Origin of the sequence: Streptomyces sp. NPDC051913 (assembly GCF_044593635.1) — a bacterium.
In the GTDB taxonomy this organism is placed as follows: Bacteria; Actinomycetota; Actinomycetes; order Streptomycetales; family Streptomycetaceae; genus Streptomyces.
The window spans coordinates 402,890-518,232 of the sequence record NZ_JBIUCI010000002.1 but is presented as its reverse complement, the minus strand read 5'-3'; the positions used below and the strand labels follow the sequence as shown (position 1 = coordinate 518,232).

Below are 115,343 nucleotides of genomic sequence, written 5' to 3'. Positions count from 1 at the left end.
GACCCTGCGCGAGTCGAGCGCCGACAGTCCGCTGCTGCACTCGGAGGACCAGACGGCGACGATCGCCGCGCTGGCCCGGGGCCTGGCCGAGCGGGACCCGGTGGCGGTCAAGGTGGTCCGCGACACCGTCCGCTACCTCGGCGCCGGCGTCGCCGACCTGGTCAACCTGTTCAACCCAGAGGTGGTCGTGCTCAGCAGCTGGGTCGCGGCGGCCCTGGGCGAGCCTCTGGTCGAGGAGGTGCGCGAGGCCGTCGCCCGGCACGCGCTGCCGCGGCCGAACGCCGCCACCGAGATCGTCCTCTCCCCGATCCCCACCGACCCGGTGTGCCTGGGCGCGGCGACGTTCGCGCTCGAAGGCGCACTCCAGTCGGTCGGGCAGAGGCAGCCCAAACGCACCACGCCGACCCGAGCCAAAGCCCACAACCGCCAGTGACTCCTGCCCCCTGAAGGGGGATCGCGGGCCCCGACGCGGCGGCCCGCACCCCGTGACGTCCGGCATCCCGAACGTCACGCAACGCTTCGAACAGACTTCGTCCAACCCCTTGCCGAAGCCTTAGTCGAAGGTTAACGTCCCGCACCGCAACTCCTTTTGAGCCAATGGCGCTGAGCCGCAGCCGTACTCGAGACAAGGACGTCAGCATGTCGGCATTGAGCAACAACAACTGGTCCCGCCGATCCCTCTTCCGGGCCGCGGCGGGCATGGCCGCCGCCGGCACGCTGGCGGCCTGCGGCAGCAACAACGGCCGCAGCGGCGGTGGTTCGGGCGACAGCCTCACCCAGTACTTCCACGCGTACGGCGAGGCGGGCACCGAGCAGGCCATCAAGCGCTACGCCAAGGCCTACAAGGACGCCAACGTCACGACCCAGTGGATCACCGGCAGCAACTTCGAGAACAAGCTGTTCCCGGCCCTGCTCACCAAGAACGCGCCCGACGTCTTCGAGTTCCACCCGCAGCTTCAGCTGGTGACGAGCGGACAGGTCGCCGACCTGTCCGACATCATCAACCCGGTCAAGGACGACTTCAACCCGGCCGACATCGCCTCCCACACGGTCGACGGGAAGATATACGGCGTCCGGATGATCGACGACCCGCAGTTCTTCTACTACCGCCCCTCGCTGTTCGAGAAGGCCAAGGTCGAGGTCCCCCAGACGCTGGAGGAGCTGATCGAGGCCGTCAACAAGCTGACGACCGACAAGGTCAAGGGCGCCTTCCTCGGCAACGACATCACGCCCGTCCAGAGCCCGCTGATCTGGTCGGCCGGCGCGGACACCCTCAACGACAAGAACGAGATCGCGTACCACACGGACGCCGTGGCCGACGGTCTGGGCCAGCTCCGCAAGCTGTTCACCAGCGGCAACCTGCTGCTCGACGCCCCCGCCGACTGGTGGGACCCCTCCGCCTTCACCCAGGGCCTGACCGCGATCCAGTGGTGCGGCATGTGGGCCATGCCTGTCATCCAGAAGGCGCTCGGCGACGACGTCGGCATCTTCCCGTTCCCGAAGGTCGGCTCGGCCGGCAAGTTCTCGGTCACCAACGGCGGTTGGTCGATGTTCGTCAACGCCAAGGGCGACAACGTCGACGCGGCCAAGGAGTACGTGAAGTGGCTGTGGATCGACCAGAAGGAGTACCAGGAGGACTGGGCGCTCTCCTACGGCTTCCACATCCCGCCGCGCACCTCCATCGCGCAGTCCGCCACCAAGCTCAAGTCGGGTCTGCCGGCCGAGGGCGTCAAGCTCTTCAGCGAGTACGGCCACTTCGACAACATCGGCTGGACCCAGGCCATGATCGCCTCGGTGAACGACGTGATCGCCAACTCCGTGCGCAAGGGCGGCAGCCCGGAGGCCGCGCTGGACGCCTGTGACAAGAAGGTCAACGCCGAGCTCAAGAAGCTCTTCGGATAGACCGGCGGACGGACCCCGACATGTCGACCACCACCAAGATCGACCTCGCGAACCCCGCCCCGGCCAAGCCTGACAAGGCGCGGCCGCGGCGGGGCCTGCGGGCCAACGCCACGCTCAACTTCTGGCTGTTCACCAGTCCCTTCCTCATCGGCCTGATCGTCTTCGTGTTCGTGCCGATGGGCTGGAGCATCTACCTCAGCTTCTTCGAGGCCCGCTTCACCGTCTCGCCGAGCAGCTTCATCGGCTTCGACAACTACCGGGCGATCCTCGACAACCCCGACTTCACCGGGGCGCTGGTCACCTTCACCGTCTTCGCCGCGTTCATCGTCCCCACCACCTGGGCGCTGTCGCTGGGTCTGGCGCTGCTGGTGCACCGCATCCGGTTCATGAAGGCGTTCTTCCGGTCGGTGTTCTTCCTGCCGACCGCGGTGTCCTACGTGGCGGCCGCGCTGATCTGGAAGATGTCCATCTTCAACGGCGTCCGCTTCGGCATGGCGAACACCGTCATCGGCTGGTTCGGCTTCGAGAACGTCGCCTGGCTCGCCAACCCCGACCCGCCCTGGTACTGGCTCGTCATCGTGACGCTGCGGCTGTGGCTACAGGCCGGCTTCTACATGATCCTTTTCCTGGCCGCGCTGCAGAACATCCCGGCCGAGCTGTACGAGGCCGCGGCCATCGACGGCGCCAAGCCGGGCTGGCAGACCTTCCGCTACATCACCCTCCCCCAGCTGCGCGCCACCTCCACCGCGGTGATCCTGCTGCTGCTGATCGCCGCCTACCAGGCCTTCGACGAGTTCTGGAACCTGCTGAGCAAGGCGACCTGGGGCCAGCCACCGCTCGTCGAGCTGTACAAGACGGCACTGGGCGAGAACCAGGACTACGGCCAGGGCAGCGCGGGCGCGGTCATCCTGACCCTGCTCATCCTGGTCATCACGTTGTTCCAGGGCAAGATCATGGGCTTCGGAAGGGGTGAGGAGGCCAAGTGACCACCACCGCACCTGACTTGGGCAAGGCTCCCGCGAACAACGCGAAGAAGAAGCGCGGCGGTGGGGTCCTCGGCAACACCGGCCTGTACATCGCCACCGGCGTCGCCGCCCTGCTCTTCCTGATCCCCTTCTATCTGATCGTCCGCAACGCGCTGATGACGGACCCGGAGATCACGGGCGAGAACTGGAAGTGGTTCCCCACCGACATCCAGTGGGGCAACATCACCGAGCCGTTCAAGGACGAGACCGTCGACTTCGGCCGCGCCCTGTGGAACTCGTGGGTCGTCGCCGTCCTGCACACCAGCGGCATCCTGCTGATCTGCTCGCTGGCCGGGTACGGCCTGGCCCGGATCCCGTACAAGCACGCCAACAAGGTCTTCTACGGCGTCCTGGTCACCCTGATGATCCCGACCGCCGTGACCTTCGTGCCCAGCTTCGTGCTGGTCTCGTCGCTCGGCTGGGTGGACACCTACCGCGGTCTGATCATCCCGGGTCTGTTCAGTGGTTTCACCTGCTTCCTGTTCCGGCAGTACTTCCTGGGGTTCCCCAAGGAGCTGGAGGAGGCGGCGCGCGTGGACGGACTCTCGTACTGGGGGGCGTACTGGCGGGTCGTCGTGCCCAACTCGCTGAACTTCTTCGCGGCCATGGCCACGATCACGTTCATCAGCGGCTGGAACTCCTTCCTGTGGCCCCTGGTCATCGGCCAGGACCCCAGCGCCTGGACCATCCAGGTCGCGCTGTCCGCGTACATGACCAACCAGACCGTGAACTACCACCTGATCTTCATGTCCACGGCCATCTCCATCCTGCCCCTGGTCCTGGTGTTCCTCTTCCTCCAGCGCTGGCTGGTGCAGGGGATCGCACAGACCGGCATCAAGGGCTGACCCCCTCTCTTCCCGAAAGACCTGGAGACCGATGTCCTTCCGCACCACCGACGTCGACTACGTAGAGGACGTGTCGCCCGGCAGCGGGGCCCTCCCGCCCCGCGCCTGGTACGCGTCCTCGGACGCCACGTCCCTCTCCCTGAACGGCAGTTGGCGCCTGAGAGTGTCACCGACCGCCGACGCCGAGGACGACTCGTTCGCCGAGGACGGTTACGACGCCGGGGACTGGGCCGAGGTCACGGTCCCCGGGCACTGGGCCCTCCAGGGCGACGGGGCCTTCGGGAAGCCCATCTACACCAACCATCTCTACCCCTTCCCGGTGGACCCGCCGCACGTGCCGACGGAGAACCCGACCGGCGACCATCTGCGCTGCTTCGACCTGCCGAAGGAATGGCCCGCTCTCGACGAGGGCGGTGCCGTCCTGCGCTTCGACGGCGTCGAGTCCTGCGCCCGGGTCTGGCTCAACGGCACGGACCTCGGCGAGTTCAAGGGCTCGCGCCTCGCGCACGAGTTCGCTGTCGGGCATCTGCTGAGGCCCGGCGGCAACGTCCTCGCGGTCCGCGTCCACCAGTGGTCGGCCGGCTCCTACCTGGAGGACCAGGACCAGTGGTGGCTGCCCGGCATCTTCCGGGACGTCACCCTGCTGCACCGCCCCGCGGGCAGCGTCCTCGACTTCTTCGTGCACGCCGACTACGACCACCGCACCGGCGAGGGCACCCTGCGCGTCGACTCCGACGTCGACGGGCGGGTGCTCGTGCCCGCCCTGGACATCGATGTCGCGACCGGTGAGCCGGTCACGGTCGCCGTCGAGCCGTGGAGCGCCGAGACGCCGAGGCTGTACGACGGTGAGCTGGTCACCGAGGGCGAGCGGGTGCCCCTGCGGATCGGCTTCCGCACGGTCGTCCTGGAGGACGGCCTGATCAAGGTCAACGGCACGCCGATCCTCTTCAAGGGCGTCAACCGGCACGAATGGCACCCGGAGACGGGCCGCGCCCTGGACCTCGCGACCATGCGCGAGGACGTGCTGCTGATGAAGCGGAACAACCTCAACGCCGTCCGCACCTCGCACTACCCGCCGCACCCGGCCTTCCTGGACCTGTGCGACGAGTACGGCCTGTGGGTCATCGACGAGTGCGACCTGGAGACCCACGGTTTCACCGAGCAGGACTGGCGGGACAACCCCGTCGACGACGACCGCTGGACCCCGGCCCTCCTGGACCGCGCCGCCCGTATGGTCGAGCGCGACAAGAACCACCCCTCGATCGTGTTCTGGTCGCTGGGCAACGAGGCCGGCACCGGTCGCGGCCTCACCGCCATGGCCGAGTGGATCCACGGCCGGGACACCTCCCGCCTCGTGCACTACGAGGGCGACTGGAACTGCCGTGACACGGACGTCTATTCACGCATGTACGCCGACCACGCCGAGGTCGAGGCGATCGGCCGGGAGCTGGACGGCGGCACCCTCAAGCGGCGGCGACTCCCCTTCATCCAGTGCGAGTACGGACACGCCATGGGCAACGGCCCGGGCGGCATCGCCGACTACCAGGAGCTGTTCGAGAGGTACGACCGGATCCAGGGCGGCTTCATCTGGGAGTGGATCGACCACGGCATCACCCACCCCGAGCTGGGCTACGCCTACGGCGGAGACTTCGGCGAGGAGCTGCACGACGGCAACTTCGTCTGCGACGGCCTGATCTTCCCCGACCGGACGCCGTCCCCCGGGCTCGCCGAGTACAAGAAGGTCATCGAGCCGGTCCGGATCGAGGGCGACGCCGCCGACGGCACCGTACGGGTGACCAACAGGTACGACTTCGCCGACCTCTCGGAGCTCGCCTTCGCGTGGTCGTACGAGGTCGAGGGCGAGACCGTGGAGTCCGGCGCCCTGTCGGTGCCCGCGCTGAAGCCGGGCGAGTCCGCCGAGGTGAAGCTGCCGGAGCCGCCCGCGCACGCGGGCTCCGCGGAGACCGGGTGGACCGTGCGGGCGACGCTCGCCGCCGACACGGCGTGGGGCGAGCGTGGGCACGAGGTGGCGTGGGGTCAGCTCACGGGCGCCGCGCGGGCGTTGCCGTCCGTCACGGCCACCGACGGGCCCGTGCGCGCGGAGCGGCAGATCACGCTCGGTCCGGCCGCGTTCGACGCCCGCACCGGCGCGCTGCGGTCGATCGGCGGGGTGTCGGTCGAGGGGCTGCGGCTCGACGTGTGGCGGGCGCCCACGGACAACGACGAGGGCACCGAGTGGAAGTCGGGCATCCAGTACTCGTCGCTGTGGCGGACCCTGGGCCTGCACCGGATGCGGCACCGCCTCGACACCGTCGAACTCACCGACGACGCGCTGACGGTGCGGACCCGGGTGGCCCCGGCCGCCCGTGAGGTGGGCCTGGCCACCGTGTACCGGTGGACCTCCGACGGCAGCCGGCTGAAGCTGACGGTGTCGGTGGCGCCCGAGGGCGACTGGCAGGTGCCGCTGCCGCGCCTCGGCATCCGGCTCGGGCTCGCCGAGGCCGACGCGGTGACGTGGTTCGGCGGCGGACCGGGCGAGGCGTACCCCGACACCAGGGCGGCGTCCAGGGTCGGCCGGTGGACGTCGACCGTGGACGGCCTCCAGACGCCCTATCTGCGCCCGCAGGAGAACGGCGCCCGGGGCGAGGTCCGTTGGGCGGAGGTCGGCGGTCTGCGGATCGAGGGCGACCCGGAGTTCGCGTTCAGCGCCCGCCGCTGGACGAACGAGCAGCTGGAGGCGGCCACGCACCTGACCGACCTGACGGCCGGGGACACCGTGTGGGTCAACCTCGACCACGGCCGGCAGGGCATCGGTACCCAGTCGTGCGGCCCCGGCCCGCTGCCGCAGTACCAACTGACGGCCCGGCCCGCCGAGTTCTCGTTCGTGTTCTCGGCCACCGACTAGGCCCGGCCGACAAGAAGGTCATTAATCGATTGACCGATTGATCGACTTTCCGACACCGTCGGGACGTCGTCCGCGGCTGGTCGGCACCTCTGCCGACCAGCCGCAACTTCTTTTGCCCCAGAGGAGTTGATGCCACTTGGATGCCAGCATCGAGGTCCGCGGACTGTCCCGCACCTTCCACACCACCGTGCGCCGCCCGGGCTTCACGGGAGCGCTCCGCTCCCTGGTGAACCCGGAACGGGTCGCCAAGCACGCCGTGACCGACATCAGCTTCGACGTCGCCCCCGGCGAACTCCTGGCCCTGCTCGGCCCGAACGGAGCCGGCAAGTCCACCACCATCAAGATCCTCACCGGCATCCTCACCCCCACCTCCGGCCGGGCCCGGGTCGCGGGCGTCGTCCCGTACGAGGAACGCGAGCGCAACGCCCGTAACATCGGCGCGGTGTTCGGGCAGCGCACCCAGCTGTGGTGGGACCTTCCGGTGCGTGAGTCGTTCGCGATCCTGCGGGACATCTACGACGTGCCGAAGGCCGAACACGCCGCCCGGCTGCGGGAGTTCGACGAGCTGCTCGACCTGTCCTCCTTCTGGGACACCCGGGTCCGCCACCTCTCCCTGGGCCAGCGCGTGCGCAGCGACCTGGCCGCCGCCCTCCTCCACGACCCGCCGGTCGTCTTCCTCGACGAGCCCACCATCGGCATGGACGTGGTGGTGAAGGAGCAGGTGCGGGAGTTCCTGCGCCACCAGGTGACCGAGCGCGGCCGGACCGTCCTGCTCACCACCCACGACATGACCGAGGTCGAGCGGCTGGCCGAGCGGGTCGTCCTCGTCAACCACGGGCGGCTCGTCCTGGACGGCACCCTCGACGAGATCCGCCGCAGGTTCGGCTCCACCTGGCAGGTACGGGCGACGCTCGCCGACGCGCACACCGAGGTCCGGGCGCTGCCGGGCATCGAGGTGCTGCGGCACAACGGCCCCGAGGTGGTCTTCGGGCCCTCGGGACCCGACTCCCCGACCGTGCACCAGGCGTTGAAGGCGGTCATCGAGCGGTACGAGGTGACGGGCGTCGCCATCGACGAGGCCGACCTCGAGGACGTGATGCGGGCCGCCTACATCGACGCCGAGGTGGCCTGATGGCCGTGCTCCACGCCTGGCGCGCCGCCCGTGTCACCCCGCTCGGTGAGCTGCACACCCCGCCCCGGATGACCGCCGTCCTGCTCCGGCTCACCGTGCAGGTGGTGCTGGTGGCGTCGCTGTGGCACGGTCTGTACGCCAACACCGGTACCACCGCCGGCCTCAGCCGCGACCAGGCGGTGACGTACGCCGTACTGGCCGTACTCGCCTCCCGGATGCGGGAGTTGGACCAGTTCGCCGGCCGGGACACCGTGCTCCAGCACATGCACTTCGGCACGATCGTCTACTGGTATCTGCGCCCGCTGCCGCCACAGCGCTACCACGCCCTGCGCGCGTGCGGCGAGAAGCTGTACGGGCTCGCCTGGGCGCTGGCCGGATACACGGTGTGTCTCGCGGCGGGGGTGATCGATCCGCCCAGGTCGGCGGCGACAGCCGGGGTGTTCGTGCTGAGCCTGCTGCTCGGCCAGCTGGTCCTGTACTACGTGCTGCTCGTCCTCGACCAGCTGTGTTTCTGGACGGTCCGCAACAACGCGGCGATGCTGATCCTGATCTTCGCGCAGAACCTGCTCTCCGGGGTGTACGCGCCCCTGTGGTTCTTCCCCGACTGGTTCGTCACCCTGAGCGCCTTCCTGCCCTTCCAGGCGACGCTCAACGTGCCGCTGTCCCTGTACATCGGCCGTATCCCGCTGTCGGACGCGGGCTTCCAACTCGCCGTGCAGGCCGCCTGGGTGGTGGCGCTGCACATGTTCACCCGGTTCCTGTGGCGGCGGGCCGCCCTGCGTGTCATGTCCCAGGGAGGCTGACGGTGCATTCCCTACGGATCATGTGGCGCGTCACGCTGCTCAACTTCCGTGCCCAGCTGGAGTACCGCACCGAGTTCCTGCTGATGATCGCGATCGGCGCGATCTGGCAGGTGTCGGTGATCGTGTTCGCGACCGTGCTGCTGGCCCGGTTCACCGGGATGGGCGGCTGGGACAGCTCGGAGGTCCTGCTGATCCCGGCGACCCGGATGCTGGCGCACGGCCTGTTCGTCCTCTTCCTGGGCCGGGTGCACGGCGCCGGACGGCAGATCCAGGAAGGCAAGGTCGACACCTATCTGCTGCGCCCGATGCCGGTGCACCGCCAGCTCCAGCTGGCCTTCTTCCCCACCAACGCGATCGGCGACCTGACGGTCGCGGTGGGCCTGATGATCGGCGCCCTCAGCCGCAGCGAGCTGGACTGGACGCCGGGCCGGATCGGCTATCTGATCGCCGCGGTCATCGGCGGCCTGTTCCTGGAGGCCGCCCTCTTCACGGCGGTGGCGAGCGCGTCGCTGCGCTTCCCGGCCGCCGACTACTGGAGCTACTGGCTGGAGGAGCTCCTCGGCACGTTCGGCAGCTACCCGCTCAACGTGCTCCCCCAGGCGGTGGGCGGCTTCCTGACGTACGGACTCCCGCTCGCGTTCGTCGCGTACTTCCCGGTCGCCGTCCTGACCGGCCACGGCCATGACACCGGCGCCCCCTACTGGCTGGCGGCGGTGTCCCCGCTGCTCGGGGTGCTGGCGTATCTGGGGGCGCGGTGGCTGTGGCGGTGGAGCCTCAGGCACTACTCCGGGGTCAACGGGTGACGTCGGGGCCGGGCGGCCATCGAAGGGTGGCCGCCCGGCCATGGGCGTGGTGACCCCTACGGGCAGCTGAGGCGAGTGTCGCCGGTGTCCGTCGTGCAGGTGTCGGTGCCGAAGCCGCCGTTGGCGGTGTCGTTGCCGGAGACACTGTCCACGGTGTTCAGGCGGTCGTTGCCGTAGTTGCCGATCAGGTTGTCGTTGCCGGGGCCTCCGTTGAGGGTGTCGTCGTTGAAGCCGCCGTCCACCCGGTCGTTGCCGTAGTTGCCGTACGCGGTGTCGCCGCCGTAGCTCGCGTCGATGGTGTCGTCGCCGCCGAGGCCGCAGATCACGTCGGTGCCGTAGGTCCCGGTGATGGTGTCGTTTCCGCTGGTGCCGATGCGGGTGCAGCCGCGGGCGTTGTTGACGGTGGTGGTCGCCGTGGCCGTGTTGTTCGCGGTCGCCGGGTCGGTCTGGCCGGCGGTGACCGTGGCCTTGTCGGTGAGGGTGCCGGTGGCCCGGGGTTCGGCGACGACGGTCACGGTGGCCTTGGCGCCCGGGGCGAGGGTGCCGAGGGCGCAGGAGACGGCGGTCGTGCAGGTGCCCTGGGAGGCGGTGGCCGAGATGACGGTGGCGGCGGGGCCGGTGAGGGTGTCGGTGAGGGTCACGCCGGTGGCGCTCGTGGTGGTGCTGGTGTTGGTGACGGTCACCGTGTAGGTGGCCCGGTCGCCGATGCTCACCGTGCCGGTGCCCGTCTTGGTGACCGACAGGTCGACGCCGGGCGGGGGTGGGGTGGCGGTGCCGCCGAGGTAGCGGGCGAGGGCACCGGCGTCGCCCCAGTTGCCGTACGCGACGATCTTCCCGTCGGGCTGGACGGCGACGGCGTGTGCCTCGTCGAAGTAGCCGAAGCCCATGTCGGTGGTGGTCTTCCCGCCGGTGCCGAAGCCGGTGTCCAGGGCGCCGCCGGTGGTGTAGCGGGCGAGGGCGAAGTCGGTGTTGGCCTGGCCGACGGCGACGATCCTGCCGTCGGTCTGGAGGGCGAGGTCGAAGGCGCCGTCCGCGCCGCCGTTGAAGTCGGTGGTCACGATGCCGTCGGTGTCGAAGGCGGGGTCGAGGCCGCCGCCCGCGGTGTACCGGACGAGGGCGAAGTCGTAGGCGCTGTACCCGGCCGCGACGATCTTGCCGTCCGGCTGTACGGCCACGCCGCGGGCGGAATCGTCGCCGGCGAAGCCGGAGGCGGAGCTGAGGACGGTCGTGACCGTGCCGCCGGTGCCGAACGTGCCGTCGAGGGTGCCGTTGGTGGTATAGCGGGCCAGCGCGAAGTCGTTGGGGCCCGAGGGTCCGCCCGTGTCGCCGGCGACGACGATCCTGCCGTCGGGCTGGAGCGCGAGGTCGTAGCCGGAGCCGCCGCCCGGGAAGGGCGTGAGGACGGACCCGCCGGTGCCGAACGTGGTGTCCGGGCTGCCGTCGCTGTTGTACCGGGCGACCGCGAACCGGAGGTCGCCCGTCCCCGCGGCGCCCTGTCCGGCGGCGACGATCTTGCCGTCGGGCTGGACGGCGACCGCCCGGGCGACGCCGCCGTTGCCGGGCAGGCCGAAGTCGGTGACGACCCGGCCGCCGGTGCCGAAGCCGGTGTCCAGGGCGCCGCCGGCGGTGTAGCGGGCGACCGTGAACGAGCAGCAGCCGCCCTCCGACCGACCGGACTCCCCCGCCACCACGATCTTGCCGTCGGGCTGGAGCGCCACGCCGTGGGCCCGGTCCTCACCGCCCGCGAAGTCGGTGAGCGTGGTGCCGCCGTCGCCGAAGGCCGTGTCGAGGCTGCCGTCGGCCTTGTGCCGCATCAGGGAGAAGTCGGTGGACAGGTACTCGGCCTGGCGGCTGGAGCCGACGGTGATGATCCCGCCGTCGGCCTGGAGGGCGAGGTCCTGCCCCTCCGCCCAGTAGCCGGAGTCGGCGGGGACCCGGCCGCCGGTGCCGAACGTGGTGTCCAGGTCACCGGGTGCGGCGAGGGCGCTGCCGGGCAGGGCCACGACGAGCGCGAGCGCCGCGGCGCCCCGCAGGAGCGCCGTGCGCAGAGATCCCCGTAGGGAGGAGACAAGGGTGGACATGCGCCCAGCTTCCGGACGCCCGTACGACACGGTGGCGTGGCTGGCCGCTGCCTGGTCCCACTGGGCCGCACACTTCCACTCCCCGGGGTGACCGGAGCGACAATCGTCCCGCGCGGCGCGAGGCGGCATAGGGTCGGGGCCGATGAGCGAACGACGGGAACGGGAACGGGCGTACGCCGCCGAGGGGGTCGTGTGGTCGCGGCTCGCCGGGCTGTTGCCGGGCGCCGAGGACGTGGCCGAGGTCCAGGGGTGCTGGGACATCGGTGAGCAGGAGGCCGGTCTGTTCCGGCTGGTGGACCGGCTGTTCGAGCTGGGGCTGTCCGTGGACGACCGGACCCGGGCCGAGCTCGCGGCGATGGCCGAGCAGTGGGGGGTGTGGGACCAACTGGCCACGGACATCGTCGATCTGCCCGGATTCGAGGGCCGGCTGCGGGTGGTCGAGGGCCTGGAACCGGTCGACGGGGCGGACGGACTCGCTCTGGTGCCGTGGATGAGATGCGAGCCGTGCGGTCGCGTCCTCGCCCTGGAGCACCGGCGCGAGTCGTGGGGTTCGCTGTCGTTTTCGCCGGTGTCGTACGTCGTGTCCGTCCCGGACGGCTCGGGCACCCAGCACGTGCTCGACGCCGAGGGGGCCGGCGCGGTGTGGCGGGCCCTGGACATGGTGACGACGCCCTGCCGGAAGGCGGAGTAGCTGTGCGGGGTGTCGGCGACGGGTGGTGGAGCGAAGTCGACGGGGTCAGTCCGGGGGCCGGAGCCGGAGTCGCAGATCGCGCGCGGTCAGTCCGTACTGCTCCTTGAGACCGCGCCCGACGTGGCGCGGATCGTGGATGCCCCAGCGGGCGGCCACCGAGGCGATGGTGCGGCCGTCGTGGGCGGGGTCCCGCAGATCGCGGTGGATCCGGGCGAGCCTCTCGTGGCGCAGCCAGGCCCAGAACGGGGTGCCGGAGCGCTGGAACAGGCGGTGCAGCTGGCGGTCGGAGATGCCGTGGGCGGCGGCGACCGAGGCGACGCAGAGGGAGGGGTCGGAGATGTTGGCCAGGGCGTAGACCCGGATGCGGTCGACGAGTTCGGTCGCGGTGTCCATCCGGCCGGGAGCGTGCTCGGTGAAGGCCGCGACCAGCAGGGACACCAGGGCGTCCCCGACGTGGGCGTCGGCGGGTCCCGCCAGTTCGTGGAGGTGGCGGCCGAGTCCGTCCAGGAACGCGGCGAGGACCGCCTGCGCTCCGGTGTCGGCCGGCAGTCGGCGGGCCGTCTGTCGGCCGATCGCGTCGGCGTGCCGGCCCAGTTCCGCGCGGGGGACGCCGACCGCCAGCACATCGCAGCCGTCCATGACTTCGAGCCGGTAGGGCCGGGTCATGTCGAAGGCCACGAAGTCCCCGGCGCGGGCGTGGGACTGCTGCCCGCCCTGGTCGGCCAGCGCGGGCCGGGACCGGTGCAGCGTCAGCTTCAGCAGCTCGGGGTCGGAGGAGGTGATCGTGCGGGGCGTTCGCGCGACACGATGCCCCGAGCCGCGGATCCGCGCGACGGCCAGGCGCCCCATCGGCGCCGCGTCGACATCGGCGTGGAAGGGCGCCCCGCCCGGGGGCGAGGCGGTCACGGTGAGCGGGGCCAGGATCGAGGAGGCCGCGGCCTGTAACGCGGCGGCACCGACGCGCTGGACGTGTAACGCACCCTCACCCAAGGATCTGCCCCTTCCGCAGGCACCCGCCCCGCCACGAGGTGACGGAACCTCATGTCCCTTGACGTAACGACCGATCCACGGGTTCCGTGGCGCGATCCGGCGACAACGCGGGCGGAATCCGGTGACTCGTCCTGCCGCCCTGTGCCTACCGTGGTGGCACGGGGGAGCGACGCCGGCCGGGACCTTCACCACAGTTCCGGCCGGCTGCCCGCGTCGGCGTCCGTCCGAGGGCCGCCACGACGAAGGGCGGCACGACGAAGGGCGGCACGACGAAGGGCGGCACTCTCCCGTCACTTATGAATGTTGAACAGTTTTCTCAACTACTCTTTTTAATCACTCGCGTTGACATGAACATGGGCCCATGAGACGACTCCTCGGCACCCTCGCAGCCGCCGCCCTGGCCCTCACCGGCCTCGCGACCACCGGGTCGACGCCCGCCGCGGCGGCCACCACCGGCACCTTCAACGTGCTGACGTACAACGTCGCCGGGCTCCCCGAGGGCCTGAGTTCGGGCCACCCGGCGACCAACACCCCGCTGATCTCCCCGCGGTTGGCGCCCTACGACATCGTCAACGTCCAGGAGGACTTCAACTACCACGCGGCCCTGTACGCGGGCGACAACCACCCGTACCGCACCGCGACCAGCGGCGGCGTGCCCTTCGGGGACGGTCTCAACACCCTCTCGGACCACGCCTTCGACGACTTCGAGCGGGTGAAGTGGAACGACTGCACCGGCACCAACTGCCTGACCCCGAAGGGTTTCTCGCTGGCCCGGGTGCGGCTCGCCGAGGGCGTCTTCGTGGACCTGTACAACGTCCACACCAACGCGGACGACACCGACGACGCGCTCGCCGCCCGGCGCGCCAACGTCGAGCAGCTCTCCGACTTCATCCAGGCGAACTCCGCGGGCAACGCGGTGATCGTCATGGGTGACACCAACACCCGGTACACGCGCGCCGGTGACAACATCCGCACGCTGGCCGACGAGAACGGCCTCACGGACGCGTGGGTGCAGCTGGTGAAGGGCGGGGTGCGGCCGACGCAGGGCGCGGACGCGCTGGTGTGCCCGACGACGGCGCCCACCAACGACTGCGAGGTCGTGGACAAGGTCCTGTACCGGGGCAGCAAGCTGTTCTCGCTGACGGCCACCCGGTACAACAACGAGTGGGCGTCGTTCCTCGACTCCGCCGGGGGCAATCTCTCCGACCACTTCCCGCACACGGTCGACTTCTCCTACACCCTCAACTCGTCCCTGAAGGCGAGTGACTTCTTCGGCGGCCCGCACGGCACGGCCTTCAACGACGCCGACGACCTCCCGGCCGCCGTCTCCCCGCGCACCCTCACCCTGCGCGGCGGCTCCCGCCTGGACGCGGTCTCGCTGACCCACGACGGCGGTACGGCGCTCACCCACGGCGGTACGGGCGGCACGGCCACCTCGCTGACCCTGGCGTCCGGCGAGCACCTCACCTCGGTGAAGCTGACCGAGGGGCAGAAGGACGGCCGGACCAGGATCTTCTCGGCGGCGTTCACGACGGACAAGGGCCGCTCCCTGTCGTCCGGTACGGCGACCTCGGACACGAAGACCTTCACCGCACCCTCGGGTTGGCAGATCGCCGGCTTCACCGGCCGCGCGGGCGACGAGGTCGACAAACTGGGCGTGGTCTACGCGCCGATCGGCTGACGGTCGCCGCGCGGCCCGAGTCGGTGTTCCCGGTGTCCGGCCTGTACCTAAGGAGTGATCAGGACACGCTGGAGGGGGGCCGGTGACACCGGAGGCACTTGGACCGTTCAACCGCCGGTTTCGCCTGGTCGTCGAGATCCGCGACGACCAGGACGAACGGGAGCCGGCCGAGGACCTGCTCGCGGCCCAGGTGCACGATCTGCGCGTGGCGCTGGGGCCCGCGGGCAGCGGCAGTTCGGCCGATCCGTGACAGCGGGCGATCACGACCGCGGCCACGATCGCCGTCATCCTGATCTGCCTGGCGTGCGGCGTCGTTCTCGGCGCCTTCGCGACCCCGTGGCGTTGGACGGCCCTTCTGCCATCAACCGGCCCTCTCCCCACGACCCGGTCCCTGCGGGCGGAGGACGTGACCCTGAACGCGGCACACGGCACCCCCTGCTGACGCCTTTGTGCACTAGCATGGAACCTAGACACCCTAGGTTATCGGAGAGCCCCCATGGCCCGCGCAGGAATCACCGCCGAGCGGCTCACCGAAGCAGCCGCCGATCTCGCCGACGAGGTCGGGTTCGACAAGGTCACCGTGTCCGCGCTGGCCCGGCACTTCGGCGTCAAGGACGCGAGTCTGTACTCGCACGTCAAGAACCTCCAGGAGCTGCGCACCCGCGTCGCGCTGCTCGCCGGCGCGGAGATGATCGACCGGATCGCCGTGGCCGTCGCGGGCCGGGCCGGCAAGGACGCGCTGGCCGCGTTCGCCGGCGCCTACCGGGAGTACGCGCTGGAGCGGCCCGGCCGCTACGCCGCCACCCAGATCCGCGTCGACCAGGCGCTCGTCACCGACTCCCCCGGCTTCCGCCGCACCGCCGAGATCACCTACGGCATGCTCCGCGCCTACGGCCTGGAGGAACCCGACCTCACCGACGCCGTCCGCCTGCTGCGCAGCACCTTCCACGGCTACTGCGCCCTGGAGTCCACGGGCGGCTTCGGCGCCCCCCGCGAGGTGCGGAAGTCCTGGGACCGCACGATCGACGCCCTGCACGTCCTGCTGGAGAACTGGCCCCGAGCCGAGCACACCGGTGACTGACCTCCTGCGCGGAGGCACTCACGAGGGCATGCCCGGTCGACCGAGGGCCACGATCTCGTCGTACGAGGGGACGGAGCCCCGCGGTGAGCGGCCTTCCGCGATCTCCGTGACCGTCTCCAGCATCGCCCCCAGCGCCCGCCGGTACAGCAGCGAGCCGAGGCTGACGCGGCGGACGCCGAGGTCGGCCAGGTGGCGGACGGTGGGACCGGTGGGCGAGTAGAGGATGTTCAGGGGGACGTCGAGCCGGTCGACGAGGGCGCCGATGGCCCTCGGATCGCTGAGTCCCGGCACGAACACGCCGTCGGCGCCCGCCTGTCGGTAGGCGTCGAGGCGACGGAGCGTGTCCTGCCCCTCGGAGAGCCAGTACGTGTCCGTGCGGGCGTTGACGAAGAGGTCCGGTGCCGCCGACTTGACCGCGGCGATCTTCGCGGCGTGCAGGTCGGCCGGTCCGAGCCCGTCCTCCAGGTTGATGCCGACGGCGCCCGCCGCCGCCAACTCCCGCGCGAACTGCCCCACTTCGTCCGGGTCGTCGCTGAATCCGCCCTCGGCGTCCACCGACAGCAGCAAGGGCGCGGTGCCCAGCGTCAGCGCCAGCCGCAGGGTCTCGTCCCGGGTCGCCGCCGCCCCGTCGGGCAGTCCGGCCGCCGCGGCGACGCCGAGACTCGTGGTGCCGACGGCCGGGAAGCCCCGGGACGCCAGGGCGGCGGCCGAGGCATGGTCCCAGGCGTTGGGCAGCAGAAGGGGCGCGTCACCGTGGTGGAGCGCGGCGAAGGCGGTCACGACAACTCACCCACCGCGTCGGCGTAGTACGTCGATCCCTCGAGGTGGCGGGCGAGTTCACGGAAGCTCCAGCCCTCGCCGGGAGAGGCGTCGAGCTGGTCGTCGGAGAGCGCCTCGAGACGGTTGGCCCAGATCCGGGCGAGCCGGGTGAGCCGGCTGCGGGCCTCGTCGAGATCCTGCTGGGTGAAGGGCGCGAGGTCCGCCTCGGTGGTCGAGGCGGACGCGTGCCAGTGGTCCGCCTGCGGCTCCTCACCCGCCAACCGGGCCTCCAGCTCGGCCAGATGATCGACGAGGTGGTCGGCCACCCGCCGGATCGCCTTGTGCGGGGTGTAGACCCGGTCGTCGCTCTCGAAGAGCCTGCCGTCCCAGCGGGTCCAGGTCGCGGCCAGGGCGAGAACGTGATCGACCATGCCGGTGACGGCCCGGGCGGGGTTTTCGTGCGGGTGCTCGGTCATGCACGGCACGCTAGAGCCGTAACCCTTCGGTGCCCGCCGAAGGGTCGTCGGCGGGCACCGGACGGATGCCCTACTCCCCGCGCTCCCCGGCACTGCGCTCCACGCAGAACTCGTTGCCCTCCGGATCGGCCATCACCACCCACCCGGTGCCGTCGGGGCGGCGCTGGTCGTCGAAGACGGTCGCGCCGAGGGCGAGGAGCCGCTCGACCTCCTCGTCGCGGGTGCGGTCCTGGGGCTGGAGGTCGACATGGACGCGGTTCTTGCCGGTCTTCGTGTCGGGGACGGTGATGAAGAGCAGGCCCGCGGCCTCGATCAGGGCCATGGGGTCGCCGGGCTGGTCCTCCTCGTGCAGGGGCTGGTCGAGGACCTGGGACCAGAACGTCGCGAGAGCGTAGGCGTCGGCGCAGTCGATCGTCACATGGCGGATCAAGGAGGTCATATGAACGATCTTTGTGCACTGCTGTGAAATGAGGCAACCAAAGTGGCAACCTTCCTGCCGTCGGCGGCCACATGAAGGCATGACATCGGCACAACACCCCACCTCCCACCGCCGCGTCCGCGGCGCCCGCAAGCCCCTGATCGCGGGGCTCGCCGCCACCGCCGCCCTCGTCGGGGCCTGGTACGCGACGGCGGGGGCCAGCACCACCGCCGCCTCCGGTCTCACCGTGTCCGCCACCTCGGTGACCCTGCCGGCCAAGTTCCCCTACCTGTCCGCCGGTTACAACAACTCCCGCGAATGGACGCGCACGGCGACGGCGGCAGCGCCCAACGGCACCCTGCGGGTGGCCTGGCCCGCCTCGGACGGAATCCATGTCACACCGCTGACCGCCGCCGGCCGGCGCTCCGGTGCCGACACGATCGTCAAGGGCGCCAAGGAGGTCGGCGGGCTGGTCGCGCACAACGACGGGTTCGCGCTGCTCACCCGGGTCTCCGACACCAACAAGTGGAAGGAGACGGCGGCGGCGATCGTCCGCTACACCAACGGCAGGAAGACCTTCCAGACCAAGCTCACCGGCACCGCCACCAACGACACCTCGCCGACGCTGGACGGTCAGCTCGTCTGGAACGGCACCAAGTACGGCGCGTACTTCGTGGTGCACGGCGCGGGTGGCTTCGCCGACGGGCACTTCGGCGACAAGATGCAGTACGTCACCGCGAAGGGCAAGAAGGCGAGTGGTGGCTGGAGTTGGGGGTGCAGCCACAACGAGGGCATCGCCCTGCACGCCGAGACCTCCGGCGCGTTCACCTCGCTCTGCTTCGACGACTGGCGCTCAGGTCTGTTCGTCTCCACCGGCATCGGCGCCCCCGACAACGCCCCCGTGGTGCAGCGCGAGCAGTGCTGGGCGGGCTACTGCGGCGGTACGTTCGCCGGTCGTACCGGTGATCTCGTGAAGTCCGCCTCCGGCCGCTACGCCACCGCGTTCGCCTCGCGCGGCGCCGCGTCGGCCAAGAAGAACCCCGACGACTCCAGCGGGCGCGGCTGGACGGTCACCCCGAGGACGAGCACCCACCAGGTCGCCGTCGCGTTCCTCAAGAACCGCGACACCCCTGCCGCGACCAAGGCGATCCGCCTGTCCACCACCACGGGCACGGAGCACGTCAACGTCCGCCTCGCCCCGTACGGCAAGGACAAGCTCCTGATCTCCTGGGAGTCGCTGAAGAACGCCAAGTGCAAGGACGGCACGTGCACCGGCACCTTCGCGGGCACGCATCTGCGGCTCATCGACTGGAACGGCACGTTCCAGAGCGCGGACAAGGTGATCGCCACCCGGATCACCGGTGACATAGCGGTCGCCAAGAACGGCACCCTGACCTGGGCCTCCGTCCCCGTCACCCCGTCGTACGCGACCCCCCTCACCGGTGCGTCGCCGACCACGAAGACCCTGAAGATCACCCAGCTGACCCCTTGACGCCTCAGGTCAGCCCCGTACCACCGCCTCCCCCGTCCTGCGCGACGCGGACGGGGGAGGTGGGCCAGGCCAGGCCAGGCCGAACGCTCAGCCCGCGGCGACGGCATCGACCATCCGCCGCATGACCTCGACCGGCAGCGCCGGGTTCCGCGCCGCCGTCTCCACCCCACCCCCGCGCAACAGCCCGACGAGCAACCGGGCCGGCATCCGCGGGTGCAGTGCCGCGGCCTGCCGTACGTGTTCGTGCGGGTCCTCCAGCAGCCGGGCCGCGGCGGTCGCCGACAGCCGTGGGTCGGTCGCGGCGCGGTACCGCACCTCCGCGCTCACGTCCCGGCTGAGCCGCTCGACCAGTTCGGGCGTCGACTCGGGATCGTCCAGGACGAGTTGACGCATCCGCGGGTTCGGGTCGTCGGCGTGTCGCACGAGGTCGTGGCGGGGGAAGTTGGGGTGACCGCGGGGCCGGTCGGGGTTGGTGAGGCTGCCGTCCCACCACTGCCACACCCGCAGGAGCATGTCGGCGGGCGCGTCGTCACAGGACTCGGCGAGGAAGAGCTGGACGATCCGGTCCTCGTCCCGGGCGAGGCGTTCGACGACGTCCGGGGGCAGATGCCGGGCCCTGGCCACGCATCTGCGCACCAGGAAGTGGGAGGAGGCGGCCAGGCGGCGCATGGCGTCCTCGTCGTCGTGCAGGGCCTTGACCCAGTCCAGCTCGAAGTAGCGCGTGTCCGGGTCGAGTTCGACCGGGATGGCGGCCCGCTGCTCCTCGGTGAGGTCGGGCCGCGTGGACACCCGGAAGCGAACCCCGTCGTCGGGGTCCTCGGCGAGGAGGGCGACCACATCCGGGTCCAGCCTCGGGTTGGCGGCGAGCAACCAACGCTGCAACCGCTCCCCGTGGCGAGCCAGGTGATCGGCGAGGTCGCGCTCCAGGAAACAGGTCTCCAGCGCCAGCCTGTCGGCGCCCTCGATGTCCTCGGCGTCGAACACCGACCGGGGCATCGGGTGGTCCTGGTGGTAGAGCACGCGCACTCTGGCCCGCACGAAGTCGTTCGGGTCGGCGAGGAGCGCCTCCCGGCCCGCCGCGTCGAGATGCGGCCAGGCGGTCCGGCAGGCCACCGCACGCACCCCGTCGGCCGGGTCGGTGGCCAGCGCGACCGCCACGGAGGCGGGCAGCCCCTTGAGGCGTGCGGCTTCGGACCGCACCCGCGCGGACGGGTCCGCGGCGAGGACACGGCAGGCGTCCTCGGCGACGAGGGCCTGGTTCTCCGCCGCCGTCATGGCGAGCAGCCACCGCTGCCGCTCGTCCCGCTCGGCGAGGATCACCCGGCCCCACTGCTCGGGGGTGATGCCCGGCTGGGCGCGGGCCGCCCGGAACCGGCCCTCCCACTCAGGGTCGGCCAGCAGCGCGTCCACGACCTCGGCCGGCATGACGCCGTACAGGGCGTAGGAGGGCCGTTTCAGCAGCAGCGGCCGCAGCTCGGCCGGTGTGGCCGGGTTGAGGGAGAGCCCGTCGGCCCATGAATCCAGCACCTCCTGCGAGCACTTGGGCCCCTGGAACAGCCTCTCCCAGGCAGCCGCCCGCTCCTCCGGGGTCTCCCGCCCCGCCGCCCGGGCGGCCTCCTCCCGCCGCTCCCGAACCCGGTCGACGGCGACGAGCCGCACCGCGCGCTCCTCGGTCGTCGCCCCCACCAGGGCGTCCCCGTCCTGCGCCATCGTGACGAACTCCGGCACACCGACCAGATCCCAGCCGTCGCCCAACCGCACCCTGACCCAGCCGTCACACCCCTGGACGGAGATGAGGAACACCCCGTCCGCCCCGAAGATCCCCGCCTCCGACGCCAACCGATGCCACCGCGCGTTGAGTTCACCGGCCAGCCCTGTTCGCTCCGCGACAACCGTGGCGGTCGGCTCGGCGAGCAGATACCGCCAGGCGAACGGAACCGGCAGCACCTCCTCGACCCGCCGCTCCCCCACGACGTCGAGCCCGGCCCGTCCCAGCCGTTCTACGAGTTCGTCTCCCCCACGCATGATCCCCATACTGCCCCGAGCCGGCTCAGCGCACGGCGGCGACCTCCACCCCGCCGCCATCCACCCGCGCCTCGACCTCCCGCCCGTCGCACCAAAGCACGTGCAGCACACCGGAGTTATCGATCCACACGGTCACCGCATCGGCCAAGGGCACGGCCGCCACCTCCCCGGAGAGCCGGGCCACGGCGACGAACAGTGTGTCCCCGTCCCCCGTCACACCGGCCAGCTCGCGGCTCAACCCCGCAACGGGCAGGATCTCCGCCCGTACCCCCTCCGCATCGGCCCACCCCGTGACCCGCACCGAAGTCCCCGGCTCCGCCCCCGCCACCAGATGGGCCCGCACCTCCACGGCCGCGTCCGCGAGCACCAGGCTGGTCACCCGAGCACCCCCACCGGCCAGATGCCGGGAGGCCACCCACCCCTCCCCGACCCCCAGCGGCTCGATCGAGGTACGGCTCGGATCGCCCCCGACGATCACGCTGTTGTCGTACGACGGTGAGGGCGCCGTCACCGTGGAGTAGGCGAGGCGGGTGTAGTACGGGTCGTACCGGACGTCCTCGCTGCCGTGGTTGTGGAGCCGGACGAGACCGTCCGAACTCGTCGACTGGAGAAGCCAGTTGGGGGCGTCGATCGACCGCACCGCGTCCGCCCGCTCGGTCGGCCCGGGTTCCTCGGCGGCCGTCCACACCTCGTGATCGGGCGGCAGAAGAAGCCCGATGAAGGCCTTGCTGGCCCAGTAGGGGGAGGCGGGGCCGGAGTACCCCTGAAGGACGGCCTCATCAGGCCCGTGCCACCCCAGGGTCAGCAGCCCGTCCTCGTTCACCGCCCCCCGGTCCAGGAAGTACTTCAGCGCCCCGGACGCGAGCCGCCGCGTCTCGCCCGGCGCGAGCGGTGTACGGCCGGTGAGGGCGCCGAGCCACAGCGGGGCGGTGGTCGCGAAGCGGTAGGTGAGGGAACGCCCCTGGTGCATCGGGGCACCGTCGCCGCCGAACAGGTGGGCGTAGTCGGCGAGATGGGCTTCGAGCCGGTCGCCGTACAGCGAGAGCAGTCGGCTGTCGTCGGCCAGCCACGCGTGCAGCACCGGGTAGAGGTGCATCGCCCAGCCGTTGTAGTAGTCGTACTTGCGGCCGTCGCCGTCGGTGTACCAGCCGCCGCCGACGTACCAGTCCTCGATACGTTCCAGACCCCGGTCGATCGCCTTGCCGGACGCCTCCGTCTCGTACCCGATCTCCTTCAGGAAGCCGCCCACGGTGACGGGGAACAGCTCCCAGTTGCAGGGCCAGGCCTCGGCGCTGAGCGCGTCACCGAGCCAGGCGGCGGCCCGCTCCCGCACCCCGTCGTCCAGCCGGTCCCACAACAGCGGCCGGGTCAGCCGCAGCGCGAGCGCGATCGACGCGGCCTCGACTAGTGGCTGACTACGGTCCTCGATCCGCGGCCACACCCCGCAGACCCCGGCGGCGAGCCCGTCCGCGTACCGCTCAAGCGCGGTCTCGTCACGCCGGAAGGCGGCGAGCAACAACGTACGGGCGTACCCCTCCAGCCCATCGGAGAGCCGCCCGGACCAGCTCGTGTGCGCGCCGGGGAACTGGTAGAGAGCGCCGCCCTCGACGGCGTACGGCTCCGTGGCGGCGAGCAGCGCGTCGGCGGCAGCTTCCCAGTGGACGCGGGTGTACCCGGTAGAGGGGCTGCACGTGCGGTCTTCGGAGGGAAGAAGCATGGTCTCTCTTTCAGACGTGCCGGGGTGTGACGCCCCTGAGGGGCGCGGGGAACTGCGCGACCAGCCCCCACCGGCCCGCAGACGAAAACCGCCCCTGGTCGGCAGGCCTGAGGCGCCCCGGTTCCGGTCGGGGCGCCCCAGGGGCTCAGTAGGCCACCCGCACCAGCCCCGCGGGGACCAGGTGCTGAGCGACCAGCTCATCGCGGACAAGCCCCGCATACACCGTGGCTCCATGCACAGACGTGTGCGTGTTGTCGCGCTTCTCGTTGTAGAGGTACAGCGCCTTGGAGCCCTCCGTCCCGAGGGACTCCACGAGCGCCTTGGTCCTCGCGGTCAGGTCGATCAGCGGGACGCCGTTGTCTGCCGCGACCGAGCGGATGACGGCGGGGTGGTCGACGCCCAGGCCGTTGACCAGGAGGGCGGTGTTGTTGTTCAGGGTGCCGTCGGAGTTGAACCAGCGTCGCACGATCGGCGTCACGAGGACAGGCTCCCCGCCCTTTTCGCGGATCCCGGCGACCAGAGTCTCCAGGTTCGCCCGGTAGGTCGCCTCGTCGGTCGTCTTGTCGTTGTGGGCGAGCTGGACCAGGACGAGGTCGCCGGGCCGGATCAGCGGCTGGACGGTGCCCCACAGCTGGGCGCTCGCGAGGTAGCTGACCGTGCTCTCGCCGGAGTCGGCGTAGTTGGCGACGGAGACACCCTTGCGCAGGTACTGGGGCAGCTGCTGGCCCCAGCCGGAGTAGGGGTCGCCGGGCTGGTCGCAGACCGTGGAGTCGCCGACCAGGAGGATCTGTCGGCTGTGGCGGGCCGGGGTGACCAAGATGTCGGCGAGGGCGGGTGCGGTGCCGCCGATGACGAGGTCGAGGCCGGGGGTGCCGTCCACGCCGGTGGGCTCGCCCTCGGGGGTGCGGACGTTCACGGTGAAGCTGCGGGCGACCCGCTCACCGGCGGGCGCGGCGGTCTCCGGCAGCAGGGAGCGGCGCGTCTCGCCGCTGACGCTCGTGCTGGATTCGGCGTCGCCGCCGAGGAGGACCTTCACGTCGTACGTGCCCGCCGGGACGTCGAAGTGACAGGCGCCGGCGGTGCAGTTCTCGATGCCGAGCGGCGCCCGCCCTCCGTGCGCTTGGGCGGCCGGTACGGCGGTCAGTCCGGCGCCCAGGGTGAGCGCCGCCAGCACGGCGAGGTTGAAACGTCTCATTCGCTGCTCCTCCGACACATGGCAAGACCTGGCGGCTGGACCGTACCCCTATCGGCAAGCGCTTTCTAGACCTTGGGTCGATTTCACAAGATTGCCAACCTCCTGCAAGCGAAAGCCCTTTCGCGAAATCGATTCAACTGTCACTCTGCGAGACACCCGCACCTCCCCCACATGTCTCTCGAAGGAGGCACCCCCATGTCCGGAGCCGCATCCAACGCAGGCGTCGGCCGCCGCGCCTTCGTGCTCGGCAGCGCCGCCGCGGCCGGTACCGCCGCGCTCGCCGGGCCGTTCGCCCAGACGGCGTCCGCCGCGACCTTCGGTTACACCGACGACGGCTCGAACTACGTCGTCGACACCGGTGCCAGCCTCGTCTTCAAGGTCAGCAAGACCAACGGCGACCTGACCTCGCTGGTCTACAAGGGCACCGAGTACCAGGGCTACGGCGGCAAGAACTCGCACATCGAGTCGGGCCTCGGCACCTCGACCGTCACGATCAAGCAGTCCGGGACGACGATCCTGATCTCGGTCGCCTACGGCACGCTCAGGCACTACTACGCGGCCCGCAGCGGCGAGAACAACGTCTACCTGTGGACCAACCGCGCCGACACCTCCGTCGCCTCGACCCGGTTCATCCTGCGCGTCAAGGCGGGCCTGTTCCTCAACGACGAGCCCGATTCCTACACTTACGCGCCCACCACCATCGAGGCCTCGGACGTCTTCGCGAAGTCCGACGGCCAGACCCGCTCGAAGCACTACTCGAAGCTGCGGGTGATCGACTACGACTACATCGGCTGGACGACCGGCAGCGTCGGCCTGTGGATCGTCCGCTCCAACCACGAGAAGGCCTCCGGCGGCCCCTTCTACCGCTCCCTCCTGCGCCACCAGAGCGCGGACGGCGGCGGTCTGTACGAGATCCTGCACTACGCCCAGAACCAGACCGAGGACGAGCGCTTCGGCCTCCAGGGCCCGTACGTCATCGCCCTCACCGACGGCGGCGCGCCCTCGTCGTCGCTGTACCCGGGCACGCTCACCACCTCGTGGGCGGACTCGCTCGGCATCTCCGGGTACGTGGCCTCGGGCGGCCGGGGCCGGGTCGCGGGGGTCGGGATCACCGGCCGGAACACGGCGTACGCGTACACGGTCGGGCTCGCCAACTCGGCCGCCCAGTACTGGGGTTCGGCCCGCTCCTCGGACGGGTACTTCTCGATCGGCGGGGTGCTGCCGGGGACGTACACGCTCACCGTCTTCAAGGGTGAACTCGGCGTCCACACCACGTCGGTGACCGTCACCGCGGGTGCCACGACCAGCCTCAACACCCTCGCGATCCCGTCCTCGAACGACCCGAGCAACGCGAGCGCGATCTGGCGCGTCAACGACTGGAACGGCACGCCCAGCGGCTTCAAGAACGCCGACCTGATGACGTACGCCCACCCGTCCGACGTCCGGGCCTCGGCCTGGACCGGCAACGTGGTCATCGGCAGCGGCACCGAGACCTCCGCCTTCCCCTGCTACCTCTGGAAGGACGTCAACAGCGGTCTGCTGGTGTATTTCAAGCTGACCGCGGCCCAGGCCGCCGCCGCGCACACCCTGCGCATCGGTGTGACGACGGCCTACGCCAACGGACGGCCGCAGGTCGTCGTCAACGACACCTGGACGTCGGCGATCCCCTCCCCGCCCACCCAGCCGAGCACCCGGTCACTGACCAACGGCTCCTACCGGGGCAACAACTACACGTTCACCTACAGCGTTCCGGCGAGCGCCTGGCTCACGGACACCAGCCAGTACAACATCCTGAAGATCAACGTGGTGAGCGGTTCGGGGACGACGTCCTATCTCAGCGCCGGCACGTCGATCGACGCGATCGACCTGCTGGCCTGATCGGACGTCAGGTTCCGCGCGTCCACTGCTGGTTGGTCGCTCCGTTGCAGGTGTACGTGATGATCGCGGCGGAGTTGGCGGTGGACGCGCCGTTCACGTCGAGGCACTCGCCGGTGGCGCGGGCCTTGACGGTGACGTACGAGCCCGAGGTGGTCACCGACCACTGCTGGCTGGTGGTACCGGAGTTGCAGTTCTCCTGGGTGACGTTGGTGGAGTTCTCCTGGAGGCACAGGGAGCTGCCACGGCCGACCAGCTGGTAGTAGCCGGTGCCGAGGTCCTTGAACCACCACTTCTGGTTGCCGCCGCCGTTGCAGGTGTACTGGCTGATCGCGACACCCTGCCACAGGGACTGGTTGGCCACGTCCGCGCACTTGGAACTGTGGCGCGCGATCAGGGTGTTGTACGTGGCGCTCGTCCCGCCGATCGTGCCGGCGGCCGTGTCCACGGTGACCTCGGGGTACCAGGACATGGACATCGTGGTGGAGCTCGGGAAGGTCAGCGGCAGCCACACGTACCGGGAGTCGCTGACGGTCCCGCCGAAGGAGTTGCCCCAGCGGTCGCCCATGTAGAGGTACGAGGTGCCGGAGCTCCCGGTGACCGGAAGGACGTACGCGGTCTGGGAGTTGTAGGTCGTGGAGTCGCCGACGTTCGCCATCGAGGTCCAGGGTCCGGCGAGCGAGGTGGCGGTGGCGTACTGCTGCTGGTTGGCGCTCCAGCCGGTGGCGCCCGACGTGAGCATGAAGTAGACGCCGCCCCGCTTGAAGAGCGCCGGTGCCTCGCGGTGGCCGCCCACCCAGGGGTTGGCGACCAGGCTGTCGATGCCGGTGTAGGAGGCGTTCAGCTTGTAGATGTGCAGGTCGTAGTTCTCGTTGGCGGCCGAGACCATGTAGCCGGTGCCGTCGGTGTCGACGTAGGTGGTGATGTCCCGGGACATGTACGAGCCGAGCGGGCGGAAGCTGCCCTGGTAGGTGTAGCTGCCGTCGACGGTGTCGGAGACGGCGACGGCCGCGCGCGCCTCGCTGTAGTCGGTGCCGTTCTCCTTGTGCATCCACATCACGAACTTGCCGGTGGACGCGTTGTACATGACCTTGGGCCGCTCGATGTAGGCGGTGCCCAGCTCGGCGGCGGAGGACTGGGTCAGGACGTTGTTCCTGAACTCCCAGTTCTTCAGGTCGGTGGAGCGGTAGACGGAGACGGCCTTGAAGGTGTTGTCGGCGTTGCGGTTCTCGCCGAACCAGTAGTAGTACGAGCCGACCTTGATGACGCCGCCGCCGTGGGCGTGCAGCGCGTTGCCCGACGTGTCCGTGAACTGGACCCCGTTGGGGATGGTGAGGGCCGCCGCCTGGGCGGGGCCCGCGGTGACGAGGGCGCCGGCGAGTGCCAGACAGAGGGCGAGCAGTACCGCGTACGCACGTCTCATGACGCGACCTCCAGGTCCGTGACGGTGGTGTCCGCCACCGGGATGCCGAAATCGGGGGTGCCGTCCGCGTGCCAGCCGAGCTTCTGGACGCGGGTGTGCCGGTTGGGGTCGTTCAGCGGATCGCCGACGATCTCCTTGTACTGGCGTGCGTGGTAGACGAGGACGTCGCTGCGGCCGTCCTCGGCGACGGTGAAGCAGTTGTGGCCGGGCCCGTACTGCTGGGTCGTGTCGTTGCTGGTGAAGACGGGGACCGGCGACTTGGACCAGTTCGCGGGGTCCATGAGGTCGGCGTCCGCGTCGACCGTCAGCAGGCCCATGCAGTAGTGGAAGTCGGTGGCGCTGGCCGAGTACGACATGAAGAGCCGCCCGTTGCGGGCGATGACGGACGGGCCCTCGTTGACCTTGTAGCCGACGCACTCCCAGTCGTACTCGGGTGTGGACAGCCGTACTTGAGGTCCCGTCAGGGTCCAGGGGTTCGCCATCCTCGACAGCCACAGGGCGGTGTTGTTGCCCATGTCGGGCTCGTGCTGGGCCCAGGCGAGGTAGCGGGTGCCGCGGTGGGTGAAGGTGGTGGCGTCGAGGGAGAAGGTCTCCCAGGCGGTCCTGATCTGGCCCCGTTCGGTCCAAGTGCCCTTGAACGGATCGGAGTTGGCGTTCTCCAGGACCCAGATCCGGATGTCCCAGACACTCTCGGCGGGCGCGGAGGCGAAGTAGATGTACCACTTGCCGCCGATGCGGTGGATCTCCGGCGCCCAGATGTGCGCGCCCATCGGACCGGTGGCGTGCCTGGTCCAGATGATCGACTCGGCGGCGGTGGCAAGACCGTTCAGGGTACGGGAGCGGCGCAGGATGATCCGGTCGTACTCCGGGGCGGTGGCCGTGAAGTAGTAGGTGCCGTCGGAGTGCCGGTGGATGTGCGGGTCGGCGCGGTTGCGGACGAGCGGGTTCACGGGCGGTGCGGCCTTCTTCGGGGCGGGGGCGGCTGCGGCGACGGTGGGGGTCGCGGCCAGGGCGCCCGCGGCCAGCGCGCCCTTCAGCAGCAGTCGTCGGTCGGGGACGGGGGGAACGCGGCTCATAGGGACTGCCTCTCGGGTGGGGGTGTCCTGAGAGTGATGTTCGATATTGAGAACATCTGTTGTTATTGCGAACAGCCGAAAGGTACGGCGGGCAACAGGGGAGGTCAACGGGTCGGACGCGACAAAAGAAGGCGCTTTCTGCGAACGCTTTCCACCAGCGCTTCCCGGGGCTGATTTTTTGTTATCGCCCGCCGCCCCGCCGCGTCTCCTCTCCCGTGCGCAGCCATACCCACAAGACAGCAGCGGCCGCCGGTGCCCTCGCGGCGGTCGCCGCCCTCCTCGCCACCGCTCCCCCGGCCCGGGCAGCGGGTGCCCGGGACATCACCGCCGACGTCCTCGCGGGCCGGGACGTCACGCTCGGCGGCGACACGGTCGTCACCGTGCCGTCCGGGACGACGACGTACGACGGGGTGCTCCGGGGCGAGGGCACGCTCACCGTGCGCGGCACCGGAACCCTGATCCTGACCAAGGACAGCGACATCACGCTCCCGAAGGCACGGCAGCGGCAGAAGGTGTCGGTCCAGGGCGGCCATCACCCCTACGTCACCACCGCCACCCCCGACCCGCCCACGATCACCGTCGAGCGCGGCGCCACCCTCCAGTACGGCGACGGCGGCTCGACCGGCGTCATCGGCCACTACCCGTACAACACCCCGGCCTTCCGCCTCAACCAGGACAACATCCGGGTCGACGGCACCCTGAGGCTGTCCCTGAAGAACGTCCCCTACAACCTGGGCACCATCAGCGGCTCCGGCCTGATCACCCAGCCGCGCTTCCTCTGGGCCACCTGGGACGTGACATCAGGGCCGTTCTCCGGGGTCATCGACAACGGCACGCAGACCAACGCCGGACGGCCGGAGTACGCGACCTCCCTGCCGGGGCTGCGCAAGGTCCTCAACCAGGGCACCTGGACCGTGGACACCCCCCTCGGCCAGACGGTCACGATGGGCATGGACTTCTACCAGCGCGAGTACGGCAGCGACATCAACGTCCAGTCCCGCCCCGGCGGCAAGGTGATCCTCAGGGGCCAGTACAGCTGGTCGGACCAGGGCGGCGACACGAACCCCTCCCTCAGCGACCCGGCCCTGAACTGGACGCCGACCCGCAAGAACGTCAACAAGCGCGGCACCAACATCAAGGGCGCGAACGTCCAGTGGGGCGACGGCACCACGCACAGGATCTTCATGCCGGGCACGGCCGAGACCGTCTACATCAACCTCCTCGCCGCCCGCTCCCGCTCCCTCCTCACCTTCGACTACGACGGCCCGGTGACCCTGGGCGCGCCCATCGGCGGCGGCAGGTTCCACGACACGTTGGCAGCTCCCGGAGCCGGCGATGTCGTCATCGCCGGGACCCGCGGCAACGACGTCACGTTCGCGGCCGTCCAGTACTACGACGGCTCGACGACCGTCGAGAAGGGGGCGGTGCTGCGGTTGGGCAGCGGCCGGTCGGGCGGCGACGGCGGGCTGTACACCGCGGGCGGTCTGTACAAGGTCGTCGACAACGGCTCGCTGGTCCTGAACAACGTGCGCAAGCCCCAGTCCCTGTCCCGGATCAGCGGCAGCGGCTCGCTCACGCAGGCGGGTACGGCGACGACGACCCTGACGGGGACCGCGGTGACGTACACGGGGCCGACGACGGTGAAGAAGGGCACGCTGGCGCTGCGCAACGGGGCGACCCTGGAGCACAGCAAGGCCATCCGGCTGACCACGTCCGGCGCGCGTCTCGACGCCGGAACGGCGGGGCTGCGGGTGGCGACCTCCCTGAGCGGCAAGGGCACGGTGAAGGGGGCGGTGACGAACGAGGGTGTGGTGACGAGCGGGCTGACGGTCTCCGGCGCGTACACGCAGAGCGCGCGGGGTGAACTCGTCCTGGGTGCGAAGCCGTTGAAGGTGACGGGGCCGGTCAGGCTGGCCGGTGACCTCGACCTGGGGGCGGCCGGGGCGAACCCCGCGAAGAAGATCACCGTGCTGGACCACAAGGGGGCCACGAAGACGACGGGGGCCTTCACCGGCCTGAAGGAGGGCGCGAAGCTCAAGCTCGCCGACACCACGTACCGGATCACCTACAGGGGCGGAGACGGCAACGACGTGGTCCTCACCGCCGCCACGCCCAAGGCAAGCAAGTCCCCCACGGCTGAGAGCGGTTCGAGCGCAGCGACCGACGTGACCCGCACCGCGGGCGCCGCGCGGGACGACCGGCTCGGCTGGTGGCCGTACGCCCTGGGCCTCGGCCTCCTGGGCGGCCTGGCGGTCCCGGCGACGCGCTACAGGCGAGGACGCCGCGGCAGTGGAAGGCACGCGGCGGGGTGACGCCCCCAGGGGCGCGGGGCTGTGTCGATGTGCGGCTCCGCCGCGTGGGCGCGACCAGCCCCCTCACACCCGCACCCGGCCCCCGACATCAAGAGGCACCCCCGTAGCCGCAACGACTACTGTCGACCCCATGACCAGCACCACGCCCCTCGCCCAGGCGCTAGCCACCCGCACCGTCGTCCTGGACGGCGGCATGTCCAACCAGCTCGAGTCCGCCGGACACGACCTGAGCGACGAGCTGTGGTCGGCCCGTCTCCTCGCCGAACACCCCGAGGCGATCACCGAGGCGCACCTCGCCTACTTCGAGGCCGGCGCGGACGTGGCGATCACCTCCAGCTACCAGGCCACCTTCGAGGGCTTCGAAAAGCGCGGCATCAGCCACGACCGCGCCGTCGAACTGCTGTCCCTCAGCGTGGAGCTGGCCCGCGAGGCGGCCCGGCAGGCGCAGGCGAAGGGCGTCACCCGCCCGCTGTACGTCGCCGCCTCTGTCGGCCCCTACGGGGCTATGCTCGCGGACGGCTCCGAGTACCGCGGCTGCTACGGGCTGAGCGTGGCCGAGCTGGAGACCTTCCACCGCCCCCGCCTGGAGGTGCTGGCCGCGGCCGGACCTGACGTGCTGGCCCTCGAAACGGTGCCGGATGCCGACGAGGCGGAGGCGCTGCTGCGGGCGCTGCGCGGGCTGGGGACGCCCGCCTGGCTGTCGTACTCGATCGCGGGTGACCGCACCCGGGCCGGCCAGCCCCTGGAGGACGCCTTCGCCCTGGCCGCCGACGCCGACGAGGTGATCGCCGTCGGGGTGAACTGCTGCGCGCCGCAGGACGTGGACGCGGCGGTCGAGATCGCGGCCCGGGTGACCGGGAAGCCGGTCGTGGTCTACCCGAACAGTGGCGAGGCCTGGGACGCCGAGGCCCGTGCCTGGAACGGCCGCTCCAGCTTCGCGCCCGGCGAGGTGCTGGCCTGGGAAGGCTCCGGGGCGCGGCTGATCGGCGGCTGCTGCCGAGTGGGGCCGGCGGCGATCGCGTCCATCGCGGACACGCTGTCGCCGCACGCGTAGTCCGCAGCGGTCGTCTCCTCCTCGCCACCCTCTCCCCCTCACCTCCACCCGCTGCTAGCCTCCGTTTCGGGAACCGGTTGCCGTCGTGTTGCCGCAGTTCCCGAGGGGTGGGTCGGAGCGCGGGGAGAGGGGCGGGGCCGGGCATGACCAGAAAGAGCGAGGACACCAGCCGGAGCACGATCCGGGACGTGGCGGCCCGTGCGGGGGTGTCCGCGTCGACCGTGTCGCGGGTGCTCGGCGGGGTCTACCCGGTGAGTGCGACGACCCGGGCGCGGGTGCTGCGGGCGGTGCGCGAGATGGACTACGTCGCGGACGCGCGCGCCAAGGCGATCGCGGGGGTCGGCACGCCCACTTTGGCGTTCGTGCTGGAGGACATCACCGGACCGTCTTTCGCGCTGATGGCGCACGGGGTGGAGCGCGAGGCGACCCGGCTCGGGCATCTGTGTCTGGTGTGCAGCACGGAGGGCGACGCGCGGCACGAGGTGGAGTTCGTGGAGATGATGCGCGCCCAGCGGGCCGCCGCGGTGATCCTGGTCGGCGGCGGCGCCGACACCGTCGAGTACCGCGACCGCACCCGCCGTATGGCCGACTCGCTCGCCTCGGCCGGCTCCCGTCTGGTGCTGTGCGGGCGCCCGCCACTGGGCCCCGGGGCGCCGGTGACGGTCATCGAGTACGACAACGAGGGCGGTGCCTTCGCCCTGGTCGCGCACGTCCTCGCGCAGGGCCACCGCAGGGTGCTGTTCCTCGGTGGCAAGCCGGACCACACCACGGCCCAGGGACGTGAGCGCGGCTATCTCGCCGCCCACCGCGCCCGTGGCCTCGACGCCGACCCGGAACTGGTCCTGCACGGCGACTTCACCCGCGACTCCGGCCACCGGCTGATGCGCGGGGCCCTGGACAAGGGGCTGGAGTTCACGGCCGCGGTCGCCGCCACCGACATGGTCGCGGCGGGCGCGCTCACCGCCCTGCACGAGGCGGGGCTGAGCGTGCCGGACGATGTGTCGCTGGCCGGGTACGACGACATCCCGTTCGCCCGGGATCTGTATCCGGCGCTGACGACCGTGCATGTCCCCTACGAGGAGTTGGGCAGGCTGGCGGTACGGACCGCGCTGGGGCGCGAGCCGAACACGCCGGACGAGCATCTGCTGCTGGGGACGCATGTGGTGGTGCGGAACTCGGTGGGGGCCGTGGCGGAGGTCGCGGCATAACGTGACGGTGGGTCCTGGCGAGGGCCACGGCCCAGCACGGTCATGGCGGCCCCTTCTCCCCCAGCCCTTTCTCGCCCCACCGGACGTTTTCTGTGCGCACGGCGACCGCAACCGGTTTCCATCCCGGGAGTACCGCCCATGCCCTCCGGCCCGACCCCACCCGGGTCACCGCCCGGCACGACCCCGGGCCGCTGGGCGGGGTCACGGTGGTCACGGCCGACGGACGGACCCGGGGAGCCGAAGACGTCGTACCACTGACCGCAGCTCCGTACCACGCGTGGGCCAACCGGCGGACGGGAGCGATGCGCGTGTGGATTCCACGGGAGTGAGGTCGGCGGCCCACAGGGCCAGCTCGGCGTCGAGCGGGCCGTGCGCGGTGTGCGGCGCGCCGTCCCCGAAGATCCGCACCGGGTGCGTGTCGTCCCACGCCGGCCATCCGGGGTTCCCGTCCACCGCGAACCGCACCCACGCCCCGTGCATGGCGTCGCTCAGCTCCTGCGGGGCACCGTCGCCCGCCAGCTTCGCCGACTCGGGGCTCTCCCCGGTGTCGAAGACGAAGCCCAGCTCCAGGGCGTGGCAGGAGCCGAGGTCGGGGAGGTTCGAGGGCCAGGCGAACTCGTAGACGTACGACGTGCCGGGGCGGGCGTCGGCCAGGCGGTGCAGCGGGAGGCGCAGCAGGTGGTCGGTGACCATCTGGCCGACGATCTCGGCGGTCCCGGCGTCCGGGTGCAGGGCGCGGTAGCCGCGCGGCACCTCGTGTCCGGCGTGGCAGCGGGCCATGGCGCCGGCGAGGGCGACCGCGCCGAGGCGGTCGACGCGTTCCAGCAGGCCGCCGGGGACCAGCCAGAGCCGGTACTCGTCCCGGGTCCAGCCCGTCATCAGCTCTATGTCACGGGCCGCGGTCCCTTCGACCAGGGCGTCCAGGGGGTCGCTCGGGACGAGGTCGCCGTCGACGACGATGCCGAAGGCGGGCCCGCCGAGCACCGGGCTGCTGAGCCTGCCCACCTCGGCCTGGGTGCGCAGCAGCAGCTCCCGGTCGACCTCGGCGAAGGCCGCGGCGGTGGCGGGGATCCGCAGCCGGGTCGCCATCCGGCGCACCATGCGCCGCACCTTGTCCCGGTCGGCGGCCTCGGGCGGCCCGCTCTGCAGGACGGCGCGCCGGACCAGCCCCTGGGCCTGCGGCGCGGCGAGCAGGGCGCCGGTGCTGATCGCGCCGGCCGACTGACCGCACAGGGTGATGCGGTCGGGGTCGCCGCCGAACTCCTCGATCGACCGGTGGACCCATTGGAGGGCGGCGAGCTGGTCGCGCAGGCCCGCGTTGGCGGGGGCGTCCGGGAAGAGGCCGTAGCCCTCGACGCCCAGCCGGTAGTTGACGGAGACGAACACGACGCCGTCCCGGGCGAAGGCATGTCCGTCGTAGACCGGTACGGCCGAGGATCCCCTGGTCAGGGCGCCGCCGTGCAGCCACACCAGCACCGGGAGCCGGGCCCCGCGGCCCGGCTCCGGTGTCCACACATTGAGGTTGAGACAGTCGTCGCCGGGCACGACCGGGTCGGACAGGTACTGCGCGAAGGCCTCGGAGTACGGCGGTTTCGGCGCTGTCGGCCCGAAGGCGACGGCGTCCCGCACCCCGTCCCAGGGCTCGGGCGGCAGGGGCGGCCGGAACCGGCGGGGGCCGAAGGGCGGAGCCCCGTAGGGGATGCCCCGGAACACCGCCACACCCCGCTCGTACCGGCCACGGACGGCCCCGTACTCCGTCCTGACCACGGGGTTCGCCTGGTCTGCCGTCATGCGCCCACCAGCCCTTCGCCGCGCTCGTGCACCAGTAATACAAGAGCATCACAGCCGCTGCTCGTATTCCGGTGCACAGGCGCTGACCAGAGCTATTTGGCGTACATCAGGGTGCCGAAGCCGAGCTGGTCGAAGCCTCCGCTGGTGGTGCCGTAGTCGCCGCCACCGCCCTCGGAGGCGACGAGGTCGTAGTACATCTGCGAGATGTACTTGTCGTCGAGGGACAGGCGACGGTTGTAGTGGAAGTGGAGCTGTGCCCAGACGGGCCGGATCTGGCCGCGGCTGCCGGAGCCGATCACGGTCTGCGACGAGGTGGCGCAGTTCTGTCCGGTACCCCAGGTGTACGTGGTGTAGGGGACGTCCAGGCCGAGGTTGTACTTCGCCACGTACTGGGCGGCCTTCATGAAGCGGCGGCTGTCGTAGGAGTAGAGGTCCTCGCCCTGGTTCCAGGCCATTTCGCAGAGGGCGCCCATCTGGCCCATGCCCATGACGGTGTGTCCCTGGTCGCGCCCGGACTCCTGCCACTGGCCGAGCCCATAGCCGTCGGAGTCGGTGTACAGAAACGGCACGGCGTGGGCGATCGAGCCGTTTCCGGCGCCGGACTTGAAGTAGGTGACGGCCTGGTCGTACTTGGCGGAGTCCTCGTTGAGGATGCCGATGGCCAGGACCGAGGCCATGTTGCACAGGTCCCAGTTGGCCCAGTAGTTGGTGATGCAGGCGTCGTTGTGGCCGGTGAGGAACTGGTTGTTGAGGGGGTAGAAGACGGTCGCCATCATCTCCTGCGCGGCGGCGAGGTCGAATCCGCTGTAGCCGCGCATGAGTTCGCAGGCGTTGGCGAACTGCCAGCCGTAGATTCCGGCCGCGAGGAACCGGTCCGCGTTGCCGGTGACCGTGGTGAGCGTCCGCGACCAGGCGTTGAGGATGTTCGCCGCGCAGACCGCGTTCGCCTCGGTGCCGCCCACCTTCCAGCGCAGGGCGTTCTGGTAGGCGGCGGCGATGTCGTTGTAGAGGAGGGTGTAGTTCTCGCCGGTGCCGCCGCGGATGACGGTGGCGGTGGCCCGGTTCGTCCAGGTGGACTGGGAGTGGGAGTTGGCGACCAGTTTGTTCCAGCCGGACAGCCAGGGGTCGGTGCCCGCGGCCACCCTGACCTTGGCCCGGTTGATGTCCCCGGCGTTGTGCAGCATGCCGGGGTGGGTCCAGGTCGCCGGTGCGGCGTCCGCGGCTCCGGTCGCGGCCGTGCCCGCGACGGCGAGTCCGGCGGCGAGACCGCCGGCGGTCCTCAGCAGACCGCGGCGGCTCAACTCGTTTACGTGGTGGGGCTGGTGGGGGGAGTTGCTGCGGCTCATGACAGCGGTTCTCCAATCCGTGGGGGGATCTAGAGAGAGGTGACGATCACCTCTTCGAACTCGGTGGTGCAGCGGACCAGCGGGCTGCGGGAGCAGACCACGAGGCCCACGTGGAAGGGGGCGTCACCGAAGCCGGGGATCTCGCCTGCGGCGAGGTCGGTCCAGGTGGCGCCGTCATCGGTGGACACCGCTGCGGCGAAGGCGGTCCCGGTGCGCTTCAGCCGTAGCAGCAGGGGCAGGGGGACGGTGGTGGTGCCGGAGAAGACGGAGCCTCCGGCGACGGTCTTGCGCAGCATCAGCTGCGCGGTGGTGCCGCCGGTGACGATCGCCCCGGCCGCCTGGTCGAACGGCGACAGGGACTTGGCCATGAGCAGTCCGACCCGGTCGGCGGTGGCGCCGCCGCGGGAGACGAGCCGGGCGGTGACCTCGCAGTCACCGGTGACGGGTCGGCGTACGAACTGGCCCGTCATCCCTTGGCTGTTGACGGTGAGGTCGGTGCCCGCGCCGCGGACGGTGAAGGTGCCGTCGGCGTAGGAGGTGCTGCCCGGGGTCACGACCGCCGCCACCCCGAGGGTGCCGAAGGCGCGGTCGTCGAGGACCGGGTCGCCCAGGTCGCCGTAGGTCCAGGGGGCGGGCGGGGGTGTGCCGACGGTGAGGGCGAGGGTACCGGTGCCGTCACCGGAGGCGTTGCCGGCGGTGCTGGTGACCGTGAACTCGCCGGTCTCCGTGGGCGTTCCGTGGATCAGGCCGGTGCGCTGGTCGAGACGCAGGCCGGCCGGGAGGCCGTCGGCGGTGAACCGTACGGGATCGTGCGAGCCGCGCAGCAGGTGCCGGAAGGCGTCCCCCTTGTTCGCGAAAGCCGTCGTGGCTGAGGTGAGTCGGGGAGCGGCGGGCGTCGGCATCGCCGCGGCGGCGACCTCCGAAAGGGGGCCGCGGCCCGCGCTGTTGGTCTTGGCGACGGCGTAGTGGTACGTCGTCCCCGGGGTGCCGGTGGCGTCCGTGTACCGCAGGCGGGCGCCGAAGCCGACGGGGGCGACACAGGTCGAGATCGTCTCGAAGGGGCCGTCGGCCGCGGTGGCGCGCAGCACCTTGTAGCGGGCCGAGAGATCCGGGTCGGTCCAGGTCAGGCGGACGGCGTCGGCACCGGCGGTGGCGCGCAGATCGGCGGCGGCGCGCCTGGGGCGGGGCGTGGACCACACTTCGCCCGCCGTCCGGGAGACGACGGTGACGTGGTCGAAGGCGCCGGTGCCGGTCTCGGCGTACTCCGTGTCGACGCCGAGACAGGAGGTGAGGGCGAGACCCGCGTAGGCGGTGCGGCCCAACTCGACTTCGGTGGAGCCGACTTCGCTCCAGCGGATGCCGTCCGGGGAGATCGACCCGGTGCAGGTGCGGCCCTTGCGCGTCACGCGGACCCAGTAGGGGGCTCGCAGCCGGTAGCCGTCGCCCGCGCCCTCGACGTACGGGGCCTCCAGGGGGGTCGCCGACTCGGGCAGGGCGCCGAGGCCGGAGATCGGGAAGGACGCGTTGACGGTGAGGGCATCCAGTTGGGAGGGCGGCACGGGGGTGCCGCCGGTCGCCGAGATCGCCGACCCCGCCCGGGGCCGTACGCTCCACACCCCGCTCCAGGTGTGCAGTGGCAGCCCCTGGATCAGCATCGAGGCGTGCGCGGCGTCCGCGTCGAGGGAGGCGCGGAGGGTGACGCCGATCTTGGAGTACTGGGAGCTGAGCGGGAACACGATCCGCGCGGTGACCGTGCCGTCGCCCGGCAGCGGGAGGTGGGCGAGCCGGTAGGTGTCGGCGGTCCCGGACGCCTCCAGCACGAACCGCTCACCGTCGAAGGCGGCGGCGCCGGGGATCCTCACCTCGCCGACGTCCCGCGTTGCCCAGGGTTCGGGCAGTCCGGCGGAGGCCGCGGCGAGAGGCGAACCGGCACTGTTCCCAAGGGAGTTGGCGGCGGTGACGGTGTAGTAGTGGACACGACCGCCATGCGCGCCGTCGTCCTTGTAGGTCGTCCCCTCGACGGCCGCCGCGATCTCCTCGTACGGTCCCTCGGGGCGGCTCGCCCGGCGGACGGTGTAGGTCGCGGCCCACGCGGACGGCAGCCAGGACACGGTGACGCTCTTGCCGTCGCCCAGTGCCGTGACGCCCGCCGGTGCCGTCGGCGCGGTCGGGGACGGGGCCTCGGTGCCCGCGTAGGCGAAGGTGCCGAAGCTGGGCAGGTCGTCGTTGCCGCCCTCGACGACGCGGGCGCCGGCCGTGCCGCGGAAGACGGCCGCCTCGGTGTACGGGGCGTCCAGGCCGCGGACGCCGGCGTAGTGGGCGTAGTACATCTCGTAGATCGGCGGCAGCGTGCCGCGCACCTTGTCGGAGACGGTCGTCTTGATGTACTTGCCGGTGCGGTCGAGGTCGGGGGTGAAGGGGACGTCGCCGCCGAGGTTGTATCGCGCCGCGTACTCGGCGTTGGCGAGGATGCGGTGGTCGTCGTAGCCCCACAGGTCGACGCCCTGGTTCCAGGCGACCTGTGCGGCGTCGCCCATCAGGCCTACGGCGAGCTGCTCGTGCCCCTGGTCGCGGCCGGACTCCTGCCCCTGGCCGGGGTCGGTGACGACCCGGTTGCGGACGCTGCCGTTGCCCGCGCCCGCCGCCACGAACCGCAGCGCGTCCTCGAAGAGGGTGCGCTCCTCGCAGAACACGCCGATGGCCAGGATGGACTGAATGGCCGTCAGGTCCCAGTTCCCGTTGGCGTAGAGCATGTAGCCGGAGATCGCCGGATACCAGACGTCGAGGAAGGACGCCTCGCAGCGCGCGATGTCGGCGGCGCTCCAGCCGTCGTAGCCGGTGTGGCGCAGCAGTTCGGCCGCGTTGACGAACTTGAAGGCCTGAAGTCCCGCGCCGAGCGGGCCGTCGGCGCCGGTGACCATGGTCAGGGAGGACGACCAGGCGTTGAGGATGTCCCGGGCCTTGTCCGCGTTGGCCCGGTTGCCGGTGACGGTCCACATGAGGGCGTTCTGGTAGGCGGCGGCCGAGTCGGCGACGGCCTGGTTCATGAAGTTGGTGGGCCCGCGGCCCCAGGAGGTGATCTGGCCGGTGTTCTGGATCGTGTACGTCGACTTCGAGCGGGCGTGCGCGGAGAACACCAGGTAGCCGTCGTGGATCGGGGATTCCCGGGCGTCGATCGCGGCCTTCATCCGGGCGAGATCGGCGGCGCTGTGCAGCAGCCCGGGGTGGGTGAAGGCACGGGAGGTGAGAGCGGTGTCCTGGGCCCGGGCCGCCGTGGCGGCGGCGGACAGCAGTCCGCCCGCGGCCGCGGCCACCAGGCCCGTCGCACCGAGGAAGGTGCGTCGGCTGAGCGGGAACACGGGTGACTCCATGGTGGTTCGCTGCTCCCGGGTCACGGGTGCTCGACGGTGAACGTGACGGTCTGCGTGGTGGTCCCGACGCTGTTGGTCGCGGAGACGGTGGCGGAGCAACCGCCCACGTTGTCCCGGACCTTGCCGGAGATCAGACCGGTGGCCGTGTCGATCGACAGGCCCTTCGGCAGGCCCTCCGCGGCGAAGGAGGTGGGCAGGTTGTCGGCCGTGATCAGGTAGTTGAAGACCTGGTTCTTGGTGGCGGTGGCCTTCTCCGGGCTGGTGATCGTCGGCTTGTCGGAGGAGGTGGCCTCGGTGGAGTTGAGGAACCGGGTGTTCACCACGTGCTCGTTGGCGTACGCCGGCATCATGTCCTCGAACCGGTACCAGCCCGGCTTCTTCATCCCGTTGGCGATGGCCTTGCCGTTGATGACCAGGTTCTGGAAGGTCACGTTCTTGATCGCGTGGTCCGCGTCGTAGCCGACCATGACCGACGGGTTGGCGTGGGTGCCGTTGTACGACAGGTTCTTGATGTACACGCCGTCGATGCCGCGGCCGATCGAGGTGTTGTACTTCGTGTTGTACATGACCCGCATGTTGATCAGCTGGCCCCAGCGGAAGTCCTCCACCCGGATGTCCTGGAAGCGGGCGTTCCGCAGCAGGTTGCTGTCGCCGGGGTTGAGGGCGATGCAGCCCTGGTAGTCCATCTGCGGTTCACGGTGGTCGAGGATGTCGATGTTGCTGAAGACCAGGTTCTCGATGGTCTCCGGCGCGTCGCTGTTGCCGTGCGTGCCGACGTTGATCGGGTGGGCGACGTCCGCCCAGAGGGTGGAGTTGCGGACGGTGATGTTGCGGACGTCGCCGTAGTAGTCCCAGCGGTGGGTGTAGATCGCGATGCAGTCGTCGGAGTTGCGCATCCACACGCCGTCGATGAGGACGTCCTCGCTGGAGAAGATGTCGATGCCGTCGCCCCACTGGCCGGCGCTGTAGGAGTGCAGGTCGCGGATGGTGACCTGCTTCGACTGGCCGACGGTGACCGAGTAGCCGCTGCTCGGGTTGAGGACGAGGATGCCGTCGATCTCGATGTTCCTCGCGTACTGCACCAGCACACCGCTGGGCGAGTTGTAGAGCACCCCGCGGCCGATCAGCCGCGCGTTCTCCACGTCGACGAACTCCACCCGGGAGGTGAGCACGGCACCGCCGGCCAGGTAGACCGTCTTGCCGCTCGGCACCTTCAGCACGTTGTCGGTGGTGGTGTGCAGACCGGGGCCGAAGTAGATGACATCGGGGTCGTCCGCCTCGGGGACATGCGTCTCGATCGGGTTGGCGTGCAGCTGGAGGTTGTCGAAGATCTCGCCGTTGATCTCGATGGAGAGGTTGCGCGGCTCGGTGAGGGTGAAGGTCACCGTGTCGCCGGACACCGCGTACTGGGTGTCGTACGACAGCGGGCGCACCTTCGCCGACGCGATGGTGCCCTTGGCGGAGGTGACCGCGACCTCGACGGCGCCCCGGAAGTCGAAGGTGGCGACGGAGGAGTTGTAGACCGGGCCGCTGCCGGTGTCCGCGTTGATCCACTTCGCGCGGGCGCGGTGGACCGGGACGGTCTGCCAGTCGCCGCCCGCCGTACGGGCCTTGACGCTGAAGCTCGTGTTGGTCGGGACGCCGCTCGGGATGGGGTACGTCACTATCCTGTCGGCGGAGGAGGACGTCGCCTCGTCCGCTCTCGCCGTGCCGGCCGTGGCGCCCAGCACGGAGTACGCGGCGGCGGTGGCGCCGACGGCCTGGAGGACGGTGCGCCTGGACAGACCGGTGCTCTGGGTGTCGTTCATGGAGAAGTTCCTTCAGTAAGCGGGGAGATGAGGGATACGGAAGGTCACTTGAGGCCACTGGTGGACATACCGGTGACGAAGCCGCGCTGGGCGATGAGGAAGATCAGCAGGATCGGGACGACGTACATCACCGAGGCGGCGGCCTGGAGTTCGGGCACGGGCGTGCCGCCCTCGTTGACATAGGCGGTCATCACGGCGACGGCGAGCGTGGTGCGGTCGGTCGACAGCAGTAGCTGCGGGGCGATGTAGTCGCCCCAGGTCCAGGTGAAGGCGATGATGAAGCTCGCGGACAGCACGGGCCACGACTGCGGCAGGAAGATCCGCCAGAAGATCGAGGTGTAACCGCAGCCGTCGACGATGGCCGCCTCCTCCAGCTCCCGTGGCATGCCCGCGAAGAACTGCCGGAAGAGGAAGACCAGATACGGTGCCGCGGACAGCCCCCACAGCACCCACGGCCAGTACGTGTCGACCATGCCGAGCTTGGCGAAGATCAGGTAGGTGGGCAGCAGGGTGACCATCTGCGGCAGCATCATCGAGCCGAGCAGCACCCCGAACAGCACCTTCTTGCCGGGCGCGTCGAGGCGGGCGAAACCGAACCCGACCCAGGCGGAGCTGAGGGTGACGAGGGTGGCGTAGATCAGGGCGATGACCAGGGAGTTGCGGGCGTAACCGAGGAAGTCGATGTCGGTGAAGGCGTCCGCGAAGTTGTGCCACTGGAAGGAGTCCGGCAGCCAGTGCACCGGCGAGGCGGCCAACTCCCCCTGTGTTTTCAGGCCGGAGAGGATCAGCCACCCGAACGGGCCGAGGAACAGCCCGGTGACGGAGACCAGCACCGTGTAGAGGGCGAGGCGCCTGGCCCGCACCCGGACCCGCGCACCGGGCGGGGTGGACGTGGCCGGCTGGGAGGACCTCGACTTGGACTCGGGCGGCAGGATCGTGGCGGTCACTTCTTCTTCGCCTCCGGGTCGACGGTGTAGAACACGGCGCCGGACGTGAACTTGAAGATGAGTCCGGTCACGACGAGGATCAGGACGAAGAGCACCCACAGCAGCGCGGAGGCGTAGCCGTACCGGCCGAGCGCGAAGTACTGCGCGAACACATGCATCATGTAGAGGTAGTTGGACTGCGGGACGGTGGTGATGCCGCTCGTGTCACCTAGCGGGGCCAGCAGCAGCGGCATGATGGTCTGCACCGAGGCGATCATCCCGGTCACCGTCTGGAACAGCAGGACCGGCGACAGCAGTGGCACGGTGATGCTGCGGAACGTCCGCCAGGAGCCCGCCCCGTCGATCCGGGCCGCCTCGTGGAGTTCCCTCGGGACGTCCTGGAGCCCGGCCAGCGAGATGATCATGACGTTTCCGGCGGCCCACAGCACGGTCATCAACAGCACGTACCGGGCGTAGGGGTCGGCGAGCCAGGGCACGGCGTCGACGCCGAAGAAGGTCAGCACCCCGTTGGAGGCGCCGGAGTTCTGGTCGAAGAGCAGCTTGAAGGCGAGACCCGCGCCGACCGGTGGCACCACGGCGGGCAGATAGAGCAGCGTACGGAACAGGCCGCGCGCCTTGAGGGGCCGGTTGACCAGGACGGCGAGACCGAGGCCCGCGAGGATCGACAGCGGCACCGACGTCACCGCGAACAGCCCGGCGCGGCCCAGCGAGTCCCAGGTGACCGGATCGCTCAGCAGCTCACGGTAGTTGCCGAGCCCCACGTACCTCCAGTTGGGCGAGATGCCGTCGAACGTGGTGAAGCTGAGCCACAGCGCGTACGCCATCGGCGTCACGGTCAGCAGCAGGAAGCCGATGATCCAGGGCGAGGTGAACAGATAGAACGCGCGGTGCCGGCGCGTCGTCATGGAGGTGCGGGGGCGGGCGCCCGTGGGACGAGCACGTCCAGTCGCGAGCCGGTCCGTACGGGAGGAGAGTTGATCGACCGTCATCCCACCTGCTCCTTACCGCGCTTGAGCTGCTCGTTGATGGCCGAGTTCAGGCGCCCGGCGAGGGTGTCGACGGACATCTGGCCGTTCATCGCGGCGGGGGCGATCTGGTTGAAGAGGGCGTCGATCGCGTCCGCCCGGGAGTAGGGAGTGAACGAGACCACCGAGAAATGCTTCAGCTCCTCCTCCTGCACCCTCAACACCCGTTTCTGATACTCCTCCTGAGCGGGCATCAAGGAACGCAGGGACTTGAGGGTCGGGATGCCCCAGCCGCCGGAGGCGCGCGCCTTGGCCGGCTCCTCGCCGAAGAACCACTCGAAGACACGCCAGGCGGCGTCCTTGTTCCGCGCGCCGCGCGGCATCCACAGACCGGTGCCGCCCTGGCAGGCGCTGATCCGCCGGCCGCCGGCGAAGAGGGGGGCGGGCGCCAGCCGGGACACCCGCGCCAGCTTCTTGTCGGGGTAGATCATGCCGCCCAACCAGTAGCCGGAGTTCGACATGGCCATCCGGCCGGCCTGGTAGGTGGGACCGTCCCAGCCGTTGGGGTCGGGCTGGATGAGGCTCGGCCCCACCTTGGTCTTGGCGTAGTCCACGTACCAGGTCAGTGCCTTGCGGGCCTCGGGAGTGGTGAAGTCGACCCGGGAGAAGTCGTCGTTGAAGAGGCTGCCGCCGGCGGACGCGGTCATGGTCGCCAGGAGTGTGGCCCGGGTCAGACCGTTGAAACTGCCGCCGAAGACGGTGGTCTGGCCGTTCTTGCGCTGCACGAGGCGTCTGGCGTCGTCCAGCCACTCCTCGTACGTGACCGGCTCGGTCTGCGACGGGTAGTCGAGCCCGCCCTTGTCGAAGGTCGCGGTGTTGTACCAGTACATGGAGTCCTGGGAGAAGTCCTTCGCCATGCCGTAGCGCGGGCCCTTGCCCTGGGTGCGGCCGTCGTACCGCCACAGGTCGTTGACGGGGTCGAGGTCGTCGAGCTTGAGGACGCCGCTGCGGGCGAAGTACGGGTCCAGGTTCTCGACCACGTCGCGGCCCGCGAAGAACGGCAGGTCCACGGCGCCCACACCGCGCACCAGGTCAGGTGGATTGCCACTGGTGAGCATCGCGATCAGCTTGGTGATGTCGTACTTCACCAGGACGATCTTGATGCCGAGGGCCTTCTTCGCCTGCTGGATCTGCTCCGGCAGGATGTCGCCGGAGTTGACCATCGCCGTGACGGTCTCGCCCGAGCCGCTGACGCCGCTCGACACCTGCATCGCGCAGCCGCTCAACGCCGCCGCACCGGCCATGGCACCGCCCGCCGACAGCGCGAGGAAGCGGCGACGATCCAACGGAACACCGGCCCGGGTGGCATCGGTGTGCATGAACTACCCACTCTCTTCGACGAGGGGACGGGGATGTGCGCACGCTCCGGGGAAGGGTGGGACGCGGCGTGCGAAGTTTCGGCAACCGGTTTCTACGGCGGTGGTGGGAGCTTCAACCCGGACGCACGGCACGTCAAGGGGCATGACGAACTTTCGAAAACTGTGAGGGCGGGGGCGAGGGGGGTCAGCGGGCCACGCGATCCGGGGCCAGTTGAGCAACCGGTTGTCCTGGCGCCGACCGATGGCGGGCTCTCCACCAGGGGCTTCTTCGGCAGAGGCCCACGACAGCGGGAGACGCGGAAACAGGTTTCGACGAGGCGCGGCGTCCGAGGGTGTGCCGGGTGCCGCGAATGCGCGAGGTCAGCACGGATCAAGTCGGGGACCAGCGGCTCCACCCCGACGATTGACCACCGCTTCTCGGCAGATCTACGGTAGAAGGCGCTTTCTGAAACTGTTTCCACTCAGCGTGTCAGGAGACTCATGCCCAGCCCCCAGCTGCCGCGGGCCGTGTTCGCGATGGATCCGGTACACCTCCCCCTGCTGTTCCCCCCGCCGCTCATGCACCGGCTCCACCAGGCCGCCGACCTCGACCCCGCCCTCGTCGTCCAGGACTTCACCGACCCGGTGGCCGTCGACGCGCTGGCCCGGGCCGAGGTCCTCGTCACCGGCTGGGGCTGCCCGCCCCTCGACGCCGACGTCCTCGCCGCCGCCCCCCGGCTGCGCACCGTCCTGCACGCCGCCGGCTCCGTGCGCTCCCTCGTCGGCGACGCCCTGTGGGAACGCGGGATCACCGTTTCCAGCGCCGTCACCGGCAACGCCCTCCCCGTCGCCGAGTACACCCTCGCGATGATCCTGCTCGCCGGGAAGGACACCTTCACCCACCGCGAGCGGTTCCGGACCACCCACGCGTACCCGACACCGACCGAGACCGCCCGCACCGGGAACGTGGGGCGGCGGATCGGAGTCATCGGGGCCTCACGGGTGGGACGGCGACTGCTGGAGCTGCTCCGGCCGTTCGACTTCACGGTGCTGCTGCACGACCCGTATGTCAGCGCCGGGGACGCCGCGGCGCTCGGGGCTCAACTCGTGTCGCTGGAGGACCTGTTGCGGCACAGCGACATCGTGAGCCTGCACGCGCCGGACATTCCGGAGACGTACCGGATGCTGGACGGGGAGCGACTGGCGCTCATCCGGGACGGCGGGGTGCTCATCAACACCTCCCGGGGGGCGCTGGTCGACCCGGACGCGCTGGCGGACGAGCTGGTGTCGGGGCGGCTGCACGCGGTGCTCGACGTGACCGAGCCCGAGCCGCTGCCGGCGGGATCGCCGTTGTACCGGCTGCCGAACGTCTTTCTCACCCCGCACATCGCCGGGTCGCTCGGGAACGAGCTGGAGCGGCTCGGGCGGATCGTGGTGGAGGAGCTGGAGCGGCTGGGAGCGGGGGTGGCGGTGGTGCATGAGGTGCGGCGGGCGGATTTGGCGCGGGTGGCTTGAGCGGGGCTTGGGTCATGGCGTTCGGCTGTCTGGCTCTTTCGCGGCCGGTGGCCCGCAGACCGTGGCTGTCGGTGGGCATGTGCCGTGGGTTTGTGGAGCTTGACGCACCGTGGGAGGGCCTGGCGCAGCCGTGGGAGGGCCCCGCTCACCGCTGGGAAACAAGTGGAAACCATGGGATACGGTTTTCCGTGCCGGTGCTCGACAGGGGCCGGCCAGGCAGGCTTTACGGGACCGATGAAGGAGCCGCAGGGTGAGTCAGCGCAAGGCGTCCGGGGACGCCGGACGGGCCACCATCCGTGACGTCGCGGAGCGCGCGGGTGTTTCCGTGGCCAGCGTGTCACGTGTGCTGTCGGGCAACTATCCGGTGTCGGAGGAGCTGCGGCGCCGGGTGATGAAGGTGGTCCGGGACCTGGACTACGTCACCAACGCTCATGCCCGGTCCCTGGCGGGCGGGGGCACCCCCACCGTGGCGATCCTCATCAACAACATCACCGGTGCCGCCTTCGCCCATGTGGCCAAGGGAGTCGAGGGCGCCGCCACGTTGCGGGGCTGGCTGTCGCTGGTGGGGACCACCGGGGACGATCCCGAGCGCGAGCTCGCGCTGGTCAACCTCATGCGTCAGCAGGGGGTGGCGGCCGTGGTGCTGCTCGGTGGTGCCTATGACTACGACGAGTACCAGCTGCGCATGGCCCGGTTCGCCCGGTCGCTGGACGCGGCCGGGTCGCATCTGGTGCTGGTGGGGCGGCCTCCGCTGGAGGGGGACGTCCCGGCCACCACCGTCGACTACGACAACGAGGGTGGCGCCTACGCCATGGCCAGCCATCTGTTGTCCGCCGGGCACCGAAGGGTGCTGGTGCTGCCCGGGCATGCCGAACTGACCACCGCCCAGGGGCGGTTGGAGGGTGCGCGGCGTGCGTTCGAGGCGTACGGGGTGGAGTTCGATCCGGGGCTGGTGCGGCATGGGCCGTACGACTACGAGCACGGGTACGAGGCCGTCGAGACGGCGCTGCACGAGACGCCGGACTTCACCGCCGTTCTCGCGGGCACGGACGTGGTCGCCGCCGGGGCCATGCAGGCGTTGCGTGCGGCGGGGCTGCGGGTGCCGGAGGACGTGTCCATCGTGGGGTACGACGACATTCCGCTGGCCTCCCAGCTGACTCCTCAACTCACCACCGTGCATGTGCCGTACGAGGAGATGGGGCGGGTCGCGCTGCGGGCCGTCGCCGATCGGCGGGAGGGCGGTTCAGGGCGCCGCAAGGGCACCGACGGCGATCATCTGGTGCTGGGCACCCATGTCGTCGTACGGAACTCGGTTCGGCCGCCCGCGCCGCGCACCTAGACCGAGACGGTCGTGGAAGCGCACGTTTCGTAAGCGTTTTCTCAAGGTTTTTTCGTGGCAGGGTCAGGCCGTCCCCAGGGGCGGCCTGATGTCGTTCAGCGTCCTCCATTGGCTTCTTGACCTGCTCATACAGCCGCCAAGGCGACTCCGGGATCGTCACATGACCGGCTTACGCAACCGACAAAACGGCGTAACAAATTTCCGCGCACCTCTTGCTATGGACAGATGCCTCGTCCTACCGTCCCAGCAACCGCTTACTACATCTTCCGCTTGGCCGACCCCCCGCAACCGCGAGCCGACGGATTTCCGGCCGCCGTTCCCGGCCCGCACCGAGCCGCCGTCCTCGTTCCGAGACGCCCTACTTTCCGAAGGAACACGGTCAGATGAACTTCACCAGCCCCCGGAGAAGGTTCGCCCATGTCGCTGTCGCGGGTGTCGCCCTGACAGGTCTGCTCGCCGCCTGCGGCGGGTCCGACTCCGGAGACGACGGGTCCTCAGGGGCGTCGGGTCCGGTCACCCTCCCCTTCTGGGGATGGGCCAACGGCCAGGACGCGGTCGTCAAGGCGTTCAACGCCTCGCACAAGAACATCAAGCTCAAGTACACGAAGGTCACCGACCAGCTGACCATGCAGAAGCAGCTGACGAACGCGGTGAAGGCGGGGAACGCGCCCTGCCTGGTGCAGAACACCGCCGAGTACGTGACCAGCTGGGTCTCCCAGGACGCGCTCGCGGACATCTCGCAGTACGTGGACGCCGCGAAGGGGAAGTTCAACGACGGGGCCTGGGCCAGTGCGCAGGTGCAGGGGAAGTCGTACGGGGTGCCCACCAGCTCCTCGCCCAACTTCACGATCTACCGCACCGACGTCTTCGAGAAGTACGGGCTGAAGGCACCCACGACGTGGGACGAGTTCATCGCCGCGGGCAAGGTGCTCAAGAAGCACGGCGTGAAGATCACCAACTACGCGGGGGAAGACCCCAGCACGCTCGAGGTGCTGGCCATGCAGGCCGGAGCGCACTGGTACGCCATCGACGGCAACTCCTGGAAGGTGGACTTCCAGGACGCCGGGACGATGAAGGCCGCCAAGGTCATCCAGGAGATCATCGACAACGATCTGAACTCCAAGCTGTCGTTCGCGGACTACGCCGCCGTGCAGCGGAACTACGACAACGGCGGTACCGCCACGCGGCAGATCTCCACCTGGCAGCAGGCCGGCATGGTGCAGAACTTCACCAAGTCCTTCGGCAAGTGGGCGCTCGCGCCCTGGCCGACCTTCGACGGTGAGGCCGCCAAGACGCCCGCCGGCACCAACCTGACCGGCAGCGTGACGCTGGTGACCAAGAGTTGCGAGAACCAGAAGCAGGCCGCCGAGGCCGCGCTGTGGATGTCCACCGACCCGGCGGCCGTGAAGACCATGGCCAGTCCCGAAACCGGTAACGGTGTGTTCCCGGCGCTCAAGGACAGTGACTCCTACGTCGCCGAGGCGACCTCCGAGAAGCTGCTCGGGAAGAACTACGACGCCGCGCAGACCGTCGTGAAGGACAGCCTCTCCACCATCACCACCGACTGGACCTTCGGGCCGAACTGGACCGCCATGTTCACCGAGATGCAGGCAGGCTGGGCCAAGGTGGTCAGCAAGGAGCAGACCGTGACCGACCTCCTCGCCCATATGCAGGAGTGGACGGTCAAGGACCTGAAGTCCCGCGGTATCAGCGTCAAGGGCTGAGGCACCGATCCATGATTCGCTCACAGCGCTGGAAGGGTGCCGCGTTCACGGTGCCCTTCCAGCTCGGGTTCGTCTTTCTGTATCTGCTGCCCATCGGGTACGCCGTCTATCAGTCGCTCTATCACGAGCAGCAGTCCGGACTGGGACTCGGCGGCGCCACCGAGAAGTTCGTCGGCCTCGACAACTACGAGGAGGGGCTCACCGATTCGGCGTTCATGGGGTCCGTACTGCGGGTGGTCCTCTTCGCCTGTGTGCAGATCCCGATGATGCTGCTGATCAGCCTGGTGCTGGCGCTGCTCCTGGACGCGGTCACCTCGAAGGTCGCGGGCCGGTTCCGGATTCTGCTGCTGGTGCCGTACATGATCCCCGGTGTGGTCGCCGCGCTCGTGTGGATCAACCTGTACAGCCCGGACGTCGGTCCGCTCACGCCGCTCGGCGACTTCTTCGGGTTCCACTGGAACTTCTTCTCGCCGTCCATGGTGTGGCCGTCCATCGGCAACCTGCTGACCTGGCACGGCATCGGCTACAACATGGTGATCATCTACTCCGCGCTGCAAGGCGTGCCGCGTGAGCTCTTCGAGGCGGCACGGCTGGACGGCGCCTCCGAGTGGCGGATCGCGCGCAGCATCAAGATCCCGTTCGTGCGGGGCGCGTTGGTGCTCACCGGGATGCTGTCGATCATCCAGATGCTCCAGATCTTCAACGAGCCCGCGTTGTTCCGGAACATCACTCCGCAGACGGTCGACGACAACTTCACCCCGATCATGATCATCTACAACCAGGCGTTCAACGCCGGTAATTACCACTACGCCGCGACCCTGTCGGTGCTGCTCGCGCTGATCCTCGGTGTCGGCTCCTTCCTCTTCTACCGGCTCACTTCGAGGGAGGTCGACTGATGACCATGACCGAAGAGCGCGCCGAGGCGACCGGCAAGGTCCGTCGGCTCAACCGGCCTGATCCTGCCGCTCGTTCGCGGGGCGGCCAGCGGTTCCTGCTCGTCGGCCTTGTGCTCGCGAGCATGTACAGCCTGTTCCCGGTGTGGTGGCTGATCGTCGCCTCCACGAAGGACCGTACGGGGCTCTATCAGAGCAACGGCCTCTGGTTCTCCGGTGGTTGGCATCTGTGGGACAACCTGCACCAGCTGTTCACGTACAACGACGGCATCTTCCTGCGCTGGACGGCCAACTCGTTCCTGTACGCGGGGGTCGGTTCGCTGGGCGGAACTCTGCTGGCGCTGGCGACGGGGTACGGCCTGGCCCGGTTCCAATTCCCGGGCCGCAACCTGGTGTTCGCGTGCGTGGTCGGCTCGTTCCTGATCCCGATCGCGCTGCTCACGCTGCCGCTGTATCTGCTGTTCTCGGAGATCGGGCTGGTCGACACGCCCTGGGCGATGCTCATCCCCTGTCTGATCAACCCGTTCAGCGTCTATCTGGCGAAGGTCTACACCGAGGCGACCATCCCGTACGAGCTGCTGGAGGCGGCCCGGATCGACGGCGCCGGTGAGCTGCGGATCTTCTTCAGCATCGTGCTGCGGATGATGACGACCGGCGGGGCGACCGTGTTCCTGCTGGCCTTCGTCAACACCTGGAACGCCTTCTTCCTGCCGCTGACCGTGCTGCGCGGCGAGGAGAACTGGACCCTCAACCTGGGCCTGTACAACTGGTCGGGCAAACGTCTGGAGTCCGGCGTCGACCTGACCAGCCTGGTCCTGACCGGGGCGCTGCTGTCCATCGTGCCGATGGCGATCATGATGGTCGCGATGCGCCGCTACTGGCGGTCCGGCGTGACGCTGGGGGCCTTGAAGTGACCGTCCTGCGCAACCCGGTCATCCGGGGCTTCGCCCCCGATCCCTCTCTGGTACGAGTCGGTGACTGGTACTACGTGGCGACCAGTTCCTTCGAGTGGTTCCCGACCTTGCCCCTCCACCGCTCGCGCGATCTCGCCCACTGGGAGTACGCCGGGCACGTCCGGGGCGCGGTCCCGGGCTCCTCGCTCGCCGGAGTGCCCGACTCCGGTGGCGTCTGGGCGCCCTCGCTGAGCTGGGACGGCGAACGGTTCTGGGTCGTGTACTCCGTGGTGCGTTCGGTCGGAACGCCGTACTTCGATCTGGACACCTATGTGAGTACGGCGGTGTCGGCGGCCGGCCCGTGGACGGCACCGCGCCGGATCGCGAGCCACGGCTTCGACCCGGCACTCTTCCACGGCGAGGACGGCCGGCTGTGGCTGCTGAACATGCAGAGCGACCATCGGCCGGGCGGACGGCGGTTCGCCGGGATCGTGCTGACCGAGCTGGACCGCGAGACGCTGGTCCCGGTCGGTGAGACACGGCTGCTGCTCCAGCACGAGCGGCTCGTGGAGGGGCCGAAGCTGCTGAGGCGCGGGGACCGGTACTACCTCGTCCTCGCGGAGGGCGGCACCGGTTTCGAGCACGGGGTGCTCGTCGCCCGCAGCCGCGCCCTCACCGGGCCGTACGAACTCGACGACCGGCCGCTGCTGACGACGCGCGACGATCCGACGGTGCCGTTGCAGAAGGCGGGGCACGCCGAGCTGGTGGAGACGCCGGACGGGGAGTGGTTCCTCAGTCACCTGGCGGCCCGTCCGCTGCAGACGTCCGACGGACCGCGCTGCCCGCTGGGGCGGGAGACGGCCGTCCAGGCGGTCGTGTGGGACGAGGACGGGTGGCCCAGGCTGCGGCACGGCGGGCATCATCCGGCGGTCGAGGTCGATGTACCGACAAAGGAACATGTCGTCCAAGACGCGCCTGCCGAGGGGCCGTTGGGGTGGCCGTGGAGTGCTCTGCGCGAGGCCGTCGACCCGTCCTGGGCGGACGCCGAGGCCCGGCCGGGGTGGATCCGGCTGCGGGGGCGGCACGGTCCGGAGTCCCGCTGGGCGCACAGTCTGCTCGGCCGGCGGATCACCGAGCACCGCGCGGAGGCCGAGGTCACCGTCGAGGCCCGGCCCCGCAGTTTCACCGAGGCGGCGGGGCTGGTCCTCTGGTACAGCGTCGAGGCGTATCTGGCACTCGACCTGACCTGGGCCGAGCCCGCGGGTGAGGGGCAGCGCGGTCAGCAGTGGCGAGGGGCGGGGCGTACGGTGCTCAGCCTCGTGGAGCGGGACGAGGACGGCATCCGGCAGGTGTCCCTGGCCGAGGTCGACGCCGGTCGGCCGGTCACGCTGGGGGTGAGTGTCGAGGACGGGGCCGCGCGCTTCTGGTACGTCACGGACGAGGGGCGGACGCCGATCGGACCGCCGCTCGACTTCACCAAGCTCTCCGACGACCACGGATCGAGACTGCGCTTCACCGGCGCGATGGCCGGCATCCACGCCGTGGACCTGGTGCACGGGGCGTTCACGGCCGACTTCGGCGGGTTCCGGCTCAGTTTCCACGGACAGTAAGCGCGTTCACTCTTTCGAAAGTCACGGACCGCACAGGGATGCCCACCCCGGCCAACGCTGACCTCAGCCCGACCCCTTCCGGACTCCGCGGGGTCAACTTAGGGTAGGAAGCGCTTACTGTTTTCCGCGCTGGTCGAAACTTTCCAGGGCCCTCGGGCGGGCCGGAGAGGTGGTTCCCGATGGTCCGTACGGGAGGTACGAGCGTGGCGGCCGGGCCGACCCTCGCGGTCGTGGCCCGGGAGGCGGGGGTGTCCGTGCCCACCGCGTCCAAGGTCGTCAACGGTCGTGAGGACGTCGCGCCCGAGACGCGACGTCGGGTCACGGAGGCCTTGGACCGGCTGGGATACGTCCGCCGACCCCGGTTCGACGCGGCGAAGCCGCCGGGCCTCGTCGACCTCGTCGTGCACTCGCTGGAGACCTCCTGGTCGGGTGCGGTGCTGCACGGGGTGGAGGAGGCGGCCCACGACGCGGGCCTGGAGGTGGTCGTCTCCGCGGGGCTCCCCCGCAACCGGGGCGACCGCCCGGAACGGGGCTGGCTGGACAAGCTCATCGCCCGTGGTTCCTCAGGGGTGTTGTTCAACCTGGCCGAGCTGACGCCGTCGCAGTACGCGTGGCTGGAGCAGCACCGCATCCCGTTCGTGATGATCGACCCGGTGCTCGAACCGCCGCCGGGCGTGGTGTCGGTGGGCGCGGCGAACTGGCAGGGCGGGGTGACCGCGGCCGAGCATCTGCTGGCGCTGGGCCATGAGCGGATCGCGATCATCGCCGGGCACCGGCGCAGGATGTGCAGCACCGCCCGGGTGGCCGGTTACCGCTCGGCCCTCGCCTCCGCCGGGATCCGCCAGCGCCCCGAGTATGTGCGGTACGCCGGTTTCGACGAGGCCGAGGCCCACCACCGCATGCTGGAACTCCTCGATCTGCCCGAGCCGCCGACGGCCGTCTTCGTCTGCTCGGACCGGATGGCGCTCGGCGTCTACGAGGCGCTCGCCACGCGGGGTCTGCGGGTGCCGGACGACATGAGCGTCGTCGGCTTCGACGACCTGCCCGAGTCCCGCTGGCTCGCCCCGGCGCTGACCACGATCCGCCAGCCCCTGTCGGAGATGTCGGCGACGGCCCTGCGCCTCCTGGTCCGCATGATGGACGGCAAAAGGCCCGAGGGCACACGCACGGAACTGTCCACCCGCCTGGTGGAACGCGCGAGCACGGGGCGCCCGCGGGGCTGAGGGGGGGCGGCTCCGGGGCCTGCCCGGCGGATCACGGCGCGGGAAGGGCGCGGCACCGCATCGGCGCCGGTGAGCGGGGGCGATGGAGGTGTCCCCGCGTGAGGTTGTCGGAGCGTGGGGAGTCGGCGACCGACGACAACGCCGCAGATCGGCGTGCCGGACCCCGCGTCCGCGGCATGATCCGCCGGACAGGCCCTACACGAGTTTCGCCGCCCAGGTGATGCCGCCCAGCAGGTGGGCGCGGAAGTCGGGGTCCTCGTAGCACTCGGGGGCGTGGCCGAGGGCCGTGTAGAAGACGCGGCCCTCGCCCTGCTCGCGGCACCACACGAGTGGGTGGTCCGCACCCATGCCGCCGCCCTCGTAGGAGGACTCGTCGGCGGACACCAACACACGTACCGCGGCGCGCGGGTTGCTGCGGAAGTCGTACCACTCGTCGGTGAACTCCCAGACGGCGGGCAGATGCCGGGTGGCGGGGTGGGTACGGTCCTCGATCAGCGCCTTGCCGGGCTGGTGGGCGGGGTGGCGGTCGAACCAGGCGCCCAGCATCTCGCCGTAGTAGGGCCAGTCGTACTCGGTGCAGGCCGCCGCGTGGATGCCGACGAAGCCGCCGCCCGACTCCAGGTAGGTGGCGAGGCGCGCGCGGCCGGGGTCGGTGAGGACCTCGCCGCTGGTGGAGAGGAAGACGACGGCGGCGTACCCGTCCAGGGGTGCCTCAAGGGCGGCGGGGTCCTCGGTCGCGTCCACTGCGAAGTCGCCGAGGGCGCGCAGAGCGGCGATGCCGGCCGGGATGGAGTCGTGCCGGTAGTCGGTGGTGCGGGTGTACAGGAGGAGCCGGGGAGCCATGCGGTCGAGCCTAGGGCGGGGCGCGGTCCCAGGTCGTCTGGAGATGCGAAATTTTCGGGGTGCCCGCACAGGTGTTCCCCTGCTCGTGCGGCGTTGCGTAGCCTCGGCGGGGATGAACACGATTCCCGCACGACTGGACCACCTGGTTCTGGCGACCCCCGATCTCCTGGCGACGGTCGCCGACTTCACCCGGCGCACCGGGGTGGCTCCGGCGCCCGGCGGGGTGCATGTCGGGCTCGGTACCCGCAACTTCCTGGTGGCGCTCGGCGGTTCGGGCTATCTGGAGATCATCGGCCCCGACCCCGAGCAGCCGGCGCCCGAGACGCCGCGCCCCTTCAGCGTGGACGCGCTGAGCGTGCCGCGCACGGTGACCTGGGCGATCAGCCCGCCCGACCTGGACGCGGCGGTGGCGGCGGCCCGGACCCGGGGCTACGACCCCGGGGACATCCATCCCATGAGCCGCCGCACCCCCGACGGCACCCTGCTGGAGTGGCGACTGACCGACGGCGACACCCAACACCCCTCTGGCCTTGTGCCGTTCCTCATCGACTGGGGCACCGCACGCCACCCGTCCGCCTCCGGCCTGCCCACCACTCCTCTGCTCGCGCTCTCGGCGACGGCTCCCGACCCCGACGAGATCCGCCGTCTGCTCGCGGCCCTCGACACCGAACTCCCGGTAGCCGAAGGCCCGGTGGGGATCAGTTTCACGGTGGACACCCCACAGGGCCCGGTCACCTTCGACTGACGGGGGGCCGGTGGGTCGTCGGCCTCATCCGACCGCGCGCACCGCCATCAAGAGCCCGCTCGCCCAGTCCAGCCGCACGGTACGGACGTCCTCGCGCGCCTCCAGGTCGGCCAACAGCCTTACGACGGAAGCCTCGTGGCTCTCGGGCCAGCCAGGCCGCGGGTCGAGGTCGTCGATCAGATAGGTCCCGCCGGGGGCGACGAGTGCCAGAGCCCGGTCCAGGTGGGTGAACTTGCCCGGCCAGGTGTCCGCGAAGACGAGGTCGAAGGGCTCTCCGTCGTACCCCTCCAGCCACGTGCCGCCGTCGCCGACGACGAAGGTGACCCGCGGATCGGTCCCCAACTCGGCCTGGGCGACGGCCTGGTGTCCGGCGTCGAGTTCGACGCTGACCAGCCGGGCCTTTGGGTCCATCCCGCTGAGCAGCCAGGCCGTTCCCTCTCCCACCCCGGTGCCGAGTTCGAGGATGCGGCCCCCGGGGCGGCTCGCCGCGAGCACGGCGAGGAGGCTTCCCGTGCGCTCCTCGCAGGACATGGTGAAGCCCGCGTGGCGCGCGCGGGCGCGCAGGGCGGTGAGGGCGGCGGGCAGGTGGCGGGGAGTGTCGTCCATCGGCCCATGATGGGAGGGCGCGGCGGCCCGGGCAACGACGATTCTCCGGCACCCGGGCGCGGTGTCCGATTCCTTCAAGACCACGGCCGCGGGTCCTGCCTACGGTGGCCGTATGACTCCACGATTCGACGCCATCGGCCTGGTCGTCTCCGACATGGCCGCCTCGGTCGCCTTCTACCGCAGGCTCGGTATCGCCTTCCCCGCGGGCGCGGCGGACGAGCCGCACGTCGAGGCCCAACTATCGGGCGGCCTGCGCCTGTTGCTGGACACCGAGGCGACCGTCCGCTCCTTCCACGCGGACTGGCGGCCACCGACCGGCGGCGGCAGCCGCACCGGTCTCGCCCTGCGCTGCGACAGCCCCGCCGAGGTGGACTCGGTGTACGCGGAGATGGTCGACGCCGGTCACCACGGCGAGCTCAAGCCCTGGGACGCCTTCTGGGGCCAGCGGTACGCGACCCTGCACGACCCGGACGGCAACGGCGTCGACCTGTTCGCCCCGCTACCGGCCGCCGAGTAGCTCTCCGAGCGGCAGTCCCGTCAACTCCCGTACGTCGCGGGCGAGATGGGCCTGATCGGCGTACCCGGCGCAGGCTGCCGTCTCGGCGTACGGCACCCCGCGCCGAGCCATCCGCAGCGCCCGCTGGAGCCGCAGCACCCGGCCGAGCGTCTTGGGCCCGTACCCGAACGCCCCGAGACACCTCCGGTGCAACCGGCGGGCGCCGAGCTCCAGACGATCGGCGGTGGCGGCGACGGTACGCCCGGCGTCGAGGGCGCTGACGACCTCGCCGAGCAACGGATCAGGGGCACCGGCGTCGGCCGCGAGACCGAGGGCCGCCTCTTCGAGCCCGCGCGCGGGATCGGGGGCGGCGTTCACACGCGAGGTGAGCTGCCGTACGCGCGCCGCGGGCCACAGGTCGGCGAGCTCGACCCGCCGGTTGAGCACTTCACGGGCGGGGACACCGAGAAACGTGGGCGCGGTACCGGGAAAGAACCGAACCCCGGCCCAGCCGCTCCGCTCACCCCCGGTGACGTAGGCGCGCGTATCGGGCCCGGCGACGAGCAGCCGGCCGTCGTGCCAGAGCAGATCCATGCACCCATCGGGCAGAACCCGTCCGGACCCGGTATCGGAAGGGGTGGTGGCCCAGACGACGGCACCGGGAAGCCTGGAGTTCCACTCCGAGTACATGAAGACCAAGGTACCCGCCGACGCGCCTACGCCCCCCTCCCCCGATGCTCCTGAGGACTCACCCCGTACACCCTCTTGAACGCACTGGACAGAGCGAACGCACTCCCGTACCCCACCTGCCGAGCGATCGCCTCCAACGTCGCGTCCCCCTCCCGCAGCCGGTCCGCCGCCAACGCCAGCCGCCACCCCGTCAGATACGTCATCGGCGGCTCCCCCACCAGCTCCGTGAACCGTCGTCCCAGCGCCGCCCGCGAGACCCCCGCCTTCGCCGCGAGCGACGCCACCGTCCACGGATGCGCCGGATCGTCCTGGACGAGCCGTAGCGCCCGGCCCACCACCGGGTCGGCAAGCGCCCGGTACCAGGCGGGAGCGGCCCCCTCGGGGCGGGCGAACCAGGCACGCAGCGCGGCGATGACGAGCAGGTCGAGGAGGCGGTCGAGGACCACTTCCTGGCCGGGTTCGTCGCGGACGATCTCCTCCATGAGCAGGGGCGTGAGCGGGCAGTCCCACACCTCGGGGGTCAGTGTCAGCAGCGGCGGCAGCGCGTCCAGCAGGCGTCCGCTGACCTCGCCCTGCCACAGATACGTGCCGATCAGCATCACGGCCGACCCGTCGAGCCGGTCGCCCCAGGTGCGTACGCCGAGGTCCATGACGCCGTTGAGGGAGCGCCCGTCGGGGTAGCGGCACTCCCCGCCCGGCAGGATCAGTGCCTGCGGCTCCGTGCCGGGGTCGTCGGCGCAGGTGTAGGGGTCGGGGCCGCGGGCGATGGCGAGATCACCGGCGCGCAGTCGTACGCTCCCCGAGCCTTCGGCCGGGGCGACCCCCCTCTCGTTTCGCTCGCCCGCGTCCGGCATGATCCATGCCTCGCCGCGGACCATGAGCATGACGGTGAGCGGGGCGCGGTCCTCGACGCGCACGCTCCAGGGCGGTTCGAAGCACGCCCGGATCATGAAGGCGCCCCGAGCGCGGGGCCCTTCGAGAAGGCCTGCGAGAGCGTCCATGGCGTCAGCGTAGACGCCCGCGCATGGGAATGAGCCGTTCAGCGATGGGGTCCTGGGGCGCGGGGGCGTTGACTCGGGGGCATGACGGAGAACACGCAGCGGAACATGACGGTGGTGGTGACCGGCGCCTCGGGTCGTACGGGCAGCCGGGTGGCGGAGTCGGTGCGGGCGGCCGGGTTCGAGGTGCGGGCCGCGTCCCGGGCGCGGGGGTTCGACTGGGAGGACCCGACGACCTGGGCGGACACCCTGCGGGACGCGGACGCCGCGTACCTGGTGTACCCCTCCGACGTGGGCGCCCCGGCGGCCACCGAGGGGGTCGGGGCGCTCGCCCGGGAGGCCGTGGGGCTCGGCGTGCGGCGGCTGGTGCTGCTGTCCGCGCGGGGTGAGGAGCAGGCGGGGGCGACCGAGGAGGCGCTCAAGGCGTCGGGGGCGGACTGGACCGTCGTACAGGCGTCGTGGTTCTCGCAGAACTTCAGCGAGGGGCCGCTGGTGGAGGAGGTGCGGCACGGCGGGCTGACGTTCCCGGCGGGTGAGGTGCAGGAGCCGTTCATCGATGTGCGGGACATCGCGGACGTGGTGGCGGCGGTGCTGTCGTCCGGGGAGCGGTACGTGGGGCGGTCGGTGGAGGTGACGGGGCCGCGGTTGCTGTCGTTCCGGGAGGCGGTCGCGGAGATCTCCGAGGCGACCGGGAGGAAGCTGACGTACACGCCGGTGCCCGCGCGCGCCTACGGGGAGGCGCTCACCGGGTTCGGGGTGCCCGTCGAGGAGGCGGAGTTCCTGGTGGAGGTGTTCGAGGGGCTGCTCGACGGGCGGAACGCGCGGGTGACGGACGGTGTGCGTCAGGTGCTGGGACGGGAGCCCCGGGACTTCGCGGAGTTCGTACGGGAGTCCACGGCGGCCTGGAGTCAGGGGCTACGAGCCGTCGGGTGACTTGTGCGGGGGATGCGTGCTCTTCACATGGGTGCGCAGCCTCGACGTCACGTCCTCCGGCGGGAGGAAGCGGGACCACCGCTCGGGGAACTCCGACGGCATGTCCGGGTCGTCGGGGTCGTCCGGGTCGCTCTCCCGGTGGGCGGTGGCGCGGGCGACGTACTCGGCGACCTGCGCCTCGCGGACGCGTTCGTTGGCGGCGCGGGCCGCGGCGGTGGCGGCGGCCGGCCAGACGCGGTCGATGGCGGCGTTGACGGCGGCGCCGACGAGGACCGCGAAGGCGGAGACACCGATCCAGAGCATGACGGCGACGGCGGCGGCGAGCGAGCCGTAGATCGAGGCGCCCTCGATGGTGTTGGTGAGGTAGATGCGCAGCAGGAAGCTGCCCAGCACCCACATGGCGAGGGCGACGAGGGAGCCGGGCACGTCCTCGATCCAGGGCGAACGGACGGGGACGGAGACGTGGTAGAGCGTGGTCAGGAAGGCGATGGACAGCACGATCACCACGGGCCAGTACAGGATCTGGACGACCGTCGCCGACCACGGCACGATCCGGACGACGGCGTCGGGGCCCGCGACCATGAGGGGCAGTGCGATCGAGCCGATGACCAGGGCGGCGAGGAAGAGCAGGAACGCCACCACCCGGGTCTTGACGATGCCGCGGACGCCGTCGAGGCCGTACATGACGGTGATGGTGTCGATGAAGACGTTCACCGCGCGGGAGCCCGACCACAGGGCGAACAGGAAGCCGATGGAGATGACGTCGGGGCGGCCGCCCTTCATGACGTCGTCGAGGATCGGCTGGGCGATCTGCCGGACGCCTTTGTCGGACAGGACGGTGCGGGAGGCCTCCAGGAGGTTGGCCTCCAGGCTGCTGATGGAGTCGGTGCCGGTCCAGTCGTCGACGTAGCCGAGCAGGCCGATCATGCTGAGCAGCAGCGGCGGCACGGACAGCAGGGTGAAGAAGGCGGCCTCGGCGGCGAGGCCGAGGATGCGGTACTCCATGCAGGAGTTGACGGTGTCCTTGAGCAGCAGCCAGGCGGTCCTGCGCTTGGAGACGTCTCGGTAGAGGGCACGCGCCCGGTGGAGACGGCCGGAGGGGGGCCGCTGGGGGGATTCACTTGCTGGCTGCACGACCTAAAGGTATCCGCCGTACGAGGCTGCACTCATCCCCCACGGGGTCGCGGCCGAGGCGATTCGGGCCATTTTCCTGTCATGCCCGCGATGGCCGAATTATTCGGTCACGCATGTGAACACCCTGCTGGGGAATGCGACGAAGCCCGGAAATCGCCAATGCCCGAGATTGCATTGAATGGTTCATGAATCTCCGGAATCGTTCCGTATCGCATACGTTGCCTGGGCCAGCCTCCCCCCTGCCCACCCGAAGTGGAGAGGTGAGGCCATGAGCACGATCCCGCGGTGGACCCGCAACCCCAGGCCCGGCACCGCGGAGTACACGGCGCCGCTGCCCGAGGGCCTGCCGGCGGGCCCCGCCGCCCTCCGGGCGGCGCACGCCAAGGTGCTGGCCGCCCTGTCCGCGGCCCCCGGCGACCCCGCTCTCCGTGTCGACGTCACGGACGGCGACCGCGTTCTGCGACTGCGCTACCGCACCGATGTCCTCGACCGCGAGGCCGCCGCCCGGATCGCCGGCTACCACCTCGCCGCCCTGGCCGCCCCGGTCCGGCACAGCCTGCTCTCCGAGGCCGAACTCCGCCACCAGTTGGAGGAGTTGGCCGGCCCGTCCCGGGAGCTGCCCGACCGGCGGGTGCACGAGCTGTTCGAGGAGCGGGCGGCCCGGCACCCGGATGCGGTGGCCGTCGTCTCGGCGGCCGGGCAGTGGACGTACGGCGAGCTCGACTCCCGCGCCAACCGCATCGGGCGGGCGCTGCTCGCCCACGGGCTGCGCCCCGAGGGCGTCGTCGCCGTGCTCCTGGAGCGCGACCTCGACTGGCCGGCCGCGGTCCTGGGCATCCTCAAGGCGGGCGGGGCGTGTCTGCCGATCGGGGCGCGTCTCCCCGTGGGACAGGTGCGGACGATGCTCGACCGCGCGGACTACAGCCTGCTCCTCGGTCCGGACTCCGTGGCCGCCGCCTACGCCGAGGACCACGCGGACACCGACCTGGGCGTCCCGGTGGCCGCCGACGGGCCGGCCACCCTGCACTTCACGTCCGGCTCCGCCGGTGAGCCCAAGGGCGCGACGGGCGAGCAAGCCGGCTTCGCCAACCACGTCCTCGCCAAGATCGACGACCTGGGCCTCGGCGTCGGCGACGTGGTCGCGCAGACCGCGCCCCCGTACCGCGCCGGCTCCCTGTGGCAGCTGATGTCGCCCCTCCTGGCGGGCGGTCGGACGCTGCTGGTCGGGCCGGAGACGGTCCGGGACGTGCCGCGGTTCGTGGACACGATCGAGTGCGGCCGGGTCTCCGTGGTGCAGGTGCGCCCGTCGTATCTGGAGTCGATGCTCGCCGAGTTGGCGCGGCGCCCCCGTGAACTCCCTCACCTGCGCCGGGTGGTGGTGACCGGAGAGCCCCTGCGGACGGACCTGGTACGGCGCTGGTTCACGGCCCTGCCGGCCGTCCCGCTGGTCAACTCCTACGGACCGCCCGAGACTTCGGGCGACACCCATCACGAGATCCTGCACGACGTACCGGCCGGCCACTGGGTGCCGCTCGGGCGGCCGATCGCCAACGTACGGGTGTACGTCGTCGACGAACGGCTGGTGCCCGTGCCGCTGGGCGCTCCCGGCGAGATCGTGTTCTCGGGCGTCTGCGTGGGCCGCGGATATGTCAACGACCCCGAGGGGACGCGAGCGGCGTTCACCGAGGACCCGTACCGGCCGGGCGAGCGGCTGTACCGCGGCGGCGACCGGGGACGCCGGCTGCCCGACGGGAAGCTGGAACTCCTCGGGCGACGCGAGGACCCGGCCGACCGGGACCCCGGCCGGCCGCACGGCCCGAGAGGAACCGCCCTGGCATCGCTCTCCACGCGCCGGGGGCTGTATTAGGTTCGCACCATGGCAGGCAGCACGCACAAGGTGACCAACCAGCCCCCGCCCTTGACCGGCCACGACGTCTTCACCACGGACAGAGCCCTGGTCGCGGCGGTCGAACGGCATGTGACACCGGATTGCCTCGACGAGGTCGTGGGCGAACTCGCGGCCCTCGGGCGCGCCTCCGGCTCCGCCCAGGTCCAGGAATGGGGCGCGCAGGCGAACGAGAACCCGCCCCGCCTCAGGACCCACGACCGCTACGGCCACCGCGTCGACGAGGTCGACTTCCACCCCGCCTGGCACCGCCTCCTCGGCAAGGGCGTCTCCGTCGGCCTCACCGCCGCCTGGAACCGTCCCGCGGGCCATGTGCGGCGCGCGGCCGCGTTCCTGGTGTGGACGCAGGTCGACGCCGGCAACCTCTGCCCGCTGTCGATGACCCACGCGGCCGTACCCGCCCTGCGTACGGAGCCCGCGTCGGCGCGGGAGTGGGAGCCCCGGCTCACGTCGATGATCTACGACCGCGAACCGCGCCCCGCGCACCGGAAGGCCGGCGTCCTGTTCGGGATGGCCATGACGGAGAAGCAGGGCGGCAGCGACGTACGGGCGAACACGACGACGGCGACGCCGCTCGCGGAGGAAGCGACGTACGCGCTGACCGGGCACAAGTGGTTCTGCTCGGCGCCCATGTCCGACGGCTTCCTCGTCCTGGCCCAGGCCCCGGAGGGCCTCACCTGCTTCCTCCTGCCCCGCGTCCTGGAGGACGGCAGCCGCAACACCTTCCGTATCCAGCGGCTCAAGGACAAGCTGGGCAACCGCTCCAACGCCTCGGCGGAGGTGGAGTTCGACGGGACGTGGGCGCGCCGGGTCGGTGAGGAGGGGCGCGGGGTGCGGACCATCATCGAGATGGTCACGGCGACCCGCCTCGACTGCGTCCTCGGTTCGGCGGGCCTGATGCGGCAGGCGGTGGCCCAGGCCATCCACCACTGCACGCACCGGGAGGCGTTCGGCGCGAAGCTGGTCGACCAGCCTCTGATGCGCGCGGTTCTGGCCGATCTCGCGGTGGAGTCGGAGGCGGCGACCACGCTCGCGCTCCGGCTGGCCGCCGCGTACGACGACGGCGGTGAACAGGAGCGGGCGTTCCTGCGGATCGCGGTCCCGGCCGCCAAGTACTGGGTGACCAAACGCTGCGCCCCACTGGTCGTGGAGGCCGCCGAGTGCCTGGGCGGCAACGGCTACGTGGAGGACTCCGGCCTCCCCCGCCTGATCCGCGAGTCCCCGCTGAACTCCGTCTGGGAGGGTGCGGGCAACGTCCAGGCCCTGGACGTCCTGCGCGCCCTGCAACGCGAGCCGCTGGCCTTCAACGCCTACCTCCAGGAGGTGGGCAGGTCCCGAGGCGCCGACCACCGCCTCGACGCGGCGATCAAGGACCTGCTGACAGACCTGGCGGATCTGGACGGCATCGAGGCGAGGGCGAGGCGCCTGACGGAGCGGCTGGCCCTGGTCCTGCAGGGCTCGCTGCTCGTCCGATTCGCGCCACCGGAAGTGGCGGACGCGTTCTGCGCCTCAAGGCTGGGCGGAGAAGCGGGAGCAACCTTCGGAACCTTGCCGTCCACATTGGACCTGGCGGCGGTACTGGCCCGGGCTCGACCCCTGGACTGACCCAGGGTCGACGCACCTGGGGGCGCGGGAAACTGCGCGACCGGCCACGAACAGGCCCGCGGACGCCAACGCACCTCAAGAGGCACCCCAGATGGCGGAATGCCGCCGAACCGCCGGACGGCAGGGGTGGTGCTGCGCCGACACGGCACCACCCCCGCCTTGGCCCGTTCGAGGCCGCGAACGCCGCTCGGGACGGCGTCGCTCAAGTTTCAACCAGCCACGCCCGGTCCACCAGGGTTGCAAGGGGTTGCAACTTGCTGCTGTCTGTGGCCGGACTGTGTCCCTCCGCGAGAGACGAACGGCACCATGAGACGAACAGTCAGGAAGGACACCGCCCGTTGGCCGAAAGCCGACGGGAAACCGGTTGTCCGCGGCCCCTCCGGGAGGACCAGTGGCGCTCTCGCCGACGGACGTCGCCCAGCTAGTCGCCGTGGACGCGGCGCGCGCGGCGCGGGTGCTGAGCGACGTCCGCTCCGCCACGCTCTCGGGGCAGCGGGTGCCGGTCGCCCCGCGGCCGGTGATCGAGCAGTCGTGGGACCGGATGCTGCGCGGCGGCGTCGACCCCGACCATGACTTCCGTACCGGGCTGCTGCCCCGGGAGGAGGTGCAGCGGCGCCGGGAGTCCTCGGAGCTCAGGCATGTCCTGCCGGTGCTGCGCGAGGGCCTGCTGTCGGTCGCGGACGTCGCCCACCACATCATGGTGGTCGCCGACGAGGAGGGCCGGGTGCTGTGGCGGGAGGGCAGCTCGCCGGTGCTGCGCAAGGCCGACGGGACCGGGTTCGAACTCGGGGCCGACTGGCGGGAGGGTGTGATCGGCACGAACGGCATCGGCACCCCGGTGGTGGCGCGCCGGCCGGTGCAGGTCTTCGCCTCGGAGCACTTCGTCCGCTCGCAGACCTCCTGGACCTGTACCGGGGCGCCGATCATCGACCCGCGGGACAGCCGGCTGATCGGCGTGGTGGACGTGAGCGGTCCGCTGGAGACGATGCATCCGGCGACGCTCGCCTGGGTCGGCTCGGTGGCCAAGCTGGCCGAGGCCCGGCTGCGCGAACTGCACCAGTCCACGCTGGAGCAGCTGCGTGCGACGGCGGCGCCGGTGCTGGCGCGGCTCGGCGGGCGGGCGGTGGCGGTGGACCGGGACGGCTGGACCGCGGCGGTGACCGGGATGCCGTACCAGAGCCGGGTCGGGCTGCCCAAGTCGCTGTCGCCGGGACAGCGGTGGCTGCCGACGCTGGGGCCGTGCACGGTGGAGCCGCTGGCGGGAGGCTGGTTGATCCGGGCGGCGGACGAGCCGGGGCCGCGGGGTGCGACACGGATCGTGCTGGATCTGTCGCAGCCGCGCCGCTGGTCGATGACGGTGTCCGGGGGTGCCGGCACCTGGAGTCACGAACTGAGCCCTCGGCATGCCGAGTTGCTGTATCTGCTGGCCCTGCGCCGCAGTGGGCGCAGCGCGGCGGAGCTGGCCGACGACCTGTTCGGCGACCCGGGCCGTACGGTGACGGTGCGGGCGGAGATGTCGCGGGTACGGCGCTATCTCGGGGGGTTTCTGGAGCATCGGCCGTATCGTTTCTGCGAGGACGCCGAGGTCGAGGTACTGCTCCCCGACGACCCGCGCGACCTGCTGCCGCACTCCACGGCCCCGGCGGTGGCCGGGAAACGACTGTCCCGCCAGGCACCTTGAGGTCACCCGAGTCCACGAAATCGCCCGCCGGAACACCCAAGAAGCGGCATCTTCCGCATATTTGCAGGGTCTTCGTCCCCGGCACGCCCGGACTGCCGTAGCATCCCTCTACGGGCCACCCCACCTGCTCCTTGGTCAACGCACGGATCACCAGGCGCAGTTGGCCCGCCTCGGGAGGTACGAGATGATGCATCGCGGCAGACACCGCAGGCGGAAGCGGGGCAAAGCGCTGCGCGCGTTCCTGGCCGGAACCGCCCTCGCGCTCACCGCCGCGGCCACCATGATCAGCGCCTCACAGGCCACCGTCGCCGCGGATCCCGGGGCCCTGAAGCCGCTGGCCACCGCCGCCGAGACCGACACGCTGCGGCTGCACGAGCAGCTGGAACCGCGGTCCACCCTCGACACCCTGGCCGCCGCGATGGGCAGGCCGGAGGGCGTGAGCGCCGTCCTCGCCGACGCCGACCACTCCCTGCGCGGCTCGGCCGACTGCACGGCGACCGAGCGCAGGGCGCTGCCCGTCGAACCGGCGGCCACCCGCGCCTACTGCTGGGACGCCGCCGACACCCGCTCCTGGCGCCCCGGCGCGGTCACCACCTCGGGCGACGCCGACGACGACGGCCTGTGGGGACAGAACCGGGTGATCCTCTCCGCCTGGAGCCAGGGGGCGCACGACCTGGCCCGGGTCGCGTTCATCGACGCCAACGACCTCGACCGCCTCACCTACTCCTGGGTGCTGCTCACCGTCCCGGTCGACGGAGGCCGCGACTACCGCGCGCTCGACTCCCAGGTCTCCGGCATGGTCTGGTACCAGGACAAACTGCTGGTCACCTCCGCCGACGGGCTGTACGTGTACGACATGAACCGCGTCCAGCGCGCCACCACGGACGCCCCCGCGGTCGGCCGGGTGAACGGCGGCTGGGCGGCGCACGGCAACCGCTGGGTACTGCCCGCGGTCGGCGTCTACCGCGCCGGCACCACGCACCCCGACTATCTCTCCCTCGACCGCAGCAGCTCCCCCGACAGCCTGGTCGCGAGCGACTGGGTGTCCAAGGACAGCGACCGGAACGTACGGCTGTGGCGCTACGACCTCAGCGCGTCCTCCGATCGCGCCGGGCTGCTCACCACGGACGCGGCGGGGTTCACGCCCGTCGATGAGGCGTACGAGACCAAGGCCCCCGGCGTCGGGGCCGTGCTGTCGTACCGCTCCGAGTGGTATCTGGGCCGCACCGCGGAGGACCAGGACGGCCGCGGCACGCTGTGGCGGCAGGACGCGACCGGCGCCCGGGCCACCCGCTGCGGCACCGACGAGTCCACCCGCTGCTGGAGCGGGACGGCGGAGTCCCTGTCGTACTGGGAGGCGACGGGCGAGGTCTGGTCCCAGTCGGGACAGGCGCTGTTCGCGCTGCCGCTGAGCACGATCGACAGATCGCTGGCCTAGATGGTTGCCTGGGGGGCATGTCCAACATCCCCGTGACCACCTGGTCCCTTGAGCAGACCGCGCCGACCGACCTCCTTCCGGCCGCCGCGCCGGAGGGCGACGTGCGGATCGTCCGCTCCGAGGTCCCCTCCCCCGAGTTCAGCCGTTTCCTGTACGCCTCCGTCGGCGGCGACATCCGCTGGATCGACCGGCTCGGCTGGACGTACGCCCAGTGGGAGGAGCACCTGAACCGGCCGGGCGTGGAGACCTGGGTGGCGTACGACCGGGGCACGCCCGCGGGGTACGTGGAGCTGGAACCGCAGGACGACGGGGTCGTGGAGATCGTCTACTTCGGGCTGATCCCGGGCTTCCGCGGGCGGCGGATCGGCGGCCATCTGCTGTCGTACGGCGCCGCGCGCGCCTGGGACCTCGCGGACCGCTGGCCGGGGCTGACCGACACCAAGCGGGTGTGGCTGCACACGTGCAGCCTGGACGGCGAGCACGCGATGGCGAACTACCAGCGCCGGGGCTTCACCCTGTTCGACACCAAGGTCGAGGAGCAGCCGGTGGTGGCCACCACGGGCCCCTGGCCGGGTGCGCACCCCGCCTGACCTCGGGTTTCCGGCCTCCGGCATAGCGCGGCCGACCTACGCCGACAAGACCTCCCGCAGCGCATGTGATCGACGACACCCTTGTCTCGACCTTCGAGACAAGGGTGTCCGCATGATGGACGAAGCTGGACTGTGTCCAGATCGCCGTGACACGCTTCCGTCATGTCTGGAACTGGAATTGCCTTGGTGAGTCGGCGGCACGTCGACCTCGGCCGCATGTCCAGCGCCATCTGTCCGGCGCGCTAGCGAGCCGCAGCCGCCCGACATCTTTTGACTCCTCGCTTTCCCCTGCGCAACGACGCGCACGTCTACCCATGCGCCCGCGCGCGCAGGTCAGAGCCGCTTTCCGCCTGTCCCGAAGGACGTAACAACCATGGCCGCCACCCCCCAGAACCCTGCTGCCGCAGCGCCCCGCCGCAAGGTGAGCCGTCACCGCGGTGAGGGTCAGTGGGCCGCGGGGCACCACACCCCGCTGAACGGCAACGAGCAGTTCAAGAAGGACGACGACGGTCTCAATGTGCGGACACGCATTGAGACGATCTACTCCAAGCGCGGGTTCGACTCGATCGACCCCAACGACCTGCGTGGACGGATGCGCTGGTGGGGGCTCTACACCCAGCGCAAGCCCGGGATCGACGGCGGCAAGACCGCGATCCTGGAGCCTGAGGAGCTGGACGACAAGTACTTCATGCTGCGGGTGCGGATCGACGGCGGACGCCTCACCACCCAGCAGCTGCGCGTCATCGGCGAGATCTCCGAGGAGTTCGCGCGCGGCAGCGCGGACATCACCGACCGGCAGAACATCCAGCTGCACTGGATCCGCATCGAGGACGTCCCCGAGATCTGGAACCGCCTTGAGGCGGTCGGACTGTCCACGACCGAGGCCTGCGGCGACTGCCCGCGTGTGGTCATCGGCTCGCCGGTCGCCGGCATCGCCGAGGACGAGATCATCGACGGCACCTGGGCGATCGACGAGATCCACGAGCGCTACATCGGCAGCCACGAGTTCTCCAACCTGCCGCGCAAGTTCAAGACGGCCATCTCCGGCTCCCCGCTGCTGGACGTGGTCCACGAGATCAACGACATCGCCTTCGTCGGTGTAGAGCACCCCGAGCACGGCCCCGGCTTCGACCTCTGGGTCGGCGGCGGCCTGTCCACCAACCCCAAGCTCGGCGTCCGGCTCGGCGCCTGGGTGCCGCTGGGGGAGGTCCCGGAGGTGTGGGCCGGCGTGGTCGGCATCTTCCGCGACTGGGGCTACCGCCGGCTGCGCACCCGCGCCCGTCTGAAGTTCCTCGTCGCCGACTGGGGCCCGGAGAAGTTCCGCCAGGTCCTGGAGGACGACTACCTCCAGCGCAAGATGATCGACGGTCCCGCGCCCGCCGAGCCCTCAGGCCGCTGGCGTGACCACGTCGGTGTGCACAAGCAGCAGGACGGCCGTTACTACGTCGGCTTCGCGCCGCGCGTCGGCCGGGTCGACGGCGCCACCCTCACGAAGATCGCCGAGGTCGCCGAGGCGCACGGCTCGAACCGGGTACGGACCACCGTCGAGCAGAAGATGATCATCCTCGATGTCGAGGAGGCGCAGGTCGAGCCGCTGGTCGAGGCGCTGGGTGCGCTGGACCTGACGGCCAAGCCCTCCCCGTTCCGGCGCGGCACCATGGCCTGCACCGGCATCGAGTACTGCAAGCTCGCCATCGTCGAGACCAAGGCGCGCGGCTCCCAGCTGATCGACGAGCTGGAGCGCCGCATCCCGGACTTCGACGAGCCGCTCACCATCAACCTCAACGGCTGCCCCAACGCCTGCGCCCGTATCCAGGTGGCGGACATCGGTCTCAAGGGTCAGCTGGTCCTCAACGACCAGGGCGAGCAGGTCGAGGGCTACCAGGTGCACCTCGGCGGCGCGCTGGGCCTGGAGGCCGGCTTCGGCCGCAAGGTCCGTGGTCTGAAGGTCACCTCCGAGGAGCTGCCCGACTACGTCGAGCGGGTCCTGAAGCGGTTCCAGGCCGAGCGTGAGGAGGGCGAGCGCTTCGCCTCCTGGGCCACGCGCGCCTCGGAGGAGGCACTGTCGTGAGCGAGCGAGCCGCCCCCTTCTACTGCCCCTACTGCGGCGACGAGGACCTGCGCCCGTCCGAGCAGGGTCACGGCGCGTGGGAATGCGCGGCCTGCAACCGCGCATTCCAGTTGAAGTTCCTCGGGCTGCTCGCCCGGGGCCTTCAGCACAACGACGCAGGGGGAGAAGAGATATGACCGCGCTTCAGGAAGAACGTACGACCGACGAACTCAAGGCCCTGGCCGAGCAGGCGGGACGGGATCTCGAGGACGCCTCCGCCCTGGAGATCCTCCAGTGGGCGGTCGACACCTTCGGCAAGCGCTTCTGCGTGACCTCCTCGATGGAGGACGCGGTCGTCGCCCATCTCGCGTCCCGCGCGATGAAGGGCGTGGACGTCGTCTTCCTCGACACCGGCTATCACTTCGAGGAGACCATCGGCACCCGGGACGCGGTCGAGGCCGTGATGGACGTCAACGTCATCACGCTCACCCCGCGCCAGACGGTCGCCGAGCAGGACGCGGAGTACGGCCCCAAGCTGCACGACCGCGACCCCGACCTGTGCTGCAAGCTGCGCAAGGTGCAGCCCCTGGAGCAGGGCCTGACGAACTACCTGGCCTGGGCCACCGGCCTGCGCCGCGACGAGTCCCCGACCCGGGCGAACACCCCGGTCGTCGGCTGGGACGAGAAGCGGCAGAAGGTCAAGATCTCCCCGATCGCCCGCTGGAGCCAGGACGACGTCGACGCGTACGTCGCCGAGCACGGCGTCCTCACCAACCCGCTGCTGATGGACGGTTACGCCTCCGTCGGCTGCGCCCCCTGCACCCGCCGGGTGCTGGAGGGCGAGGACGCGCGCGCCGGCCGCTGGGCGGGTCGCGCCAAGACCGAGTGCGGGCTGCACTGATGACCACCACCGACAAGGAGTTGCACGTGACGACCGGAGCCACCGTCTGGCTCACGGGTCTGCCGAGTGCCGGCAAGACCACCATCGCGTACGAGCTGGCCGGCCGGCTGCGCGAGGAGGGCCACCTCGTCGAGGTGCTCGACGGCGACGAGATCCGCGAGTTCATCTCCGCGGGCCTCGGCTTCAGCCGCGAGGACCGGCACACCAACGTGCAGCGCATCGGCTTCCTCGCCGAACTGCTCGCCCGCAACGGCGTCAAGGCGCTCGTACCGGTGATCGCGCCGTACGCGGACAGCCGTGAGGCGGTGCGCAAGCGCCACCAGGAGAGCGGCGCCGCGTACGTCGAGGTGCACGTGGCGACCCCGGTCGAGGTGTGCTCCGTACGCGATGTGAAGGGTCTGTACGCCAAGCAGGCCGCGGGTGAGCTGACCGGGCTGACGGGTGTCGACGACCCGTACGAGGCGCCCGAGTCGCCCGATCTGCGCATCGAGTCGCAGAACCAGACCGTCCAGGAGTCCGCGGCGGCGGTCCACGCGCTGCTCACCGAGAGGGGACTGGCATGACGACGACCGTCGCGGCGGTGACGGAGGGCACGCACGCTCCGTACGCCCTCTCGCACCTGGACTCCCTCGAGTCCGAGGCCGTACACATCTTCCGTGAGGTGGCGGGTGAGTTCGAGCGGCCGGTGATCCTGTTCTCCGGCGGCAAGGACTCCATCGTCATGCTGCACCTGGCGCTGAAGGCGTTCGCCCCGGCGGCGGTCCCCTTCTCACTGCTGCACGTGGACACCGGGCACAACTTCCCCGAGGTACTTGAGTACCGGGACCGTACGGTGGCTCAGCACGGGCTGCGGCTGCATGTCGCGTCCGTGCAGGACTACATCGACCGGGGGGTGCTCAAGGAGCGCCCGGACGGGACCCGTAACCCGCTCCAGACGCTGCCGCTGACGGAGAAGATCCAGGCGGAGAAGTTCGACGCGGTCTTCGGCGGTGGCCGCCGGGACGAGGAGAAGGCCCGCGCGAAAGAGCGGGTGTTCTCGCTGCGCGACGAGTTCTCGCAGTGGGACCCGCGCCGCCAGCGCCCCGAACTGTGGAACCTCTACAACGGACGGCACGCTCCCGGCGAGCACGTCCGCGTGTTCCCGCTCTCCAACTGGACCGAGCTGGACGTCTGGCAGTACATCGCCCGCGAGGGCATCGAGCTGCCGGAGATCTACTTCGCGCACGAGCGTGAGGTGTTCCAGCGGGCCGGCATGTGGCTGACCGCCGGCGAGTGGGGCGGCCCCAAGGAGACCGAGGCCGTCGAGAAGCGTCTCGTGCGTTATCGCACGGTCGGCGACATGTCCTGCACCGGTGCCGTCGACTCCGACGCCGTGACGCTGGAGCAGGTCATCACGGAGATCGCCGCGTCCCGGCTCACCGAGCGCGGCGCGACCCGCGCCGACGACAAGATGTCCGAGGCCGCGATGGAAGACCGCAAGCGCGAGGGGTACTTCTAAGCATGAGCACGACCACTTCCGAGGCGCTCTCGGAGACGACCCTGCTGCGGTTCGCGACCGCGGGCTCCGTCGACGACGGCAAGTCGACCCTCGTCGGCCGGCTGCTGCACGACTCCAAGTCGGTCCTCACCGACCAACTGGAGGCCGTGGAACGCGCCTCCGCGTCGCGCGGCCAGGAAGGCCCCGACCTCGCGCTCCTCACGGACGGCCTGCGCGCCGAGCGCGAGCAGGGCATCACCATCGACGTGGCCTACCGCTACTTCGCCACCGCCAAGCGCCGGTTCATCCTCGCCGACACCCCCGGCCACGTGCAGTACACCCGCAACATGGTCACCGGCGCCTCCACGGCCGAGCTGACGGTGATCCTCATCGACGCCCGCAACGGTGTCGTCGAGCAGACCCGCCGGCACGCCGCCCTCGCGGCCCTGCTCCGCGTCCCGCACGTGGTCCTCGCCGTCAACAAGATGGACCTCGTCGAGTACAAGGAGTCCGTCTTCGCCGCGATCGCCGAGGAGTTCACGGCGTACGCGACCGAACTGGGCGTCCCCGAGGTCACCGCGATCCCGATCTCGGCGCTCGCCGGTGACAACGTGGTGGAGCCCTCCGCCAACATGGACTGGTACGGCGGCCCGACCGTCCTGGAGCACCTGGAGACGGTCCCGGTCACCCATGACCTGAGCCACTGCCACGCGCGCCTGCCCGTGCAGTTCGTGATCCGCCCGCAGACCGCCGAGCACCCCGACTACCGGGGGTACGCCGGTCAGATCGCCGCCGGTTCCTTCCACGTCGGCGAGCCGGTCACCGTCCTGCCCTCCGGCCGCGCGTCGAAGATCGCCGGTATCGACCTGCTGGGCAAGCCGGTCGACGTGGCCTGGACGACCCAGTCGGTGACGATCCTGCTGGAGGACGACATCGACATCTCGCGCGGTGACCTCCTCGTGCCCAGCAAGGACGCCCCGGCGACCACCCAGGACGTCGAGGCGACCGTCTGCCATGTCGCCGACGCTCCGCTGACCGTCGGCCACCGGGTGCTGCTCAAGCACGGCACCCGCACGGTCAAGGCGATCGTCAAGGACATCCCCTCCCGTCTCACGCTCGACGACCTGTCCCTGCACCCGCACCCGGGACAGCTCGTCGCCAACGACATCGGCCGTGTGAAGATCCGCACCGCGGAACCGCTGCCGGTGGACTCCTACGCCGACTCCCGTCGCACCGGCTCGTTCATCCTGATCGACCCGAACGACGGCACCACGCTCACCGCGGGCATGGTCGGCGAGTCCTTCGCGTCCCCCGAGCCCGTCAAGGACGCGGCCGAGGATGACGGGTGGGACTTCTGACATGAACTCCACCGACTACTACTCCACGTTCGCGAAGGAGGGCGGCCGCGTAGGCAGCGGCGCGCTCGGCAGCGGGCAGGGCGGAGTGGCGCGATGTGTGCGTTGACGTACGCGCACCGCTTGCGCGCCCCGTCCCCCCACAGCCGTAGACGCAAACCTGCCGACCTCCCGGCCACGACCTGAGAGACCGTGACCGCCGGGCCTCCGAGAGGAACACCTCCCGTGCCTGCTCCATCTGCTCTTCGCCGCACCTTCGCGGTCATCGCCGCGCTGCCTCTCCTCACCCTCGCCGCCTGCGGCTACGGGTCCGACTCCAAGGACGACGACACCGCCAAGGTCGCCGCCGGGGCGAAGAAGATCGACGGACTGGACTCCGTCAAGATCGGCTACTTCGGCAACCTCACCCATGCCACCGCGCTGGTCGCCAACCAGAAGGGCTTCTTCCAGAAGGAGCTCGGTGCCACGAAGGCCTCGTACGCGACCTTCAACGCCGGTCCGTCCGAGATCGAGGCGCTCAACTCGGGCTCCATCGACATCGGTTGGATCGGCCCCTCCCCGGCAATCAACGGCTTCACCAAGTCCAAGGGCACCAACCTGCGCATCATCGGCGGTTCGGCGTCCGGCGGGGTGAAGCTCGTCGTCAACCCGAAGAAGATCAAGTCCCTGAAGGACGTCAAGGGCAAGAAGATCGCCACCCCGCAGCTGGGCAACACGCAGGACGTGGCGTTCCTCAACTGGATCTCGGAGCAGGGCTGGAAGGTCGACGCCGAGAGCGGCGCCGGTGACGTCTCGGTCGTCCGCACCGACAACAAGGTGACCCCGGACGCCTACAAGTCCGGCTCCATCGACGGCGCCTGGGTGCCGGAGCCGACCGCGTCCAAGCTGGTCGCCGAGGGCGGCAAGGTGCTGCTCGACGAGGCCGACCTGTGGCCGGACAAGAAGTTCGTGATCACGAACATCATCGTGTCGCAGAAGTTCCTCAAGGAGCACCCGAAGGCCGTCGAGGCGGTCCTGAAGGCCTCCGTCGAGACCAACAAGTGGATCAACGCCAACCCGGACGAGGCGAAGGCCGCGGCGAACAAGCAGCTGGAGGCCGACTCCGGCAAGGCGCTGCCGAACGACGTCCTGGACCCGGCCTGGAAGTCCATCCAGTTCACCAACGACCCGCTGGCCTCCACCCTCAACACCGAGGCGGAGCACGCGGTCAAGGCCGGTCTGCTGGAGGACCCCCTGCTGGACGGCATCTATGACCTGACGCTCCTGAACAAGGTCCTGAAGGCCGACGGCGAGAGCACGGTCGACGACGCCGGACTCGGCGTCAAGTAAGCCCTGATCCCGAGAGTCTCCAGGAGGTGACGACCATGGCCACCGCGGTTGCCAAGGCCGAACAGGCCGAGTCAGTCGAGTACGCCGCCCGCATCGAGCACGTCTCGAAGTCCTTCGGCGGGCCCGCCGGGCAGCAGCTCGTCCTCGACGACATCACCCTCGATGTCGCGCCGGGCGAGTTCGTCACCCTCCTGGGGGCCTCGGGCTGTGGCAAGTCCACGCTGCTCAACCTGGTCGCGGGTCTCGACGACCCGAGCGCCGGCAGTATCAGGACCGACGGGCGCCCCGCTCTGATGTTCCAGGAGCACGCCCTGTTCCCGTGGCTGACCGCGGGGAAGAACATCGAACTCGCCCTGAAACTGGGCGGAGTCGCGAAGAACGACCGGCGCGACCGCGCCGAGGAACTGCTCGAACTGGTCCGGCTGAAGGGCTCGTACGGCAAGCGGGTGCACGAGCTGTCCGGCGGTATGCGCCAGCGTGTGGCGCTCGCCCGGGCGCTGGCCCAGGAGAGCCGGCTGCTGCTCATGGACGAGCCGTTCGCGGCGCTGGACGCGATCACGCGCGACGTGCTGCACGACGAACTGACCCGGATCTGGGCGGAGACGGGGCTGTCCGTCCTGTTCGTCACGCACAACGTGCGCGAGGCGGTCAGGCTGGCCCAGCGGGTCGTCCTGCTCTCGTCCCGGCCCGGCCGGATCGCGCGCGAGTGGACGGTGGACATCCCGCAGCCGCGCCGTATCGAGGACGCCCCCGTGGCCGAACTGTCCCTTGAGATCACCGAACAACTGCGTGGGGAGATCCGCCGTCATGGCCAGCAGTGACACTAAGACGGCCGAGACGGACGCGACACGGGAGCAGTCCGCCGGTCTGGAGGCCGGTCTGGACGCCCTGGAGACCTCCGCCGCCACCCGGACGCCCTTCTCCGTGACCGTCCGCTCCAAGATCCTCCCGCCGCTCGTCGCGACGGCCGTGGTGCTGGTGATCTGGCAGGCGCTGATCTCCTTCGACATCGTCACCGACCCGACCAAGCTGCCCTCCCCCGGAGACGTGGCGACCGAGTTCAAGGACGCCTGGCTGGAGGGCAAGCTCCTCGGCTACATCTGGACCAGCGTCGAGCGCGGTCTGCTCGGCTTCCTGCTGGCCCTGGCGATCGGCACCCCGCTCGGTCTGATCGTCGCCCGGGTCAAGTTCGTCCGGGCCGCCATCGGCCCGGTCCTGTCCGGTCTCCAGTCGTTGCCTTCGGTGGCGTGGGTGCCGCCGGCCGTGCTGTGGCTGGGTCTGAACAACTCGATGATGTACGCGGTCATCCTGCTCGGCGCGGTCCCGTCCATCGCCAACGGACTCGTCTCCGGCATCGACCAGGTGCCGCCGCTGTTCCTGCGGGCGGGCCGCACGATGGGCGCGACCGGCTGGCGGGGTGCCCTGCACATCGTGCTGCCGGCCGCGCTGCCCGGCTATCTCGCCGGTCTGAAGCAGGGCTGGGCGTTCTCCTGGCGCTCGCTGATGGCGGCGGAGATCATCGCCTCCTCGCCCGACCTGGGCATCGGTCTCGGCGCGCTCCTGGAGAACGGCCGCAACGCCAGCTCCATGCCGATGATCTTCGAGGCGATCTTCCTGATCCTGTTCGTCGGCATCGCCGTCGACCTGCTGATCTTCAGCCCGCTGGAGCGGCGGGTGCTGCGCAGCCGCGGCCTGCTGGTGAAGGGGTAAGTCCTTTGCCGAGGAAGCCCGTTCTTCTCGTCATCGCCCACGGCAGCCGCGATCCGCGGCATGCCGCGACGGTGCACGCTCTCGTTCGCCGGGTGCGCGCGATGCGCCCGGACGTACGGGTGGAGACGGGCTTCCTGGACTTCAACGTCCCCTCCGTCCAGGGGGTGTTGGAGTCGCTGGCGGCACAGGGCGTGCGTGACGTGGTGGCCCTCCCGCTGCTGCTGACCCGTGCGTTCCACGCCAAGGCGGACATCCCGGCGGTGCTGCGCGCCGCGCCGCCGCGGCTGCGGATCCGGCAGGCCGAGGTGCTCGGCCCGTCTCCGCTGCTGCTGTCCGCGCTCGAACGGCGGTTGTACGAGGCGGGGTTGACGCCCGCCGACAAGTCCTCGACCGGGGTCGTGCTGGCCTCGGCGGGGTCCACGGACCCGGAGGCGATCGCAGTGATCGCAGAAATCGCGCGGGAGTGGCGGCACACCGGTTGGTGCGCCGTGCGGCCTGCGTTCGCCTCCGCCGCACTGCCTCGGACCGAGGATGCGGTGCGGGAGCTTCGGGCGCTGGGGTGTTCCCGGGTGGCCGTCGCGCCGTATGTCCTTGCTCCCGGTTTTCTGCCGGACCGGATCGCGCGGGGCGCGGTGGAGGCGGATGTGCTGGGGGATGTGCTCGGGGCGTCGCCTGAGGTGGCGCGGGTTTTGCTGGAGCGGTATGACGAAGCCCGGGTGCCTTTGCTGGCGGTTGTGGGTGCGTGATCAGTCTGCGGGCCGGTGGGGGCTTGTCGCGCAGTTCCCCGCGCCCCTCAGGTCTCTAGCGGCAGAGTTCGTTTCCTAGTGCCGTCCGCCCGTACCTTACGACTCTCCCCTCGCGCGTCCGGCTCAGGAGTCCCGCGTCGTAGAGCACCGTCAGGTGCTGGCTCACCGCGCCCGGCGTCACGTTCAGGCGGTGGGCCAGTTCTGTTGTCGAGGCGGGTTCTGCCAGGAGCAGGAGGAGTCTGGCTCTGGGGCGGCCGAGGAGGCGGGCCAGGGCGTCGCCGGTGACCGGGGGCGGTTCCTCCGAGAGGGTGGCCCTGCCGCGGGCCGGATAGATGATCGTGGGCGGCCGGGTGGGGTCGATCAGCGGCTGGGCGCCACGGGCGAACAGCGAGGGCAGCAGGACCAGTCCGCGTCCGGCGATGCTCATGTCGGTCCAGGGCGCCTGGAGCATGAAGTCGTCGGTGGACAGGCGTAGTTGGCCGTCCACCCAGCTGAGCCGCCGGTCCAGTCCCGCGAACATCGCCCCGGCCCCCTGCTCGGCGAGCACCCGCGCCTGATGGGCGAGGTCGGCCGCCATGATGCTCTGCACGCGCGGCCACCAGGCCGGGGCCAGGCAGACCTGCCAGTAGGCGTCGAGGGCCTCGACGATCCGCCGGAGGAACGCGGCGGGCTCGGTCAGGCCCCGGGCGACGACAGGCGGCAGCGCGTCCTCGGTGCGGTAGGCGGCACGGAAGTCGGCGTCGAGGAGCTCCGGCGGGGTGGCGCCGAGCCGCTCCAGCTCGTCGGCGAAGACGGGCCGGGCCCGTTCAGGTCGCGGGGTGAGGCAGTCCGGCACCCACAGCCAGGGGGCGGTCAGCGCGATGAGCAGCTCGTGGTCGAGGGTGTCCAGGCGGGGGCGGATGCGGCGCAGCCACGGCCGGTGATGGGGATAGCGGGCCGGGTCGTGCAGACAGCGCAGCGAGAACACGGCCTCCTGGAGCGGGGAGCAGGCGAAGGAGGTGGTGGCGAGGTCGCCGACGTCGAAGCGGAACTCAATCATTGAGTGCCACGCTAAATCATTGTCGGCACGGCACCGCCGCCGGGTGAGATGTCCGCATGACCACGACACCCGTCACCGCGCCCGTCGAACCCGAGCTACGCCCCTCCCGGCTTCCCACCGACCCCACCCTGCGCCGCGCCACCCTGCTGACCGCCGCCAACTCCCTCGGCAACGGCCTCTACTTCCCGCTCGGCGTCCTGTACTTCACCCGCGTCGTCGGCCTCGACGCGACCTCGGTCGGCCTCGGCATGACGGGCGCGGGGCTGGTCGGCGTGGCGGCCGGGGTACCGGCGGGCCGGGCCGCCGACCGGTGGGGTGCCCGGCGCGTGGGCGCGCTGCTGTGGGCTGGGACGGGCGTGGCGACGGCGGCGTACGTGTTCGTGCACTCCTACGTCGGTTTCCTCGTCGCGGTGGTCTGCGCGACCGGGCTCCAGATGGCGAGCCGCGGGGTGCAGGGCGCGATCTACGCCGATGTGCTGCCGGCCGCGACCCGGGTGGAGGCGCGGGCGTATCTGCGGATGGTCACCAACGTCTTCATGGGGGTGGGCGGCGTCTTCGGTGCGGTCGCCCTCCAACTCGACACGCGGGGCGCGTATGTGACGGTCATCCTGGTCAACGCGGTGTCGTTCGCGGGCCCCGCGCTGCTGCTCCCCCGCCTGCCGCTCGCGCCGCACGCGCTGGAACGCACGGCTCCCGAGGCCGGCGCCCCGGCGGCCGACCGCTGGCGTGCGGTGCGTGATCTGCCGTTCCTCGCGGTGACCGTGCTGAACGCGATCCTCGTCGTGCAGTACACGCTGTCCGAGGTCGGGCTGCCGCTGTGGATCGTGGAGCGCACCGAGGCGCCGCGCTGGACGGCGGCCCTGCTGATGATCCTCAACTGTGTGCTGGTGGCGCTGCTCCAGGTGCGGGTGGCCCGGCGCGCCTCCCAAGTGCCCAGCGCGGTACGGGCGATGGGCTGGTCGGGGCTGCTCCTCGCGCTGGCCTGCGCGGTGTACGCGGTGTCGGCGGGCCTGTCCCCGGTGTGGGCGGTGCTGGCGCTGGCGATCGGCGCGATCGTGCAGGTCTTCTCGGAGGTGCTGTCGGCCGCGGGCGGCTGGACCCTCGGCTACGAACTCGCCGACGCCCGCGTCCACGGCGTCTACCAGGGCGTGTTCGGCGCGGGCATGTCGGCCGGCATGATGGCGGGCCCCGCCCTGGTCACGGTCACCGCGATCCAGCACGGCACGGCGGGCTGGGCGATCCTCGGCGCCCTGTTCGCCCTCGCGGGCCTCGCGGTGAGCCCGGCGGTGCGCTGGGCCCTGCGGAACGGGGACTGGCGGGGCGACAAGGTCTAGCGGAACCGGAACCGTAAGCGGCGTGGCGACGCGAGCTAGTCGAAGCTCAGTTGGCCGGTGCGGGTGCGCTTCAGTTCGAAGAAGTCCGGGTCGGTGGCCAACACCCGGAAGCTGTCGAAGAGTTGCGCCGCCCGCGCGCCCCGCGGAATCGCCCGCAGCACCGGCCCGAACCACACCGTCCCGTCGACATGGATCGTGGGCGTGCCCACATAGCCGCCCGAGTCGGGTTCGGCGCCGGCCGTGTGACTGCGGTGGACGGCGTCGTCGTACGACGTGTCGTGCGCGGCGGCGGCGAGGGCCGCCGGGAGTCCGAGGTCCGTCAGGGACTCGGCGATCACCGCGTCGAAGTCCTCGGCCTTCCGTTCGTGGATACGGGTGCCGAAGGCGGTGTAGAGGTCACGCAGGACCTTCTCACCGTGCGCCTGCGCAGCGGCCACGGCGACGCGCACCGGTCCGATGGACTTGTCGACCAACTCCCGGTACCACCCGGGCAGTTCGTTTCCCGCGTTGTGCAGGTACAGGCTCATCGCGTGGAAGCGGAGGTCGAGCGGTCGGTGCCGTTCGACCTCCAGCAGCCAGCGGGAGGTGATCCAGGCGAAGGGGCAGGCGGGGTCGAACCAGAAGTCGACGCGGGTGGGTTCTGCGGTGGTCATGCCGTCGACGGTAATTCCTGATTGGCCCAGCATTGTGGTCCAATCAGGCACTGTTCCCGTGGTCCATTCCGGTCAGCCGCATCAGCTCCCCCACCGACATCGACCCCGGCGCCCTGCGCTCGCGCGCGAAGGTGTTGGCCAGGCGCTGCAAGAGGTCGTTGAGCGGGGTCGGTACGCCGTGCAGCCGGCCCAGCAGCGCGATCTCGCCGTTGAGGTAGTCGGCCTCGATGGTGCCGGTGCCCCGGTTCAGGGACTGCCAGGACGAGCCGCCGCCACGAGAGGCGCCGTGCAGGGGGGCGAGGAGGACCTTGTCGCCGCGTACGGCCCGCTGCTCCTCGGCACCCGTGTACGGGATGCCGGCGGCGTCGAGGACGGCGGCGCCCTCGGCCTTCACCCGCCCGAGGAGCACCACGGCCTCGTCGCTCTCCATCGGCCCGGTCACGGCCTCCAGCGCGTTCCCGAGGTTGGCGAGCAGCTTGGCGTACTGCCAGCGGGTCACGTCCGGTACGACCGGTGCCCCGAAGCGGGACTTCTCCAGGTCGGCGGCGATCAGCCGGGCGGTCTCGTCGGTGCCGTACGGGTAGCGGCCGAGGTGGAGGACGCCGGTGAGCGGGGCGCCGGCGGCGCTGACGACGCCGGGTTCGACGAGCGTGCAGGGCAGCCACACGCACACGCCGTACACCGTGCGGAAGGTGCGCAGGGCCAGGCGCTGGCTCTCCACGCCGTTCTGCGCACAGACCAGCGGCAGCCGCTCGGCCGCCGTACCCCCGCCCGTGACCGCTGCCGGCCCCCAGGTCTGGAGTGCCGCCACGCTGTCCTGGGTCTTCACGGCGAGGACGAGAACATCGTCGGCGCGCAGCTCGCCGAGCTCGGCCGGGTCCTCGACCACGGGCAGCCGATGGACGAACTCGCCGTCCGGAACGCGGAGTCGAAGCCCGTGCTCGCGCAGCGCCGCCCGGTGCGCGCCCCGTGCGACGAGGACCACCTCGCTCCCCGCCTCCGCGAGTCGCCCGCCGACGACGCCTCCGACCGCTCCCGCCCCGATGATGATGTAGCGCATGGACCGAGCCTCGCACAGGTGACCTTGCCACCGGGTGTCCGGTGTCCGTTGCCGGGCACGGTCACTGCGCGGCGGTCATCTCCACCAGCTTGACCACGGTGTTCCAGTTGCGGCTGGTGGCGATCAGCCCCTTGTTCACGCGCGGCTTGGAGAGCTGTTCGGCGAGCTTGGAGCGGCCCAGGCCGTCCGGGACGTACAGGTACAGGGCGCGGTCGCCGAGGCGGAACTCCTCGGGGAGGAAGGCGGGTTGGTCGATGGCGGCGAAACGGTCCGCGTCGACGCCGGCGGAGAAGTAGGTGACGTGCAGCTGCTTGCCCTCCAGTTCGGCGGCCGGGAAGGGGCAGGCGTCGACGATCGCGGCGAGGTAGGCGTGGTCGCGGACGATGACGTCGACCCCGAAACCGAAGTGCTTCTCGATCGCGGCGGTGAGCTCGGCCGCGAGGGACTCCTCGTCGCCGTGGCCGGTGGTGAACACCGCCTGGCCGCTCTGGAGGTAGGTGCGCACCCCTGAGTGGCCGAGCCCCTCCATCAGGGTGCGCAGTTCGGCCATGGGGACCTTCTTGGCACCGCCCACGTTGATCCCGCGCAGCAGCGCCGCATACGTCGTCGTCATGCGCTCACCATAGGACGACAGCGTGTCGTTGTAGGGGGCACACTCCTCCCCAGTGCGGAGACGGCCCTGGTCCGCGAGGACGAGTCGCTCACCCGCACTTCACCGGGCAGCACGACGTGACGGGTTTATCCGGCCCATACCTTCGAAACGAAAGGTGGCGGCAGGGGGCCGCGACCGCAGTCAAGGGGGCAAGCCCGTCATGGGGAACGGAGAAACAAGGGTGCGGGGCCTGGCGGCCCGGGCTGGCGGCTGGAGTGCCCGGCATCGCTGGGCCGCGGTCGGCATCTGGGTGCTGTTCGTGGTCCTGGCCATGGGACTCGGTTCGGCGGCGGGCCGGGTCGACGTCGACGAGAGCGAGGGCCTGAAGGGGGAGACCCATACCGCCGCGCGGATCGTCAAGGACGCCGGTATCGAGGAGCCCGCCGGTGAGTCGGTCCTGGTGCAGGCGAAGGACGGCCGGCTCAAGGCGACGGACGAGCAGTTCCGTGCCGCGGTCAACGCCGTCGTCCAGGCGGTCGACGCCACCGGCAAGGTCACGGACGTCACCTCGCCGTACGACACGGACACCGTCTCCAAGGACGGTCGCAGCGCGCTGGTGCAGTTCGACATGAAGGGCGACGCGGAGACGGCCGGCGAGCGGGTCGAGCCCGTGCTGGACGCCGTGGCGAAGGTCCAGAAGGACCATGCGGACCTGCGGATCGAGGAGATCGGCGGCGCCAGCATGCAGAAGACGTTCGACGACGCGTTCGGCGACGACTTCCAGAAGGCCGAGTACTCGGCCGTGCCCGTGGCCCTCGGCATTCTGCTGATCGCGTTCGGCGCGCTGGTCGCGGCGCTGCTGCCGGTGGCCCTGGCGCTCACCGCGATCATGGCCACGATGGGCCTGATGGGCGTCATCAGCCATGTCATGCCGATGGGCGATGTCGCCAACTCCGTGATGCTGCTGGTCGGTCTGGCCGTCGGCGTCGACTACTGCCTGTTCTATCTGCGCCGTGAGCGCGAGGAGCGCGAGGCCGGGCGGGACGCCCAGACCGCGCTGCGGATCGCCGCCGCCACCAGCGGCCGCGCGATCATCGTCTCCGGTGTCACGGTGTGCGTGGCGATGGCGGGCATGCTGTTCACCGGGATCGCCGACTTCGAGGCGATGGGCCTGGCCTCGCTGATCGTGGTGGCCGTCGCCATGATCGGCTCCATCACCGTGCTGCCCGCGCTGCTGTCCCTGCTGGGCGAGCGGGTCGAGAAGGGCCGTATCCCGTTCCTGCGGCGCCGCAAGCGCAACGGCAACGGGGAGAGCCGGCTCTGGACGGTCGTCCTGGGTGCCGTACTGAAGCGGCCGATGGTCTCCGTCGTCGTGGCGGCGGGCGCGCTGCTCGCGATCGCGGCGCCCGCGGTCGGTATGAAGACCCAGAACCTCACGCTGGACCAGGAGTTCGGCGACTCGCTGCCCATCGTGCAGACCTACGACCGCGTCAACACGGCCTTCCCCGGCGGCTCCGAGCCCGCCGAGGTGATCGTCAAGGCGGACAACATCGACTCCGCCGAGGTACAGAACGCGCTCGCCGACTTCAAGGAGCAGGCGGTCGCCTCGGGTGCCTCGCGCGGCCCGGTCGAGATCAAGCTGCACCAGAAGCAGAACCTCGCCTTCGTGTACGTCCCGCTGGTCGGCGGCTCCGACCTCGACAAGGCGGGCGCGAGCCTGGAGAAGCTGCGCGACGAGGTGCGGCCCGCGACCCTCGGCAAGGTCGACGGCCTCGAAGCGCCGATCAGCGGCCAGGTCGCCGGCTCGAAGGACTTCAACGACCAGCTGACCGGCGCGGTCGTCCCGGTCTTCGCCTTCGTCGTGGTCTTCGCCTTCCTGCTGATGCTGCTCTCCTTCCGCTCGCTGACGATCGCGATCACCTCGATCGTGCTCAACCTGCTGTCGGTGGGGGCGGCCTACGGAATCCTTGTCGCGGTCTTCCAGCACGGCTGGGGCGCGTCCCTGGTGGGCGCGGAGGGCGTCGGCGCGATCATCTCCTGGCTGCCGCTGTTCCTCTTCGTGATCCTGTTCGGCCTGTCGATGGACTACCACGTGTTCGTGGTCTCGCGGATCCGTGAGGCGCGGCTGAAGGGCCGGACGACGAAGGACGCGATCCAGCACGGTGTGGTCACCACGGCCGGTGTCGTCACCAGCGCCGCGGTCATCATGGTCGCCGTCTTCGCGATCTTCGGGACGCTGTCGATGCAGTCCATGAAGCAGATGGGCGTGGGTCTGGCGACGGCGGTGCTCGTCGACGCGACGATCATCCGGGGTGTGCTGCTCCCGGCGGTCATGGCCCTGCTCGGTGAGCGCAACTGGTATCTGCCGAAGTGGCTGAACCGCCTGCCCGACCTCACGCACGACGAGGCGGCGGAGGTCGTGGCCCACGAGGTGGAGGAACCTGCCCGGGTGTAACCGCTCGCGGCACGGCGCAGGGCCCGTTGGTCACCGGGGAGCCAACGGGCCCTGCGCGTTGTGCGCTCGCCGGGGCCGGTAGGCGGTGGCCAGCACGGAGACGGTGACCCGGCCGGGCAGGAGGCCGTCACCGGCCGACACCGCCCGGCTCACATGCCGTGCGCTCGGCGTCATCGCCACCAGGTCCAGAAGATCCGCCCTGCTCAAGGCCGCGGAGTACTCCACCTGTTCGGTGACGGTGGCCTCGAAGAAGGGCGTGAGCGCCCGGTGCAGACGCTGTTCCTTGGCCGGGTCGACCGTGACCATCGCGGGGATTCGGCCGCGCAGTTCGGCCAGGTGCCGCCCGGTGGGGCGGACCACGACCAGCCGACCGGTCGGACGCAGCACGCGGTGGAACTCGGCCGGGTTGCGCGGGGCGAACACGTCCAGCACGACATCCGCCACCCCGTCGTCGAGCGGGAAGCGCCGGAACACGTCCCACGCCACGGCGGCGGCCCGGTCATGGGCCCGGGCGGCCGAGCGCAGCGCACGCACCGAACTGTCCAGCCCCAGGCCCCGGGCGCCGGGCAACCGGTCGAGTGCGCCGGCCAGGTAGTAGCCCGTGCCGCACCCGACGTCGACCACGGTGCCCCGCTCGGACACGGCACCGGCCGCCAGGCGGGCGGCCACCTCGCGGACGGGCGCGTAGGCACCGGTGGCCAGGAAGCGATCCCGGGCCCGGACCATCTCGGCGTCGTCACCGCTGGTGGCCCGGGCGCCCGTCAGCAGACCGGCATAGCCGTACCGGGCGATGTCGAAGCTGTGGCCCCTCGGACAGCGCAGTGCGCCGCGGTCGGTGTGCAGGCGCCCGGCGCGGCACGCGGGGCAGCACAACAGGTCGAGGGAGCGTTGCAGGGCGGGGGGAAGCGACACCGGCCGAGGCCGTGTCCTCCGGATCATCCCGGGTGAGTGGGCAGTTCGGCCTCGATGAGGTCAACGGCCCTTTGCGTACCTCCTTCTTGGGCCATCCCCGCCTGTAGGTCCTTGAGCCGCGCGGCGACTTCCGGATCGTCGACGAGGGCCACGGCCGTGGCGCGCAGCGCCGTCGCGGTGGCCTCCGCCGTGTCGAGGCGGCGGGCCACACCCAGCGCCTGGAGCATGTCCGCGTTGCCGAACTGGTCCACGGCCTGCGGTACGGCGATCATCGGGGTCGCGGTCGCGAGGCCCTCCTGGCTGCCGCCGGCGCCCGCGTGGGTGACGAACAGGTCGGCCTGCCGCAACACCGCCAACTGCGGTACCCACGAGGACACTTCGACGTTGGCGGGAAGGTCACCCAGCTCGACCGGGTCCACGCTCGCGCCGATCTGGAGCACCAGATGCCAGCCGGGCAGGTCACCGAAGGCCTTCACGCACTCCCGATAGAAGCCGGGCTGCTTGGTGAAGGCCGACCCGAGCGACACGAGGACCACCTTCTCCGCACCGGCGGGTCGCTGCCACTCCCCCTCGGTACCGCGGTCGCCCTGGCAGGCGCCGACGAAGGAGTACACCTGCTCGTCGACCCGGTCGGCGTGGGGCTGGAGCGCCTTGGGGATCAGCACGATCGACCGGGCGGGGCGGCCCGCGAAGTCATCGGGGTGCAGGGTGACCCCGTTCTCCTCCAGCCAGCCCTGGAAGCGGGCGTAGTACGCCTGCCCCCGCTCGGTCTTCTTCGGCTCCGCCCACATCGGCTCGGCGATCTCCTCCTCGTAGCCCTCCCAGGCCACGAGGTTGGGCGAGAGCGAGACCGCGGGGACGCCCCAGCGGTGCGCGAGGACCCGGGCCGGGTAGGAGGTGATGTCGTGCAGGACGAGATCCGGTTCGTCTCCCTCGTACGCCTCGATCAGTTGCGGCAGCGCCTGGATCGCGTCGGCGAGGAAGGGTTCGACGTTGTCGAGGAGGGTGCTGCCCCATGCCTCCGGGTCGGCGCCGGGCCCGGGCAGGGTGGAGTTCCAGAGTCTGGGCTCGGCGCCGGTCGCGGCGACCTTCTCCGCGAACACCGGCGGGATCGCGTACGTCACCCGGTGGCCGCGTGCGACGAGCTCGCGGATGACTTCGAGGCTCGGGTTCACATGGCCGTGGGCGGCGACGGAGAACATGGCGATGTGTGCGGGAGTGGTCATGCCGTCGAGGCTAGACGAGACGAGACGTCTCGTGCAATTCAATTGAATGGGGGTTCGGTCGCTTCAGCGCTGATAGCGGGCGAGCACCAGGTTGCCGTCCTTCTCCAGGCGTCTGCGCAGTTCGGCGAGGCCGATCGCCCCGCTGTAGTACTCCTGGAACGCCGGGGTCGCGACCTTGTCCTTCCACTCGGGGTAGCCGCGCACGGACTGGGCGGGCGCCGAGCGCAGATGGGCGGCGAGGGCGGTGCCGGTCGCCCAGCCGTTCTCGGCGGTGTGCAGGGCGGGGTCCTTGAGGGCCTGCGTGCCGGTGGGCAGCATCCAGTCGCCCAGCGCGAGCCGCACCATGTTCTTCGGCCGGAGCAGGAAGTCGATGAACTGGACGGCCTCCTTCTTGTGGGGGCTGTCCTCGGCGACGGACAGCGTCTGCGGGCTGACGCCCTGGCTGAGTCCCTCGGCACCGGCGGGGGCGGGCAGCACCTGCCAGGCGAAGCCCTTCGGCGCCTGCTGCACGATCTGCTGGCGATAGGAGAAGCCGAGCGGCACCATCGCGTACTTGCCGCCGAAGAACCCGGGCAGGGTGTCGGAGCCGCTGCTGCCCAGGGTGGTGGGCGAGGCGCTGTGGTCGGTGTTCGCCTGGTCGTGGACGGTGCGCGGCACGACCTCGTCGCCCTTCTCGAAGCGGATGGTCACCTTGCCGTCGGCACCCCGGTGGAAGAGCTGTCCGCCCGCCGACAGGGAGAGGTTGAGGGTGGCCGAGACGGGTTCCTTGAGCGGCCAGGCGATGCCGTACTTCCCGTCGCCGCCGAGGTGTTCGGTGATCTGCCGGAACTCGGTCCAGCTCCAGGGGTGCTCGGGCGTCGGAATGCGCACGCCCGACTCCTTCAGCCACTTGGCGTTGGCGACGAGGACCCTCGGCTCCTGGAGGAAGGGCACACCGTAGATCCCGTCGCCGAAGGTCGTCGTGTCCCAACTGCGCTGCGTGATGTCCGACTTGAGCCGCGCGGGCAGCAGATCGCTCAGGTCGGCGAGATAGCCGCCGTAGGCGAAGTCCGCGAGGTCGTCGGAGGCGTCGTGGATGATGTCGGGCGCCTCGCCGCCCTCGAAGGAGGTGAGGAGCTGGTCGTGGACGCTGTCCCAACTCCCCTGGACGTAGTCGACCTTGACGTCCGGGTGGGTCGCGTTCCACTCCTTCACCAGCTGCTGATTGGCGGCGACGGACTCCTCCTGCCAGGCCAGCGACTGGAAGCGGAGGGTGACGGCGCCGTCGTCCTTCCCGCTGCCCCCGCCGGTGCAGCCCGCGAGCAGCAGGGCCAGCACCAGCCCGATGAGCCATTTCGCCCGCATCAGCTCTTCACCGCCCCGGCCAGCATGCCGCTCGTGATCCGCCGTTGGATGAGGGCGAAGACGACCAGCGAGGGCAGCGTCGCGAGGAACGCCGCCGCGGCCAGCGGTCCCAGGTCGGCGACGCCCTCCGCACCGATGAAGTGGGTGAGGACGACCGGCAGTGTCTGTTTCTCCGGGGTCTTCAGCAGGACCAGCGCGAAGAAGAACTCGTTCCACGCGGTGATGAACGCGAACAGCGCCGTCGCCACGATCCCCGGCGCCAGCAGCGGCGCGGTCACCGACACCAGCGTCCGCAGCCGCCCGGCGCCGTCGACGGCCGCCGCCTCCTCCAACTCCTCGGGCACCGACCGCACATAGCCGACCAGCATCCACAGCGCGAACGGCAGCGCCCACACCACGTACACCAGCACCAGCCCGAACAGCGAGTTGATCAGCCGCAGGTTCTTCAGCACCAGGAACAGCGGGATGATCACCAGCACCAGTGGGAACGCCTGACTGACCACCACCCACCCGGTCGCCGCCCGCGCGAGCAGGGTGCGGCGCCGGGCCATCACATACGCGAGCGGTGTCGCGATCAGTACGGCGATCAGCGCGGCGCCCAGCGCGGCGAGCAGGGAGTTGCCCGCGGCGCGCAGCAGCGGCTGTTCGTCGAAGGCCTGCCGGAAGTTGTCGAGGGTGGGGTCCCTCGGTATCCAGGTCGGGTGCAGACTGCCCAGTTCCCGGGGCGACTTGAAGGCGATGGAGATCAGCCAGAGGAACGGGAAGGCGAGGAAGACGAGATAGGCGAGCAGGGCGGCGTACTGTCCGACGCGGCCCGTGGTGCTGGTCCTCATGCCTCGTCACCTCCCCTGATCCGGCCCACCAGGAAGACGGCGAGCAGCACCGAGATCACGGTGACCATCACACATCCCATGGCCGCCGCGTAGCCGAACTGGCCGTAGCGAAAGGCCTCCTCATAGGCGAAGAGCATCGGCAGCCGGGTGCGGCCGCCGGGTCCGCCGCTGGTCAGGACGTAGACCAGGGCGAAGGAGTTGAAGTTCCAGATGAAGTTGAGCGCGGTGATCGACAGCGCGACCGGGCGCAGGGCGGGCCAGGTGACCGTGCGGAAGCGGCGCCAGGCGCCCGCGCCGTCCATCGCCGCCGCCTCGTGCAGTTCGCGCGGGGTGTTCTGGAGGCCGGCGAGCAGGGCGACCGTGGTCTGCGGCATCCCGGCCCACACGCCGACGACGACGACGGCGGGCAGGGCGGTGGACAGACCCGCGAGCCAGTCACGGCCGTCGCCGAGGCCGAGGTCGCGCAGGGTCTCGTTGAGGACGCCCGCGTCGGGGTTGTAGACGAGCCGCCACATGACACCGACGACGACCTCGGGCATCGCCCACGGAATGATCGCCAGGGCGCGGGCCAGCCAGCGCAGTCCGAGGTCCTGGTTCAGCAGCAGGGCGAGGCCGAGCGCCAGCAGGAACTGCGGCACGGTCACCCCGACCGCCCACACCAGACCGATCCGGAACGACTCCCAGAACAGCGTGTCGTGCAGCAGGTCCTGGAAGTTGAGGCCGCCGATCCACTGGGTGGACCGGGTGCGCCCGGACTGGGCGTCGGTGAACGCCAGCAGGATGCCGTAGAGCAGCGGTCCGACGCTCAGCACGAGGATCGGGATCAGCGCGGGCAGCACCAGGAACCAGGCGCCGCGGTCCACCGCCCTGCGGCCCCCGTCGGCGCGTGGCGCACCCCGTGCCCCCCGCGTCGACCGCTTCGTCGCGGTCAGCGATGTCACGTGATCGGCTCCTCACCACGGCTCGGGGCACTCCGGGACCGGCGGGCCCCGGTCATGGTCGTGAAGGGGGTATGCGCCGTCAAGGCACCGCGCACACCGTCCGACCTGTACGAATGCGAGACTGGGCGCCGGATGGCGAGAACTCGACGCCCGGTGCGCGCTGGACGCACACCGCATCGGCAGGAACGGGACACGGAGGCGGGCGATGGACGAGACACGGGCGCGGGAGGTACTGGCCGAGGCGGGGGTGCTGCCCACGGCTGCCGGAGAGGCGCGGCTGCTCGCGCTCGGCGAGAACGCCGTGTTCGCCGCCGGTGACCTGGTCGTCAAGGTGGGCCGGGACGCCGAACTCCTGGACCGGGCAGCCCGCGAGCTGGACATCGCGCTGTGGCTCGCCGAGGCCGAGGTGCCCGCGGTGCGGGCCGCCGAGCCGAAGCCGCTGCTGGTCGCGGGGCACCCGGTGACGGTGTGGCACCGGATGCCCGATGCCGTACGACCCGCCGAGCCCCGGGATTTGGCCGAACTGCTACGGGTGGTCCACGCGCTGCCCCTTCCCTCCTTCGCACTGCCGCCCCGTGAGCTGCTGGGCGGTGTGGAACGCTGGCTGCGGCTCGCCGGCGAGGCGATCGACCCCGCGGACGCGGCGTATCTGCGCGAGCGCCGGGACGGCTTCGCGGGGGCCGCCGCCGCACTCACCCCGCACCTTCCGCGCGGCCCCATCCATGGAGACGCGCTCCCCCGCAATGTGCACGTCGGCCCCGACGGCCCGGTCCTGGTCGACCTGGAGACCTTCTCCGCGGACCTGCGTGAGCACGACCTGGTGGTGATGGCGCTGTCGCACGACCGGTACGGACTGCCGACGCCGGCCTACGACAACTTCACCCAGGCGTACGGCTGGGACGTACGGGAGTGGGAGGGCTGTTCCGTGCTGCGGGGCGCCCGGGAGACGGCGAGCTGCGCCTGGGTGGCCCAGCACGCGCCGAGCAATCCGCAGGCGCTGGCGGAGTTCGAGCGGCGGGTGGCATCGCTCAGGGACGGGGACGAGACGGTGCGCTGGTACCCGTTCTGAGCGTGCGAGAGCGTTGCGGCGGCGGGCGTCAGACCGTCTTGTCGGCCGCCGTCAGCTCCCGCAGCGGCCAGGTGCCGTCCACCACCGCGTCCGTCTCGCCCTTGCCGCGCAGGAACTTCTGGAAGTCCGCCGCCCAGTGCGCGTACCACTCGATCTGGCGGCGGTGCAGGTCCGCCGGGCCGAGGGCCGCGATCTTGGGGTGGCGGTCGGCTATCGCGCCGGCGAGGCGGGCCGCGGCGAGGGCGTCGGCGGAGGCGTCGTGGGCGGAGTCGAGCGGGACTCCGTACTCCCCGCAGACCGCTTCGAGGTTGCGCTTGCCGCGCCGGTAGCGGTCGACGGCACGGTCGATCGTGTACGGGTCGATGACCGGGGCCGGGTCCAGGCCGCCCAGGCGGGCGCGGAGGGAGGGAAGGTGGTGGCGGTGGAGTTCCGCGGAGAGCAGGGTCAGGTCGAAGGCCGCGTTGTAGGCGACGACCGGGACGCCGGTCTTCCAGTACGTCACCAGTACGTCCGCGATGGCGTCGGCGACCTGGTCGGCCGGCCTGCCCTCGGCGGTCGCGCGTTCGTTGCTGATCCCGTGGACCGCGACCGCGTCCGCCGGGATCTCCACGCCCGGGTCCGCGAGCCACTCGCGGTGACCCATGACCTGTCCGGCCCTCACCTCGATCACGGCTCCCGTGACGATGCGCGCCTCGCGCGGATCGGTGCCGGTCGTCTCCAGGTCGAAGCCGATCAGCAGCTCCCGGTGCCAGCCCATGGGCGGTCCCCCTTCTTGGTGGTGCTTTCCCCCAGTGGTCTCCACGATCCCATGCGCCACTGACAACCAGAGGACCGCGTTCCGCTTGGCGCTCCGCAGGGGATTTTCATGACACCGGTCGCGAATCCACCCAAGACGTCTCGAACTCCTCGCGGTACGTCGGGAAGAGGCCGCTCTCATCCATTTCGCCCGGCTTGACGACCTTGCTCCCGTTCCGCAGCACCAGCACCGGCGCCTCCATGCCCCGCGACCGCCGCAGATAGGACTGCACGACGGCGATCCCGTCCGTGCCGTCGCCGTCCACGAGGTAGGCGGTGAAGCGCGGGGTCTCGTCGTAGACCTGGATCTCGAAGGCGCCCGGGTCGCGGAGCTTGGACCGCACCCGGCGCATGTGCAGGATGTTCATCTCGACGGCTCGGCTCAACTCGCCGCGCTTCATGCCGAGTTCCCGCTCGCGCCGCTTGACCGCGCTGGAGGCGGGGTTGAGGAAGAGCAGTCGCACCCGGCAGCCCGCTTCGGCGAGTCGGACCAGGCGCCGGCCGGAGAAGTTCTGGACCAGGAGGTTGAGGCCGATGCCGACCGCGTCGAGGCGGCGGGCGCCGCCGAAGATGTCCTCGGCGGGGAACTGGCGCAGCAGCCGCACCCGGTCGGGGTGCACGGCGACCACGTCCGCGTACCGGTCGCCGACGAGGTCCTCGACCGCGTCCACGGGCAGCCGACGCGCGGAGGGGACGTCTCCGCCCGCGCCGAGTATCTCCAGGAGCCGCGCCGAGGCCCGTTCGGCCTGGCCGAGGACGGCTTCGGACAGGGCCCGGTTGCGGGAGACGACGTTGCGGGTCACTTCCAGCTCGTCCAGGGCGAGTTCGACGTCCCGGCGCTCGTCGAAATACGGCTCGAAGCACGGCCAGTGCTGCACCATCAGCTCACGCAGCTGGGGCAACGTCAGGAAACTCAGGACGTTGTCGTCGGCCGGGTCGAGCAAGTAGCCCTTGCGGCGGCTGACTTCACGTACGGCGACCGCGCGCTGCACCCATTCCTGGCCGGCCGGTCCGGCGGCGGCCACGACCCAGTCGTCGCCGTGGACGGGTTCGTAGATGGGACGCAGAACAGCGGCCACGACCGCGCGCAACCGCTGTTCGACGAGGTTCAGCCAGATGTAGGCCCGGCCGGCTCGCTGGGCGCGCGTACGCACCTCGCGCCAGGCGTCGGCGTCCCAGTCCAGCTCCGGCCCGATGGAACCGGCGGCGTCCATGGGCCGGGCCAGGGACACCGTGCCGGGCGGGACGTCTGCGGAGTTCCCCTCGTGACCCTCGTCACCAGGGGGCAACTCCAGCCCTCCCGAGCCCACCCGCGCACCGCCTTCCGCTCCCCCGAGCTCTCCGAGGGGTCTGGCGTCACATTCCCGTCTGCTCGGCGACGCCCTGCGGGCGGACGACGGGAATGTGACGCCAGACCCCACCCAACGATCAAGGAAGGGTACTCCGGGACCGGTCGGCGGTGCAGCCGGATGGACAGGGTCGTTTCTCAACTACCGCCCAAGTAGTTGCCGTTCTGCCCGGCGAGCTCCGCCGGAGTGAGCGGATTCATAGCGGTGACGTCGCGCGGGGCGATCGAGAAGCCCTGCCAGTGGACCGGCATCGGCTGCTGGTCCTCGTCCCGGGCGATGTGGTGGAAGCCGACGTTGACCCAGGCCACGGGGTGCGTGAGGGTCTGGCCGTCGACCCACTTGTCGACCGACTTGGGGTGAGCGCTGTCGCAGCGCGGGTTGTTGCTGGAGAACAGCTCGCACTTGTTGTACTGGGTGAAGTAGATGTCGTGCTTGGTGTAACTGCGGCCCGGGTAGCGGGTGGTGGGGCCGGGGACGAACTCGTACGAGCGCGCGTGGTTGTCCTTGTTCTTGCCGGTCGCGCTGACCACGCGCCACCAGCGGTACGTCTTGGCGTCGCCCGCGAGTTCCTTGGTGACCTTGGTGCGGGTGGTCTTGACCGTGGGGGTGTCCGCGCCGCGCGGGGTAAGGGTCGAGTCGTACTGCTCGACCCGGTTCTTGGTGGAGCCGTCGAGGGCGAAGTCGAGCCGCCAGAAGACGTTGTGGGTGTGGCTGGTGGCCTTGTCCTTGGCGGCGCCCTTGCCGATGGGCCAGCCCTTGCCGTCACCCGCGTCGTAGTCGAACGGCGAAAGGGTGCCGGTGGCGCCGACGTTCATGTTGATGGTGCCGTCGTCCTGGAAGCGGTACTCGGTCATGTACTCGTACCAGCCGACCTGGTTGACGGTGTAGACGAGGAAGTCCTTGCCCTGGGCCTGGTAGACCTTGTTCGCGGTGTCGCCCTGCATGCGGTAGGCGTGCCCGCGGGAGCGGGTGGTGGTGCACAGGCCCTTGACGTTGGGGTTCTGCTCCGGGTACGGGTCCGGGATCTTGACGGTCTTGATGGTGCCGCCGGGGCATTCGGCCGGCGCCAGGTTCATCAGGTCCTTGGCGAAGTCCTGGCCCGTCAGGTCGTCGTACTCGGCCCGTCCGTCGTCGTACGGGACGTGGATCTGGCCGAGCCGGGCGCTGTTGAGGACCTTGATCGGGGCGGGCTCTCCCTTGGGCTGGTAGGAGATGTCGTCCAGGACGAGGCCGGCCTTGCTGTCGTAGCGCCAGCACATCCGCCAGGTGGTGCCGCTGGAGAGCTTCTGCTCGATGCGGAAGGCGGCGCTGCAGTCGGGCGCGGCCGCGGCGGCGCTCTGCGGCTGGGCGGTGGCCGGTCCGGCTCCGGTCGTCAGACCGGCGGCCAGCGCGGCGACGGCGAGGCCGAGGGCCGCCGTCCGGCCGCGGGCGGGGCTGATTCTGGTGACGCGCATGAAGAAGTGACTCCCTTGCAGGAGGTGCGAGTTCGAAAACTGGACGGAGTTGGGCTCAGCGGCCGACCGGTCGGCTCGGCGGCTGAGTGGTCGGGCTCAGTGCTTGAGCTCGCCCACCTTGTGGGCGCTCAGGTCGATCACCAGGGACGTGGTGTCGATCCACGGCCCGTTCGTGACCTTCGTGAACAGCCGCACGCAGCGGTGCTCGCCGCACTGGTCGAGTACGGCGGGCTGGCCGCCCGGCGTGGCCCGGTAGACGCCACCGCTCAGCCGCAGCTGGTCCGGAGAGGTCAGCTCCTTGCCCATCGCGTCCTTGTAGTCGGCCCTGAGGCCGGCCCCGAGCGGGTCGGCGATCAGCAGGGCCGCCGCCTCGCTGCTCTCGGCGCGGCTCAGCGGGGGCTGGACGCCCTGCTGCTCGGTGGAGTCCACGACCTTGCCGGTGTCCAGGTCGACGGTCTTGGTGACGAGGGTGTCGTCCCGGTAGTCGTAGTACGACACGTCGGCGCGCCGGGACGTGTCCGCGCCGCCGGCCTCCGCTTCGGCGAGGTCGACGGTCAGCTGCTGCGGACCGCGCTCACCCGCCGCGTTCTCGCTCGCGGCGAACGTCTGCCGGTTCACGGCGATCTTCTGGGCCCGCGCGATCTCGTCGTCGGTCAGCGGATCGCTGCCCTTGCCCTTCTCCCCTTCGTCCGGGGCCGCTTGGACGACGCCCGGCGCGACGGGCGCGCCCTGCTCGTCCTGCCCCAGCTGCTGGGCGGCGGCCGTCTTGCCGTCGCCCTTGGTCCCGCCCGATTCGTCGGCGCCCGCCGTCCCCGGCAGGGTGACGCCGACCATGACGGCGGTCGAGGCCACCGCAATGGCCGCACCCGCCACCACCTTGCCCAGGTGGCGGTGCACTATCTTGCGCACATCTTCCCCCTACTCCCCCTTCGATCCCGGGAGTACGTGTCTGCCCCACACTTTTCGGCATACCGGGTATGCCGTGGTCGATCGGTAAGAGGGACGTAAGTCATAGGAGGTTCCATCACTTTCGGGGAGACTCGTGGTCAAGGCGCCCCGGCGGCGGCGACGAGCTGAAAGAGTCGTGTCCATGCAGGTCTGGCCTGGAGAGGCATATCCACTCGGTGCCACGTACGACGGCGCCGGCACGAACTTCGCGGTCTTCACGGAGGCTGCGAACCGAGTTGAGCTGTGTCTGCTGCACGACGACGGCTCGGAGACGGCGGTGGAACTGCGCGAGTCCGACGCGTTCGTACGGCACGCGTATCTGCCCGGAGTGATGCCGGGACAGCGGTACGGATTCAGGGTGCACGGCCCGTACGCCCCGGAGCGCGGACTGCGCTGCAACTCGGCGAAGCTGCTGCTCGATCCGTACGCGCGTGCGATCAGCGGTTCGATCAAGTGGGGCGAGGAGGTCTACGGCTACCACTTCGACGCACCCGAGAAACGCAACGACCTGGACTCCGCCCCGCACACCATGAGCTCGGTCGTGGTCAACCCGTACTTCGACTGGGGCGACGACCGGCGCCCCCGCACCGACTACCACCACACGGTGATCTACGAGGCCCATGTGAAGGGCCTGACCATGCGCCACCCGGGTCTGCCCGAGGAGCTGCGCGGCACCTACGCCGCCCTCGCACACCCGGCGATCCTGGAACATCTGACGGAGCTGGGCGTCACGGCGCTGGAGCTGATGCCGGTCCATCAGTTCGTCAACGACCACCGGCTGGTCGACATGGGGCTGAACAACTACTGGGGCTACAACACGATCGGCTTCTTCGCCCCGCACAACGCGTACGCCTCCTGGGGCGACCGCGGCCAGCAGGTCCTGGAGTTCAAGTCGGCGGTCCGGGCGCTGCACGAGGCCGGGATCGAGGTCATCCTCGACGTCGTCTACAACCACACCGCGGAGGGCAACCACCTGGGCCCCACGCTGTCCTTCCGTGGCCTGGACAACCCGTCGTACTACCGCCTCACCGACGATCCCCGCTACTACATGGACACCACGGGCACCGGCAACTCCCTGCTGATGCGCTCCCCGCACGTCCTCCAGCTGATCATGGACTCGCTCAGGTACTGGGTCACCGAGATGCATGTCGACGGCTTCCGCTTCGACCTCGCGGCGACCCTGGCCCGGCAGTTCCACGAGGTGGACCGGCTGTCGTCGTTCTTCGACCTGGTGCAGCAGGACCCGGTGGTCTCCCAGGTGAAGCTGATCGCCGAGCCGTGGGACGTCGGCGAGGGCGGCTACCAGGTGGGCAACTTCCCGCCGCTGTGGACCGAGTGGAACGGCAAGTACCGCGACACCGTGCGCGACCTGTGGCGCGGTGAGCGGCGCGCGGTGGCGGAGTTCGCGTCCCGGCTGACCGGCTCCTCGGACCTCTACCAGGACGACGGACGCCGCCCGCTGGCCTCCATCAACTTCGTGACCTGCCACGACGGTTTCACGCTGCACGACCTCGTCGCGTACAACGACAAGCACAACATGGCCAACGGCGAGGAGAACCGGGACGGCGAGAGCCACAACCGGTCCTGGAACTGCGGGGCCGAGGGCGACACCGACGACCCGCACGTCCTGGAGCTGCGCGCCCGCCAGATGCGCAACTTCGTCGCGACCCTGATGCTGTCCCAGGGCGTGCCCATGCTCAGTCACGGCGACGAGTTCGCCCGCACCCAGCGCGGCAACAACAACGCCTACTGCCAGGACAGCGAGCTGGCGTGGGTGGACTGGCCGGAGGAGGGCGGCGAGGTCTTCGGCGATCTGCTGGCCTTCACGCGCGCGATGGTGTGGCTGCGCCGGGACCATCCGGTCTTCCGCAGGCGGCGCTTCTTCCACGGCCGGCCCGTGGAGGGCACCCACGACGAGCTGTCCGACATCGCCTGGTTCACCCCCGAGGGCGAGGAGATGACGCAGCGGGACTGGGACCGGGCGCGGGCCTCGGCGATCTCGGTGTTCCTCAACGGCAACGCGATCTCCGAGCCCGGCCCGCGCGGGGAGCGCATCGGCGACGACTCGTTCCTGCTGATGTTCAACGCCTCGCACAAGACGCTGGACTTCGTGGTGCCGGTCAATCACGGCCGCCAGTGGCAGGTCGTGGTCGACACCGCCCGCGCGGACGGCATCCCCCCGGATACGGGCCCGAAGGTACAGGCCGGGGACCGGCTGACACTGGTGGACCGGAGCATGACGGTGTTGCAGCGGCCGGTCTAAAGCCGGCCGGTGGGTACGCGCGCGTGGCCTGTCGTGGAGCTCTCCGGCTCGTACGGCGTCGGCCGGGCCGTCAGTGCGGTCGCACAGGCGAGTGCGGCCGCCAGGCTCGCCGTACCGAAGGCCGCGACAGGGCCGTACGTCTCGGCGAGGCGGCCGGTGCCGGCCAGCGCGAGGGCCTGGCCGGCGACCAGGGCGCTGGTCGCGGACGCCATCGACTCGGCGAGGCGCGGGGGCGGCACCGTGCGCTCGGTGAGCCCGAACACCGTGATGAGATGCGGGGCGTAGGCGACGCCGAGGACGGTGACAGCCGCGTACAGGGCGCCCAGGCCGTCGGTCCACAGCAGCGGCAGGGAGAGCGCGAAGGAGGCCGCGGTGGCCACCCGCCAGCGCGTCCCGAGCCCCACGCGCGCGGGCACGGCCGCCATGGACAGGCCCGCGACGGCGCTCATCACGCCCATGGCGGCGTAGACGAGCCCCGCCTGGTCGGGCTGCCCGAGCCGCTCGGTGAGCGCGGTGATGCCGGCCTGGCAGGCGCCGAACATGGCGCCCTGGAGAGCGAGGGCGGCGCGCAGGGCGTGCACGGAACGCGGCATGCGAGGGCGGGCGGTGCGGCCGGTGTGCGGCTTCACCGCGCGCCCCGTCGCCGTCGGGTGCAGGGCGAAGGCGCTGCCGCATCCGGCGACCAGCAGGACGGCTCCGGCGAGGGCGTACGCGGGGTGGGCCAGGACCGCGGCAAGGCCGACCAGGGCCGGGCCGAGGACGAAGGAGATCTCGTCGAGGGTGCTCTCGAAGGAGAGGGCGGTCGACACGGTGCTGTCGGGGGCGTGCGCGCGGCGGGCCAGGGCGACCAGGCGGGCTCGGGCCAGCGGGCCGATCAGCGGGACGGTCGCGCCGGTCGCCGCGCCGAGGAGGGCGAGCGCGGGCGTGGGCACCCGGGCGAGCGCGCCGGCCACGAGGGCGACGAGGGCAAGGGCGTTGCCGAGGGAGAAGGCGAGGACGACCGTGCGCTGGCCGTGCCGGTCGGCGAGCCGGCCGACCAGCGGGCCGCAGGCCACCTGGCCGAGCGCGAGCGCGCCGCCGGTCAGCCCGGCGACGGCCAGGGAGCCGCTGGTGCGGGCGACGAGCAGGACGCTGCCGAACTGGACGGTGGCCGTGGGCAGTCGGGCCAGGAAGGACACCACCGGCAGCAGGGGTCCGGTCAGGCCGATGACCTCGCGGTAGGCGCGTCCCATGGTCGTCATCGCTCGAAGTTAGCCACGCGTGCGTGGGGACGTGCAGGGGGCGATGACACGAAAGCCGGTGGGGCGGGTACGTAGGTTTGCATGACATCTGCGCGACCCGACCCGGCGGTGCCGACGGCCACCTACCGGCTTCAGCTGCAGCCCGAGTTCCCCTTCGACGCCGCCGCGGCGGCCGTACCGTACCTCGCCTCGCTCGGCGTCTCGCACCTGCACCTGTCCCCCGTGCTGGAGGCCGTCCCCGGCTCCCCGCACGGCTACGACGTGGTCGACCACGCGCGCGTGCGCGGCGAACTGGGCGGCGAGGAGGGGCTGCGCGCGCTCGCGCGGACCGCGCGGGAGCACGGCCTCGGGCTGGTGGTGGACATCGTGCCGAACCACATGGCCATGGCGCCGCGCCACAACCGGGCCCTGTGGGAGGTGCTGCGGGAGGGTCCCAAGTCCCCGTACGCGCGCTGGTTCGACATCGACTGGGAGGCACAGGGCGGGCAGGTGCTGCTGCCGGTCCTCGGCGGGCCGCTGGGGGCACAGCTGGAGCAGTTGGTGGTCGACGGTGACGTGCTGCGCTACTACGACCATGTCTTCCCGCTCCGCGAGGGCACCCGGGACCTGCCGCTGCCGCGGCTGCTCGACGCGCAGTGGTACCGCCTGGCCTGGTGGCGGCTGGCCCGTACCGAGCTCAACTACCGGCGCTTCTTCAGCATCTCGGAGCTGATCGGGGTGCGGGTGGAGGAGCCGGAGGTGTTCGAGGCGACCCACGCCAAGATCCTCCAGCTGCTGCACGAGGGGGTGGTCGACGGGCTGCGGGTCGACCACCCCGACGGTCTCGCCGACCCGGACGCGTATCTGCTGCGGCTGCACGAGGCGACCGGCGGGCGCTGGACGGTCGTGGAGAAGATCCTCGCGGACGGCGAGCCGCTGCCGGCGTCCTGGCCCGTCGCGGGGACCACAGGCTATGACGCGCTGCGGCACGTGGACGGGGTGTTCACGGACCCGGCGGGGTTCGGGGAACTCCTCGGCCAGTACCGGCGGTTCGCGGCCCCGCAGACCGATCGGGGCGGGCACTGGGAGGCGACGGTGCGGCGGGCGGCGTACAAGGTGCTCACGCACGAGCTGGCCGCCGAGACCGAGCGACTCACGCGGGTGGCGGTCCGGCTGTGCGCCACGTCTCCGGAGCCCGCGTTGCGTGACCGTGCGCCCTGGGCGCTGCGGACCGCGCTCCAGGAGCTGCTGGTGCGGCTGGAGGTCTACCGTCCGTACACCTCGGTCGACGCCGCGTCCGTCGTGACCGAGGAGGCCGCCGAGGAGGCCCGGCAGGCGTTCGTGGTCCCGGAGGAGGCCGGCGTGGTGGACGTCGTACGGGATCTGGTGCTCGGGCGGGCGGGTGACGGTCCTGAGCACGCGGAGTTCCGGGCCCGGTTCGCGCAGACGTCGTCGGCGCTGCGCGCCAAGTCCGTGGAGGACACGGCGTTCTACCGCTATGTGCCGCTGCTGTCGGCGACCGAGGTGGGCGGGAACCCCGGCGCTCCCGCGGTGTCCCCGGAGGAGTTCCACACGTACTGCGCGCGCGTGCAGCGGGACTGGCCGGCGACCGGGACCGTGGTGTCGACCCACGACACCAAACGCAGCGCGGACGTGCGGGCCGCGCTGGCGGTGCTCACGGAGTGCCCGGAGCGCTGGGCCGACGTGCTGGCCGAGGTGACCCGGACCGGCGAAGGAGTTCCGGACGCGCAGCTGGCGTGGGCGGCCTGGCAGACGGTGTTCGGACTGGGTCCGGCGAGCGTGGAGCGGGTGCGGGGGGCTCTGCTGAAGCATGTGCGCGAGGCAGGGCTCTACACGAGCTGGACCGAGCAGGAGCCGCCCTACGAGGAGGCGGTGGCGGCGTTCGTCGCGGCGGGGCCGTGCGGGGCGCCGGGCGAGCACGTGGCGGCCTTCCGGAGCGCCCTGGAGCCGTCGGTGCGGGCGAACGTGCTCGGCACTGCGCTGGTCCAGTTGACGATGCCCGGGGTGCCCGACGTCTACCAGGGCACGGAGGCCGAGTACCGGGCGCTGGTCGACCCGGACAACCGCCGTCCCGTGCGGTTCCCGCCTGACGAGCCCGGCGAGAAGGGGGCGTTGACCGCGGCGGCCTTGCGGCTGCGGGCCCGGCGGCCCGCCGCCTTCGGTGAATCGGCGACGTACGCGCCGCTGGCCGCCGAGGGTGCGGCGGCGGCCCACTGTCTGGCGTTCGCCCGCTCCGGGGAGGTCGTCACCGCCGTCTCCCGGCTGTCGCTGCGGCTGGCGGAGGCGGGCGGCTGGGGCGAGACCCGGTTGCCGCTGCCGCCCGGGCGGTGGGCCGATGTGCTCGCCCCGGAGCGGGAGTTCACGGGGCACGCGCGCGTGGCGGAGCTCTTCGAGGGGTCGCCGGTGGCCTTGTTGGAGAGGGTCGGCTAGGGCGTGTCTTTCGGATCAGCCCGACTCGGAGCGACGGTGCTGAACCGGTGCCGGTGAGCGGGGCTTGGTGCGTGCAGCTGCAAGGCGGAGGAGGAAGTCGACGCGGAGCGTCGGCGACCGACGACAACCCGGCAGATGGGCGTGCCAAGCCCCGCGGCCCCGGGATGATCCGAAAGACACGGCCTGGGGCGTGCGCGTTTCCCGCGCGCCGGGCCCGGTCCCGGTGATCGGGCGCGCACCCGCGCGTGCTCCCAGGGCCCGTGCGGGACGACCGGCGCGTGGTGACGCGCGACCGCACACGGTTCGCTCCTGGGCCGCGGGCGTCCGTACCGGTGCTCGGCGACGCGGTACGCGCGCGTATACGCGCGTCATGTCGAGCGCCGGTGCCCGCGACCCCGCTCCACCGGGATCCGGCACTCCCACGGGCCCCACGGACCTTCCTGTCGGCGGCCAATGCATCTGGGCGCCCCCGGGCGCCTCCCCCGGTGCGTCCTTGACAGTCCACGGAGACCGTGGGGTACTGCGGATTGCGAAGCCGGGCGGATGTTTCGGGGGTGAGTCTCCTGCCGGAGCTGCGCTACCCCACAGAGACCGAAGTCGTCGCGTCGGCACGGGCGTTGGCCGCTCATCGGCCCGCCCTGTGCACCCTGCGGCAGGTCGGCCGGTCACGGGCGGGCAGACCCTTGCTGCTGCTGTCCGTGGGCCGGGCGGCACGTGCCGTGCTCGTCGTCGCCGGTGCCCACGCCAACGAACCCACCGGCGGCGCCACCCTCCTCGACGTCGCCGAACGGGTCGTCCGGGAGCGGGAGTTGCGGGTGGACACGTCCTGGCACTTCCTGCTGTGCGCGGACCCCGACGGGGCCAGCCTGCATGTGACGCCGGCGCCGCGCAGTCTGTTCGACTACCATCGCGGCTTCTTCCGGCCCGCGGGGCATGAGCAGCCGGAGTGGTCGCCCGCGGTGCTGCCGCCCGACCGGCTGCCGCCCGAGACGCGCGCGCTGACCGGGGTCATCGACGAGCTGCGCCCCTACCTCCAGGTCACGCTGCACGGCACCGACCTGGGCGGCAGCTGGGTGCAGCTGACCAAGGACATACCGGGGCTCGCCGAGCCGTTCGCGAAGTCCGCGGCGGAGCTCAACATCCCGGTGGAGACCGGCGCCTCGGACGCCGCGGGCTGGCCCGCGTCCGGGCCCGGCGTGCATGTGATGCCCGCGCCGGGTGCCGGGGCGGCGTACCCGAGCATGCCGGACGACGCCCGCAACAGCACCTGGTACCACGCCCACCGGTACGGCGGGCTGACGGCGATCGTCGAGGTGCCGATGTGGGCGAGCGACCTGGTCGACGACCCGGTGCCGCATCCGGCGCCTGCGGTGGCGCTGCGCCGGCTGGCGGGACGGCTGCTTCAGGACACGCTCCAGGTGGAGCGGGTGCTGACCGACGCGCTGCCCCGGCTGCCCGGCGTCGACGGGCCGCTGCTGCGGGCCGCGAAGTGGGGGCTGGAGCTGGTGCCGGGGCTGGCCGCGGACTGGATGCACACGGCTCCGGCCGACAACACGCGCGCGTACGTGGGCAGTGTGGACGCGTTCGCGCGGCGGCTGCCGCTGCGGGCGGCGTCGATGCTGCTGCGGGTGCTCGCGGAGCACGACGACCGTGCGGCGCCGCGCCTTGAGCGGCTCGTGTCGACCTGGAGCGAGGCGTTCGCGGAGCGGTTCCGGGCCCGCTGGGTGCCGTTGGAGCACCAGATCGAGCACCAGTCCCGCACGGTGGTGGCGGCGGCGCTGCACGCGCGCGACCGGGTCGCGTGAGCGCCGCCTCGTCTCCTCGATCGGGGGCGGTCGCCCAGCGCGACCACCGATCCCGGGCGCGGGGTCAGCTGTCGAGCGCGAACACCGGTCCGGTGCGTCCGGCCATCACACATCCGTTGGAGAAGGTCTCGGCGTACTCGACGGGCCGTCCGTTCCACTCCCCGCGCGCGTGTGCGGTCACCGGGGCGTAGACCATCGGGCAGTAGCCGTCCTTCGGCGGGAGGGCCGTGATGTCGCCGTCGACGGCCGCCAGGTCCGCGCAGGCCTCGGCGGCGTGTCCGTGCCCCTGGGGCGGGTCGCACAGCAGGAGGGTGCCGCGGGTGTCGCTGGAGCGGGCGTCGCCCTTGGTGACCGTGAGGTAGAGCCAGTTCCCGGCGCGGGCGTCCTGCGCGGTCGCCTGGGCGGGGGACGTGCCGGTGACGAGGAGGGCGGTCGCGGCGAGCAGAGCGCCCCGGGCCGCCTTCGATGCGGTGCGGTTCTTCATTCCAGATGCATCGGCACGGCCGTCTGGGAACCCCACCCCGACTCACTCGAACGAGAGCCCACGCGCGCGTGCCGCCCGGCCGCCAGTTCGAACGCGGCCTGCACCACACGCGCCTGGTACTCCACCTGGCGGGCGACGGGGATCCAGCGTGCCCCGCAGCCGTCGAGATAGTCGGCGCACCACTCGTCGATGAGCCGGTCCAGTTCGGGCAGCACGTCGGCCGGGTCGGCGCCCGCGGCGGTGACGAGCTGGTGCAGCAGTCCCGCCGTGCGCAGCGCGAGGCGCCGGCCGGAGATGCGCAGGGTGGCCAGGTGGGCGGTGCTCAGCGGCGGCAGCGGGTGGCCGCCGTCGACGCCGGCGACATCGGGGTCCCAGGCGTCCGCGAGACCGGGGCAGACCAGTAAATGGTCGTCCACGGGGGCGAGCAGCCGTTCCGCGTCCGGTACGGCGGCGAGGTGCGGGCGGATGCGGGCGAGGAGGCGCTCCAGGAGCCCCGTGTCGTGCCGCAGCGTGCGGCTGACGAGGCGCAGGACGGTGTCCGCGTCGACGGGCGGGGTGCCGTCCTCGACGGCGGCCACGCCCCACATGGGGGCCTCGACGACCGCGGTGACGGTGCCGTGCCGGTAGGGGTGGAACCAGGTGGACTCGACGGCGGCCTCGGTGATGGCCGCGGCCAGGTCGCCGCGGCGCGGGGGCGGGATGCGGTAGACGGCGGGGCCGAGGCCGGGCCAGTACAGGGTGTCGTACGGGCCGAGCTCGCGCGGGATGCCGAGCCGGCCGGCGATACGGGCGAGGCGCCCGGCGAGTCCTGGCAGGTCGTGGGTGAGCTCGACGAAGCCGCCGCCGACGTCGACACCGTGCAGGGAGCACTGGAGGAAGGGCCGCAGCTCGTCCTGGAGGTCGAGCAGGGCGCGGGTCTCGGGCAGGGTGACCGCGGCGGCGCCGTCGGGCAGCCACTCGGGCTGTTCCAGGAAGCCGGGCCGGAAGAACCGCCGGAAGTAGCGGCCGAGGGTGTACGGGCCGTGCAGCCAGCCCTCGTTGCGGCGCAGTCCGTCGGGGTCGAGGCAGAGCAGCAGGTTCCAGGTGGCGTCGGCGGCCTCGGTGAGCGTGGGGTCGGCGAGGGCGCTCTCGGCGAGGTGCAGGACGGTGGCACCGCCCACGGGTTCGTTGGCGTGCGGGCCGGCGACGACGAGGGCCTGCCGGGCGCCGTGGCCGACGGAGAGCAGCCACAGGGGCGTGCCCGCGCGGGAGGTGCCGACGGGGCGGAGCCTGGCGTCGCGCGGATGGCGGGCGACGAGTGCGACGGCACGGGCGGCGAGTTCGTCGACGGACGGGTAGCGGAGGAGGGGCGACAGGGCACACCTCCACGATGTGGTGCCGTCGGTTCACCTGGTGTGCATGATGGACGTACAGTCAGTCACGACTTGGGGGGTACGTCAACACCGCCGAAGGCAAAGGGAATTGGACGTTCTACAGCGAGCAAATCCCAGGCCAGAGCTAAGGTTCGCCTCAATCGGAGGCCCCGTGTTCGCCTCAGTCGGCGGCGAGCCGGAACCACATGCGCCCGAAGCCGACCTGGTCGCCCTCGCGGACGACGGCCGCCCCGATGACGCGCCGCCCGTTCACCGTCGTGCCGTTGGTGGAGCCGAGGTCGCGCAGCACCCACATGCCGCCCTGGCGGCTCAGTTCGGCGTGCACGCGCGAGACCGTCTCGTGGCTCAGGCGAAGGCCGTTGGCGGGGTCGCGGCCGATGCGCAGCGGGTGACCGCCGCCGGGGTGGGGCAGCAGCAGCTTGGGCAGCCGCTCGGCCTGCCAGGCGCGGCGCAGCCGCTGGGTGAAGCCGGAGACCGCCTCGACGGAGCCGAAGACCACACGGGAGAGGCGGCTCTCCGAGGGCAGGTCCGCGGTGAGCGCGGCGAGTTCGTCCGAGCGGCGGGCGGAGAGCGCCAGTTCCATCCGCCGGATGAACGTGTCGTGCGACAGCCGTCCCATGGCGACGCCGTCGCGGAGCACCTTCAGCGCCTTGTCGCGCTCCGCGTCGGAGAGCCGCGCGGGGTACGTGTTGAACTCGAAGGACGACGTCACGCTCGTGATTGTCGGGCAGTGGACGCCGGGTGTCCAGAAAACGCGAGAACGGCCGCCACGCGCGCGAACTGATCGCGTTTGAAGCACCATGGACGGGCTACATCACGGTGAGCAGACGAAGGGGAACCGTCCGTGCAGTTCGAGGTGTGGGCACCGCAGGCAGACCGTGTGACGCTCCAGTGCGACGGCGCCACGCGCGCGTTGGAGCGCGATCCCGAACGCGCGGGGTGGTGGCGCGGCGAGGCCGAGGCGGCGGACGGCAGCCGCTACGGCTTCGCGCTCGACGACGGCCCCGTGCTGCCGGACCCGCGCTCGCGCCGCCAGCCGGACGGCCCGGACGGGCTCAGCGCGGTCGTCGACCAGGGACGTCACGTGTGGCGTACGGAGTGGGCGGGGCGCCCCCTGCCGGGCGCGGTCCTGTACGAGCTGCACGTGGGCACGTACACGCGCGAGGGCACCCTGGACGCGGCGGCGGGCCGTCTTGAACACCTGGTGGAACTGGGCGTCACCCACGTCGAGTTGATGCCGCTGTGCCCCTTCCCGGGGCGGCACGGCTGGGGTTACGAGGGCGTGTCGCTGTGGGCCGTGCACGAGCCGTACGGCGGGCCCGAGGCGCTGAAGCGGTTCGTGGACCGGGCGCACGAACTCGGGCTCGGCGTCGTCCTGGACGTCGTGCACAACCACCTGGGCCCGTCGGGCAACTACCTGCCCGCGTTCGGCCCGTACTTCACCGACACCCACCACACACCGTGGGGTTCCGCGGTGAACCTGGACGCTCCGGGCTCCGACGAGGTGCGCGCCTATCTGACGGGCAGTGCGCTGGCATGGCTGCGGGACTACCGGCTGGACGGGCTGCGCCTGGACGCGGTGCACGCGCTGGCGGACACGCGCGCGTGTCACTTCCTGGAGGAGCTGTCGACGGCGGTGGACGCCCTCGCCGCCGAGACCGGCCGGCCGCTGTTCCTGATCGCCGAGTCCGATCTGAACGACCCACGGCTGGTCACGCCCCGCGCGCAGGGCGGCCTCGGACTGCACGCCCAGTGGAACGACGACTTCCACCACTGTCTGCACACCGCGCTGACCGGCGAGTCCCAGGGCTACTACGCCGACTTCGGCAAGGCCCCCCTCGCGGCTCTCGCCAAGACACTCGCCGACGGATACTTCCACGACGGGACCTACTCCAGCTTCCGCGGGCGGCACCACGGACGCCCGCTGGACCGCAACCGCGTCGCCGCGCACCGGCTGCTCGGCTACAGCCAGACCCACGACCAGGTCGGCAACCGCGCCCAGGGCGACCGGCTTTCGGCCGCCCTCTCCCCCGGCCTGCTGGCCTGTGCCGCCGCCCTGACGCTCACCGCGCCCTTCACGCCGATGCTGTTCATGGGCGAGGAGTGGGCGGCCGGGACGCCCTGGCAGTTCTTCACCGACCACACCGACCCGGAGCTGGCCGAGGCCGTACGGCGGGGCAGGCGGCGGGAGTTCGCGGCGCACGGCTGGGCCGAGGAGGACGTGCCCGACCCGCAGGACCCGGCGACCCGCGAGCGCTCCTGCCTGGACTGGTCCGAGCCGCAGGACGAACCCCACGCGCGTGTGCTCGCCTGGTACCGCCTGCTCATCGCGCTGCGCCACCAACAGCCCGATCTCACCGACCCGGACCTCGCCGACACCAAGGTGGCCTATGACGAGCAGCGGCGCTGGCTGGCCTTCCGGCGCGGTGACGTACGGGTGGCGGTGAACCTGGCCAAGGAGACCGCCGCGATCCCGCTGGGGCCCCGTCAGGCGCGTGTGCTGGCGGCCTGGGAGCCGGTGGCGGCGCCGGGGGCGGACGGCGTGCTGGAGCTGCCCGGACAGTCGTGCGTGGTGCTGCTCCAGGAGTGAGCGCTTCGGCTCCCTGGTGACCCGAACGCCCTCAGAGTCCCTCCCCCTCGCCCTCCCGCAGTTCCGTCACCCGTTCCAGCAGGATCGCCTCCCAGGCGTGCTTGAGCCGCAGGCGCAGTTCGGGCAGCGGCGTGGCGTCGCGGCCCTGGAGGCGGGCGGCGAGGCCGATGACGGCGTCGCAGCGGGCGAGCCACAGTCCGCGCAGACAGGGGCGGGCGCCGTAGCCCGCGAGGGTGGCGGCGCGCACGGCGGCGGGCGCGCCGACGGTGAGCGCGAGCCCGGCGATGTCCTCCGCGGGGTCGCCGAGGACCGCGTCGGCCCAGCCGAGCACGCCGCGCACCCGTCCGTCGGCGCTGACGACGAGGTGGTCGCCGGTGAGGCCGTGGTGGACGAGGACGGCGGTGCCGGGCTGCGCGGCGAGTTGGACCGCGGCCGGCTGGGTCAGCTGGTGCAGGCGTACGGGGTCGAACTCGTCGGCGGTGGCGAGGAGTTCGGCGGCGCGTTCGGCACCGCGGCGCAGCGCCTCCAGGGAGCGCGGGGCGGTGCGCGGGACGCCGAGGGTCTCGGCCTGCCGGGCGGGCACCTCGCGCAGGCCGGTGAGCAGCGCGGCCAGGTCGGCCTCGCCGACGGCGGACACGTCGTGCTCGCGCGCCGAGCCGCCGGGCAGCTTGCTGTCGAGCGTGTACGTCAGGCCCGGTGCCCACTCGCCGTGGGCGACCCCGGTCGGGACGGCGACCGGGACATGGGCGCGGACCACGTCGCGCAGGCGCAGTTCGCGGCGCTGGCGCACGGCGGCCTCGCGGTCGGCGGCCAGGCGCAGCACATGGCGGTCGCCGACCCACCAGGTGGCGGGCTCGGCGCTCTCGGCGACCGGCCGGACGTCGGGCCCGGGCGCGTCGGAGGCGTCCTTCAGGAGGGAACGGACCAGCCGGCGGACGGTGTCCGCGGTGGGTGTCGGTGCCTGGGTCATGGTCGCGCCGTTGTCACTCGGGGTCGGGGCTCCTGAAGGCTGCTCAGTCCACCATGACCATCTCGCGGCTGGTGTCGTTGAGGCGGCGGCCGCCGTCCTCGGTGACCGTGACGATGTCCTCGATGCGGACGCCGAAACGGCCGGGCAGATAGACGCCGGGCTCCACGGAGAAGCACATGCCGGGCACGAGGGGCTGCTCCTCGCCCTCGATCATGTACGGCGGTTCGTGCGTGGTGACGCCGATGCCGTGGCCGGTGCGGTGGATGAAGTACTCGCCGTAGCCTGCGTCGGTGATGACCTTGCGGGCGGCCCGGTCGACCTCCTGGCAGGCGACCCCGGGGCGTACGGCCCGGAAGCCCGCCTCCTGGGCCTCGCGGACGAGGTCGTGCACCCGCCGCTCCTCGTCGGTGGGCTCGCCCACGTGGACGGTGCGGGAGGTGTCGGAGCCGTAGCCGTCCTTGAGGCCGCCGAAGTCGAGGACGACCATGTCGCCGCGTTCGATGACCCGGTTGCCGACCTCGTGGTGCGGGTTGGCGCCGTTGGGGCCCGAGGCGACGATGGTGAAGTCGACCTGGGAGTGCCCGAACCGGCGCAGCAGGTCGGCGAGGTCGGCGCCGACCTCGGACTCGCGGCGACCGCCGAAGGGAACCTTCCGGATCTCCTCGAACGTTGCGTCGGCAGCCGCGCCCGCGGCTGCCAGGAGCTCCAGTTCGGCCGCGTCCTTGACGGCCCGGAGCATCGGCAGGGCGTCGGTGAGCGCGGCGTAGGAGGTGTTCGGCAGGGTCTTCTGGAGGCCGAGCAGATGCATCGCCCAGGCGTTGTCGCTGATGCCGAACCGGCCACCGGAGTCGAGCAGGGCGGCGGTGGCGGCGTAGGGGTCCTTGCCGTCGGTCCAGTCGCGCAGGGTCAGCGCGGGCGCGCCGGCCGCGTGGGCGGCGTCGGGGGCCTCCAGGGTGGGGACGACGAGGACGGGGTCCTGGCCGGGGGCGAGGACCAGCAGGGTGAGCCGTTCGGTGATCGCGGTGGGGCTGTAGCCGGTGAGCCAGACGAGGTCGGGGCCGGGGGCCACGAGCAGTCCGGCGAGTCCGGCGTCGGCGGCGGCCCGGGCGGCGCGCTCCATGCGGGCCCGGTAGTCGTCGGCGGTGAAGGGCGCGGGCGTGCTGCCGGTCATCCGGGCCTCCCTGGGCGGACAGAGGACAACAGGGACTACGGGCAGCATCCTGCCCGGTCGGCGGGGGCGGCGCGAGCCGGTTCACATCCCCCGCCGGAGACCTGCTCCAGCCGCCGGCGCACCCCGGCGCGGGACAGGACGGCACGTATCCGGCCTCAGCACGGTGCTCGGTCCGCGTGAGGCCGCCACCTAACGGCTATGTGTTAACGGTCACGCATTGCTCAACCATTAGATCTAATGCTTGAATCGCTGCACACCATTAAGTCCATCAGGGGAGGCGTACGACCGTGCTCGTACTCGCGCACATCAGCGATCCGCATCTGGACGGAAGCGAACGGGCCACCACGCGCGCGAGGCGGGTGCGCGACCACTTGTGGGGGCTTCCGGGGCGGGTGGACGCGCTGCTGGTCACGGGCGACATCGCGGACCACGGCGCGGAGGCGGAGTACGAGGAGGCCGCGGGCCTGCTGGGCGACGCGCCGTTCCCCGTGCTGACCTGCCCGGGCAACCACGACAGCCGCGCCCCCTACCGCAAGGCGCTGCTCGGGGTGCCGGCGGCCGACGGGCCGGTCAACAGCGTGCACGTCTTCGACGGCGCGGCGGTGCTGATGTGCGACTCCAGCATTCCGGGCAGCGACGAAGGCGCCCTGGACGAGGAGACGTACGACTGGATCGAGACGACGCTCGACGAGCTCGGCGGGGACCGGCGGGCGCTGCTCGCCTTCCATCACCCGCCGGTGGCGGTGCATCACCCGTTGCCGGACGCCTACCAGTTGCGCGACGCCGACCGGCTGGCCGCGCTGCTCGAACGCCGCCCCGAGATCGCGGGGCTGATCACGGGGCACGCCCACACCCCGGCGGCGAGCGTCTTCGCCGGGCGGCCGCTGGCCGTCGGGCCGGGGGTGACCTGGACGCTGCGGCTGCCCTGGGAGGGCGAGCAGGTGGCCGACCGGGACGCGCCCGTAGGGCTGGCATTCCATGTCCTGGACGACGACGGGCGGCTCACCAGTCACTTCCGGGTGGTCACGTGACGATGCCGGGTACGGCGGTCAACTGCTGGTAGCCGCCGCTTTGGTGACGGACCGTCAAGGTGACTTCCTCGCCGGGGCGGGCGGCGGCGACGGCGCGCGCGAGGTCGGCCGCCGAGTCGACGCGCGCCTTGCCGAGTTGGAGGAGCACATCGCCCCGGACCAGCCCTGCCGTGTAGCCGGGCCCCGGCACATGGACGCCGACGAGCAGCGCGCCCACCTTCTCCGCGTCCACCGCCTCCACGCCGAGCGTCGCGGCGATCCGGATCGAGGAGGACGGGGTGGGCGACGGGGACGGCGCGGGGGCCCGGTGGACCGGGGCGGCCGGGCCGGGTGCGGGCGACCCGCCCAACTCCCTCTGCATCTGCGCGAGTCTGCTCAGGCCGATCACCGTGGCCCCCACGGTGCCGAGGCCGACCCCTGACAGCACCAGGACCGTCCCGACGAACAGCGCGAGCAGCAGGGTCCGCAGCCGTCGACCGCGCCTGCGGGCGGCGTGCGGGCGCCGGGCGGGGCCGGGCCTGGAGCCGCCGCCGGGCTCCTGGCCGGGCATCGGCTTGGGGCGCAACGCGGTCTGTTCCATGGCTCGCCTCCGGCGGACGCGGGTCGCCTCCGGCGGATACGGAGCGGTCCCGGCTGGTGCTCTACCCGTCACACCGGCGCCCGACGTGCCACGAACGAGTGAGACTGACCGGCGGTCAACAGAGGGAAGCCATAGGCGTCACGGGCATGGGCGGTACGGGTCCGCTCACCCCGTCAGTACGTCCACCAGCCGCGCCGCAGCACCCCGCGGCGTCCCCGTGTGCACCAGTTCCGTCCGGTGGACGACCCGGGGCGCGGTGAGCGGGACGGCGGTCGTGTGCGGGACGCCGGTGGCCACCGAGCGGGGCAGCAGCGTCAGACCGCGGCCGGCCGCGGCGAGGGACCTCAGGGTGTGGAGGTCGGTGCCGTCGTAGCGCAGGGCGGTGCGGAAGCCCTGGCCACCGTTGGCCGCGCGGAGATGGGCCAACGGGAGGCCCGCGTCCGGGGCGTCCAGCCAGCGGGCGTCGGCCAGGTCGCCGAGGCGCAGTCCGGAGCGCCGGGCCAGCGGATGGTCGGCGGGCAGGAGGACGCAGACCGGTTCCTCGCCCGCGCCGCGCGTGGTCAGCGGTGCGACGTCGGGCAGCCGCAGCGGGTCGCTGGGGGCGGCGAGGCCGTCGACCAGGCCGAGGTCGGCGGCGCCTGTCGCGACGGCGGCGGCGATGGCGTCGCGGGCGAGCACCCGCAGGGTCACCCCGGCCGCCGGGAGCGCGGCGAGGACCCGGGCGGCGAGCGCGGTCGGCGCGGCGGCGAGCGTGAGTCCGTGTTCGGGCGCGGACGCCATGCGGACGACGTCCGCGCGGGCCGCGTCCAGCCGCAGCAGCAGCGGGCCCGCGTGCTCCAGGAGCCGCTCTCCGGCCGCCGTGGGCACGACGGGGCGGCGGGTCAGCAGCGGAGCGCCCAGGTCCAGTTCGAGGGCCTGGATGTGCTGGGACACCGCGGACTGGGTGTAGCCCAGTTCCCGCGCGGCCTCGGAGAAGGAGGCGAGCCGGGCGACGGTGACATAGGTGCGCAGAAGGTGCGGGTCCATGCCGACAGCCTCTCATCGGCATCGCGGCTCATCAGCATCGCTTATCGAGCATCCAGAAATCATCGTTGGACGCGATCCTGGGGGCGAGCCCAGGATGAGGGCATGACGAACGCAGCTGACCGCACCGCGCGGATCGCCCTGGTCGGCGACCGCTCTCCCGACGTCGCCTCCCACGCCCGTGTCCCGTTGCTCCTCGACTCCCTCGCCGAACGCGACCGGCTCGTCCTGGACGCCTACTGGATCCCCTCCGAGGAGGCCGCGGCCGAGGACGCCGTGTCCGGGTTCGACGCGGTGTGGGTGCTGCCGGGCAGCCCCTACCGCAGCGAGGAGGGGGTGCTCGCGGCGATCCGCACCGCGCGCGTGGCGGGCATTCCGTTCCTGGGCACATGTGGCGGGTTCCAGCACGCGCTCCTGGAGTACGCCCGCGACGTGTGCGGCCTCGCGCGCGTGGCGCACGCCGAGAACGACCCCGACGCGGACGACTTCCTCATCGAGCCGCTGGCCTGTTCGCTGGTCGGCCACGAGGGCGTCGTCACGATCGAGCCGGGCTCGCTCGCCCAGTCCGTGATCGGTTCGGAGCGCACGGTCGAACGCTACTTCTGCGCGTACGGCCCCTCCCGCCACCTCGACACCCTGCGCGCGCACGGTCTGCGTTTCTCCGGGTACGACGAGGACGGCCACGTCCGGGTCGTCGAACTGCCGGGCCACCCGTTCTTCCTGGCCTCGCTGTTCCAGCCCGAGTTGTCCGGCGACGGCTCGCGCCCGCACCCGATGGTCCGGGCGCTGGCGCGGGCCGCCGTGGCACACGCGGCGCGGCGGGAGCCTCAGCCCGCCGGGTGACCTCCGTGGTGGCCGCCGCCGTGGTCGAACTTCAGCGCCTCTGCGGGCATCACCACGAAGGGCCGCATCATGCCCATGTCCTCGTGCTCCAGGAAGTGGCAGTGGTACATGAACCGGCCGTACGCGCCGTCGAACCTGCCCATGATCCGCAGCATCTGACCGCCGGGCACCCGGTAGACGTCCTTGTAGCCGCGCTCGTTGGGCGCCAGCGGGATCGTGGCGCCCGGTTCGAAGGCGATCGGCGTACGCGTGCCGCCGACCGCCTGGTCGAAGCCGGTCACGACGTACGGGTCGCGCCCGAGCGCCTGGAAGTCGGCCAGGTGGATGTGCATCGGATGGGTGATGGGCGCGAGGTTGAGGAAGCTCCACTGTTCGTGGCTGCCCTCGGCGATGGTGAAGCCCAGGCCGTCGTTGAAGGTCCGTGCCGTGCGCCGGTAGGTCCTGGTGGTGCCGTCAGGACCGGTGACCTGGATGACCCCCTCCGCGGGGAACACGATGCCGCTCGGGTCCTCGACCTCGGCCATCTCCCAGATCTCGGGGTGCCCGCCGCCGCCCTTGGTGCCGGGCGGGGTGAGCACGATCAGCCGGTGGCCGTGCGCCACGTCGTGGGTGATCCTGCGGAAGGAGCCGGAGAGCACCTCGGGCAGTTCGAAGGTGTCGTCGTCGCAGCCCTCGCGGACGCGGAACTCCATGACCGCCGGGTAGCGCACGCCGCCCACCGGGTCGGGCACGCCCGCGGGGTGCCCCGGCCCCTTGTTGACCAGGCGGAGCCTGCGGCCGGCGAGGCCGCGGAAGTCGACCAGCAGGTCGAAGCGTTCGGCCGGGGCGGCGGTCAGCGTGGGCTGCGCGGCGTCGAAGTCGATCGGCACCGGGCGCGGCAGCAGTCCGCCGTCGCTGCCGATCTGGTGCACGATGCCCGGCACCGGGTTGTCCTCCTCGTCGAGGAGGACCAGTTCGTAGATCCGCGCGTTGGACGCGTTCACCAGACGGAAGCGGTACCAGCCGTCCTCCACGTCCGCGTACGGCCAGATGCGGCCGTTGACGGTGGTGTACGGGCCCGCGAAGGGCAGCGTCACCGGCTTGCCCGTCTCCGGGTTCGCGGGGTCCACCACGATCGTCTTGTGCAGCAGCCGTCCGTTGAGCCGGCCGTCCTCGTCGGTGTCGAGGTTGCGGTCGGCGAGAAGCAGCGGGATCTCCCGCTCCCCGTAGGGGAGATGCAGCGCTTCCTCCTCCTCGTCGCGGACGAGGTAGGTGCCGTAGAGACCCGCCATCACGTTCCACCGGGTGATGTTCATGGCGTGGTCGTGGTACCACCACTGCACCGCCTGGTGGTCGTTCGGGTACTCGGAGAGCTGGGCGTCGCCGGAGCCGACCGCGTTGTCCGCCCAGCCGTCGTTGCCGCCGCCCGTCTGTGCTCCGTGCAGATGGGTCACGGACCAGGCGGGCAGGGCGGCCACGTCCTCGTTGGGCTTGACGCCGCCCCGGCCCGGCTCGGTCGTGGCGGGCGGGGTGCCGGGCGGTCGGGCCGGCACCTCCACGGCGGTGACCGGGTACTCGCTGCCCTGGGGGATGCGGTTGGTCCAGGCGATGCGGATGCGCTGCCCGCGCCGCACCTCGATCGTCGGACCCGGCACCAGGCCCTCGTAACCCCACATCAGCGTCGGCGGCAGCTGTGGGTGCATGCGCACCCAGGTCGGGTGCAGGGCGATCTCCGTCTCGCGCAGTACGTTGCCCGAGTCCGGGCGCAGGACCGGTGGGACGGGTAACGGCGCCACGTACGGCGTCAGTTCACCCGGGGCCGGCGTCTGCTCCTTCGGGTCCCCTTCGGTGATCCTCTCGATGATCTCGGTCAAGGCCGAACACCCCCGTGCGTTCTGTCGTCTGTTCCCCTCACCCCACAAGACCGCGGGTTCAGCGACGGAGTTGCCTGAACGCCTCGTTCCGTCCGAAAACTTTCGGGAAACATAATCGGAATCATCAAATCCTGTTGTCGGCGGCGGCTGTTACGTTCTGCGACATGAACGATCACGCCCTGCGGCTCCTCCTCCAAGACCCCCGCCTGGCCGAACTCGCCGCGTATCCGTTCGACTTCGACGTCGAGCGGGCCGGGTACGGCCATGTGGAGCCGGTCCGCCTCGCCTCGGGCGGCCCGCTGCGGATCATCGCGGGCGACGCCGGGGGCGGCACGTACTTCGTGTGCGAGGACGGCTCGGTGCTGTACGCCGACTCCGAGGGCTCCGCCGGGATCGTCGGCGCAAGTGTCGACGAGGCGCTGGAGATCATGATCGGCCTGGAGGACGCGGAGGACCACGACGAGGACGACGAGGACACCGAGGACGGCGGCGGCCTCGGTCTGGAGCGGGCGCGAACCGAGCTGCGCGCCGCGCTGGGCTTTGTGGAGCGACCGCGCGCGGAACTGGAGGCCCTGCTGGACGCCGCACTGGCCCGCACCGAACCCGACTTCCTGCTGCTCAACGCGGAGGAGGGCCGCGCCTATGACCTCATCGGCCCGCCCCCGCCACCGCTCTGGGAGCCCGTCCTCGCGGCGGG

General features: G+C 71.1%; 95 protein-coding genes and 3 pseudogenes (2 of these 98 running past the window's edge). 54 read left to right on the top strand and 44 right to left on the bottom strand.

Annotated elements, in window-relative coordinates; all coding sequences use genetic code 11:
- The 8 genes from ACIHIX_RS07555 to ACIHIX_RS07520 form a co-directional block, all read left to right on the top strand.
- Positions 1-433, top strand: partial view of an ROK family transcriptional regulator gene (locus ACIHIX_RS07555; RefSeq protein WP_399951183.1) — the end only. The gene continues 812 nt to the left of window position 1, outside the view; 433 of the gene's 1,245 nt are visible here — the last part of the coding sequence; the start codon falls outside the window, past its left edge; its stop codon occupies positions 431-433.
- Positions 434-639: 206 nt separating this feature from the next.
- Positions 640-1,902, top strand: coding sequence for an ABC transporter substrate-binding protein (locus ACIHIX_RS07550; RefSeq protein ID WP_399951181.1), 1,263 nt, complete (start codon positions 640-642; stop codon positions 1,900-1,902).
- Positions 1,903-1,922: 20 nt separating this feature from the next.
- Entirely contained in the window at positions 1,923-2,888 is a 966-nt protein-coding gene (locus ACIHIX_RS07545) for a carbohydrate ABC transporter permease (RefSeq protein WP_399951178.1), read from the top strand.
- Positions 2,885-3,772, top strand: coding sequence for a carbohydrate ABC transporter permease (locus tag ACIHIX_RS07540; protein ID WP_399951175.1), 888 nt, complete (start codon positions 2,885-2,887; stop codon positions 3,770-3,772). Before ACIHIX_RS07545 ends, ACIHIX_RS07540 begins: the two co-directional genes overlap by 4 nt.
- A gap of 31 nt (positions 3,773-3,803) precedes the next feature.
- On the top strand, positions 3,804-6,677 hold the full coding sequence (locus tag ACIHIX_RS07535) for a glycoside hydrolase family 2 TIM barrel-domain containing protein (RefSeq protein ID WP_399951172.1): 2,874 nt from the start codon (positions 3,804-3,806) through the stop codon (positions 6,675-6,677).
- 136 nt (positions 6,678-6,813) lie between these two features.
- Entirely contained in the window at positions 6,814-7,809 is a 996-nt protein-coding gene (locus tag ACIHIX_RS07530) for an ATP-binding cassette domain-containing protein (RefSeq protein ID WP_399951169.1), read from the top strand.
- Entirely contained in the window at positions 7,809-8,612 is an 804-nt protein-coding gene (locus tag ACIHIX_RS07525; protein WP_399951168.1) for an ABC-2 family transporter protein, read from the top strand. The genes ACIHIX_RS07530 and ACIHIX_RS07525 overlap by 1 nt, the downstream gene beginning before the upstream one ends.
- Before the next feature lie 20 nt (positions 8,613-8,632).
- The gene (locus ACIHIX_RS07520; RefSeq protein WP_399951165.1) at positions 8,633-9,415 is read left to right on the top strand and encodes an ABC transporter permease; all 783 of its coding nucleotides are present in this window, start codon (positions 8,633-8,635) and stop codon (positions 9,413-9,415) included.
- Between the two features lie 56 nt (positions 9,416-9,471).
- Here ACIHIX_RS07520 and ACIHIX_RS07515 read toward each other — a convergent pair whose 3' ends face one another.
- Complete coding sequence (locus tag ACIHIX_RS07515) at positions 9,472-11,496, bottom strand: calcium-binding protein (protein WP_399951162.1); 2,025 nt, start codon at positions 11,494-11,496, stop codon at positions 9,472-9,474.
- A gap of 142 nt (positions 11,497-11,638) precedes the next feature.
- Between ACIHIX_RS07515 and ACIHIX_RS07510 the strand changes: the two genes are divergently transcribed.
- Positions 11,639-12,187 (top strand): hypothetical protein, encoded by a 549-nt coding sequence (locus tag ACIHIX_RS07510; protein WP_399951159.1) that lies wholly within the window; start codon positions 11,639-11,641, stop codon positions 12,185-12,187.
- Between the two features lie 45 nt (positions 12,188-12,232).
- On the opposite strand, the gene ACIHIX_RS07505 is transcribed toward ACIHIX_RS07510, so the two are convergent.
- Entirely contained in the window at positions 12,233-13,366 is a 1,134-nt protein-coding gene (locus tag ACIHIX_RS07505; RefSeq protein ID WP_399951156.1) for a helix-turn-helix domain-containing protein, read from the bottom strand.
- 172 nt (positions 13,367-13,538) lie between these two features.
- Between ACIHIX_RS07505 and ACIHIX_RS07500 the strand changes: the two genes are divergently transcribed.
- The 3 genes from ACIHIX_RS07500 (at position 13,539) to ACIHIX_RS07490 (ending at position 15,939) form a co-directional block, all read left to right on the top strand.
- Positions 13,539-14,858, top strand: coding sequence for a jacalin-like lectin (locus ACIHIX_RS07500; protein ID WP_399951154.1), 1,320 nt, complete (start codon positions 13,539-13,541; stop codon positions 14,856-14,858).
- 82 nt (positions 14,859-14,940) lie between these two features.
- Positions 14,941-15,108 (top strand): hypothetical protein, encoded by a 168-nt coding sequence (locus ACIHIX_RS07495; protein ID WP_399951151.1) that lies wholly within the window; start codon positions 14,941-14,943, stop codon positions 15,106-15,108.
- Between the two features lie 246 nt (positions 15,109-15,354).
- Positions 15,355-15,939 (top strand): TetR/AcrR family transcriptional regulator, encoded by a 585-nt coding sequence (locus tag ACIHIX_RS07490; protein WP_399951148.1) that lies wholly within the window; start codon positions 15,355-15,357, stop codon positions 15,937-15,939.
- Between the two features lie 18 nt (positions 15,940-15,957).
- Here the strand turns inward: ACIHIX_RS07490 and ACIHIX_RS07485 are convergent, their stop codons facing one another.
- The 3 genes from ACIHIX_RS07485 to ACIHIX_RS07475 form a co-directional block, all read right to left on the bottom strand.
- Complete coding sequence (locus tag ACIHIX_RS07485) at positions 15,958-16,719, bottom strand: isocitrate lyase/phosphoenolpyruvate mutase family protein (RefSeq protein WP_399951145.1); 762 nt, start codon at positions 16,717-16,719, stop codon at positions 15,958-15,960.
- Complete coding sequence (locus ACIHIX_RS07480) at positions 16,716-17,174, bottom strand: hypothetical protein (RefSeq protein WP_399951142.1); 459 nt, start codon at positions 17,172-17,174, stop codon at positions 16,716-16,718. Before ACIHIX_RS07480 ends, ACIHIX_RS07485 begins: the two co-directional genes overlap by 4 nt.
- Positions 17,175-17,244: 70 nt before the next feature.
- Positions 17,245-17,613 carry a VOC family protein gene (locus ACIHIX_RS07475; RefSeq protein WP_399951139.1) on the bottom strand — a complete coding sequence of 123 codons (369 nt, stop codon included), beginning with the start codon at positions 17,611-17,613 and terminating at the stop codon, positions 17,245-17,247.
- A 79-nt stretch (positions 17,614-17,692) separates the two neighbouring features.
- Between ACIHIX_RS07475 and ACIHIX_RS07470 the strand changes: the two genes are divergently transcribed.
- Positions 17,693-19,084, top strand: coding sequence for a hypothetical protein (locus ACIHIX_RS07470; RefSeq protein ID WP_399951136.1), 1,392 nt, complete (start codon positions 17,693-17,695; stop codon positions 19,082-19,084).
- Between the two features lie 87 nt (positions 19,085-19,171).
- On the opposite strand, the gene ACIHIX_RS07465 is transcribed toward ACIHIX_RS07470, so the two are convergent.
- From ACIHIX_RS07465 to ACIHIX_RS07455, 3 genes are all read right to left on the bottom strand, one after another.
- Positions 19,172-21,109, bottom strand: a complete 1,938-nt coding sequence (locus ACIHIX_RS07465; protein WP_399951133.1) for a PE-PGRS family protein — start codon at positions 21,107-21,109, stop codon at positions 19,172-19,174.
- Between the two features lie 25 nt (positions 21,110-21,134).
- A complete protein-coding gene (locus tag ACIHIX_RS07460; protein WP_399951130.1) occupies positions 21,135-22,826 on the bottom strand; it encodes a DUF2264 domain-containing protein in 1,692 nt (563 codons plus the stop codon).
- A 145-nt stretch (positions 22,827-22,971) separates the two neighbouring features.
- A complete protein-coding gene (locus ACIHIX_RS07455) occupies positions 22,972-24,021 on the bottom strand; it encodes a rhamnogalacturonan acetylesterase (protein ID WP_399951127.1) in 1,050 nt (349 codons plus the stop codon).
- Between the two features lie 195 nt (positions 24,022-24,216).
- Here ACIHIX_RS07455 and ACIHIX_RS07450 point away from each other — a divergent pair, with 195 nt between their 5' ends.
- Entirely contained in the window at positions 24,217-25,899 is a 1,683-nt protein-coding gene (locus tag ACIHIX_RS07450; protein ID WP_399951124.1) for a rhamnogalacturonan lyase B N-terminal domain-containing protein, read from the top strand.
- Positions 25,900-25,906: 7 nt separating this feature from the next.
- On the opposite strand, the gene ACIHIX_RS07445 is transcribed toward ACIHIX_RS07450, so the two are convergent.
- Together ACIHIX_RS07445 and ACIHIX_RS07440 are read right to left on the bottom strand one after the other, a co-directional pair.
- The gene (locus ACIHIX_RS07445; RefSeq protein ID WP_399951122.1) at positions 25,907-27,319 is read right to left on the bottom strand and encodes an RICIN domain-containing protein; all 1,413 of its coding nucleotides are present in this window, start codon (positions 27,317-27,319) and stop codon (positions 25,907-25,909) included.
- Positions 27,316-28,395 carry a family 43 glycosylhydrolase gene (locus ACIHIX_RS07440; protein ID WP_399951119.1) on the bottom strand — a complete coding sequence of 360 codons (1,080 nt, stop codon included), beginning with the start codon at positions 28,393-28,395 and terminating at the stop codon, positions 27,316-27,318. The genes ACIHIX_RS07445 and ACIHIX_RS07440 overlap by 4 nt, the downstream gene beginning before the upstream one ends.
- A gap of 215 nt (positions 28,396-28,610) precedes the next feature.
- Here ACIHIX_RS07440 and ACIHIX_RS07435 point away from each other — a divergent pair, with 215 nt between their 5' ends.
- The 4 genes and pseudogenes from ACIHIX_RS07435 to ACIHIX_RS07420 form a co-directional block, all read left to right on the top strand.
- Entirely contained in the window at positions 28,611-30,707 is a 2,097-nt protein-coding gene (locus ACIHIX_RS07435; RefSeq protein WP_399951116.1) for an autotransporter, read from the top strand.
- A gap of 130 nt (positions 30,708-30,837) precedes the next feature.
- Positions 30,838-31,761, top strand: coding sequence for a homocysteine S-methyltransferase (gene mmuM / locus ACIHIX_RS07430; RefSeq protein WP_399951114.1), 924 nt, complete (start codon positions 30,838-30,840; stop codon positions 31,759-31,761).
- A 143-nt stretch (positions 31,762-31,904) separates the two neighbouring features.
- A complete protein-coding gene (locus tag ACIHIX_RS07425; RefSeq protein WP_399951111.1) occupies positions 31,905-32,969 on the top strand; it encodes a LacI family DNA-binding transcriptional regulator in 1,065 nt (354 codons plus the stop codon).
- Positions 32,970-33,061: 92 nt separating this feature from the next.
- Positions 33,062-33,259, top strand: a pseudogene (locus tag ACIHIX_RS07420) (hypothetical protein); the annotation flags it as partial.
- On the opposite strand, the gene ACIHIX_RS07415 reads toward ACIHIX_RS07420, so the two are convergent.
- The 7 genes from ACIHIX_RS07415 to ACIHIX_RS07385 all read right to left on the bottom strand — a co-directional run bounded on the left by ACIHIX_RS07415 (position 33,180) and on the right by ACIHIX_RS07385 (position 44,576).
- A complete protein-coding gene (locus tag ACIHIX_RS07415) occupies positions 33,180-34,760 on the bottom strand; it encodes a carboxylesterase/lipase family protein (RefSeq protein WP_399951108.1) in 1,581 nt (526 codons plus the stop codon). The pseudogene ACIHIX_RS07420 and the gene ACIHIX_RS07415 overlap by 80 nt on opposite strands.
- Before the next feature lie 92 nt (positions 34,761-34,852).
- On the bottom strand, positions 34,853-36,106 hold the full coding sequence (locus tag ACIHIX_RS07410) for an alginate lyase family protein (RefSeq protein ID WP_399951105.1): 1,254 nt from the start codon (positions 36,104-36,106) through the stop codon (positions 34,853-34,855).
- A 29-nt stretch (positions 36,107-36,135) separates the two neighbouring features.
- Complete coding sequence (locus ACIHIX_RS07405) at positions 36,136-39,477, bottom strand: alginate lyase family protein (RefSeq protein ID WP_399951102.1); 3,342 nt, start codon at positions 39,475-39,477, stop codon at positions 36,136-36,138.
- A 20-nt stretch (positions 39,478-39,497) separates the two neighbouring features.
- Positions 39,498-41,285 carry a glycosyl hydrolase family 28 protein gene (locus ACIHIX_RS07400; RefSeq protein WP_399951099.1) on the bottom strand — a complete coding sequence of 596 codons (1,788 nt, stop codon included), beginning with the start codon at positions 41,283-41,285 and terminating at the stop codon, positions 39,498-39,500.
- Positions 41,286-41,329: 44 nt separating this feature from the next.
- The gene (locus tag ACIHIX_RS07395; RefSeq protein WP_399951096.1) at positions 41,330-42,232 is read right to left on the bottom strand and encodes a carbohydrate ABC transporter permease; all 903 of its coding nucleotides are present in this window, start codon (positions 42,230-42,232) and stop codon (positions 41,330-41,332) included.
- Positions 42,229-43,221: a carbohydrate ABC transporter permease gene (locus ACIHIX_RS07390; RefSeq protein ID WP_399951093.1), complete on the bottom strand. Its 993-nt coding sequence runs from the start codon at positions 43,219-43,221 to the stop codon at positions 42,229-42,231. The genes ACIHIX_RS07395 and ACIHIX_RS07390 overlap by 4 nt, the downstream gene beginning before the upstream one ends.
- Positions 43,218-44,576, bottom strand: a complete 1,359-nt coding sequence (locus ACIHIX_RS07385; protein ID WP_399951091.1) for an extracellular solute-binding protein — start codon at positions 44,574-44,576, stop codon at positions 43,218-43,220. The genes ACIHIX_RS07390 and ACIHIX_RS07385 overlap by 4 nt, the downstream gene beginning before the upstream one ends.
- 480 nt (positions 44,577-45,056) lie before the next feature.
- Here ACIHIX_RS07385 and ACIHIX_RS07380 point away from each other — a divergent pair, with 480 nt between their 5' ends.
- The 7 genes from ACIHIX_RS07380 (at position 45,057) to ACIHIX_RS07350 (ending at position 53,752) form a co-directional block, all read left to right on the top strand.
- On the top strand, positions 45,057-46,070 hold the full coding sequence (locus tag ACIHIX_RS07380) for a hydroxyacid dehydrogenase (protein ID WP_399951088.1): 1,014 nt from the start codon (positions 45,057-45,059) through the stop codon (positions 46,068-46,070).
- Between the two features lie 250 nt (positions 46,071-46,320).
- Entirely contained in the window at positions 46,321-47,409 is a 1,089-nt protein-coding gene (locus ACIHIX_RS07375) for a LacI family DNA-binding transcriptional regulator (protein ID WP_399951085.1), read from the top strand.
- A 383-nt stretch (positions 47,410-47,792) separates the two neighbouring features.
- Positions 47,793-49,133 (top strand): ABC transporter substrate-binding protein, encoded by a 1,341-nt coding sequence (locus ACIHIX_RS07370; RefSeq protein ID WP_399951082.1) that lies wholly within the window; start codon positions 47,793-47,795, stop codon positions 49,131-49,133.
- Positions 49,134-49,144: 11 nt separating this feature from the next.
- The gene (locus tag ACIHIX_RS07365; RefSeq protein ID WP_399951079.1) at positions 49,145-50,029 is read left to right on the top strand and encodes a carbohydrate ABC transporter permease; all 885 of its coding nucleotides are present in this window, start codon (positions 49,145-49,147) and stop codon (positions 50,027-50,029) included.
- Entirely contained in the window at positions 50,029-50,940 is a 912-nt protein-coding gene (locus ACIHIX_RS07360; protein ID WP_399951076.1) for a carbohydrate ABC transporter permease, read from the top strand. The genes ACIHIX_RS07365 and ACIHIX_RS07360 overlap by 1 nt, the downstream gene beginning before the upstream one ends.
- Complete coding sequence (locus tag ACIHIX_RS07355) at positions 50,937-52,529, top strand: glycoside hydrolase family 43 protein (protein ID WP_399951073.1); 1,593 nt, start codon at positions 50,937-50,939, stop codon at positions 52,527-52,529. The genes ACIHIX_RS07360 and ACIHIX_RS07355 overlap by 4 nt, the downstream gene beginning before the upstream one ends.
- A gap of 179 nt (positions 52,530-52,708) precedes the next feature.
- Positions 52,709-53,752, top strand: a complete 1,044-nt coding sequence (locus ACIHIX_RS07350; protein ID WP_399951070.1) for a LacI family DNA-binding transcriptional regulator — start codon at positions 52,709-52,711, stop codon at positions 53,750-53,752.
- Positions 53,753-53,947: 195 nt separating this feature from the next.
- On the opposite strand, the gene ACIHIX_RS07345 is transcribed toward ACIHIX_RS07350, so the two are convergent.
- On the bottom strand, positions 53,948-54,595 hold the full coding sequence (locus ACIHIX_RS07345; RefSeq protein ID WP_399951067.1) for a ThuA domain-containing protein: 648 nt from the start codon (positions 54,593-54,595) through the stop codon (positions 53,948-53,950).
- Positions 54,596-54,707: 112 nt separating this feature from the next.
- Between ACIHIX_RS07345 and ACIHIX_RS07340 the strand changes: the two genes are divergently transcribed.
- Positions 54,708-55,340 carry a VOC family protein gene (locus ACIHIX_RS07340; RefSeq protein ID WP_399951065.1) on the top strand — a complete coding sequence of 211 codons (633 nt, stop codon included), beginning with the start codon at positions 54,708-54,710 and terminating at the stop codon, positions 55,338-55,340.
- A gap of 24 nt (positions 55,341-55,364) precedes the next feature.
- Here ACIHIX_RS07340 and ACIHIX_RS07335 read toward each other — a convergent pair whose 3' ends face one another.
- Positions 55,365-55,946: an O-methyltransferase gene (locus ACIHIX_RS07335; RefSeq protein ID WP_399951062.1), complete on the bottom strand. Its 582-nt coding sequence runs from the start codon at positions 55,944-55,946 to the stop codon at positions 55,365-55,367.
- A gap of 112 nt (positions 55,947-56,058) precedes the next feature.
- Between ACIHIX_RS07335 and ACIHIX_RS07330 the strand changes: the two genes are divergently transcribed.
- Entirely contained in the window at positions 56,059-56,463 is a 405-nt protein-coding gene (locus tag ACIHIX_RS07330) for a VOC family protein (protein WP_399951059.1), read from the top strand.
- Here ACIHIX_RS07330 and ACIHIX_RS07325 read toward each other — a convergent pair.
- Positions 56,446-57,132 (bottom strand): helix-turn-helix domain-containing protein, encoded by a 687-nt coding sequence (locus tag ACIHIX_RS07325; RefSeq protein WP_399951056.1) that lies wholly within the window; start codon positions 57,130-57,132, stop codon positions 56,446-56,448. The genes ACIHIX_RS07330 and ACIHIX_RS07325 overlap by 18 nt on opposite strands.
- A gap of 26 nt (positions 57,133-57,158) precedes the next feature.
- Complete coding sequence (locus ACIHIX_RS07320) at positions 57,159-58,133, bottom strand: AraC family transcriptional regulator (RefSeq protein ID WP_399951053.1); 975 nt, start codon at positions 58,131-58,133, stop codon at positions 57,159-57,161.
- 81 nt (positions 58,134-58,214) lie between these two features.
- Here ACIHIX_RS07320 and ACIHIX_RS07315 point away from each other — a divergent pair, with 81 nt between their 5' ends.
- Positions 58,215-59,063, top strand: a complete 849-nt coding sequence (locus ACIHIX_RS07315) for an NAD(P)H-binding protein (protein ID WP_399951050.1) — start codon at positions 58,215-58,217, stop codon at positions 59,061-59,063.
- Here ACIHIX_RS07315 and ACIHIX_RS07310 read toward each other — a convergent pair.
- Positions 59,046-60,197 (bottom strand): YihY/virulence factor BrkB family protein, encoded by a 1,152-nt coding sequence (locus tag ACIHIX_RS07310; protein WP_399951048.1) that lies wholly within the window; start codon positions 60,195-60,197, stop codon positions 59,046-59,048. The genes ACIHIX_RS07315 and ACIHIX_RS07310 overlap by 18 nt on opposite strands.
- 268 nt (positions 60,198-60,465) lie before the next feature.
- Between ACIHIX_RS07310 and ACIHIX_RS07305 the strand changes: the two are divergent.
- From ACIHIX_RS07305 to ACIHIX_RS07230, 16 genes and pseudogenes are all read left to right on the top strand, one after another.
- Positions 60,466-61,977, top strand: a pseudogene (locus ACIHIX_RS07305) (AMP-binding protein); the annotation flags it as partial.
- A gap of 96 nt (positions 61,978-62,073) precedes the next feature.
- Positions 62,074-63,708, top strand: coding sequence for an acyl-CoA dehydrogenase family protein (locus ACIHIX_RS07300; protein ID WP_399951045.1), 1,635 nt, complete (start codon positions 62,074-62,076; stop codon positions 63,706-63,708).
- 391 nt (positions 63,709-64,099) lie between these two features.
- Positions 64,100-65,389 carry a GAF domain-containing protein gene (locus ACIHIX_RS07295; RefSeq protein WP_399951042.1) on the top strand — a complete coding sequence of 430 codons (1,290 nt, stop codon included), beginning with the start codon at positions 64,100-64,102 and terminating at the stop codon, positions 65,387-65,389.
- Between the two features lie 184 nt (positions 65,390-65,573).
- Complete coding sequence (locus tag ACIHIX_RS07290) at positions 65,574-66,827, top strand: hypothetical protein (protein ID WP_399951039.1); 1,254 nt, start codon at positions 65,574-65,576, stop codon at positions 66,825-66,827.
- 17 nt (positions 66,828-66,844) lie between these two features.
- Entirely contained in the window at positions 66,845-67,417 is a 573-nt protein-coding gene (locus tag ACIHIX_RS07285) for a GNAT family N-acetyltransferase (protein ID WP_399951036.1), read from the top strand.
- A 162-nt stretch (positions 67,418-67,579) separates the two neighbouring features.
- Complete coding sequence (locus ACIHIX_RS07280; RefSeq protein WP_310591794.1) at positions 67,580-67,663, top strand: putative leader peptide; 84 nt, start codon at positions 67,580-67,582, stop codon at positions 67,661-67,663.
- A 127-nt stretch (positions 67,664-67,790) separates the two neighbouring features.
- Positions 67,791-69,488, top strand: coding sequence for a nitrite/sulfite reductase (locus ACIHIX_RS07275; RefSeq protein ID WP_399951033.1), 1,698 nt, complete (start codon positions 67,791-67,793; stop codon positions 69,486-69,488).
- On the top strand, positions 69,485-69,664 hold the full coding sequence (locus ACIHIX_RS07270) for a hypothetical protein (protein WP_314205404.1): 180 nt from the start codon (positions 69,485-69,487) through the stop codon (positions 69,662-69,664). The genes ACIHIX_RS07275 and ACIHIX_RS07270 overlap by 4 nt, the downstream gene beginning before the upstream one ends.
- On the top strand, positions 69,661-70,368 hold the full coding sequence (locus ACIHIX_RS07265; RefSeq protein ID WP_399951029.1) for a phosphoadenylyl-sulfate reductase: 708 nt from the start codon (positions 69,661-69,663) through the stop codon (positions 70,366-70,368). Before ACIHIX_RS07270 ends, ACIHIX_RS07265 begins: the two co-directional genes overlap by 4 nt.
- 26 nt (positions 70,369-70,394) lie before the next feature.
- On the top strand, positions 70,395-70,931 hold the full coding sequence (cysC, locus tag ACIHIX_RS07260; protein WP_399951943.1) for an adenylyl-sulfate kinase: 537 nt from the start codon (positions 70,395-70,397) through the stop codon (positions 70,929-70,931).
- Positions 70,928-71,866, top strand: a complete 939-nt coding sequence (gene cysD / locus ACIHIX_RS07255) for a sulfate adenylyltransferase subunit CysD (protein WP_399951027.1) — start codon at positions 70,928-70,930, stop codon at positions 71,864-71,866. The genes cysC and cysD overlap by 4 nt, the downstream gene beginning before the upstream one ends.
- A 2-nt stretch (positions 71,867-71,868) precedes the next feature.
- Entirely contained in the window at positions 71,869-73,203 is a 1,335-nt protein-coding gene (locus ACIHIX_RS07250; protein ID WP_399951024.1) for a sulfate adenylyltransferase subunit 1, read from the top strand.
- A gap of 222 nt (positions 73,204-73,425) precedes the next feature.
- The gene (locus tag ACIHIX_RS07245; protein WP_399951021.1) at positions 73,426-74,529 is read left to right on the top strand and encodes an aliphatic sulfonate ABC transporter substrate-binding protein; all 1,104 of its coding nucleotides are present in this window, start codon (positions 73,426-73,428) and stop codon (positions 74,527-74,529) included.
- Positions 74,530-74,564: 35 nt separating this feature from the next.
- The gene (locus ACIHIX_RS07240; RefSeq protein ID WP_399951019.1) at positions 74,565-75,350 is read left to right on the top strand and encodes an ABC transporter ATP-binding protein; all 786 of its coding nucleotides are present in this window, start codon (positions 74,565-74,567) and stop codon (positions 75,348-75,350) included.
- Positions 75,337-76,239, top strand: a complete 903-nt coding sequence (locus ACIHIX_RS07235; protein ID WP_399951016.1) for an ABC transporter permease — start codon at positions 75,337-75,339, stop codon at positions 76,237-76,239. Before ACIHIX_RS07240 ends, ACIHIX_RS07235 begins: the two co-directional genes overlap by 14 nt.
- A 5-nt stretch (positions 76,240-76,244) precedes the next feature.
- Complete coding sequence (locus ACIHIX_RS07230) at positions 76,245-76,985, top strand: sirohydrochlorin chelatase (RefSeq protein WP_399951013.1); 741 nt, start codon at positions 76,245-76,247, stop codon at positions 76,983-76,985.
- Positions 76,986-77,040: 55 nt separating this feature from the next.
- Here ACIHIX_RS07230 and ACIHIX_RS07225 read toward each other — a convergent pair whose 3' ends face one another.
- Positions 77,041-78,024, bottom strand: coding sequence for a helix-turn-helix domain-containing protein (locus ACIHIX_RS07225; RefSeq protein WP_399951010.1), 984 nt, complete (start codon positions 78,022-78,024; stop codon positions 77,041-77,043).
- A gap of 56 nt (positions 78,025-78,080) precedes the next feature.
- Between ACIHIX_RS07225 and ACIHIX_RS07220 the strand changes: the two genes are divergently transcribed.
- Positions 78,081-79,358: an MFS transporter gene (locus tag ACIHIX_RS07220; RefSeq protein ID WP_399951007.1), complete on the top strand. Its 1,278-nt coding sequence runs from the start codon at positions 78,081-78,083 to the stop codon at positions 79,356-79,358.
- 35 nt (positions 79,359-79,393) lie between these two features.
- On the opposite strand, the gene ACIHIX_RS07215 is transcribed toward ACIHIX_RS07220, so the two are convergent.
- From ACIHIX_RS07215 to ACIHIX_RS07205, 3 genes are all read right to left on the bottom strand, one after another.
- Positions 79,394-80,011 (bottom strand): DsbA family protein, encoded by a 618-nt coding sequence (locus tag ACIHIX_RS07215; RefSeq protein WP_399951004.1) that lies wholly within the window; start codon positions 80,009-80,011, stop codon positions 79,394-79,396.
- 43 nt (positions 80,012-80,054) lie between these two features.
- A complete protein-coding gene (locus ACIHIX_RS07210; RefSeq protein ID WP_399951001.1) occupies positions 80,055-81,071 on the bottom strand; it encodes a ketopantoate reductase family protein in 1,017 nt (338 codons plus the stop codon).
- Between the two features lie 61 nt (positions 81,072-81,132).
- Positions 81,133-81,684, bottom strand: a complete 552-nt coding sequence (locus ACIHIX_RS07205; RefSeq protein WP_399950998.1) for a DUF1697 domain-containing protein — start codon at positions 81,682-81,684, stop codon at positions 81,133-81,135.
- Positions 81,685-81,883: 199 nt separating this feature from the next.
- Between ACIHIX_RS07205 and ACIHIX_RS07200 the strand changes: the two genes are divergently transcribed.
- A complete protein-coding gene (locus ACIHIX_RS07200) occupies positions 81,884-84,118 on the top strand; it encodes an MMPL family transporter (protein WP_399950995.1) in 2,235 nt (744 codons plus the stop codon).
- Positions 84,119-84,148: 30 nt separating this feature from the next.
- Here the strand turns inward: ACIHIX_RS07200 and ACIHIX_RS07195 are convergent, their stop codons facing one another.
- From ACIHIX_RS07195 to ACIHIX_RS07175, 5 genes and pseudogenes are all read right to left on the bottom strand, one after another.
- Positions 84,149-85,057: a methyltransferase domain-containing protein gene (locus ACIHIX_RS07195; RefSeq protein WP_399950992.1), complete on the bottom strand. Its 909-nt coding sequence runs from the start codon at positions 85,055-85,057 to the stop codon at positions 84,149-84,151.
- Positions 85,054-86,299 (bottom strand): annotated as a pseudogene (gene mgt / locus ACIHIX_RS07190) (macrolide-inactivating glycosyltransferase). The gene ACIHIX_RS07195 and the pseudogene mgt overlap by 4 nt, the downstream one beginning before the upstream one ends.
- Positions 86,300-86,319: 20 nt before the next feature.
- On the bottom strand, positions 86,320-87,600 hold the full coding sequence (locus tag ACIHIX_RS07185) for an ABC transporter substrate-binding protein (protein ID WP_399950990.1): 1,281 nt from the start codon (positions 87,598-87,600) through the stop codon (positions 86,320-86,322).
- Complete coding sequence (locus ACIHIX_RS07180; protein WP_399950987.1) at positions 87,600-88,433, bottom strand: carbohydrate ABC transporter permease; 834 nt, start codon at positions 88,431-88,433, stop codon at positions 87,600-87,602. Before ACIHIX_RS07180 ends, ACIHIX_RS07185 begins: the two co-directional genes overlap by 1 nt.
- Entirely contained in the window at positions 88,430-89,374 is a 945-nt protein-coding gene (locus ACIHIX_RS07175) for a carbohydrate ABC transporter permease (protein ID WP_399950984.1), read from the bottom strand. The genes ACIHIX_RS07180 and ACIHIX_RS07175 overlap by 4 nt, the downstream gene beginning before the upstream one ends.
- A 205-nt stretch (positions 89,375-89,579) precedes the next feature.
- On the opposite strand from ACIHIX_RS07175, the gene ACIHIX_RS07170 reads away from it, so the two are divergent.
- On the top strand, positions 89,580-90,443 hold the full coding sequence (locus ACIHIX_RS07170) for a phosphotransferase enzyme family protein (protein WP_399950981.1): 864 nt from the start codon (positions 89,580-89,582) through the stop codon (positions 90,441-90,443).
- 28 nt (positions 90,444-90,471) lie between these two features.
- On the opposite strand, the gene ACIHIX_RS07165 is transcribed toward ACIHIX_RS07170, so the two are convergent.
- The 4 genes from ACIHIX_RS07165 to ACIHIX_RS07150 form a co-directional block, all read right to left on the bottom strand.
- Positions 90,472-91,200, bottom strand: a complete 729-nt coding sequence (locus tag ACIHIX_RS07165; RefSeq protein WP_399950978.1) for a 3'-5' exonuclease — start codon at positions 91,198-91,200, stop codon at positions 90,472-90,474.
- 106 nt (positions 91,201-91,306) lie between these two features.
- The gene (locus ACIHIX_RS07160; protein ID WP_399950975.1) at positions 91,307-92,548 is read right to left on the bottom strand and encodes an SAV2148 family HEPN domain-containing protein; all 1,242 of its coding nucleotides are present in this window, start codon (positions 92,546-92,548) and stop codon (positions 91,307-91,309) included.
- Positions 92,549-92,724: 176 nt separating this feature from the next.
- The gene (locus ACIHIX_RS07155) at positions 92,725-94,041 is read right to left on the bottom strand and encodes a copper amine oxidase (RefSeq protein WP_399950973.1); all 1,317 of its coding nucleotides are present in this window, start codon (positions 94,039-94,041) and stop codon (positions 92,725-92,727) included.
- Between the two features lie 96 nt (positions 94,042-94,137).
- Positions 94,138-94,950, bottom strand: coding sequence for a Tat pathway signal sequence domain protein (locus ACIHIX_RS07150; protein ID WP_399950970.1), 813 nt, complete (start codon positions 94,948-94,950; stop codon positions 94,138-94,140).
- Positions 94,951-95,131: 181 nt separating this feature from the next.
- Here ACIHIX_RS07150 and glgX point away from each other — a divergent pair, with 181 nt between their 5' ends.
- Positions 95,132-97,252: a glycogen debranching protein GlgX gene (gene glgX / locus ACIHIX_RS07145; RefSeq protein WP_399950967.1), complete on the top strand. Its 2,121-nt coding sequence runs from the start codon at positions 95,132-95,134 to the stop codon at positions 97,250-97,252.
- Here the strand turns inward: glgX and ACIHIX_RS07140 are convergent.
- Positions 97,249-98,493, bottom strand: coding sequence for an MFS transporter (locus tag ACIHIX_RS07140; RefSeq protein ID WP_399950965.1), 1,245 nt, complete (start codon positions 98,491-98,493; stop codon positions 97,249-97,251). The two genes, glgX and ACIHIX_RS07140, sit on opposite strands and share 4 nt — an antisense overlap.
- Before the next feature lie 81 nt (positions 98,494-98,574).
- On the opposite strand from ACIHIX_RS07140, the gene treY reads away from it, so the two are divergent.
- Together treY and ACIHIX_RS07130 are read left to right on the top strand one after the other, a co-directional pair.
- The gene (treY, locus tag ACIHIX_RS07135) at positions 98,575-100,923 is read left to right on the top strand and encodes a malto-oligosyltrehalose synthase (protein ID WP_399950962.1); all 2,349 of its coding nucleotides are present in this window, start codon (positions 98,575-98,577) and stop codon (positions 100,921-100,923) included.
- A gap of 554 nt (positions 100,924-101,477) precedes the next feature.
- Complete coding sequence (locus ACIHIX_RS07130; protein WP_399950959.1) at positions 101,478-102,728, top strand: M14 family zinc carboxypeptidase; 1,251 nt, start codon at positions 101,478-101,480, stop codon at positions 102,726-102,728.
- Between the two features lie 64 nt (positions 102,729-102,792).
- On the opposite strand, the gene ACIHIX_RS07125 is transcribed toward ACIHIX_RS07130, so the two are convergent.
- From ACIHIX_RS07125 to ACIHIX_RS07115, 3 genes are all read right to left on the bottom strand, one after another.
- Positions 102,793-103,212 carry an SSI family serine proteinase inhibitor gene (locus ACIHIX_RS07125; RefSeq protein WP_399950956.1) on the bottom strand — a complete coding sequence of 140 codons (420 nt, stop codon included), beginning with the start codon at positions 103,210-103,212 and terminating at the stop codon, positions 102,793-102,795.
- Positions 103,209-104,567, bottom strand: a complete 1,359-nt coding sequence (locus ACIHIX_RS07120; RefSeq protein WP_399951940.1) for a M14 family zinc carboxypeptidase — start codon at positions 104,565-104,567, stop codon at positions 103,209-103,211. Before ACIHIX_RS07120 ends, ACIHIX_RS07125 begins: the two co-directional genes overlap by 4 nt.
- Positions 104,568-104,745: 178 nt before the next feature.
- Positions 104,746-105,297 carry an FHA domain-containing protein gene (locus ACIHIX_RS07115; RefSeq protein ID WP_399950954.1) on the bottom strand — a complete coding sequence of 184 codons (552 nt, stop codon included), beginning with the start codon at positions 105,295-105,297 and terminating at the stop codon, positions 104,746-104,748.
- Between the two features lie 132 nt (positions 105,298-105,429).
- Between ACIHIX_RS07115 and treZ the strand changes: the two genes are divergently transcribed.
- Positions 105,430-107,175, top strand: coding sequence for a malto-oligosyltrehalose trehalohydrolase (gene treZ, locus ACIHIX_RS07110; RefSeq protein WP_399950951.1), 1,746 nt, complete (start codon positions 105,430-105,432; stop codon positions 107,173-107,175).
- 31 nt (positions 107,176-107,206) lie between these two features.
- Here treZ and ACIHIX_RS07105 read toward each other — a convergent pair whose 3' ends face one another.
- Together ACIHIX_RS07105 and ACIHIX_RS07100 are read right to left on the bottom strand one after the other, a co-directional pair.
- Positions 107,207-108,145 (bottom strand): aminoglycoside phosphotransferase family protein, encoded by a 939-nt coding sequence (locus ACIHIX_RS07105; RefSeq protein ID WP_399950948.1) that lies wholly within the window; start codon positions 108,143-108,145, stop codon positions 107,207-107,209.
- A 43-nt stretch (positions 108,146-108,188) separates the two neighbouring features.
- Positions 108,189-109,316 carry a M24 family metallopeptidase gene (locus ACIHIX_RS07100; RefSeq protein WP_399950945.1) on the bottom strand — a complete coding sequence of 376 codons (1,128 nt, stop codon included), beginning with the start codon at positions 109,314-109,316 and terminating at the stop codon, positions 108,189-108,191.
- Between the two features lie 287 nt (positions 109,317-109,603).
- Between ACIHIX_RS07100 and ACIHIX_RS07095 the strand changes: the two genes are divergently transcribed.
- A complete protein-coding gene (locus tag ACIHIX_RS07095; protein ID WP_399950943.1) occupies positions 109,604-110,347 on the top strand; it encodes a metallophosphoesterase in 744 nt (247 codons plus the stop codon).
- Here ACIHIX_RS07095 and ACIHIX_RS07090 read toward each other — a convergent pair.
- Positions 110,340-110,927, bottom strand: coding sequence for a PDZ domain-containing protein (locus tag ACIHIX_RS07090; RefSeq protein ID WP_399950940.1), 588 nt, complete (start codon positions 110,925-110,927; stop codon positions 110,340-110,342). The genes ACIHIX_RS07095 and ACIHIX_RS07090 overlap by 8 nt on opposite strands.
- 165 nt (positions 110,928-111,092) lie before the next feature.
- Complete coding sequence (locus ACIHIX_RS07085) at positions 111,093-111,953, bottom strand: LysR family transcriptional regulator (RefSeq protein WP_399950937.1); 861 nt, start codon at positions 111,951-111,953, stop codon at positions 111,093-111,095.
- A gap of 102 nt (positions 111,954-112,055) precedes the next feature.
- Between ACIHIX_RS07085 and ACIHIX_RS07080 the strand changes: the two genes are divergently transcribed.
- The gene (locus tag ACIHIX_RS07080) at positions 112,056-112,793 is read left to right on the top strand and encodes a hypothetical protein (protein WP_399950934.1); all 738 of its coding nucleotides are present in this window, start codon (positions 112,056-112,058) and stop codon (positions 112,791-112,793) included.
- Here ACIHIX_RS07080 and phsA read toward each other — a convergent pair.
- On the bottom strand, positions 112,778-114,646 hold the full coding sequence (gene phsA / locus ACIHIX_RS07075; RefSeq protein WP_399950931.1) for an O-aminophenol oxidase PhsA: 1,869 nt from the start codon (positions 114,644-114,646) through the stop codon (positions 112,778-112,780). The genes ACIHIX_RS07080 and phsA overlap by 16 nt on opposite strands.
- Positions 114,647-114,810: 164 nt before the next feature.
- Here phsA and ACIHIX_RS07070 point away from each other — a divergent pair, with 164 nt between their 5' ends.
- A protein-coding gene (locus ACIHIX_RS07070; RefSeq protein ID WP_399950928.1) for a hypothetical protein crosses the window boundary here: on the top strand, positions 114,811-115,343 show its beginning. It continues 952 nt past the right edge of the window; only the first 533 of its 1,485 coding nucleotides appear in the window; it begins with the start codon at positions 114,811-114,813; its stop codon lies off the right edge, out of view.

Bases quoted from the DNA above. Each gene is read 5' to 3' on its own strand.
- ACIHIX_RS07285 (WP_399951036.1), top strand. From the start codon at position 66,845: ATGTCCAACATCCCCGTGACCACCTGGTCCCTTGAGCAGACCGCGCCG.
- ACIHIX_RS07125 (WP_399950956.1), bottom strand. From the start codon at position 103,212: ATGAAGAACCGCACCGCATCGAAGGCGGCCCGGGGCGCTCTGCTCGCC.
- ACIHIX_RS07405 (WP_399951102.1), bottom strand. From the start codon at position 39,477: ATGGAGTCACCCGTGTTCCCGCTCAGCCGACGCACCTTCCTCGGTGCG.
- ACIHIX_RS07315 (WP_399951050.1), top strand. From the start codon at position 58,215: ATGACGGAGAACACGCAGCGGAACATGACGGTGGTGGTGACCGGCGCC.
- ACIHIX_RS07100 (WP_399950945.1), bottom strand. From the start codon at position 109,316: ATGACCGGCAGCACGCCCGCGCCCTTCACCGCCGACGACTACCGGGCC.
- ACIHIX_RS07215 (WP_399951004.1), bottom strand. From the start codon at position 80,011: ATGACCACCGCAGAACCCACCCGCGTCGACTTCTGGTTCGACCCCGCC.
- ACIHIX_RS07360 (WP_399951076.1), top strand. From the start codon at position 50,029: ATGACCATGACCGAAGAGCGCGCCGAGGCGACCGGCAAGGTCCGTCGG.
- ACIHIX_RS07470 (WP_399951136.1), top strand. From the start codon at position 17,693: ATGACATCGGCACAACACCCCACCTCCCACCGCCGCGTCCGCGGCGCC.
- ACIHIX_RS07440 (WP_399951119.1), bottom strand. From the start codon at position 28,395: ATGAGCCGCGTTCCCCCCGTCCCCGACCGACGACTGCTGCTGAAGGGC.
- ACIHIX_RS07290 (WP_399951039.1), top strand. From the start codon at position 65,574: ATGATGCATCGCGGCAGACACCGCAGGCGGAAGCGGGGCAAAGCGCTG.
- ACIHIX_RS07250 (WP_399951024.1), top strand. From the start codon at position 71,869: ATGAGCACGACCACTTCCGAGGCGCTCTCGGAGACGACCCTGCTGCGG.
- ACIHIX_RS07205 (WP_399950998.1), bottom strand. From the start codon at position 81,684: ATGACGACGACGTATGCGGCGCTGCTGCGCGGGATCAACGTGGGCGGT.
- ACIHIX_RS07265 (WP_399951029.1), top strand. From the start codon at position 69,661: ATGACCGCGCTTCAGGAAGAACGTACGACCGACGAACTCAAGGCCCTG.
- cysD (WP_399951027.1), top strand. From the start codon at position 70,928: ATGACGACGACCGTCGCGGCGGTGACGGAGGGCACGCACGCTCCGTAC.
- mmuM (WP_399951114.1), top strand. From the start codon at position 30,838: ATGACCAGCACCACGCCCCTCGCCCAGGCGCTAGCCACCCGCACCGTC.
- ACIHIX_RS07220 (WP_399951007.1), top strand. From the start codon at position 78,081: ATGACCACGACACCCGTCACCGCGCCCGTCGAACCCGAGCTACGCCCC.
- ACIHIX_RS07225 (WP_399951010.1), bottom strand. From the start codon at position 78,024: ATGATTGAGTTCCGCTTCGACGTCGGCGACCTCGCCACCACCTCCTTC.
- ACIHIX_RS07195 (WP_399950992.1), bottom strand. From the start codon at position 85,057: ATGATCCGGAGGACACGGCCTCGGCCGGTGTCGCTTCCCCCCGCCCTG.
- ACIHIX_RS07410 (WP_399951105.1), bottom strand. From the start codon at position 36,106: ATGAGCCGCAGCAACTCCCCCCACCAGCCCCACCACGTAAACGAGTTG.
- ACIHIX_RS07520 (WP_399951165.1), top strand. From the start codon at position 8,633: ATGTGGCGCGTCACGCTGCTCAACTTCCGTGCCCAGCTGGAGTACCGC.
- ACIHIX_RS07165 (WP_399950978.1), bottom strand. From the start codon at position 91,200: ATGGGCTGGCACCGGGAGCTGCTGATCGGCTTCGACCTGGAGACGACC.
- ACIHIX_RS07275 (WP_399951033.1), top strand. From the start codon at position 67,791: ATGGCCGCCACCCCCCAGAACCCTGCTGCCGCAGCGCCCCGCCGCAAG.
- ACIHIX_RS07480 (WP_399951142.1), bottom strand. From the start codon at position 17,174: ATGACCGAGCACCCGCACGAAAACCCCGCCCGGGCCGTCACCGGCATG.
- ACIHIX_RS07515 (WP_399951162.1), bottom strand. From the start codon at position 11,496: ATGTCCACCCTTGTCTCCTCCCTACGGGGATCTCTGCGCACGGCGCTC.
- ACIHIX_RS07080 (WP_399950934.1), top strand. From the start codon at position 112,056: ATGACGAACGCAGCTGACCGCACCGCGCGGATCGCCCTGGTCGGCGAC.
- ACIHIX_RS07465 (WP_399951133.1), bottom strand. From the start codon at position 21,109: ATGCGTGGGGGAGACGAACTCGTAGAACGGCTGGGACGGGCCGGGCTC.
- ACIHIX_RS07390 (WP_399951093.1), bottom strand. From the start codon at position 43,221: ATGACGGTCGATCAACTCTCCTCCCGTACGGACCGGCTCGCGACTGGA.
- glgX (WP_399950967.1), top strand. From the start codon at position 95,132: ATGCAGGTCTGGCCTGGAGAGGCATATCCACTCGGTGCCACGTACGAC.
- ACIHIX_RS07280 (WP_310591794.1), top strand. From the start codon at position 67,580: ATGTCTGGAACTGGAATTGCCTTGGTGAGTCGGCGGCACGTCGACCTC.
- ACIHIX_RS07185 (WP_399950990.1), bottom strand. From the start codon at position 87,600: ATGCGGGCGAAATGGCTCATCGGGCTGGTGCTGGCCCTGCTGCTCGCG.
- treY (WP_399950962.1), top strand. From the start codon at position 98,575: ATGACATCTGCGCGACCCGACCCGGCGGTGCCGACGGCCACCTACCGG.
- ACIHIX_RS07550 (WP_399951181.1), top strand. From the start codon at position 640: ATGTCGGCATTGAGCAACAACAACTGGTCCCGCCGATCCCTCTTCCGG.
- ACIHIX_RS07170 (WP_399950981.1), top strand. From the start codon at position 89,580: ATGGACGAGACACGGGCGCGGGAGGTACTGGCCGAGGCGGGGGTGCTG.
- ACIHIX_RS07350 (WP_399951070.1), top strand. From the start codon at position 52,709: ATGGTCCGTACGGGAGGTACGAGCGTGGCGGCCGGGCCGACCCTCGCG.
- ACIHIX_RS07545 (WP_399951178.1), top strand. From the start codon at position 1,923: ATGTCGACCACCACCAAGATCGACCTCGCGAACCCCGCCCCGGCCAAG.
- ACIHIX_RS07385 (WP_399951091.1), bottom strand. From the start codon at position 44,576: ATGCACACCGATGCCACCCGGGCCGGTGTTCCGTTGGATCGTCGCCGC.
- ACIHIX_RS07340 (WP_399951065.1), top strand. From the start codon at position 54,708: ATGAACACGATTCCCGCACGACTGGACCACCTGGTTCTGGCGACCCCC.
- ACIHIX_RS07535 (WP_399951172.1), top strand. From the start codon at position 3,804: ATGTCCTTCCGCACCACCGACGTCGACTACGTAGAGGACGTGTCGCCC.
- ACIHIX_RS07235 (WP_399951016.1), top strand. From the start codon at position 75,337: ATGGCCAGCAGTGACACTAAGACGGCCGAGACGGACGCGACACGGGAG.
- ACIHIX_RS07240 (WP_399951019.1), top strand. From the start codon at position 74,565: ATGGCCACCGCGGTTGCCAAGGCCGAACAGGCCGAGTCAGTCGAGTAC.
- ACIHIX_RS07345 (WP_399951067.1), bottom strand. From the start codon at position 54,595: ATGGCTCCCCGGCTCCTCCTGTACACCCGCACCACCGACTACCGGCAC.
- ACIHIX_RS07155 (WP_399950973.1), bottom strand. From the start codon at position 94,041: ATGCGCGTCACCAGAATCAGCCCCGCCCGCGGCCGGACGGCGGCCCTC.
- ACIHIX_RS07450 (WP_399951124.1), top strand. From the start codon at position 24,217: ATGTCCGGAGCCGCATCCAACGCAGGCGTCGGCCGCCGCGCCTTCGTG.
- ACIHIX_RS07325 (WP_399951056.1), bottom strand. From the start codon at position 57,132: ATGTACTCGGAGTGGAACTCCAGGCTTCCCGGTGCCGTCGTCTGGGCC.
- ACIHIX_RS07490 (WP_399951148.1), top strand. From the start codon at position 15,355: ATGGCCCGCGCAGGAATCACCGCCGAGCGGCTCACCGAAGCAGCCGCC.
- ACIHIX_RS07370 (WP_399951082.1), top strand. From the start codon at position 47,793: ATGAACTTCACCAGCCCCCGGAGAAGGTTCGCCCATGTCGCTGTCGCG.
- ACIHIX_RS07300 (WP_399951045.1), top strand. From the start codon at position 62,074: ATGGCAGGCAGCACGCACAAGGTGACCAACCAGCCCCCGCCCTTGACC.
- ACIHIX_RS07090 (WP_399950940.1), bottom strand. From the start codon at position 110,927: ATGGAACAGACCGCGTTGCGCCCCAAGCCGATGCCCGGCCAGGAGCCC.
- ACIHIX_RS07330 (WP_399951059.1), top strand. From the start codon at position 56,059: ATGACTCCACGATTCGACGCCATCGGCCTGGTCGTCTCCGACATGGCC.
- ACIHIX_RS07180 (WP_399950987.1), bottom strand. From the start codon at position 88,433: ATGAGGACCAGCACCACGGGCCGCGTCGGACAGTACGCCGCCCTGCTC.
- ACIHIX_RS07335 (WP_399951062.1), bottom strand. From the start codon at position 55,946: ATGGACGACACTCCCCGCCACCTGCCCGCCGCCCTCACCGCCCTGCGC.
- ACIHIX_RS07510 (WP_399951159.1), top strand. From the start codon at position 11,639: ATGAGCGAACGACGGGAACGGGAACGGGCGTACGCCGCCGAGGGGGTC.
- ACIHIX_RS07525 (WP_399951168.1), top strand. From the start codon at position 7,809: ATGGCCGTGCTCCACGCCTGGCGCGCCGCCCGTGTCACCCCGCTCGGT.
- ACIHIX_RS07500 (WP_399951154.1), top strand. From the start codon at position 13,539: ATGAGACGACTCCTCGGCACCCTCGCAGCCGCCGCCCTGGCCCTCACC.
- ACIHIX_RS07210 (WP_399951001.1), bottom strand. From the start codon at position 81,071: ATGCGCTACATCATCATCGGGGCGGGAGCGGTCGGAGGCGTCGTCGGC.
- ACIHIX_RS07140 (WP_399950965.1), bottom strand. From the start codon at position 98,493: ATGACGACCATGGGACGCGCCTACCGCGAGGTCATCGGCCTGACCGGA.
- ACIHIX_RS07415 (WP_399951108.1), bottom strand. From the start codon at position 34,760: ATGACGGCAGACCAGGCGAACCCCGTGGTCAGGACGGAGTACGGGGCC.
- ACIHIX_RS07445 (WP_399951122.1), bottom strand. From the start codon at position 27,319: ATGAGACGTGCGTACGCGGTACTGCTCGCCCTCTGTCTGGCACTCGCC.
- ACIHIX_RS07425 (WP_399951111.1), top strand. From the start codon at position 31,905: ATGACCAGAAAGAGCGAGGACACCAGCCGGAGCACGATCCGGGACGTG.
- ACIHIX_RS07455 (WP_399951127.1), bottom strand. From the start codon at position 24,021: ATGAGACGTTTCAACCTCGCCGTGCTGGCGGCGCTCACCCTGGGCGCC.
- ACIHIX_RS07320 (WP_399951053.1), bottom strand. From the start codon at position 58,133: ATGGACGCTCTCGCAGGCCTTCTCGAAGGGCCCCGCGCTCGGGGCGCC.
- ACIHIX_RS07460 (WP_399951130.1), bottom strand. From the start codon at position 22,826: ATGCTTCTTCCCTCCGAAGACCGCACGTGCAGCCCCTCTACCGGGTAC.
- ACIHIX_RS07475 (WP_399951139.1), bottom strand. From the start codon at position 17,613: ATGACCTCCTTGATCCGCCATGTGACGATCGACTGCGCCGACGCCTAC.
- ACIHIX_RS07085 (WP_399950937.1), bottom strand. From the start codon at position 111,953: ATGGACCCGCACCTTCTGCGCACCTATGTCACCGTCGCCCGGCTCGCC.
- ACIHIX_RS07380 (WP_399951088.1), top strand. From the start codon at position 45,057: ATGCCCAGCCCCCAGCTGCCGCGGGCCGTGTTCGCGATGGATCCGGTA.
- ACIHIX_RS07400 (WP_399951099.1), bottom strand. From the start codon at position 41,285: ATGAACGACACCCAGAGCACCGGTCTGTCCAGGCGCACCGTCCTCCAG.
- ACIHIX_RS07105 (WP_399950948.1), bottom strand. From the start codon at position 108,145: ATGACCCAGGCACCGACACCCACCGCGGACACCGTCCGCCGGCTGGTC.
- ACIHIX_RS07365 (WP_399951079.1), top strand. From the start codon at position 49,145: ATGATTCGCTCACAGCGCTGGAAGGGTGCCGCGTTCACGGTGCCCTTC.
- ACIHIX_RS07200 (WP_399950995.1), top strand. From the start codon at position 81,884: ATGGGGAACGGAGAAACAAGGGTGCGGGGCCTGGCGGCCCGGGCTGGC.